The sequence below is a fragment of the uncultured Aquimarina sp. genome (assembly GCF_947500065.1).
Lineage (GTDB): Bacteria > Bacteroidota > Bacteroidia > Flavobacteriales > Flavobacteriaceae > Aquimarina.
This window is the reverse complement of the sequence record NZ_CANMQT010000008.1, coordinates 115,344-230,686: the sequence shown is the minus strand read 5'-3', so window position 1 is coordinate 230,686 and position 115,343 is coordinate 115,344. Positions and strand designations below refer to the sequence as shown.

The following is a 115,343-nucleotide window of genomic DNA, read 5'->3' as shown; positions in this document are numbered from 1 at the left end:
GTTTCTCATGTTTCGCTTGTAGTTATTTATTCTTCTATTTTAACTTGTTGCTATTTGATTTAGGGCATTACCTAAATTTTCAGGACCTGTAACTAATGGAACATGACCGTCTTCTAGCGTAACCACTTCATTAATTCCAGTTTCTTTTTGTGCTTTCCTTTGAGCTTCTAAAGAGATAACCCTATCCTTCGTAGTTTCCACATACGCTTTAGGGATTTCATTAAAGTTATTATCCGTTTTAACAACCTCAAAAAATGGTTTTGTAGCTTGTTTTACAAATTTTGGTAATGCATAATCGACTTGTTCATCAGTAGCTCCAGTCATGATTACATCTTTAATGGCCTGTCTACCCAAAGTGGCATAACTTTCGTCCCCTGAAAAAATCATATTTGCCAATAACTCACTTCCCTCATCTTCCTTGAAAATTTGAACCGCAGGTTTGTTGTCGTAAGGTACCGCTGAAGCTACAAACACAAGTTTCTCAATGAACTCCTTCGAGTCTTCTGCCACTTGAGATATGATATATCCAGCAAAACTATGTCCAACTAAAATTACTGGCTCTGCAATTTCATCAAGTTCCTTTCTTACGGAGTCTGCATAAAGTTGAAGTGAAATCTCTGAGATAGGTGTTTTATCATCACCATGACCAGGCAGATCAAAAGTGATTACTTTATGACCTTCTTTTTCTAAATAAGGGATTGTTTCTCCCCAAGACCATGCCCCTTCCCACGCTCCATGAACTAGTAAGATTGCTTTATTTAATTTTTTCATTTATTTAATTTTATTGTTAATAGTATGCATTAATATTGATGCAAATTTTTATTAAGTATTGCATTTGAATACTGGATAAAGCAGTAACTCGAGTTATAGTACGAGTTACTGTTTATTCTTAAGCAGTTTTGCTATCCTTTTGAAACAGCTTCAACTATCCCTTCATTGGTCAATGGGATACCATCAATGTTCCAGGTACCATCAACAGTATGTACACCATTTCCCCATATTTTTTCTTTTGCTAGCTTTCCTCCAGAAAGATCATGAATTATTTGTGTGGCTTCATTAAAGAAACTTTCCTGTACTTCTTTATTTGAAAGAGCAAACGAAGGTGTTTTAGTTTCAACCCATGCTCCATCTACAGTTTTACCTCCGGCAAATGTCAATCCCTTAGGAATAACACTCACATGAGCAGTTACGTTTCTTGTCATGACATTGTTGCCAGACATTTCATGATGTTTTAAAAAAGAATCAGTTAGTTTTGATACAGCTTTCTCGATGTTGTTTACTGGAAGTACGCCTTCGGTAAGTGTTAATGTAATTGGCATAATATATATATTAAGTTGTGAACGTCATTGTTCAACAACGGTACAAATATCTTATGATTGGAAAGTTTAAACGTTGTCTTATGACAATGGTTTGGAGAATTTTGAAGTACTTATTTTACTAATAAATAAACCAATAATAATACATAAGCCACCAATAAGATGGTAGGAACATAAGTGTTCATTAAAAAAAACAGCAAATAGTGCTGCCGATAGTGGAACAACATTCATGTAAATTCCTGCTTTATCGGCACCCGTAACCTGAACTCCTTTTTGCCATAAAAAATAGGCTAGCGCAGTTCCTAAACACCCTATGCCAAATACCGCTATCCAAAAATTGCTTGTATGGTTTTTTACCGTTTCTATACCATTAATTGGTAATAAAACGAAGAAACCTATTAGGCAGCATAAACTTGTTAGAAGTGTGAAATTTAAATTCGAAATTGTTGTGGCATATTTTTTCACCCAAACATGATGTAATGCAAAAAAAGCATTGGCTATTAATATGAGAATATCTCCATAATTAAATTGAAAGTTACTAAGATCAGTTATATTTCCTTTTAATATTAAATAGCTCACTCCAAAGAAAGCAATGATAATACCAGTTATTTGAATTTTACTGATGGTTGTTTTTAGTATTTTATGTGAGAAAAGAAGGGTTAATACAGGATTTAAACTGACAATAAGTGCTGCATTTACTGCTGAAGTATTCATTAATCCTAAAAAGAAAAATAAATTAAATCCAAAAAGACCAATAAATCCTGTAAGTGAAATACCTTTTAAGTTTTTTTGAATTATTTTAAATGTAGGTAGTTTTTTTGCTCCTAAAGCTATCAATGTTATCACCCCAAGTAAGAAACGCCAAAATCCAGCTTCAATAAAATTTACTTCTTTTAATATCACTTTGGCTAGATGGAAATTTAGCCCCAAAAAGATAGTGGCAATAATCAAATATGATATTGCTTTCATTTCCCTTTCCCTTTAGGCTGTAGAGGTTTAACTTCTATATCAACGTGATGATAATTGGGTGAAGATTGTAAGCAGTGTAAAATGGTACCTGCTATATCTTCTGGCTGGATCATATTTTTATTGGCTGTAACACTATCGATTTTATCGAAAAAGTTCGTTTGCACTGAACCTAGATAAATACAAGTAACTTTTATCCCATCATTTCTTACTTCCTTATATAAAGCTTGCGAAAGTCCTCTTGCTGCAAACTTGGTAGCACAATATCCACTAAGTGTTTCAATACCTGTATTTCCTGCAATAGATGAAATATTAATGATGTGTTCTTCTTCTAGTTTTGTCATTCTTGGTATTACAGATCTGGTGGTGTAAAAAACACCATTTACATTGGTATCGAACATTTGATGCCATTCTTCTATTTTTATTTCTTCAAATAACGCCGTAATTCCCAACTCGGCATTATTTATAAGTATTTGAATATCATTTCCAAAATAGGAAACTGCCTTTCGGTACGCTCTTTCAACGGATTTAATATCACTTATATTTGCTTGAATATTTTTGAAATTCAGGTGGCTGATTTCTGTTTTTGAACGATTCCATCCTGCTACTTTTACACCATTATTTAATAATGCTTTTATGGTCGCTAAACCAATACCTTTACTAGAGCCCGTTATTATTGCAACCTTATTTTTTAACTCCATTTTGCATTTTTGTTTTAATATCATTTATTATCGTTGGAGCGTGTATTCTTGAATTTTCTATAAATCATTTGTGGGTTTCTGTACCTCCGCAAATAACTCCAACGAGGTATGTTCCTCTTATATTAGTCTCTATTGTATTCGCATCGTAGTAGGGAATTCTTTTTTCATCATTAGATAGTTTTATTCCAATTTTTTGCAAAAAAAATAAAATTAGGTAGATAGCTCGTTAAGACTAATGCATAATCATTTTCGATTAAAATTTCCCCTTCTTTTATTCTATTAACAATATAGGGGTCTCACCCAATATTTCACGCGCTTACTTATTTCTTTTTTGCGAATAATGATTGTTACATCACCTCCCTTTCTATAGATTTCTAGTGCGGCATCTACTCCGGAATTGCTGGCCCCTATAATAATTACTTTTTGATTTGCATAGAAATGAGGGTCTTTATAATAGTGCGAAACATGAGGTAACTGTTCGCCAGGAACATTGATTGTATTAGGAATGTCGTAAAACCCAGTAACGATGACCACAATTTTGGCGTTATAAGATGCTTTTGCAGTATTTATTTGAAAAGTCCCTGAGTTGTTTTTAACTTCAATTACTTCTTCAAAAAGATTGATGTTTAAATTTTTAGAATCTGAAAATCTTCTATAATACTCTATTGCTTCTTTCTTTAGTGGTTTTATATTATTACTTATAAAGGGAATGTTGTCTATTTCTAATTTATCCGAGGTCGAAAAAAAGGTCATACCTTGTGGATAATTGTATAAAGAATTTGCAATACATCCTTTTTCTAAAATAAGATAATTAAATCCCTTTTTTCTTGCCTCAATTACACAGGGAATTCCTGTAGGATCTGCTCTTAGGATGATAATATCAAATTCTTTCATAAGCTATTTATCCTGAATAAATAATTCAGCAAATTTGTACAAGATTTTTACGAAAAAGATTGTTTTATGACAATGTTTTAAAGCTTAGCTCGTAATTTACTAAGTGTAGAATTAGTCATCCCTAAATACGAAGCAACTGCTTTGCTTGAAACACGAGATAGTAATTTAGGTTCATGCTCCATAACCCAACGAATTTTATCAATACCTTCCATCCCTAAAAAACTATAAATTCGCATTTGTGAATGAATAAAAGCAAATTCCATAAATTTATGATAAACGTTTGCAAACGGAGGAACCGTATTTACTAATTTGTAAAAGTCCTCGTGAGAAATCATTAGTAACTCTGAAGGTTCAAGTGAAACCAAACAATCTCTTGATGGTTTTTGGAGTATAAAACTAGTAATTGCAGATATGATGCAATCTTCTAATGCAAAATATCCAGTTACTTCATTCCCTTTGTCATCCAATTCATACATTCTTAAACAACCTTTTCTAACAAAATAAAAATGTTTACATACTTGACCAATATTACACAACATCTCATTTCGGGTCGTTTTGATAGGTTTAAAATAAGACGTTATTTGTTGTAGCTCTTTTTGCCCAGTCTTCCCTTGACTTTTTATATATTGTTCTAGTTCTTGATACACTTTTAATTTGTGAGTTTAATGAATGTTTAGCACAAAGATAAGATGAATCATTTGCGCCATTATTGTCTTATGACAATCTTTTAAATTCCGGATGAACCGTCGGTGTACGGTTTTAATTGCGTGGCTCGTGTAACTAATTTAGCAAAAGGAAACCGAACCTTAGTAAAATCAGCAGGAATTTACTAGTACACATAAACCCAAGCAATTAATTATAGATATCTTAAGTTTGATTCTCAATAGTTACAATGTCTTCAATTTGTAAATTTTGAAAAACAGGAAATTCACCGAGATTAATTGGAGATAATAAAGAATCCCTGTAAACTTCGCGTGAACTCTCCATTAATCTATTTTTTAATGTCATAAGATTTTCGCAACAAACATGTTCGAAGAGTTTTACTTGAACTTCATTTTTTTTATTTTCTGAGTTATCATTATTATACTAGACAACGATCAGTAGCACTAAAATTGTAGAACTTAATATTACTTTCAATTTTATTTTGTTCATATATTTAGTTTATTATAATGTGTATAAATTCCAATTTGTATTCCTAATAAAAGTTTCTATTGTCTAAATCTTTAAATTTTACGTTCTTAAATAAGAAGCTCCATTTACATCAATAATTGCTCCTGATGTATACAATGCATGTTTTGATGCGAGAAACAGTATTGTATGTGCTACTTCAATTGGTTCTGCCATTCTTTTAAAAGGAGATTCAAGTAGTAAACTTTCTTTTTCTTCATCTGTTAGTGAACTTATAGCCATTTCTGTATCTGTAACCCCTGGAGCAACAACTCCAACTCCTATATTGTAATTAGCAAGTGATTTGGCAAGTGATTGACTCAAGGAATTGAGGCCTGCTTTACTAGATCCGTAAGCCGGCATGTTAGGCTCCCCTCTAAATGCTCCCCTAGATGATACATTAACAATGCGACCTCCATTATTTTTTATCATTTCTTTTGAAGCCCAGTAGCATAGATTAGCTACGGATATTAAGTTTGTGTTAATAGTTGTTTGCCACGCATTTTTCCAATCTTCGAAGCTTACCTTATCAATTTCATGAAAGATTGCTACACCCGCATTATTTATTAAAATGTCGAGTGTATTGTATTTTTTGATGAAATCGTTTACAAGTGTTTTGGGCATACTTTCATATGAAACATCCCCTTTTAGTAAAATGTGATTCCCTTTTTTTAATAACGAAAGTGTTTCCTTGGCCGCAAGATCATCGGATCTATAGCTGATTGCAACGTTTGCACCTTTCTCTGAAAAAGCAATAGCTGTGGCCCTACCGATACCTTTTGAGCCACCTGTAATTAACACGTTTTTATTTTTAAATTCCATACGGCTTATTTAATATAATGAATTGAAAAATTCTTTAATGTCTGATGCTAACTGTACTGGCTTCTCCATAGCTGCAAAATGACCTCCCGATGGCATATCTGTCCATCTTGTAATATTATAACCTAAGGCTGCATAAGCACGGGGAGGTCTTGAAATTTCTTCAGGAAAATTCGCATACGCTACAGGTACTGGCACAAAATCTGTTGACCGGAAAATCATTGGATTCTTACTGTTTTCGTTGTAAATTCTTATAGAAGAATGAATGGTTTGCGTAACCCAATATAAAGTAACATTAGAGAGTATTTCATCTTTGGTAAATACACTTTCTATTTGGCCTTTATTATCACTCCAGCTATTTAGCTTTTCAACGATCCAAGCACATAGCCCAATCGGTGAATCATTTAAACCATATGCCAACGTTATTGGCTTAGTAGCTTGAATGTATGCATATCCAGCTTCTTTAGAGGCCCAATTTTCAAGGTCTTTTTTATATTTATTTACATCTTTAGAATTTTCTTCATCATTTTGGGAATATGGACTGAAAGAATCAGAAATATAATTGAGATGTAAACCTATAACATGATTAGGATATTTCATTGCCAGTCGTGTGCTTATGCCCGATCCAATATCACCTCCCTGGGCACCGTATTTTTCATACCCCAGATTCAACATTAGTTTATGCCACAAACCTGCGACATAAGCATTATCACATCCTGGTTGTATGCATTTACTTGAAAATCCGAACCCAATTACCGAAGGTATTACTAGATCGAAAGAAACGTCTTTGCCCTTGGTTAATAGTGGAATGAGTTTCATTATTTCAAGAAATGACCCAGGCCAACCATGCGTTATAATTAATGGGATTGATTTTTTACCTTCACCCTTAATATGCAAAAAGTGTATTTTATTTCCATCAATCTCGCCGATATAATTTGGGTATGAATTTATTGTGTTTTCAGTTTTCCTCCATGAAAACTCGTTAAGCCAATAGTTGCATAATTCTTTCATGTAGTCCAGACTGGTTCCATAATTCCACTCTGAATTGTTTATTTCATCGGGCCAACGTACTCTAGAAAGTCTTGTGCGGAGATCATCAAGTACAGGTTTAGGTATATTTACTTCAAATGGATTTATCATAACATTGTAATTGACTAATAGATCTAAAACAAAGCTAATAGTTTTTTAAACATAAATAATATGAATATATTTAATTAAAATCATTAATTTTACTTATGCATTTAGAAGTTAAACATTTACAACTAGTATTCAATATCAAGACATTAGGAAGTTTGTCAAAATGTGCAGACGCTATGAATATAACGCAGCCTGCAGCGAGTCATTTATTAAAAACGTTAGAGACACATATAGGAATACCAGTATTTAATCGTGTAAATAAAAAAATGATTCTTACTAAGGCAGGCGAAGTACTACTAAATACCGCAAAAGAATTACTGCCTAGATTAGAACTCTGTAAAGAATTATTAGCGAATGAAATTGAAGGTAATAATGGTTCTATCAAAATTAGTACGGAATGCGTAACATCTTATAATTGGTTTCCAAGCCTTTTAAGCTCCTTTGAAAAAATGCACCCAAATGTAGACATAGAAATTGATGTTGAAGCAACCGGAAATCCTATAAAATTCCTACTTGATGGAAAAATAGATTTAGCAATCGTAATTGATCCAATCAAAAATAAAAATCTTTTATATCATGAATTATTCAGAGATGAAATTTTATTAGTGGTTCCATATGGGCATAAATTGCAAGAAAAGAAATACGTGACAAGTAAGGATTTAATAAATGAAAATTATTTTATGTATACGGAAGATTTCGAGAATAATACCGTGGCAAAAAAAATTATGATTCCTTCAAATATAAAACCAAAAAAAGTTTCCAAATTACAATTAACCGATGCTATAATTGAGATGGTTAATGCAGGAAGAGGTGTAACGACAATGTCTAACTGGTTACTAAAGCCATATTTAGTCAATAAGCAATTGAGAGGTGTTAGAATCACAAAAAATGGAATGTTCAGAAAATGGTATCTAGCTTCACTAGTTGGTAATACCCAAAAATATAAAACAGAGTTTATAAAGTATTTTCAAAGTGAATTTAGCTAGGGTATAATATTGCTTTTGTAAATTATAGGTGACTGTTAATTTAAGAGCAATAGGGGGTTGAAATGCACTTGCCTTTTAGGATAAGAACATACTGAATTAAAAGCAGTAATGGTTCGAGTTTGAACCCGTACCATTACTGCTTTTATAGGACATCCTTGTTAGCAACTGTTTGTTTATTCTATATGAGTGAATATCTTATTTACAATTTTCCAATTGCTATCGATATTAGCTAGTGATAAATAATCATAATAATTATACCCTAGCATTGGAACATGTAATTTAACCATTGCAATTTTACCCATAATATCTATTCCAATTATTTTCATATGGAAAGATTCGTCCAAATCTTTTGGGCTTTGTCTATTCTCGACTCCATCTAGATATTCTTTTATGTTTTTAAAATATTCGATTTCTTTTATATCTCCATATATATTTACATTCTCGTTAAAACAGGCTTCAAGTTTTGCCCTATCTCCATTGAAAATTCCCATGAAGTAATTGGCAATTAGATATTCAATTTCTTTTATATTCTTTTTATACATGATTATTTATTTTAGATTGTGTGCCCGACAGTATGACCGCCAGCCACATTAATTGTTTCTCCAGTGACAAAATTTGCTGTAGCCAAGTAATATGCTGCCTCTGCTATTTCATTTGCTTCTCCAATTCTATTTAGTAAGTGTAATCCAGCTAAACTGTCGGCATCTTCAATTCCAATTTTGCCTTGTAATGGACTTCTGATAATTCCAGGTGCGATTGTATTAACCTTGATATTGTTTTTTCCAAATTCTGCGGCTAACTGTCTTGTTAAAGAATGAATAGCACCTTTACTTGTTATTGGTGCTGTTGAAGGAAATCCATCTATAGCATGTTCTACTAAAACAGTTCCTATATTAATTATAGATCCATTTTTTTGTTTTATCATTTGTGGAATAGCCGCTTGAGAGGTGAAATATGTTCCTTTTAAGTTTACGTTCCAATAAAGATCTAAATCTTTTTCTTCAACATCTAAAAAAGGTTTTGGAGCAAATACTCCAGCATTATTAATCAAAACATCTACAGAGTTAAATTTTTTTAGTGCCAAGGCAATAAGGTTTTGACCTGTTTCTTGTTTGCTAATGTCTCCCGCTAAGTAAATTGCATTGGAAGGAGAACCAAATTCATTATAAGCCTTTCTTAAATTTTCTTCATTCGAAGAGTTCATTACAACATTACTTTCTCTTGTTATAAAATATTTTGCAATTTCTTTGCCAATTCCCGTGGATGCTCCTGTAATAATTATGGTTTTGTTTTTCATTTTCTTTATTTTTTTGTTCCTAAATATTGTTTGCCATTTACTCCCCAATTTGCTATTGGTACTTCATCAATAATTACATGGGTTGTTTGTGGGTTTTTGCTAAGTATATCAACTACTAGTTGCGTAGTGCCTTCTATTAATTGACGTTTTTGTTCTTGTGTTACTTGTTCGTCAGTAACTCTAATGTTAATGTATGGCATAACTTTTTTATTAAATTATTTGTCATACAAAGTTGATAAGAACCTAATTTTTCTGAAAGGAGATTTGTCACTTCTTTGGAGTGATGTAGGTCACATTAAGTGATGAAAAGAAGAAATATATTTATGAATTTAATCTACTAAGTGTTTCTCTAGAAACACCTAAATAAGCAGCAATCATTTTTTTAGGAACACGTTGAAAAAGTTTTGGATATTGCTCTAGAAGTAAGTCGTAACTTTCTTTAGTCGAGTTTTTTAATAACGATAAAATTCTGTTTTGAAGTGAAATTCGCCCGATTTTACTTTTTTTAGCCCAAAACCGTTCCATTTTGTGCATTTGAGTAGTTAGCTTATCCCTGTTTTCGAAAGATATATACAGTAATTCACTATCCTCTATACAGTCGATAGAAGTTTTAGATTTGGTTTGCTTTACAAAAGATTCATAATCAGTAATCCACCAATTTTCCATTCCAAATTGGAGTATATGTTCTTTTCCTGTATTGTCAACAAAATAGCTTTTTAAGCAACCTTTTATTATCCAGTATTCTTTGTTGACAATTTCTCCTTCTTGAACAATATATTGATGTTTACGCTTATGGATGTGCTCAAAATGGCTCAGCACAAAATCAAATTCCGCATCTGTAAGGCTAATTACTTCTTCAATATGTTGTCTTAGAGGATGTGCCATTTTAATTGTTACTACCGGTTTGTGTATGGTTAGTTGCGTTGGCAAGAACTAAGTTAGCAAAAGAAAACGAACCAGAGGGAATTCCGAAGGAATTTCCAAGTAGACGAGAACCAAGCAATTAGTTATACACGTTACTGTATACGGTTTGTTTTCAATTTTATTATTCAATTTTTTCCTTTGGAATAAATTGTTGTGGATCATAAAAGAATTGCTCACGTTTGATTTTATCACCTTCCCATTCTTGATAAGCCAATTCTTCAATTTCAGTTACTGTGTTGTCTTTCCATACAAATTGAAATTTCCATTTAATTATGATTTTGTTTTCAATTTGAAAAAATGGACGAATACATGTCGAATTCACACTCAAAGCTTTTGAAAGCATTCTTTGTTCATTTTTTATTAAGTTGTCTTTTCCTATTCTAGGTTTATTCTGGTTTTCTTGAATAGATGCATCATCAGTATAAAATTGAAGAATTACCTTGTCATGTGGTTCTTGTTCAACAGAATTGATGAATTTTTCAATTGTCTCTATAGTTGGCATTGGTTATTTACTTTATATTATTGTCGAATTTCTTAAATTGGTTACGGTCTTGTATGGTGCGTTTACAACCCGAAGGGAAGCTATGATTTTTTTTTGTTCAGATTACAATATTCCCATATTTTGGATCAATTTTCCCACTTAACATATCCAAATATAATTGTTTTAATTTTTCAGTCCCTATATGTTCTTTAATCGAAATGACTGATTGAGTAACGTCTATGAATTGTAGCCAAGCTTCTCCAATTTTTTGTTGAAATTTTACTAATCCCCATTCTTTTTGTCGTTTTCTTGCTTGTTTAGGAGCAAAGAAAAACGCTCCTTTTCTGGGTAGCGGTTTTTCACCTTCTAAGTTCTGCCAATCAACAAGCCCTACCAGACAATTGCATACCAGTTTGTCACTCAGTAAAGTTTGTAATCTGAATTGGAGATTATGGTTGCCTGCAAAATCTACAACAATGGATTTTTCATTAGTATCTAAACGAGAAATTTCATCGTAGCTTATTGTTTGATCATACCAACCCAATTGCTTTACAAATTCTACATTTTTGTCTGAAGTAAGCCCCAAAATGTTAAAGTTTAATCCATTCTCTTTTTTTCTATTTGCTAACAAGAATGCTAAGGCTTGAGCAGTTTTACTGGATGCGCTTGTTAAGAGTATTTGTGTAGCATTATAGAAATTATGATCTGCTAAATCATCATCAATCAAAAAAGATGTAACAAACAATGGACGAAATATGGAAATTAATTCCTCAGTTTCTGGAGTGAATGTAGGATCTTGTTCCGTATTAGAATAAAAATTATAAATTGGTGGAAGCGCTTGTCGGTGTTCGGTATTATCCATAAAACCTTTACTGCTAACATTATCAATGGTAACCAATAAGTGAGTGCTCATTGGATAGTATCCATAAAATCGTTGCCCCACTTGTACATCTGGATGATTGGAAATAATAACATTGGCAAGCCCCCAAGCTGGAATAATTCCGTAACCAGATTGAGTTGGAAAAAAATTCCAATAGTTCATTTGTTCTCCTACGACGCCATAAGTGATGTTATTTGAGGTAAACGAAATTTTTTCAATTTCTAAAAGTACTTGATTAGATGATAGTTCGTCAGAATAGGTTTTCGCGACAAACTGAGATTTTTGAAGTTTATCAATCTTTACTGTAAAATCTAAAGCATTAATAGTTGCCATTTGAGTTAAGTTGTTTATGGAAAAGTACTGAGTACATAATTGATGCTAACGGTCTTGTATATGAGTAGTAGCGGACTTTTTGCAACTACTTTTTAATTTACAATATACTTTAATTTAATGAAATAGCGGTTAGGGTTAACGCCCAAACCGCTATTGCTTATATACTTCTTAAGTTTACAATGCTTAACTTTTAGTATAAATAATCAGAAAGACCATACGATGAAAACTTCATTTCTAAATTAGGCTAAAAAGACTTGTTTTTTAACTCAGTTCTTTGTTGTATACCGTTATTTTATTGCTCAAATGATAATAGTTACAAATGCGTCTTACTTTTTTAAGTTTAATTTTTATTATGGGAATCGTAAACCTTACCACTTATTTTCCATTCTCCATCTTTTTTAAATAAGACAAAGAAATCGGTAAATCGGAATCCATTCCAATCATAAAACTCTACTTTTGCAGCAGCAGCTGGTCCAGAAATATCAATCCACGCTATATGAGATTGAACATTTTCTGATGGCCCACTTTCACTAACTGCGCCACCAAATTCATCAGCAGTCATATTATAAACTTGGCCTTCTATTGAACCTATAATATGTGCGTGATTATAAAATGCAGACCGACTTAGTTTTCCATCTCCGGACTTAGCACTTTTAATGTAAGGTTCTAAGGCTTTTTCAACATTTTTATAATCATTAAAACTCTGTAATTCTGTATTTTCTTTGTCCATTTTTTCTGTTTTTAAATTGTTGTTCATTTTTGATTGTACGTTTTGAGCATTACTACTAAATATGATAATACTCATTGCTAAAAGGTTTAATACTTTTTTCATTGTCTTTACTATTTAAATAATACAGAACAAAAGTAAGTTTGAATTTTAGTGCTTAAATGCAGAAAACGACCAATGATGTGGACAAAAGGGTCAGGCAGTATGTTGTAATCGGAATTCGGATGGAGAAAGGCCAATACGTTTTTTAAATAATCTTGTAAAGTATTGTGGGTCATTAAAGCCAGTTTCGTAAGCAATGTCACTAATGCTCAATTTGCTTACTTGCAATAGCTCTTTAGCTTTATTAATTTTTTTAGTATTAATATAGTTGTTTGGGCTGTCATTAAAAAAGCTCCTAAAAGCCCTTTTAAAAGATGAAAGACTCATGTTACAAAGTTTAGCTAGTTCATTAACAGAAAGATTAGAATATGTATGTAAAGCAACAACTTCATTTAGTTTTATGGTTTTGGTACTGTATAAATCGGTGATTAATTCATGTACTGAATCTATATAGTTAGTTTGAATGAGTAGTAATAATAGTTCCTTAACTTTTAATTCAAGCAAATCATTATTTACTAAGGTTGGGTTCTCAAAGTAAAACTCTAAAGAATCGATAAATTTTGTTATTAAATCATTCGAAGAAATTTTTAAACTTTGCTCACTATTGGAACGTTTTACAATTGCGGTTGGTATTTCATTTTTGTAAATTTCTTTAAGCAATTCTGGAAAGAGATGAATTACAATAGTTTCTAATTCTTCATTATTATTTTTTTTAAGTATTTCAAGAAAATTACTTCCACATTTTAACAAAACAGCTTCCTTACCTTTTATTTCTTTATTATGTTCGCTGGATAGTAACTTGGTATTACCATTCTTAAAATATATAAAACAACCTCTGTCTTGAAAAATAGCTTCATACTTTAAAGGTGTACTGACCTTTATTTTTTCAATAATTTTGAAGTCTTTATACTTAAAATATTTATGGTCTTGAGTCAAAATTTTGTTTTAGTTAATGAAGCTGAATTTCTAATGATACACAACGTTAAGTGTATGGTGTCTTAGCTATCCCGAAGTGTAGTTATGCGCTATATACATTGCTCTATATCGCTTTAATATTCGAATTTAGTCATTTCTTATCTTAAGTCAATGGATTGGCGTTTTTGATGATATAGAGCGTTTAATATATGAATTGGAGCAAGGTAAACAAACCTGAATCAATCGATTTATCCCTGCCTGCCATTTGTCAGGTAGGCAGGTGCACATTTTTATTTCTTGGTTAATGTATAAAAGTTTGTGCTCAGCTTGACTAGGTATCTAGCGCCACTGAAAAGAGGAAATGACCTTTCTATCTAGCACTAAACTCCTCTGATTTTATATATAATGTTAGCAACTGGCTGCTGTCTATTTGGTAATTATTTAATGAGTTCGGAATATCTATTTTTAAAATTATTCTTTATTTCTTTTCGAGTTGAAGTATCTGTATAATCAACTAAATTTATTTTTAAGGATAATCCATCTATATAATCTACAATTATATCATCAAGATTTATTTTTATTGACTTTATTTTGTCAACTCCATGGGTTTCTTTTTCAATACCTCGTGATTTAATATGCAATACATCTTCTTTGAAATTTATAAAATCCCCATTTATCATTTTTATTTTTTTCAAACTACTTATTAGTAAAATAATTCCAAGAATAGGAAATAATATCACCTGTACTAATCCTAAAATTGATGAAGTAGTAAATTGGTACGGCCAATTAAAACTAAAAAGTTTGATTAGCCCATAAATCATTAACCCAATCGAAATATACTTAGTAGTTTCAGATTTTTTTATGACTTTTTGTGTATTAAATTCCATTTTGTTTTACTTGTTACTAACGGCAAATATATGAATCGGAACAATGTAAGTATGCTTGAACCAATTAATTTATCCCTGCCTGCCATTTGTCAGGTAGGCAAGTGCGCATTTTTATTTCTTGTTTAATTTATAAAAGCTTGTACTCAGCTTGACTGGGTATCTAGCGTCATTGCAAAAAGGTATTGAATTTTGAGTTTAACACAGAACCAATTTTTTATGTTTTGATTTAACTTCTTAGTTAATAAAACTCACCCCTTTTGGTTAAGTAGTTGTTCAGTAATGTTTTACGCTGGATTTTATCAATTTTGATTTATATCTAACTCACCAAATAACTGATTGTTATACACTGGCGATTTTATATCGTCATTAAAATCCAATAAATAATCCCACTAAAAATAGCAGCAATCGGCAATGTCAGTAACCAAGATATTAATATATTTCTAATTACTTTTAAATCAGCTTTTTTTGTTACAGTTCCTATCCCGAAAATCGAACCAACCGATACATGTGTCGTTGAAACAGGTAGTCCGTGCACACTAGCAGTTGTAACTAAAAGCCCTGTGACTAAATTAGCTGTAAATCCTTGACCGCTATTCATTGGTGTAATCTTTTTACTCATCATCTCCCCAACTTTCTTGGCATTGATAAGACCTCCTGTGGCCATTGCTATTGCCACTGCAATCATTCCCCATGTAATGTTCATTGCATTAATGACAATTAAAAGTCCTACAATTTTTGGAGTATCATTTAATCCTCTTGCAAAGCTGACTATACCCGCACTAATGTAATGCGCAAAATCTAATAATTTTTGCGAGTTAATTCCAAAAAAAATCCCTTTGTACGATTCAATACATTTTAGTTCGCTGGATACTTTCAGAGTATTTTGGTTTTTTCCATCAACAGTTATAAATTCGTTTGAATTCGTAGTCCTTATAACTGGAATTATTTCTTCACCGATACATACACAGGTTTCTTTAGTAATTCCAGCTGTTTTTCGTAGTTTTTTAAAAATCAGATATGCAAGAAAACTAACCACAGCAGCCATAAGAGGGCTCACAATTAATGGCATTAAAAAGGTGCCTCCTAATTTTTCGAAATTAAATGAAGACCCAACTGCAACAACTCCGCTTCCAAACAAAGCTCCTACTAAACTATGGGTTGTAGAGATAGGCATTCCAATTTTTGTAGCTATAAATACAGTTATCGCTGCTCCTAGAGCAATTGATATTGCAAACTCCGGTGATTGAATTAAAGAATCAGGAACTAAACCTTTACCGGAAAAATTTTTCACCAAAGTGTTAGCTAAAAAAATAGCAGCAACTGATCCTGCAAATGTTGTAGAAGTTGCCCAAATAATTGCTTTTTTATAATTGAGAGTTCCGCTACCGAATAAAGTTGCAACACCTTTAAAATTATCATTAGCACCATTACTATAAGCTAGAAAACAAGCTGCAATGAAAAGTAGTATTAAAATCATAAATTATAGTATTGTAAAATTAAGTTAATAGTCGACTTAATTCAATATAAATTACGCGCAAATTAAATTTTTGGCTTTGGCTTGCTTGCGTACAACGCTTCTTGTATGTTGTGTTTGCATCCAGAAAGGTGCATATGCAATATGCAAATTGTTGTAAGTTATTTTTTGTTATTTTTCTTTTAAATTTTTATACATAATATAAGTATCCACCAAGCCTAATTCAGAGTGTCTAAATCCTTTAGGAGTGGTTCCAATTATTTGAAATCCGTATTTTTCCCATAATTTCACAGCGCCTTTATTAGTACTTACCACGATATTGAATTGAATTCCTTCATAGTTATTTTCCTTCGCTATTTTAAGCGAGTGTTCACAAAGTTTTTTCCCAATTCCTTTTCCTTGTGCATCAGGATTTACCATATAGCTGCAATTTGCAATATGATTTCCTAAATCAATTTGATTAGGCTTTATTATATATGTTCCGAGTATTTGTTCATTCTCTTCCATTACGTAAGTTTCCATATAGTCAGCAAACCAATGCTTTTTCAAGTCCTTTTGTGGTGTATTTGGATTAAAGACATAGGTGTCTCCAGTTTTAATGACTTCTGAGAATATCTGCCAAACTTGGTCAAAATCGGATTCTATTGCTTTTCTAATATTCAATCTTTATGGTTTCTTAATGATAGGTAACGGTCTTGTATAAGATTAGTTGCATGATTTAAACACTAAAGTTAGCAAATACATCAGAGATCGAAAGTCCGAGAGGATTTTCGTAAATCGACTTGAACCAAGCAATTAATTTTATATGGTGTTGTAGCCAGTTATTTTATTCGTTTAGCTTCTTTATCAACACCTTGAGATTCTTGTTGTACTCTATATTTTTCTACCTCTCCGTTTTTATTCAGTTGAAATGTATAAGTGACTTCTGGTGAATATCCATCAACAATAAATTTAGTTTTAGATACTGGCACAAGTTCCATTTTAAAATCAGGACTCATTCGAGCATAAAGTTTATCATTTTCAAATACTATTTCTCTTTCCTTTTGCTTGTCATTTAGATATTTTCCAGCATAAATTTTTAAAATGTTATTATCTAATTTAATTGGTTTTTCAACTTCTTGATTATATAAAATTCTACGGGTATTCTTTTTAGGAATTACTGTTTTGGAAGTTGAATTATTTTGAAGAATTATTATTGTTTTATCATTATCTAAATCTCTTTCTATGTAAGTTCTATATCCTGCCCAACCACCTGAATGAAAAACAATTTTTCCATAAGTTTTTGTGCTATCAATCATCCAACCAAAACCATAATCAGTTTCTGAATTATCTTTGGTTTTGTATGAAGAAAAAATCATTTTTCTATCTTCATCATTGATTAAATTATTTTCATAAAGAGCTCTATCCCATTTTAATAAATCTGTTGCATTAGAATTTACCATTCCATCCCCTACGATTCCATCTAAATAAATAGCGTAATAGTCCTTTCCTAATTCATCTGGTAATATTTTTCTCTTTAAGCTATCAGAGTAAATATAACCTTGCGCATAATTTTTAACTTCTTTTGGTTGAAATCTTCTTCTATAAATAAAAGTGTTCTCCATTTCTAATGGCTCAAAAACATTCTTTTTTAAATATTGCTCAAAAGATAATCCGCTAACTCTCTCAATTATAGTTGCTAAAAGTAAATAACCTGTATTGCTGTAGTCCCATCTATCATTTGGTTCAAATTTCTTTTTTGGCTCAAACTCTTTGAAAAGGTTTATTATATCCTCATTAGTTGCAATTTTTGTTTTATTCCAATTGTTTTCTGAAAGTACCATATAATCTGGAAGTCCACCTGTATGTGTCAAAAGATTTTTAATCGTAATGTTTTTATATTTTCCTAATTCTGGAACATATTTACTTATTAAATCATTATAAGATAATTTTTCTTTTTTTTCGAGCTGAACAATTCCCATTGCAGTAAATTGTTTAGAAACAGATGCTAATTCAAAGATAGTTTCTTTATTTAATTGTTCATTTGATTCTTCATTAGCAAGCCCATAACTTTTTTTAAAAATTATATTTCCACTTTCAGCTACAAGTACATTTCCGTTAAAAGCTCCATTTTGATATAGTTCAGTAAAAAGAGTGTCAAGTTTGCTCGATTTTTCATTTGGAATAATTTTATTTTCAACATTTTGTTTTTCGTTTTTACAAGAAATAATTCCAATAAGAATGATTGATAGAAATAAGATTTTTTTCATTTAGTTTTTGATTGATTTAATTTCAGAACGCTTTTTTTTTTTGAATAGTGCGATGTTTCTCTAATTGGTTACAACATGAGAATATAGGATACCTGTCCTATATTTCCCATATATAAAATATGTGTGTAATCATTTGTAAGCGTTGATTTAAACGTTTAAATCAACGCTTAGTTTTTATATTACTTTCTAAAAATAATGTAAAATCCCCCACATAACAAAACCACATAGATTAATATGTGGTTTTGTTGTATTTATAAAGTATCGAATTGACGCTTTTCTTTCTATTACTTAACCTTCACTCTCACTCCTTCAGAATGACTACTGAACTCTGGTGCATACATGCTCTGGATTGTAGTGATGCCATTAGAGAAATCACCTTTGTTATTTACACGTAGGTCATATTCAAATACGTACACTCCTTTTGGTAAATAATCAAAGAAGAAGTTAGTAGAAGCATCTTTGGTACTCTGATAATACCCTAATCCATCTTGATATTTGTATTGCGAGATGACATTGATCGGTTCTAATCCAGAGGCTCTCATATCTTTCATATGTACAAACTCCATGGTGCGATCTGACCTCAATTCTATACGGACTCTTACTAAATCTCCTAGTTGTAATTGCGTGTCATCGGTGATCTCTGTAATCTCTTCGCCTCGGTCTGTATTCTTTTTTAAGAATAACTTTTTCTTTAGTTTAAGTGGCGTTTCTGCCGAGGTAATCTTGTCCAGGTTTTCAAAATATTGCCAGTACAGTGCTCCCCAAGCAATTCCTTTTCCTTTTTTGGTGATTTTGGCAGTAGCCATATCTTTCTGTATTTCATTTCCGTTCCAGGAAGTTTTAAAATACCCTGTTCCGGCTTCTACTTTTACATCCTCCATCTGGCTAGGATCAATTTTTTGATCTCCTAATACTATTTCGACCATATCGGTTACAGATAACCAGTCACTACCTTGTAATAATAAGGCATATACCGCTTCTGTGGTCGCTTTAGTGGTTTTCCATCGATTGGTTTGTTTGTTTTTTAATAACCAAACCTTAAGGTTATCTACAATCTCTGTCTTTTTAGGTTCTTGTTCGATTTCTGCAAAAACTTCAATCATTAATGCTTGTGTTTCTATTGGTGCTTGATACCAATACCAACTGGCTGTATTCGATTTCCAGTACATACCTAGTTCTTCGCTAGTGATACTTTTTTCATCTAAAGATCTAATGATTTTGGTAGCTGTATTGGTATCATCGTTTCGATGTAGTATCAAAGACAACATCCCTTGAGAATATAAACCTCTATCAAGCCAGTATTTTTTGGACTGTCTCAAATAATAATCCCAAGCTTCATTGGTGTTATTGGCTCTTTTTATATCAGAAAAGAAACTGCGCATATACAGATAATGAACTTGTGTATGACTCAGATGATCTTTATTGATATCAATATTATTACGCTTGCAATACTTTTTGAGTTCTTCGTATTCTTTTACAAATTCTTGATCGAGATAACGAACCGATTTTTGGAGCATGTTCTGAGTGCTTCCATCAAATTTGGTGACTCCTAGTTTTTTTAAGTGCCCAAAACCTGCAGCAATATGTTGTGTGATGTAACGATTCTCTCTTCCTCCTTTAAACCAAGGAAAAGCTCCAGAACCATATTGTAACTGCTGTAGTTTGTTGATAGCTCTTTGTAATTCATTATTCATCTTATTAAGATCAAAAAGCAATGCAATTCGCTTCTTTTGCTCCGTCTCGCTCTGTGCATCCCGTAACCAAGGTGTTTCCTGGATTATTAAAGATTTTAGTTCTTGATTTTTTTCTAGATTACTGAGTAAAGCGTCTGTGTTTTTCCACTGGTTAAATACTTCCTGAATTCTAGGATTAGAATTAGCGATATGACTAGCTAATGAATTAGCATAATATCTAGAGAATGTTTGTTCTGCACATTCGTATGGATATTCCATCAAGTAGGGTAGCGCTTGCACTGCATACCACGCCGGATTAGAAGTCATTTCTAACGTAAGCTTATGGTTTTTTAGTGTTGTAGATGTATTGTTCTTTAATTTATCTAAAGTAAACGTCTTTGTCTGATCAGAACGTATCCACATCGGTAATGTTTCTGTTACCATCATTCTGTTGGATAATACAGGTAGTACGTTTTGCTCGCCATCAGAAAAATCTCCTGCTTTAGCTACAATTTTATACTGCACAGTTTGTACATTATCAGGAACCTGAAGATTCCAAGATACATTTGTGTTTCCGGTTGCTTTTACAGAGAAATTCTGACGGATATTGGTGTTCTGTAAATCCGTATCAATTGACTTTCCTGTTAAGGCATCGGTTAGTTGTAATTCTATAATACCTGTAAGATCTTTGGTAGAGATATTGGATACTTTAGAACTCAGAATAATTTGATCTCCTTCTCTTAAAAACCTTGGAGGATTTGGTAAGATCATTAATTCCTTTTGTGTAACTGTTTCTAATAGTTGTGTGCCTGCATTTAACTCCTTAGTATGAGCAAGTAATTGTAGTTTCCATTTAGTCAATGCCTCAGGAGCAGTAAAGTTGAAGCTAATATTGCCTTCAGGATCTGTAGTCAATTGCGGAAAGAAAAAAGCGGTTTCTTGCAGGTTTTTTCGGATTTTGATACCTTCTAGAGATGGCTCTTTTTGGTCCTCTTTCTTATTACTTTCGTTTTCTGCGCGACCTAGAGAATCGCTTTCTTTTTTTTCCTGGCCTGGATTTCCAGCTATTGCCACTTTTTCCATTTCTACATCATCCGCCATTTCCATAGCCATAGATGCTTGGGGAGCGGGAGCAGATTTGCTTCTGCTCATTCTCTTTTGAGATCCAAAACTATTAAAACGATGACTTTGTCCAAAATACAATCCAAACCAGTTCAGCTGATCATACCCTTGATGCTGGAAACTAGCAGTCCAGCGTTGTTGATCGTAAATATTAAAATTTTCTTGAGTAAAACTTCTAGTAGCATTTCGTTGTGAATATGAATAGTAAATAGGTCTGTTGATTGGATTAAAATACCATTGATGTGGTCTAAATTGATCTAAAGAAGCATCGTACATACTAGCCAAAAGTTCTGCAGTAACTTTGTCACCTTTTGGACCTTTTACCGTAAAACTCCAAGTTTCTTGTTGTCCTGGTTGTAGTTTATCTCTAAACGTTTTGGTCTCTATAGTAAGTTCTGTTGGCTCGTAAGGAACTGCAATAGGCAGCACTCCACTTTGGTATCCATTGTAATTAGCAAAACTATAGGTAATAGCAAATCCTCCAAGATCTTCTTTGTTTACCGGTATTTTGATAGTTTTACTGCTATTAGATAGTGAAATAAGTTTGGTTTCAATAACCTTTCGGTTTTTTTCGATATCTATAGTTACGGTAATATTTTCTGAAGCGGAACTTAATTTTAGAATGATTTCATCCCCGATATTGTACGTGTTTTTATTCGTAGTAATTTCAAATAGTTTGCTATCAGAAATGGTTTTGTCTGATTGATCAAATACATCTATATATTGAATATCTTTTACTTCCTGTCCAAACCTGTCCTTGGTATTGAGTTCTATAGTATACTTACCTGTTTCCCACTTTTTGATTGAATTAAGGGATATGTCTTTGGTACCTTTAGAATTATCGTTTGTTTCTTTAGTATCATAGGTTTTATCAAATACCAAGGTTCCTTTTTCCCAACTTCTGAAATCATCCTCATTGTTATATGCGTCATTTGGAAATAATTTTTTGAATTCTTCTTTGGTGAAACCACTGTAGTCAGGAGCTTTCCAAGGACGAACTCGCATAGAACATTCTGGAGCCTGTAGCTTATATATTTTAAGACTTCCAGTATTCGCTACAAATTCATTATTTAGATTTTGAGTAGCGATGCTGAGTGTATTGTCCTTTTTGGTTTTATCAATTTTCGAAGCAATGTTTATGGAGGCTGTTAATGCGTGGTATCCAACATTAACATACGTTGTTGTACTTCTTGTTTCTCCATTAATATCCGTAACATCTGCAGTGATTTTATAGCTGAATACCGGCTGATTATCTTTAGAAACACTTTTGTCAGACAACGCAGCAAATGTAATGTTGTATTCTCCAACATCATTAGTTTTAGTTTCTCCATGTGTTATTTCTTGTTCCTCACTGTTTCTCGGGAACCAATAACACCAACGAGGGTATTGTACTTGTCTATATACTCGATATACAACTTTGGCATCAGTAATATTACTTCCCGCATAAGCAGTAGCGGTTGCTGTAAGTTTAATACTGTCATTAATCTTGTAGGTTTCTGTAACCGGATTAAATTTTGTTTCAAATTTAGGCCGCTTATATTCTTCTACAGAAATAGAAGTACTATTATAATTATCTGTTTGTATCGTATAGTTACCGGTTAATCCAGAAGAAGGTAGTATGAACTCTCCTGCAAAGGATCCATACTCATTAGTCGTAAAATTTAATAACTTAACTTCTTGTCCGTTTACATCTATTAGTTTGGCAAAAGTTTGCCTATTAGCAACTACGTTTGGATCTTCTTTACCTGTAGCAGCCATCATAATTCCTTTGAAGTATACAGTTTGTCCTGGTCTGTAAATACTTCGATCTGTAAAAAGAAAAGAGGTGCGTCTAGTACTTATATCTGGTTCGTTATTGCTACCGTATTGATTAAGATATAGTCCTCTAAAAAAGGCTTTGTCAGTTCCTTTAGTTACCGTTGCTAATACATTATAATAATAACCTTCTTTGGTAAAAGAGGCTTCTCCTTTTTCGTTGGTAATTAGGGTTTGGTTTAAGCTATTTCTTCGGTTTTCTGAAAACAGTTTGATATTGGCTTTCGGAATCGGAGCACCAGTGTTTCGGTCTATTACCTGAAACTTTGTTTCGCTTGTTTTTTTGTTTTCAACAAGTGTTAGGTTAGTAACCTGAAGGTTACCAAAGGAAAATGTATGACTTTCACTTAAATCTTTTGACATAGATCCTATAATAAGGTATGAGCCTTGTGTTAATTCAGGAACCAAAATTTCCGTAGCATGATTTTGGTAGTCTTTTTCATCAAGAAGTTTGGTTTCCCAGGAATTAACTACGGTTAGTTTATTTAGAAAAGCTACTCGTTTTTTTAGCTCATAAACTTTCTGAAAAGATTTTAATTGACTTTGATTAACTTTCAAAACCTTAAAATAGAGTAGTTCCAGATTTTTATAATTTACTAAAAGTCGTGATGGTTTGTTTATCGGAATGTAACTTTCTACTTTGATACTGTTAATCTGATTATCAAGAATTTGTTCTTTTAAATAAGCGCAATTTTTGGATCCTCTTGATTTTGGATATTTAGCTATCGCTGCTTCACAAACTTTTAAGGCTTTCTGAAGCGTCCATCGATGCGTTTCATTTTCAGTGGGAATATAGGTCGCAGCCTGTGTTTGGTATAGACTTGCAATCTCATAGTCGTAGAGCGTAGAAGCAGGACTGTTTTTATGTTTTTCTTTTTCTGAAAGTAAAGTGGCTAACAGAAGTTCTTGTTTATCACTAAATATAGCGTTCTCATGTATGAATTTTAGACGTTCTATATTTACTTCAATCAATGCATCAGGTTGTTGATCTCTTTTATGAAAATTGATAAGATTTTGATATGTTTTTAACGCATGAAATTGTAACGATAAAGAATCTTGTGTGTTAATTTTAATTACCGAAAATTGTTGGTGGTCTTTTAGATACTCTGGTGAATCTATCTCGAATGCATAAGCCGGTTTGGTAATGCTAGTTTCTGAAGTTTTGTAAAATGCTAATGCGTTATGAGATAAAAAATCAAAAAGCGTTGGTCTGTATATTTTAGAATCGTAAGATTCTGTAAGGATATCTTTAAATTGAGCAAGATCTGTTTGCTGTGACAGTAGCCCGTTATTTAGTGATTCTTGGTAATACAAATGGATTTCAGCGAACAGGGTTTCTAAATCCCATGTTCTGAAATCTTCTTTATCTACTTTTTCCGAAGTTTTGGTTCGGTTATAAAATTGCCATCGATTCTCTTGGAAGTATTGCCAATACAGATTTGCTAAAACGCTTTCCAGAATATTTCGACTAGGAAACTTACTATTAGCAATTTCATTTTTAAATTCTTCAATAATATTTAATTGTGCATTTTCTTCCAAAACTAACGTATACTTTGCTTTGTATATTAAAGCTTTGGTGATCTGATTCGTATTATTAGCTTTTTTTGCACCGGTGTGTATAGTTTCTACAATTTCTAATGCAGACTTGGGTAATCCTTGCCGATCAAAATCTTCTACTTTTTTCCAATCGTCTTGATAGTTGTTCTGAGCCATCATATAATTTAGGTTTGTAATAAAGAGTATGAAAACAAGAATGATATATTTTTTCATCTGTTTGATTTTTTGTGTTTGTTAAAACAATAATACAAGTCTTGTACCATATTCTTAGGTATAGATTTGTAAAAAGTAAATAACTATATAAAGCTACATAATTGCAACGATAAATTAGGGAAAACCTTGTTTTGATTAGTGACAATATTAATTTAGTGAGTAAATGAACTCATAATTAGGTTAAAGGCTTCCCTATTTTTTGTCTTTTTTGTTTTTTCATTTCTACATTCTTTCATTATTGATTGTAGATTGTATCTTTACTCTTTCTAATCAAGAATATAATTATGCGTGTACATTTTATTGCTATAGGAGGAAGTGCGATGCACAATCTTGCCATGGCACTTCATCAAAAAGGATATGAAGTAACTGGAAGTGATGATGTGATTTTTGAACCTTCAAAATCAAGATTAGATCGTTATGGATTATTGCCGAAAGATTTTGGTTGGTATCCTGAAAAGGTTACTGAAGATATAGATGCTATTATATTAGGAATGCACGCTAAGGAAGATAATCCAGAACTAAATAAGGCTCAGGAATTAGGGTTGAAAATATATTCTTACCCTGAATTTCTATATGAACAATCCAAAAATAAAACACGTGTAGTAATTGGCGGCTCTCATGGTAAAACGACCATTACTTCCATGATTTTGCATGTATTGCATTATCATGAAAAGGAAGTGGATTACATGGTTGGAGCTCAATTAGAAGGTTTTGATACTATGGTTCATCTTACAGAAGACAACGACTTTATGGTGTTAGAAGGAGATGAATACCTTTCTTCGCCGATAGATCGGAGACCAAAATTTCACTTATACCAGCCCAATATAGCACTGCTAAGTGGAATCGCTTGGGACCATATTAACGTGTTTCCGACATTTGATAATTATGTGGAACAGTTTCAGATTTTTATAGATAGTATTGTTCGTGGAGGAAGCATCAATTATAATGAAGAAGATCCTGAAGTAGTTAACGTTGTAGAAAACTCAGAAAACCAGATTCGGAAAATACCATATAGTACGCCAGAATATCGTGTTGAGAATGGAGAAACTCTGTTGCAAACACCAGAAGGAGAAATGCCAATTGAAGTTTTTGGAGCTCATAATCTTAGCAATCTAGCAGGAGCTAAATGGATTTGTCAGCATATGGGAATTGATGAGGATGAATTTTATGAAGCAATTGCATCTTTTACCGGAGCATCTAAACGTTTAGAGAAAATAGCAGAGAGTAGTTCTGCTGTAGCGTATAAAGATTTTGCGCATAGTCCATCTAAAGTAAGCGCTACTACCAAAGCAGTAAAAGAACAATATAAAGATAGACAAGTAGTAGCTTGTCTTGAGTTGCATACCTATAGTAGCCTCAATGCTGAGTTTTTGAAAGAATATGAAGGAGCACTAAATGCAGCTGATGAGGCAGTGGTCTTTTATTCTCCACATGCAGTAAAAATAAAACAGCTAGAAGAAGTGTCTGCGGATCAAATAGCACAAGCGTTTAAAAGAAAAGACCTGATTATATACACTAATCCAGAAGAATTTAAAACGTATTTAAATCAGAAAGACTTTACAGACTCTGCTTTATTATTGATGAGTAGTGGTAATTATGGTGGTTTAGATTTTGATGAGGTTAAGGGGATGATTTAGGCTTTTAAAAATGATTCTCAAACAATCCATTAACAAAATCAGCAACATTTTTTTGATTATTTTTTATTAATTCTTGCTTAGCATTTTCGATATCAGCAGGCACTTTATCCTGACTAAGTTTGAATTTCCCTTCCCATTGCTGCACTTCAATTTCGAAGCAATAGATGTAAGGAACTAAGCGATCCATTCTTGGATCTTCTATCGATAATTTAAATTTCTGGTTAGGAGCTTCCAGAAATTCTGTCATGGTTACCATAGACTTTTTTATGGATTCTGGATCTTTAATTTCCTTAACGCTACCTCTGGCGTGTGCAATGATATAGTTCCAGGTAGGTAATTGTTTAGTAGTGTATATTGCTGGAGAAATATAGGTTTGTGGTCCTTGAAAAATAGCAATAATAGGGTAGTTGTTTTTTAAAAGTTTAACATGCGGATTGTTGGCATCAATATGTCCCACAAGTTTGTTGCCATGAAAAATAAGAGGTGCATGCGTGACAAAAGGTGTTGTGTCCTGCGCTGATATTAAGGTTGCGAAAGGATAAGCAATCGCGACGCTCTTAATATTTTCAATATTATAGTCTTGGTGATGTTTTGGAGGATACACAGACTATACGCTAAATTGTTGTAAATGATGATCTAGATGTTTGTATTGCATCTTACCCCATTGATCTTTTGTGAATTTTCCGAACATGGGATGCGGATCCCATTCAGAAACAGTTCTCTTATCAGAGAATTCTGTTACCAATTCTAATAACCTTTGTTTTTCTTCTTCAAAAACTTTTGAATCTACTACCTTAAGTTTTGGGTGAGTTGGCAAATTTTTCTTCCAAGGTTTATCGTTGTACATCGCTTTTTTAAAGAACAATTTAGCCAATATACTAGGTTTCATTGGAGGATATTCTTTTTTAAGCGCGATTTTCAATGGAAATTGACAATGATAAAACATTTGAGAAATATCCATCTTACCCCAGACAGGAATACTGGCATTTGATAATTTATGAATACGATTTTCTATTTCGTTTTTCGCGGTTTCATCAAAGAGGGATTTCATAATCAAGTGTTGTTTAGCATTCAATACCCAAAAATAACAGAATTATTTTAAAAATTGGATATAGAAATACTAAGCTATTATTAAATAACTCTTCAATAAATACTAAAACTGAAAAAAGGTTCCTAGCCTACTTTTTCAAAAACAAGTTTAAGAATACCTTCTAGGTCACCGTTAGCAGAAATATCTGCTGGTGTTCCTAAATTGATCATCAAGGGCTGGTCTTTAATTTTTCCCATTAAAAAGTACTGAAAAGTAGTTCCAGCCTTAAATTTATATCCCTTAAGTTGAGATCCAAAAGAAGTAAAAGTTACTTCAGTTTTCGATGAATTACTTGCTCCAAAAGCATTAATTGTAGCATCAAAAACGGCAGATAACATATCATCACTGTAATAATCCCATTTTATAGAGGTTCCATTACAGGCTTGTAGTTCATATTCAGATTGTGCTTGACATCCTCTAGGTACTTGTATGTGGTTTCCTACTAAGTTTAAAAAACTAATGCGTTTCTTGTCTTGTCCATAGAAACTAATAGTAGCCAATAATAATACGAAAGTAAAAATGTTCTTCATAAATAGGTTAATTTGAGGTTGTTAAATTCAATGTTTTTAGATTATGGGTGGTCAAATATAGTAAAACTTTCATTTTCAAACAAATATATATATGTTGAATCCCTAAGTATTGACATAATTAACAAAATTTGTTTGTATATTTTTCGCAATAATATCTTGTATTTGAGATAAATACTTTATACTTATATAGTAAGAAGTTTAGGGAATAAAACTGAACAAAAAATTTGTATGAGTGAATATAATTCTTCATTTTCTATCAGGGAATGGAATGAAAATGATCGTCCAAGGGAGAAATTGTTGGTTAAAGGGAAGAATGCATTAAGTGATTCAGAATTAATTGCAATTCTTATTGGTTCTGGAAATAGAGATGAAAGTGCAGTGGCATTAAGTAAACGAATTTTAGCAAGTGTCGATCATCAAATTAACTCCTTAGGAAAACTATCGGTAAAGCAGTTAATGAATTTTAAGGGTATTGGAGAAGCTAAGGCAATTTCTATTGTTGCAGGTCTAGAACTAGGGAGAAGGAGGAGGGAAGAGGATGTTCCAGTTGTATCTAAGATCACTAGCAGCAAAGATGTGTTCGATATTCTTAGTCCTCTTGTTGGGGATTTAGAACATGAAGAGTTTTGGGTACTCTATCTCAATAATTCAAATAAAGTACTACAGAAAAAGCAAATAAGTATAGGAGGGAAGACGGGAACATTGGTAGATCCCAGAATTGTGTACAGATATGCGTTAGAGTTTGGTGCAACGTCTATTATTTTGGCTCATAATCATCCAAGTGGATCGTTAATGCCTAGTCAATCTGATAAAGCATTAACTCAAAAATTAAAACAAGCAGGAGTAAGTTTAGATATAAAGTTGTTAGATCATTTGATAATAACAGAAAAGAAGTATTTTAGCTTTGCAGATGAAGTTATACTATAATTATAAGTATGTTATTAGTTTATGTTCAAAAAATAACCCCAAGAGTAACGTATACGTTTAAGCATATCTGCAAGCGAATTTTGGGATTGGAGGTTGACTTTACTTCTAAAATAGAATCCTTCATTGCACATGATGGTCCTAAACTATCTTATGGTAAACAGCCATTAGGGAAGGAACTTTATTTTCAGAGTGTAGATTTGCTTTTTGAGCATGGATTTAATGAGGTAGATATACAGGTTGTTCCTTGGGAAGATACTCAATGTTTTTTTCAAGTAAAACATAGTGATGCTGCACTAAAATTTGATATTTTTTCAGCTACCTTTTATTTGCTCACAAGATATGAAGAGTATCTTCCGCATGTAAAAGATGAACTCGGACGGTTTACAGCAACAGAAAGTATAGCGTATCAAAATGGATTTTTAGAGGAACCTGTTGTTGATATCTGGGCATTTAAATTCAAAAATATTTTAAGGGATAAGTATCCAGATATAGCATTTCAGGAAAAAGAGTTTAATATACAACCTATTTTATATGTGAATCAAACCTTTGCATATTGGCAAAAAGGAATTTTAAGATCAATAGGAGGTGGTATTCGTGATCTATGGCAATTAAAGATAAGCGAAGTAACGGATAGGATTAAGGTGTTACTTGGAATTAAAAAAGATCCGTATAATACATTTGATTTTATTATTAATTTACAAAAAAACAAGATAAGGAATTGTCTTATGTTTTTTGGTTTAGGTGATTATACGAACTATGAGAAAAATATAAACCATAATAATCTGGAACATAAAGAAGTAATTAAGCATGTTTCTGATTATGTGGATGTTGGTCTTAAGGTTTCTTATGATGCGATAGCCGATTTAGCAATGTTAAAAAAGGAAAAAACCAGAATAGAGAATATTGTTAACAGACAGTTGCGCTATTCGTTATGTTCTTTTTATAAGATAAAATTACCTGAAGCCTACAGAAATTTTATTGAATTAGAAATAAAGGAAGATTTTTCTATGGGATACCCAGAATATTCGGGTTTCAGAGCTGGCACTTGTACTCCATTTATGTTTTATGATTTGGATTATGAGGTACAAACACCTTTGGTAATACATTCTTTTTGTTGTACACCCAAAAGTTTTGAAAATGCAGGGAATGAATATGCTGTAAAACAAGAGTTAGATGCTTATATAGAAAAAATTAAAAAAGTAAACGGTTTGTTTATCCCGGTTTTTAGCAATGGTTTGTTTAGTGAGCTTAATGAACAAACTTATTGGAAATCAATATTTGAGTTTATTTGGAATAAGAATGAAGATGAAAAAAATTGATCATGTATTTTTTGATTTAGATCATACGCTTTGGGATTTTGATAAAAATTCTGCTTTAGCATTTCAGTTGATGTTTGATAAATTCGGAATTAAAATTTCAATTGATCATTTTTTATCGGTTTATCAGCCAATAAATTTGCACTATTGGAAATTATATAGAGAAGAGCGAGTAACTAAATCCGAACTTCGTAGAGGTCGTCTTACGGAAGCTTTTGCTCTTTTGGGGGAGCAATTTCCATTAGAGATTATAGATGCTTTATCGGATGATTATATTAATTTTTTACCACTTAATAATTACCTAATAGAAGGAGCAAAGGAGTTGCTGGAATATTTAATGCCAAAATATCAATTGCATATCATTACTAATGGTTTTAGTGAAGTGCAACATACAAAACTTTCTAACTCTAAAATCAAACACTATTTTAGAACAGTAACTAACAGTGAACAGGTAGGAGTTAAAAAGCCAAACCCTATTATATTTGAACATGCTATCAAAGTTTCTGGTGCTGATATCGATAAAAGTTTAATGATTGGAGATAATTATGAGGCTGATATTATTGGAGCTGAAGCTATAGGAATCAAGACGATATGTTTTAACTATCATAAGGAACGGTTGCCTAAAGAAACTATTCAGGTTTCAAGATTAAATCAAATAAAAAACCATATTTAGTAATAAATATTTGTATATTTTCGTTATTACTAAACAACTCCCCCAGATGAAAACAAAAAAAATCCATGCATTGCTGCTATTTGCCAGCATAATTTTAATGACGGCTTCTTGTGTGAAAGAGCTTGATTTTGAACAGCTTGATGATGTTGTTCTTACTCCGGTTTTTGAGGCTGATTTTATTTACTCTGAATTTGATATTGAAGATTATATCCCTCAAGGAACTCCTCCAAATATTGAATTTACAATTCCCCCTGAAGTTTTACGAGATACGATAAATTATGATTTAGTAGGTACTGATTTTGCTATAGATAATTTAGACAGAGTTGAGCTTACAATAGAGGCAAGGAATACCATTGAGGTTGGATTTACAATTCAATTTCAATTTTTAACACAAGATGGTCAACCTATAGGACAACTATATAGTATTCCAGTACAGGCTGGATTAGGTGAAGGGACAGAACCTGTGATTTCTTTTTCTGACCCAGATCCAATAGTATTGGATAATGCAACTTTAAATCAATTAGCTTCTGCTCAAAAAATAGCAACAGAAATTATTGTACCTACTTTAAATTCAGATTTACGAGGTGTTCTGGATCTGAGATCAAAAGCTAGTTATTATGTAAATTATCAACTATGAGAGTTCTACTATGCCTTTTTATAGGTTTATTGGGATGCTCCATATATTCTCAGAATAAAGAAACCTTATATGATTTTACAGACTTACCTCAGTCACTAATGCTTAATCCAGGAGCGGATGTCAATTTTAAGTACCATGCAGGAGTGCCTTTTTTATCTCAATTACATTTTAATGTAGGTTTTAGAGGAGCTTCTATTTATGATGTTTTTGCGGATGATGGTAGAGATATTAATGACAAAATTGAAAACACAATTAATACGCTAACTAGTAATGATTTTTTTACTTTAACTCAACAATTGGATCTTATAAATTTTGGCTGGCGAAGCAAAAATGATAAAGATTTATATTATTCTGGTGGGTTGTATCAGGAACTCGATTTGATTGTGTATTTTCCTAAGGATTTTGCTGTCTTAGCATATCAAGGAAATCAAGATTTTATTAATGTCCCATTTAGATTCTCTAATGTTAGTGCTACAGGAGAGCTTTTAACAGTTTATCATTTCGGATATAATAAAAAAGTAAATAAGAAACTTACTTTTGGTGCTAGAGCGAAGTTGTATTCTAGTATTTTTAATTTCAGAAGTACCAAAAATAGAGGAACTTTTACTACAATAGAAACTCCTCAAGGTAATAATATATATCAGCATGTAATAAGTAATGCAGATGTGAGTGTTCAAACGGCAGGATATGCCTTTTTGCGTGATATTGAATCTGAAGATAATTCGGATGGAGCAAAACAAGTAACAAATAAATTCTTAGGAAGAGCTTTTCTTGGTGGAAACTTAGGTATTGGTTTTGATGTTGGATTTACATATAAATTAGAGGATCAATGGACCGTAACAGGTAGTATGACTGATTTAGGGATGATTTTTTACACTAAGGATGTTGAGACTTATCAGGCAAAAGGTAGTTTTGTTTTTGAAGGTTTAGAGACTCCAATTACGGATGATAATGGTCAAGATGTTTTAGATGAACTTGAAGAAGCAATACCTATTGATACGTTAAATACTAGCTATTCTGCGCTACGTCCTGTAAAACTTAATGGTTCTATTAAGTATTCTTTTAATAGATATGAGGATGATAGTTGTAATTGTTTTTGGGACGGAGAAGGAGCTCCCTATCGTGATGCTTTTGGATTACAGGTGTTTACACAGTTTAGACCCAAAAGACCGCAGTATGCAGCTTCTTTATTTTATTACAAGCGTTTATCTAATTTTCTTAGAACAAAATTGACTTATACGGTTGATGATTATTCTTTTAAGAATATAGGTTTTCTTTTATCTACGCATATTAACAAAATTAATTTCTATATTTCGGCAAATAATCTTTTGGAATTTTCTAATCTTGCGGATGCTAGGGGAGTATCTATTCAATTAGGATTTAATGTAATAATGTAATGAATATAACACGTATTTTATTTTTTGGGCTTGCAATCTTTTTTACTGTCAACTTTAATGCACAGAATACTGTAAATGATTATAAGTATGTAATTGTACCAGAGGGGTATGTTTTTTTAAGGGAAAACGATGATTATCAGTTAAACTCTTTGACAAAGTTTCTATTTGAAAAGTGTGGTTTTACTGCTTTTATAAGAGGCGAAGCATTACCGGAAGATCTTAAGAGAAACGGTTGTAAAGGACTAAGAGCGGATGTGAGAAAAAAATCAGGATTGTTGAAAACAAAACTTACAATAGATTTAATTGATTGTAACGGCGCAGTCGTTTTTACTTCTAGAGAAGGAGCAAGTAGAGAAAAGGAATTTAAAAAATCATATCAAGAAGCTCTTAGGAATGCTTTTAGGGATGTAAAGTCACTTAATTATAAATACAATGGTAAAAAAGAAACTTCTGCGCAAAATGACAATAGTACTGTTCAGCAGCCAGCTGTTTCAAAACAGACTGTTGTGTCAGGAGAAACTCCAGTTGCCACAGCTAGTGATGCGCAAATAACAAATAACCAAAAAAATAATCTTCCAAAACAAAATGTATCAGTAGCAAAAAGTGGCTCCTATATGTATAATGATGAGGTATATGTTTTTGAAAGGCGAGCATACGGTTTTGAATTACTACAAAATGCGGATACCAAAGTTCCCATAGGTAAAATATTTATATCAAGTAGAGATAATAGTTATATTATTCAGGCTGGTGATTTAAGTGGTAATGGTTATTTTGATGCATATGGGAATTTTATTCTAGATAGAATTAATCCAGTAACTGATAAATTGATTACAGATACTTTTGCTCGTCAGTAATCTTAATAATTATATTTATCTCCCCATCGTGATTTAAGGAATGTTCTTAATGCATTTTCTCGTTGATTGTTTCCTGGGTCATAAAGCTTCGTGTTTTCTACTGATTCGGGAAGAAATTCTTGTTGAATAAAGTTATTGCCATGGTCGTGAGCATATTTATAATCTTCACCATAGCCTAATTCTTTCATTAATTTAGTGGGAGCATTTCTAATATGCAATGGTACAGATAAATCTCCTGTTTGTCTTACCAACTGTTGTGCTTTATTAATAGCCATATAGGAGGCATTACTTTTGGGAGAAGTGGCCAGATATACAGCGCATTGACTTAAAATGATTCTGGCTTCAGGATATCCTATAATGGTAACCGCTTGAAAAGTATTATTCGCCATAATTAATGCAGTCGGATTAGCGTTTCCGATATCTTCAGATGCTAATATTATCATTCTACGAGCTAAGAATTTTAGATCTTCTCCTCCTTCAATCATTCGAGCTAGCCAATATACTGCAGCATTTGGATCACTTCCGCGAACGGATTTAATAAATGCCGATATAATATCATAATGTTGTTCTCCTGTTTTATCATACCTTACAGTATTCTGCTGTACAAGTTTTAGAACAAGATCATTGGTAATGATAATAGTATCCTGATCTTGACCAGAAACTATTAGTTCGAAGATGTTTAATAATTTTCTGGCATCTCCACCGCTTAGTCTAAGAAGGGCCTCTGTTTCTTTAAGTTTTATCTTTTTTGATTGCAGATATTCGTCTTGTTTCATAGCTCTATCTAGTAGCGCTTCTAATTCTTTTTTCCCAAAAGGATTAAGAACATATACTTGGCAACGAGATAGCAATGCAGGAATCACTTCGAAGCTGGGATTCTCTGTGGTAGCTCCAATTAGTGTGATCCAGCCTTTTTCTACAGCGCCTAGTAAAGAATCTTGTTGAGACTTACTAAAACGATGAATCTCATCAATAAATAAGATTGGATTTTTAGAAGTAAACAGTCCGCCACTTTGTTTCGCTTTATCAATTACTTCACGTACCTCTTTTACTCCACTATTAATAGCACTAAGTGTATAGAAGGGTCTTTCTGATTCTTTAGCTATAATGTTTGCTAAAGTAGTTTTTCCTACTCCTGGAGGCCCCCATAAGATTAAAGAAGGAATAATTCCTTTTTTAATTTGCTTAGTTAAAGAACCGTCATCGCCAATTAAGTGTTCTTGGCTTAAATATTCTTCTAAAGATTTAGGTCGTATTCTTTCTGCCAGTGGTTTATTCATGGCTACAAAGGTACTAAAGAGCTCTTATTAGAGATATTATAATTATTAACTTTATTTTGAATTTAACTAGGTTAATACAGTTTTTTTGTGATTTAAGAGTTTGGATTACTGACAATTTAGCGGAATTTAGTTTTTTGGACGGTTTTTTGATTTATAGGATGTACTTATGGAAAAAAGTAATCATTTTAGATTTAGTACGGGAGTAATTGGATATCCTATATTATTTGTCCTGTTAATTTGGTTTGTATTTTGGTTTGAAATTAGATTCGGTTTTGATTTCAATCATTTCGGAATATATCCCAGAACGATAACCGGACTAAGAGGAGTGTTGTTTTCTCCTTTTATTCATGGAGATTTGTCACATCTATGGCATAACACATTGCCGTTATTAATTTTGTCCGTATCTCTTTTCTTCTTTTATCCGAAGAACTCTTGGAAGGTGTTATTTTTAGGGGTTCTATTAACTGGTGTTTTGACATGGTTGTTTGGACGGCAAGCAAATCATATTGGAGTAAGTGGAGTTATATATATGCTTTTTGGATTTCTATTTTTTAAAGGAATAGTTGCGAAGCATTTTAGATTGATTGCATTGTCATTTGGAGTTGTTTTTATTTATGGAAGTATGATATGGTATACATTACCAGTGGATCCAAAAATCTCCTGGGAAGGTCATTTGTCTGGTCTGATAGTTGGAGTATTGTTAGCTTTTTTAATAAAAAAAGGCGTGGTTAAGCCAAAGACATATCATTGGGAATCTCCTGATTATAATCCCGAGGATGATGAATTTTTAAAACATTTTGATGAAAACGGTAATTTTATTGAAAAATTACCTGAGCAAGATATTGAAGAAGATATTAAGGTAGTTTATGAATATAAGTCAGAGGATAATGCTAAAAACGAATAAATCGTGTTTTTATAACCTTTGTCTAATAGTTTCATATAAGAATACTCCGCAAGCAACAGAAACGTTAAGTGAAGCTATTTCTCCATACATAGGTAATTTGGCCAGATGATCAGCAATCTTTAAAACAGAATTAGATATACCTTTACCCTCACTACCCATTACTATGGCACTAGGAGTGGTTATATCTATATCATAAATAGGGGAGGAAGCTTTCTCTGTTGCAGCTATTATCTGTATTCCGGAAGCTTGTAGGTAAAACATAGCATCTTTAATATGATCAACTTTGCAGATTGGAATCTTAAAAATAGCTCCTGCAGAAGTTTTTACAGTATCCGCACTTACTGGTGCTCCACCTTTTTTCTGAATGATAATACCATGGACTCCTGTACATTCAGCAGTTCTTATAATTGCTCCAAAATTACGAACATCAGATAATTGATCTAGAATCAGGAATAACGGAGTTTCACCGGATTCAATTATTTTGAGAACTAAATTTTCTAGATTATGAAATTCGATAGGAGAGGTAAGCGCTACAACTCCTTGGTGGTTTTTACGAGTAAGCCTATTTAATTTTTCTATAGGAACGTATGAAAAACTGATACTATCTGTTTTAATCAAGTTCATTAGTTCCTTGGCGAGCTCTCCTTGTAAACCTTTTTGGATAAAAAGTTTATCGATTGTTTTTCCTGAATTGATTGCTTCAATAACTGCTCTTATACCAAAGATTTGAGATTCTTTTTCCATAGCAGACAAAGATATATATAAAAAAACATCCCGATCAAATTTTGATCGGGATGTTTATATAATTATTTATTGGAGATTCTCTTATAGAGCACCAATATTTATGTAGCTTACTTCTCCACTTACAGCATCTGTAACTTTTTCAAAAGTTGCAATTGCTATACGTGTACCAGCTGGAGATCCAGCAGGTAAAGCACCGTTAACTACATATAAAACTCCATCAGGACCTGTCATTAATAGATCATAATTAAGATCAACAGTAGGCGACGCAGTAAATATGGTAACATAAACGTCATAGATTCCATCATCTCTTCCAGCATTTTGGAATAAATCACTTTCAAAACGACTTCCACTTGCTGCTGATTCGAATATAGAAGTAAAAGCTCTGTCGATTATTTCCATATCTAAATCATTAGTAGCAGGATCTTCCCAGTCAAATAGTACATTCATACCACTATCAGCAGGTAAAGTGTCAGCATAAATACCTAAGTCCACTGAGTTAGATGAAATCGTATATGTAGTACCAGAAACTAGTTCATCAAGAAGAATAGCTACTAAAGTTATTGTAGCTGCGTTACTAACACCACCAACAGTATCTCCAGTAATAACTCCATCATCTGCAGGAACAGTAATAGTACCTGATCCTGTGGTAGCACCCGCTAATACAGTAGCAGTTCCAATACTATTATTACCATTATCTAACGTTATTCTAGCAGTTACTGTTGCGTCACTAGAAAAGGAATTTGGTAAAGTAACCTGGAAACTTATAACGTTACCTTCTCCAATTACTAATAAATCAGGTGTTATCGTAGCCTCTAGATTTACAACGGTTTCACTTAATGGGTCACCATCTCCGGCAGATATTGGATCATCGTCATCACATGCACAAAAACATAATACTGCAAGTGAAAGAATTATATATTTTAAATTAAATCTTTTCATAATTTCAAAGTTTTATTGTTTTTGTAAAACAAATTTGTGAGGATTAGCATTAAAAGGTAAGAAGTTCATGTTTATATCAAGTGCACCAACACAAGAAAAGAAAAACCCACCTTCTACAAGATACGTGTTTTCAGTACCTAATACAGATGCATCAAAGGATACAGCTGCATTTCCATCCTCATCATTTCCGCCACCAGTAATGATACCAGTTGCAAAGTCAATATCTAGAATTAATGGATCTCCACCAGTAGTTGTGTATTCTCCTTCTACAATTGTAATCTGACCAGATCCAGGACCTGCAACGATTGTTCTTGTAAAATTAGTTTCTCCGAAGAAAGTACCAAAACCAAGTTCGGTAACATCATAAGTTCCAGCTATTTCTGCAGGGTCAACAGGACAAGATATAAAAGTTCTTAAGTTGTAAGCTTGTCTAATACCAGACTCTGCTTGTACATCTCCACTTAAATTACTAGTAGTAACTACGGTTCCATCTGTTCCTACACTTGTACCTACAAAATCAAATCTTGTTCCTGGTCCAAAAGTGCTAACATCAACACCTAATGCAGTTGCAATGTCACCAGCGGTAACTAAGAAAGTTGCCGGAAAAGTAGTAGTTGTGTATAACTCAGCAAACTCAGATGCATCATCTCCACCGATTACAGCTCTAACTTCAATCGTATGACTTGCTACATTGTCAACCGGAGCTCTTAGAGTTCCACCATAAGTAGAAGTCCCTATTTGCGTTACATCAATCAAAGCGTTTTCAATATCTATAAGAACAAATACACCATCTACTTGTTCAACGAGGGGCGATTTTTCATTATCCTCACAATTTGTTAGTGTCAGTGATACTAAACAAATTATTGCTATTTTAAATATATTTTTCATTGAATTTATTTTTTAATTAATGAACCCAGGAGCGTTAGTATCCCAGAATACTTGTTCTGTTCTATCTCTTTGAGTAGCATTCACATTTACATTAACATAATTAGCAGGATATAATGCTGTTCTATAGTAGTCTCCAGAGTTGATCTCTAATGTTGGTTGGAAGTTACTTGGGAAACCAGTTCTTCTATATCCATTATATATTTCTAAACCATTACCATATGCAGCGATATAGTATTCTTTCATTATAATGTCTAGTTTACCTAAGTTATCAACTAAATCATATTGAGTAAGTACTAGAGTAACATAGGCATCTATATTTGCTGTAGTAGCTGCAAAAGTACTTGCTGCTGTAGTAGCATCAAAGGTTGTTACTTTAAGCATAGAAGCTCTGATACCTGCTTCTAAGAATGCTCTTGCATCACCTGTAGTTCCTAGTGTTAATTGCGCTTCAGCTTTAATGAAGTTAACATAAGAAGAAAGTAATACTGGAGTAATACCTGCTCCTAGCAGTGTTCCGTCTTCACCGTCATTTTGAACATCATCATCTTGATTCTCATCAAATAAACCTCCTACAGGATATACTCCATATACTGTTCTTTGAGTATTATCTGGAGGAATACCTCCATTGTCTCCCATATCTCTACCCCAATAACCTCTTCCTGCGTCTGCAGTACAGAATGGAACTGGTGTAGTGTTGTAGATAGAAGTTACAGCCGCATAGTGACCTGGAGCAGATTGTCTTCCGTCACCACAGCCTAATGTGAAAATATCTTCCCCTGTAGCGTCATTGTCTTGTCTATAGAAATAGTAACGTAATCTAGGGTCATCAATTCCTTTTTCACCACTTCCTAGCATTGCCCACATTAGATAATTAGACATATAACCTGCAGCACCATTCTCATAGTATCTTCCATAACCAGGATGACGAGAATCAGGATTTACCCTAGTAGAATTGTAATTAAACTGCCAATCTTCTGCAGCAGTATCGATTAAATCGTTTTCTAAAAGCAACGCATTTATTTCGCTAGTAATATTTAATCCAATCGCTGTCCCATTAAGTCTAGCATTGTTTAATATTCTTAGTTTTAATGTTTTTGCAGCTGTAATCCAATTATCCTGTAAATCAGCATCTACTGATCCACCATTGTTTAAAGCAAAATACATATCATCTCCTGGTAAAACAGAAGTTTCAGTAGCAAGCATTGTAATAGCTTCATTTATATCAGCTAGAGCAGCAAGGTATACATCAGATTGTGCATCTTCAGTAGGGTTTAAATTATCATTACCTTGTAAAGCTTCACTAAATGGTACATCACCAAAAAGGTCAACAAGCGTTACAAGAGTATAAGCTCTCATAATTTTAGAAGCTCCTAAGTGATAGGTTAATCCTTGTTCTTGTGCTATTGGTTCCAATGCTTGAACATCAGCAAGTATTCCTGCATAAGCAGAAGTCCATAATCCATTAAAACTAGAAGGTGAAAAAGCATTTACATATTGATTACCTCCTGTCATTGCGAAAGAACGGGTAACCTGTGCGGTAAATGAAGCGTCTCCTGCAGCATTTTCAACAAATCCTACAAATCCTAGCTGAATATTATTAAATAAAAATTCAGGGTCTAATCGATCTTCGGTTACATCATTTGGATTTTGTAATAAATCCAGTTCGGTAGTTTCACAAGAAGTAAATCCTATGAGAACGAACATAAACAGTATAACTGGTTTTATAAATTGTCTATTTTTCATAATTTTTTTAATTTTTAGAATGTAAGGTTTAAGCTAAATCCATATCGCTTAGCAGTTGGACCAGTTAGGTAATCAAAACCTTGTCCATTACCAACACCTAAACTTGTAACTTCTGGATCAAAATTTAATCCATCAGGGAAATTGATCGCTTTATACCACATATTTTGTCCTATAAAACTAATAGACACTTTTCCGAAAGGAGTTTGTTCTAAAAATCTTTTAGGGAAATTATAGCTTAAACTAACTTCACGTAGTCTAATAGTAGAAGCATCATAAATTGCTTGCTCATCTATAAAGAATCCTGAATTAACAAAACCTAAATCTGTTGCAGCTATTTGAGTTGTATTAGGAGCTCCATTTAAATCTACACCAGGCAAAATAAATGTTTGAGTTCTGTCATACTCTGTGTCAGTAGTTAAACCTCTTGATAGTAATGCAGAAGCAGTAGTAGAAAAGATGTCTCCACCGTGCGTGTATTCTAACTGAGTGTTTAAAGTAAAGTTCTTATAAGAAAACTCATTAATAATAGTAGTTCTCCAATCAGCATTAGGATCACCAATGATTTTAAGATCAGTGTCAGCTACATAGTTTCCATCAGCACCAACAACAAAGTTACCATTAGCATCTCTTTGTATAGATGTACCAACAATAACACCATAAGCTTCTCCTGAGATAGCAGCATTACCTTGAGTTCCGAATCCTGCAAAAACAGTTATACTTCCTGGAGCATCTCCATTATCTTCTACTATATTTTCATTAATAGTATACTGTCCTGAGATGTCCCATCTGAAACCTTCTGGATCATCACTTCTAATTGGATTTAAATTGAATCCTAATTCAAGACCTTGGTTAGTTACTTCTCCTAAGTTGTCAGAAGTCACTGTATAACCTGTAGCTGGATCTAATTGCTTGTTTTGAAGAATTAAATCAGTCGATTTTTTGTCATAAACAGATAAATCAAAACCTATCCTGTTATCAAATAATCTAGTTTCAATACCCGCTTCAACTTCCGTGATCAATTCAGGTTTTAGATTAGGATTACCTAAGTTATTGTTAATTGTCAATACGTTAGTAGTTCCTCCTGTAGGACTATCAAAAACATTAGTAGCACTTCCTAATCCTCTAATCGAAGCATATGGGTCAGGGAAACCTGCAGAAGAACCGTATCCAACTCTCAGTTTCAAATAGTTAATAGCTTTGCTTCCTTTTAAAGCTTCAAAAGCTGAAGTTGGAACAAATGATAAACTTGCTGATGGATAGAAAATACTTCTACTTTCTCTAGGAAGAGATGAGAACCAGTCATTTCTACCTTGAACGTTTAGATATAAATAATTGTCATATCCAAAAGTAACACTACCATAGGCACCTATAATGTTTGATTCCTGAAAGAAAGTGTTAGCAGTAGTTTCCTCAAAATTGTTATGAGTAAAAATACCATAAACAAACTGTTGAGTACTATTAGTGTTTTGGAAAATAAACTCTTCATTTCTTGGGTTTAAACCAATTGTACCACTAAGATTAATCTTATCAGATACGTTTGTGTCAAAATTCAAACTTAATGTATGATCCCAAGTAGTACTTTCAATATCAGAAGTAGAATAATTACCTCCTTGAACTTGCTGACCACCTTTGTTAGCTGTTCTTTCGTTTCTTTGGTTATAACCATCAATACTTAAACGGTAAGATAAGTTAATCCAATCGTTGATTTGGTATGAAGTAGTTACGTTACCGAAGAATCTTCTAATTCTCTCCGTGTCTTTAATGTTTTTACTAGTCCATAATGGATTCTGAATATCATTACCAGCTCTATAGTATACTGATGAGTTGTCTAATGGGTTTTCAAAAGGTAAACCGAATAAGTCAACACTTCTTGGAGTATACAATACATTAGCAAATAATGATGCTCCTGCAGGGTTACTACCAAAACCAACAGCAGTTGGAGGAGTAACTTTATCAGTTCTTACATAGTTAAAAGATGAACTGATCGTAAACTTATTAGATAATTTTGTTGATCCACCAGCACTGAAGTTCAATCTGTTATATTCATTATTTGGTACGAATCCTTCGTCTTCAGTACGTCCAAAATTAATATTATAGTTTGAGTTTTCACTAGAACCGCTAGCTCCTATAGATGTAGTTACAACTGAACCTGTAGTAAAAAAGTCTTCTACACTGTCATATGGTCTGTACTCATAACGAGCTCCTTGGAATTGAGGGAATGCTGTAGCAAGATCATCTCTGTCATATGGATGTGGAACAGTTCCGTCAGCACCAACACTTTGTTGTCCTCTTGTATTAAAGTTAGGACCCCAGTTACTAAATGCTTGAGAATAGTTTTGATAAAAACCATTACCGTAAGTATCTTGGTAATCAGGAAGGTTAGCAATTTGGTTTGAGAAATAAGATTGGTTAACAGAAATTTCAAATTTCTTATTGTTATCTGCTTTAGTACCAGATTTTGTAGTTACTAAAACAACACCATTTCTACCAGCTTGACCATAAAGTGTCGTTGCACTTAATCCTTTTAATACTGATATTTCTTTAATGTTGTTCGGATCTAAATCTAAGAAACGACTAGAAGCAGAAGCTCCTCCAGCAACAAAGTTTGTGTCATTGTTAGTGTTCGAATTAAAAGGAACACCATCCACTACGAAAAGTGGTTGGTTACTTCCGTTAATAGAAGAGTAACCACGTATAATAATGTTGGTTCCAGAACCAGATAAACCGGATGTTTGAGTAATGTTTACACCAGACGCTTTTCCTGTCAGTGCTCTAATCACATCCGTTTGCGGTTTAGAAGCAATGTCATCAGCAGCAATTGTTGCAACAGCGTATCCTAATGCTTTCTTAGCTTTACGAATACCTTGAGCTGTTACTACTACTTCTTCTAATGTTGCTGCATCCTCAGCAAGTTGTACATTGATACTGTCACCATCTCCAATTACAACCTCTTTGGTTGTAAAACCAAGATAACTAAATGAAAGTACCGCTCCTTTGTTTGCTTTAATGGAATAGTTTCCATCAAAATCAGACTGCGTACCTGTACTAGTACCTTTTACAACGATATTTACTCCTGGTAAAGGTAACCCACTATTGTCGGTCACATTACCTGAGATCGTTTTTTCTTGTGCAAACGTTAGTTGCACTACAAACGCCAGTAAAAGCGTTAGAATTCCTCTAAACTTTGTTCTCATTTTATAATTTATTTGAATTAGCCAATGCCAAAAATCATAATAAAATCTTAATTAAACAACTTTTATTTAGTTAAAAATTAAATTATTGTTCTAGTCTGGTTAATATATTGTGAAATCCTACTATAACGTTATAGTACTAAGTTTGTGCTTTTCTGTGGCCTCTTTTTGATTTGAAAATTAAGGTTGTTGGTTTGTTAAATAAAATAGCAGTAGCTTTTTGAAATAATCATAAATCTTTTGTTTTGAGATTATTATAATAGGTATGCGCATGTTGTTGTGGCAATGAGTTTTGTTATTTCAATTGAGGTTAGTGCTGTTATTGTTTTGATGATTGGAGTTTGAGTATTTGTTGGATCTAGGCTAGGATAATGGTTGTAAGGGAGGGTTTATAAGCCACTTTTGTTAGGTTAATTTATCTTAATATTTGATGTTTTGAGGATTTAAAACGTTGCATTTAGGCTAATATGTACCTTTGTATTGGAGAATCTAAAGTTGGAGTTGCTGTTTTTTCCATTAGCGAAAATTATCTTAAATAGACCTGTTTGTGTATTTAATCCTAGCCCAAATCCAAAACTAGTAAGGTTGTCTGAAATCCTATTGCTTTCGTCTTCAAAATAAGAGTAATCTATAATTGAATGTGCATAGAGATTCTGAGAGAGGATGTATCTGTATTCAGTATTAAGGACGTTATAGAGAGATGCATTAACGCTATTTTCTTCAAATCCTCGTATCGAATTGATGCCTCCAAATCTAAATAACTCATTGGTGAATAAATCGTCAGAAATAATAATTGAAGCTGTGTTTTTTAAGAAAATAGAATTTCTTTGATTTAATTCGAATATGTAGCTAAGGTTGATACTTCCTTTTATTTGGTTTATGCTTTCAGTATCTGTGCTTCTTGAACCAAATTCTGCTTCAATACTATATGTGTTTTTAACAGGGAATAAATCGTTATTCTGTCTTTTGGTGTGATTAAAGCCAATTCCAAAGAAGGAAGCGGAGTAGTTGTTTATGTTTAAAATGGGTTGTGGTATATCTAGGAGATTGTTAGAAGAAATTGCTTTATATCCAATTGATAAATTGTTTTTGTCGTTTATAAGATAGTTTAGGCGAATGTTTTGCTCTGTGATTAAAAAACTAGAATCTTTTTTAAAGATATCTAAACTGGCTTCTATGCCGATAGGGGTTTTTAGTATGTATGGCAATGAAAGATTGGCCTGAAATCTTTGTTGTTCGTTTCCGTCGCTTTTGTAAATTAGATTAAGTCGCTCTCCAAAGTTTAGATTATTGATAAGGTTTAAGTTTAGGTATCCATTGAGTTCTAGATTTCCTGACTCAGTATCTGTAGAAAAACCAAGAAAGCCATCGAAAGCGTTTGCTGACTTTTTTTCTAAGTATAAGTATATTTTGGTAGAGTCTTTTTCGAATAAAACCTCTGGAGATTTAATGTTTTTTGCGAAGCCTAGATTGTCGATGGTTAGTGACTTTTTTACGACATCACTTTTTTTAAATACAATTCCTTTGCGGATTCTGCTATTGTATTTTAGGTAAGATTGCGGGAACTTGTTGTATCCTTTTATTATAATGTCATCAATAGTTCTTATTTTGCTTTTTGAACTTACAAGTTTTGCGAAAACTTCATTTTCGCCCTTGCTTATCTCTATAAGTGATAAATTACTAAAAGTGTTTCCTTGGTCAACGAGGTGGTTTGTTAGTAGTTGAAGTGTTTCTTCTGTTTTCTGGAATGGTATTGAAAAGTGATTGTCAGTTACAGTGTTTGATATCTGTTTTAAGAATTTTTTAGAGATAAATTGTTTGTTGTAATGTATGGTTAGTTGTTTGTACTTTTTGTTTAATTCGAAACGACCGGTAAAAGAAGAGTCGGATGTTTTTTTAAGGGTGATCAATCTTGCGTCGAGATACCCTGATTTTAATAATCTTTTTTGAAAATTTTCTATTTCATTTTTTAAATCTAGAAAACCCTTGAAGTTTTTTTTGTATCCAATACTGTCGGTTTTTAAAGTTTCTAGAGAATCTTTTCCTTTTAGAGAGAGGTGTAAAACGGAATTTTGTGCATTACAAAATGAATGTATACATATATTAAGGAGAAAGAGGTAGAATAATTGTGTTTTCAATTTGCTTTTTAATAGTGCTAAAATAACGGAAAATAGAAGGATTTCTTACAGTTAAACAGTATGATTTTAAATCTATTTGAAAATTAATGCATTAGGATTTGAATTGCTCAGAAATATTTCTACCTTTGCAGCCCTCATAAAAGAGGTAATTAAAAAATATTTTTAAAATAGTGTAAAGCAAATTATGCCAACAATTTCACAATTAGTAAGAAAAGGTAGAGCCAAAATAACTAAGAAGAGTAAATCGGCTGCTTTAGATTCTTGCCCGCAACGCCGCGGTGTTTGTACACGTGTTTATACCACTACACCTAAAAAGCCAAATTCAGCTATGCGTAAAGTAGCTCGTGTTAGGTTAACTAATGGTAAGGAGGTAAACGCATACATCGGAGGTGAAGGTCACAATCTACAGGAGCACTCGATAGTATTAGTTAGAGGTGGAAGGGTAAAAGATTTACCAGGAGTTAGGTATCACATTGTTCGTGGAGCTTTAGACACCGCAGGTGTAGAAGGAAGAACGCAACGTAGATCTAAGTATGGTGCAAAACGCCCTAAGAAGTAATTAAAAAACTTTAAGAAGAAGACATGAGAAAAAGAAAGGCTAAAAAAAGACCTATTTTGCCAGATCCTCGTTTTAACGATCAATTAGTGACTCGTTTTGTAAACATGATGATGTGGGATGGTAAAAAGTCAACTGCTTTTAAAATTTTCTATGATGCGATTGATATCGTTGACGAGAAAAAACAGAACGAAGAAAAAACAGCTTTAGAAATGTGGAAAGATGCGTTGTCTAACGTAATGCCACATGTGGAAGTAAGAAGCCGCCGTGTTGGGGGTGCTACTTTCCAGATTCCTAATCCAATTAGACCGGATAGAAAGATATCAACTGCGATGAAGTGGTTGATTCAGTTTTCTCGTAAGAGAAATGAGAAATCTATGGCTCAAAAACTTGCTGCGGAAATTATTGCCGCAGAAAAAGAAGAAGGAGCAGCGGTTAAGAAGAGAGTGGATACTCATAAAATGGCTGAAGCAAATAAAGCATTCTCACACTTTAGATTTTAATCACGAACAGAAATGGCTAGAGATTTAAAATATACAAGAAATATAGGTATTGCTGCTCATATTGATGCAGGGAAGACTACGACAACAGAGCGTATTCTTTATTATACCGGTGTAAGTCACAAGATTGGTGAGGTTCATGATGGTGCAGCTACTATGGACTGGATGGAGCAAGAGCAGGAAAGAGGTATTACAATTACTTCTGCTGCGACTACATGTGAGTGGAAGTTCCCAACAGAAAACGGTCAACCTTTAGATGATACTAAGGGATATCACTTTAATATTATTGATACTCCAGGTCACGTGGATTTTACTGTAGAGGTAAATCGTTCTCTTCGTGTACTTGATGGATTGGTGTTTTTGTTTAGTGCTGTTGATGGTGTTGAACCACAATCAGAGACTAACTGGAGGCTTGCAGATAATTACAAAGTTCCAAGAATTGGATTTGTAAATAAAATGGATCGTCAAGGATCTAATTTTATGGAAGTGTGTCAACAAGTTAAGGATATGTTAGGTTCTAATGCAGTGCCTATTGTATTGAATATTGGTGACGAAGAAGATTTTAAAGGAATTGTAGATTTAGTTAAGAATCGTGCTATTGTATGGCATGAAGAGGGACAAGGAGCTACATTCGATGTTGTAGATATTCCTGAGGATCTTAAAGAAGAAGCAAGAATACTTCGTGGTAAACTTATCGAAGAAGTTGCTGCTTATGATGAAGATCTTCTTGAGAAATTTATGGAAGATGAGGATTCGATTACAGAGGAAGAAGTGCATGCTGCGCTTAGAGCTGCTGTGATGGATATGTCTATTATTCCAATGATTTGTGGGTCTGCATTTAAAAATAAAGGTGTTCAGTTTTTATTAGATGCAGTATGTCGTTACTTGCCTTCTCCTACTGATAAAGAAGGTATTGTAGGGGTTAATCCTGATACAGATCAAGAAGAAATTCGTAAGCCAGATGCGAAAGAACCATTTGCAGCGCTTGCATTTAAAATTGCTACAGATCCATTTGTTGGACGTTTGGCATTTTTCCGTGCATACTCAGGTCGTTTAGATGCAGGTTCTTATGTGTTAAATAATCGTTCGGGTAAAAAAGAACGTATTTCTCGTATTTATCAAATGCATGCTAATAAGCAAAATGCTATTGACTATATTGAAGCAGGAGATATTGGAGCTGCTGTAGGGTTTAAGTCTATTAAAACAGGAGATACGCTTACAGCTGAAAAGCATCCTATAGTTTTGGAGTCTATGGACTTTCCGGATCCAGTAATTGGTATTGCGGTTGAGCCTAAAACTAAAGCTGATGTAGATAAGTTAGGTATGGGATTAGCTAAATTAGCTGAAGAAGATCCTACGTTTACTGTCCGTTCAGATGAAGCTTCAGGACAGACTATTATTTCTGGAATGGGTGAACTTCACTTAGATGTGATTGTAGATCGTTTGAAGCGTGAATTCAAAGTAGAGGTTAATCAAGGTCAACCACAGGTTGAATATAAAGAAGCTATTACACAGTCTGCTGATCATAGAGAAGTTTATAAGAAACAATCTGGTGGTCGTGGTAAGTTTGCTGATATTGTATTTACAATTGAACCAGCTGATGAAGGTGTTGTAGGTCTTCAGTTTGAGTCTACAATAAAAGGTGGTAACGTTCCTAAGGAATTTATCCCTTCAATTGAAAAAGGATTCAAAATGGCTATGGTGAATGGTCCGTTAGCGGGTTATGAAGTAGATGCTATGAAAATAACATTGAAAGATGGTTCTTATCATGATGTGGATTCTGATCAATTGTCATTCGAATTGGCGGCTAAGTTAGGATTTAAGAATTCTGCAAAAGCTGCAAAAGCTGTGATAATGGAGCCTATTATGAAATTAGAGGTTATTACTCCAGAAGAAAATATGGGTGATATCGTAGGTGATCTTAATAGACGTCGAGGACAAGTTAGTGATATGGGTGATAGAGCTGGTGCAAAAACTGTAAAAGCTACTGTGCCACTTTCAGAAATGTTTGGATATGTTACTACATTAAGAACATTGTCATCTGGTAGAGCAACATCTACTATGGAATTTTCTCACTATGCTGAAACTCCTTCTAATATTTCAGAAGAAGTAATTGCAGCTGCAAAAGGAGTTAACGCTTAATCTTACAGAAATGAGTCAAAAAATTAGAATAAAACTAAAATCTTACGATCATAATTTAGTGGACAAGTCTGCTGAGAAGATTGTTAAGACCGTTAAGAGTACTGGAGCTGTGGTTACAGGCCCAATTCCATTACCAACACATAAGAAGATTTTTACAGTATTACGTTCTCCGCACGTTAATAAAAAATCTAGAGAGCAATTCCAATTAAGTTCTTATAAAAGACTTTTGGATATTTATAGTTCGTCTTCAAAAACGATTGATGCGTTAATGAAGCTAGAATTACCAAGTGGAGTAGAGGTTGAAATCAAAGTTTGATAGAATTTCTAGGTAAGAAAATCTTACGATAAATGTCCCAAGCTGCGTGCAAGGGAAAAACGGCAAAAAAAATACATTCAGGGTTGAAGTGTTTTTAACCCTGTTTTTTTGCAAAATAATAAGTAGAATACTAATTAATAATTAATAAATATGTCTGGGTTAATAGGAAAAAAGATCGGCATGACTAGCATCTTCGACGAAAATGGAAAGAATATTCCATGTACGGTAATAGAAGCTGGACCATGTGTGGTTACCCAAGTCAGAACTGAAGAGGTTGATGGTTATGAAGCTATTCAGCTAGGTTTCGATGACAAAGCAGACAAAAATGCTACTAAAGCGGCTTTAGGTCACTTTAAGAAAGCAGGAACTGTTGCTAAACGTAAAGTTGTCGAATTTCAAGGTTTTGAGGAGGAGTACAAATTAGGAGATACAGTAACTGTAGAGCATTTTGCTGAAGGAGAGTTTGTTGATGTTTCAGCAACTTCTAAAGGTAAAGGTTTTCAAGGGGTTGTTAAAAGACATGGCTTTGGTGGTGTTGGACAAGCAACTCACGGTCAGCACAACCGTTTAAGAGCTCCAGGTTCGATAGGTGCGGCATCTTACCCTGCTAGAGTATTCAAAGGAATGCGAATGGCTGGAAGAATGGGTGGAGATCAAGTAAAAATTCAAAACTTAAAAGTGTTAAAAGTGGTTACTGAAAAGAACCTACTTGTTGTGAAAGGGTGTGTTCCTGGACATAAGAACGCTTATGTAACGATTCAGAAGTAATGAAGGTAGCGGTAATCGATATTAACGGAAAAGAAACAGGAAGAAAGGTAGACCTTTCTGATGCTGTTTTCGGTATAGAACCTAATGATCATGCTGTATACTTAGATGTGAAACAGTATTTGGCAAATCAGCGTCAAGGTACTCACAAGGCTAAGGAGCGTGCAGAGATTGTAGGTAGTACAAGAAAGATAAAGAAACAAAAAGGAACTGGTACGGCGAGAGCGGGTAGTATTAAATCTCCTATCTTCAAAGGTGGAGGTAGAATTTTTGGCCCAAGACCACGTAATTATTCTTTTAAATTGAATAAAAATTTAAAAAGATTAGCACGTAAATCTGCGCTAAGTATTAAGGCAAATGACAAGGCAATAACAGTTGTTGAGGACTTCACTTTTGATACAATTAAAACAAAGAATTTTACCTCAGTTTTAAAGTCTTTAGGGCTTGAAGGTAAAAAATCTTTATTTGTGTTGGGAGAGTCAAATAAAAATGTATATTTGTCGTCACGCAATTTAAAAAGCTCTGAAGTTATAACTTCCTCAGAATTAAGTACTTATAAAATACTTAATGCGAAGAATGTTGTTCTTTTAGAAGGTTCTTTGAAAGGAATTGAAACGAATTTAAGTAAATAGAAGCCATGAGTATCTTAATAAAACCTATTATTACGGAAAAGGCTACTGCTGATAGTGAGGTGTATAACCGCTATGGTTTTGTAGTAGATAAAAAAGCGAATAAGGTAGAGATCAAAAAAGCGGTTGAAGCTGCTTATGGAGTATCTGTAACTAAAGTTCGTACGATTAATGTCCGTCCAGACCGAAAAACTCGTTATACAAAAACGGGAATGGTCACTGGTAAAACAAAAGCTGTTAAAAAAGCTATTGTACAGGTGGCGGAAGGTGAAGTAATTGATTTATATAGTAATCTTTAAGACTAAGAAATGTCAGTAAGAAAATTGAAACCAATTACCCCAGGTCAGCGTTTTAGAGTAGTTAATGGGTATGATGCCCTTACTACTGATAAGCCGGAGAAGAGTTTATTGGCTCCGAAAAAAAGATCTGGAGGTAGAAACAATCAAGGAAAAATGACCATGCGCTACAAAGGTGGTGGTCATAAGAAAAGGTATCGTATTATTGATTTTAAACGTGATAAGCAAGGAATCCCTGCTACCGTTGCAACAATAGAGTATGATCCAAACAGAACTGCTTTTATTGCGCTTCTAAACTATCAAGATGGTGAGAAACGTTATGTTATAGCTCAGAATGGTCTACAAGTTGGTCAGAACATTGTTTCTGGATCCAATATAGCTCCAGAAATCGGAAACTCGATGCCACTTAGTGATATCCCTTTAGGAACAATCATTTCTTGTATAGAATTACGTCCTGGTCAAGGTGCTGTTATGGCACGTAGTGCGGGGTCGTTTGCTCAGCTTATGGCTCGTGATGGTAAATTTGCTACGGTAAAATTACCTTCTGGAGAAGTGAGATTGGTATTGATGAGTTGTATGGCAACTATAGGCGCGGTATCTAATAGTGATCACCAATTATTGGTTGGTGGTAAAGCTGGTAGAAGCCGTTGGTTAGGTCGTCGTCCACGTACACGTCCTGTAGTGATGAACCCTGTCGATCACCCAATGGGTGGTGGTGAAGGTAAGTCTTCAGGAGGTCATCCACGTTCTAGAAAAGGTCTTCCTGCAAAAGGATACAGAACCCGTTCTAAGACGAAAGCGAGTAATAAGTATATTGTAGAACGTAGAAAGAAATAATAAGATATGGCACGTTCATTAAAAAAAGGACCTTACATTCACTATAAGTTAGAGAAGAAAGTAGCTGCAAATGTAGAGGCTAATAAAAAGACTGTGATAAAGACTTGGTCAAGAGCATCAATGATATCACCTGATTTTGTTGGTCAAACAATTGCAGTGCATAATGGTCGCCAATTTGTTCCTGTATATATTACAGAAAACATGGTAGGTCATAAGTTAGGAGAGTTTTCGCCAACACGTTCTTTTAGAGGGCACGCTGGTGCTAAAAATAAAGGTAAAAAATAATTTAAGCTATGGGAGTTCGTAAAAGAGAAATGGCAGAAAGAATTAAGGAAGAGAAAAAGCAAATAGCTTTCGCTAAACTTAATAACTGTCCTACGTCACCTCGCAAAATGCGCTTAGTAGCGGATTTGGTTCGTGGTGAAAAAGTTGAAAGAGCACTTCATATTCTTAGATTTAATCCTAAAGAAGCATCACGTCGTTTAGAAAAGTTATTGCTTTCTGCAATAGCAAACTGGCAGGCGAAAAATGAAGACGCTAGCATCGAAGATGCAGATCTTTTTGTAAAAGAGATTCGTGTAGATGGAGGTAGTATGTTAAAAAGACTACGTCCAGCTCCACAGGGTCGTGCACACAGAATAAGAAAACGCTCTAATCACGTTACAATCGTGGTAGCAGCAAAAAATAATACACAAAGCTAATATAAATAGTATGGGACAGAAGACAAATCCAATCGGGAATCGCCTTGGTATCATTAGAGGATGGGAGTCCAACTGGTATGGAGGTAATGACTACGGTGATAAACTTGCCGAAGACGATAAGATTAGAAAGTACGTACACGCACGTTTATCTAAAGCTAGTGTATCTAGAGTAATTATTGAGCGTACGCTTAAACTTGTAACCGTTACTATCACTACTGCTAGACCTGGTATTATTATCGGAAAAGGTGGTCAAGAGGTAGACAAGTTAAAAGAAGAGCTTAAGAAAATTACTGATAAGGAAGTTCAGATCAATATTTTTGAAATCAAAAGACCAGAACTTGATGCATTTTTAGTTGGATCTAGTGTTGCAAGACAGATAGAGAGTCGTATCTCATACCGTCGTGCAATCAAGATGGCTATTGCGGCTGCAATGAGAATGAATGCAGAAGGTATTAAGATTCAGATTTCAGGACGTTTGAATGGGGCAGAAATGGCGCGTTCAGAGTCGTATAAAGATGGTCGTATTCCTTTATCAACATTTAGAGCTGACATAGATTATGCTTTGGTTGAGGCACATACTACTTATGGTAGATTAGGTGTTAAAGTGTGGATTATGAAAGGCGAAGTGTATGGTAAGAGAGAGCTTTCTCCTTTAGTTGGTCTTTCTAAGAAACAAGGAAAAGGAGGCGATAGAGGAGCCGGGCGAGGTGGAAATAATAAATCACGTCGTAGAAAGTAATTTTTTAAAGTAAATTAACAATGTTACAGCCTAAAAGAACAAAATTCCGTAAACAACAAAAAGGACGTATGAAAGGTCTTTCTCAAAGAGGACATACACTTTCTAACGGGACTTTCGGAATTAAATCATTGGATTCAAGTTTTGTTACTGCTAGACAAATAGAAGCAGCACGTATTTCTGCTACTCGTTATATGAAAAGAGAAGGTTCTCTGTGGATTAAAATTTTCCCAGACAAGCCTATTACAAAGAAACCTCTTGAAGTACGTATGGGTAAAGGAAAAGGAGCTGTAGAATATTGGGCAGCAGTAGTAAAACCAGGAAGAATATTATTTGAGATTAGCGGTGTGCCATATGATGTAGCAAAAGAGGCGTTGCGTCTAGCTGCACAAAAGCTTCCGGTAAGAACTAAGTTTATTGTATCAAGAACCTATCAAGGTTAAAATTCAAAAGAGACTATGAAACAATCACAAGTAAAAGAATCGTCTACAGCCGAATTGCAAGAAGAACTTGGTAAATCTCGTAAAGAGTATTCAGATTTAAAAATGGCTCACGCTATGTCTCCATTAGAAAACCCTTTACAATTACGTAAAGTTAGAAGATCTATTGCAAGAATGGCGACTGAGTTAACTAAAAGAGAATTAAACGGTTAATTCTGCTGAAAGATGGAAAAAAGAAACTTAAGAAAAGAGCGTATAGGTGTAGTTACTAGTAACAAGATGCAAAAATCAATCGTTGTTGCTGAAGTAAAAAAAGTGAAACACCCGATGTACGGAAAGTTCGTGTTAAAAACAAAGAAATATGTTGCACACGACGAGAAAAATGACTGCAATATTGGTGATACTGTAAAGATCATGGAAACACGACCTATGAGTAGAACCAAATGCTGGAGATTAGTAGAAGTAATTGAAAGAGCGAAGTAATTATGGTACAACAAGAGTCTAGATTAAAAGTAGCAGACAACACAGGTGGTAAAGAAGTTTTAGTTATCCGTGTTTTAGGTGGTACAAAAAGAAGATACGCCTCTGTAGGAGACAAGATCGTTGTCAGTGTTAAAGAAGCAACTCCTAATGGAAACATTAAAAAAGGAGCGGTTTCTACTGCAGTTGTAGTTCGTACCAAGAAAGAAGTGCGCAGACCAGATGGTTCTTATATTCGTTTCGACGATAATGCTTGTGTTCTTTTGAACCCAGCAGGAGAAATGAGAGGAACACGTGTTTTTGGTCCTGTAGCAAGAGAACTTCGTGATAAGCAGTTCATGAAGATTGTTTCACTAGCGCCAGAAGTGCTTTAATAGTATAGCAAAGATGACAAAGCTAAAAATTAAATCAGGAGATACAGTAAAAGTTGTTGCTGGAGACAATAAAGGTCAACAGGGAACGGTACAGAAAGTATTGAAAGATAAGAACAAGGCAATTGTAGAAGGTGTAAACCTTGTGTCTAAACACCAAAAGCCTAGTGCTGCTAATCCACAAGGTGGTATAGTGAAGCAAGAAGCAGCTATTCATATTTCAAACTTAACATTGTTAACCTCTAATGGTGAAGCGACAAGAGTTGGGTATAGAGTAGAAGGAGATAAGAAAGTAAGATTTTCTAAAAAATCTAATGAAGTAATATAGTTATGGCTTATATCCCAAGACTAAAACAAGAGTATAAGGACAGAGTAATGTCTACTCTTACAGAAGAATTCAGTTATAGTAATGTAATGGAAGTACCAAAACTTAAAAAAATTGTTTTAAGTAGAGGTGTAGGTGCAGCTGTAGCAGATAAGAAGTTAATTGACTACGCTGTAGACGAATTAACAATGATAACAGGTCAAAAAGCCGTTGCTACGATTTCTAAAAAGGATGTTGCAACTTTCAAGTTACGTAAAGGAATGCCAATTGGCGCGAAGGTTACGTTAAGAGGTGAAAGAATGTATGAATTTTTAGATCGTTTAATTACTTCAGCTTTACCTCGTGTTAGAGATTTCAATGGAATTAATGCTACTGGTTTTGATGGTAGAGGTAATTACTCTTTAGGAATTACTGAACAGATCATTTTTCCGGAAATAGATATCGATAAAGTGAATAAGATTTCAGGAATGAATATCACTTTCGAAACTTCCGCGACAACAGATAAAGAAGCAAAATCATTGTTAACAGAACTAGGAGTACCTTTTAAAAAGAATTAATTATGGCTAAAGAATCAATGAAAGCCCGTGAGGTGAAGAGAGCAAAAACAGTTGCTAAATATGCTGAAAAACGTAAAGCTTTGAAAGAAGCTGGAGATTATGAAGCATTACAGAAGCTACCGAAAAATGCATCTCCAATCCGTATGCACAATCGTTGTAAATTAACAGGAAGACCAAAAGGATATATGCGTCAATTTGGTATTTCTCGTGTTACATTTAGAGAGATGGCTAATCAAGGATTAATTCCAGGAGTAACTAAAGCTAGTTGGTAATAATAAAAAATTAATTGATCTAAGGTTCGATTAGACTAATTGAAAACCAAGATCATAAATTATATACAATGAATACAGATCCTATAGCAGATTATTTAACCAGAATTCGTAATGCAAATAGTGCTCAACATAGAGTTGTTGAGATTCCTGCATCAAAGGTTAAAAAAGAGATCACTAAAATATTATTCGATCAAGGGTATATTTTAAGTTATAAATTTGAAGATAATACAACGCAAGGTAGTATTAAGATAGCTCTTAAATACAATAAATTGACCAAAGAACCTGTAATAAAAGAATTGCAAAGAATCAGTAAGCCTGGTTTACGTAAATATGCAGGTTCAAGTGAAATACCAAGAATCCTTAACGGATTGGGTATTGCAATTATTTCTACTTCTCATGGTGTAATGACTGGTAAACAGGCTAAGCAAGAGAATGTAGGTGGAGAAGTACTTTGTTACGTATATTAACAGTATAAAAGACAAAAGAAATGTCAAGAATAGGAAAAAATCCAGTAACTATTCCGTCTGGTGTCACTGTAGAGGTGACAGGTAATGTTGTTACTGTTAAAGGAAAATTAGGAGAGCTTTCACAAGAGATCGATAGTATCAAGGTGAAGGTAGAAGAAGGTCAGGTTGTTCTAGAAAGACCTACTGAAGCTAAAGATCATAAGGCAAAGCACGGTTTATACAGGGCTTTGATAAATAATATGGTACAAGGTGTGTCAGAAGGTTATACCAAAGAATTAGAATTGGTAGGAGTAGGTTATAGAGCTTCTAACCAAGGACAGAAATTGGACTTAGCTTTAGGTTTCTCTCACAATATCGTACTAGATATTGCTCCAGAGGTGAAAATAGAGACTATATCTGAAAAAGGTAAAAACCCGATCGTAAAATTAACTTCTCACGATAAACAATTAGTGGGACAGGTAGCAGCTAAAATTAGAGGTTTCCGTAAGCCAGAACCATACAAAGGTAAAGGAGTTAAATTCGTAGGAGAACAATTAAGAAGAAAAGCAGGTAAATCTGCATAATAACGAAGTTATGGCATTCTCAAAAGATTTAAGAAGATTAAAAATCAGAAAGCGAATCCGCGGAACAGTAAGCGGAACAGAACAACGTCCTAGATTATCTGTTTTTAGAAGTAATAAAGAAATCTATGCGCAAATCATAGACGATGTAACCGGTAAAACTATTGGTTCAGCTTCTTCAAGAGATAAAGATATTGCTGCTGCATCAGGAAATAAAGCAGAAAAAGCAAGCTTGGTAGGTAAAGCCCTTGCTGAAAAAGCTAAAAAAGCAGGTGTAGATACTGTGTCCTTTGATAGAGGAGGGTATTTATATCACGGTAGAGTAAAATCATTGGCTGAAGGAGCTAGAGAAGCAGGACTTAAATTCTAAGAAATTATGTATCAAAAATATAAAAACGCAGAATTAGTAAAACCAAGTGGACTTGAATTAAAAGACCGTTTAGTTGGAGTACAACGTGTTACTAAAGTAACTAAAGGAGGTAGAGCATTCGGATTTTCTGCTATTGTAGTTGTAGGAGATGAAAATGGTGTTGTTGGTCACGGTTTAGGTAAGTCTAAAGAAGTTGCGGAAGCTATTGCAAAAGCAGTAGAAGATGCTAAGAAAAATTTAGTTCGTATACCGTTAACTAAAGGTACGTTACCTCACGAACAAAAAGGTAAGTATGGTGGAGCAAGAGTATTATTAATGCCTGCTGCAACTGGTACAGGAGTTATTGCTGGTGGAGCAATCCGTGCAGTATTAGAAGCTGTAGGTGTACACGATGTACTGTCTAAAAATCAAGGATCGTCTAACCCACACAATGTGGTGAAAGCAACTTTTGATGCTTTATTGCAAATGCGAAGTGCAGCGCAAGTAGCAAAACAAAGAGGTGTTTCATTAGATAAAGTGTTTAAAGGATAAATATTAGGAACGATGGCAAAGATTAAAGTTAAGAAAGTAAAGAGCGCTATTAACCGTACTCAAAGACAAAAAAGAACTTTGGAAGCTTTAGGGCTTAAAAGGATTGGTCAGGTTGTTGAGCACGATGACACTCCTAATATCCTTGGGATGGTAAATAAAGTTAAACATTTAGTTTCTGTAGAAACAAAATAATATAAGCACATGGATTTAAGTAACTTAAAACCTGCTGCAGGTTCAGTAAAAAATAACAGTAAGCGATTAGGTCGTGGTCAGGGTTCTGGTAAAGGTGGAACTGCTGCTCGTGGTCATAAAGGAGCAAAATCACGTTCTGGGTATTCTAGAAAAATTGGTTTTGAAGGAGGGCAGATGCCTCTTCAAAGACGTGTACCTAAATTTGGTTTCACGAACATCAATAGAAAAGAATATCAAGGTGTCAATTTAGATACCTTACAGAAGTTAGTTGATGCTGGTAAAATAACTGATACCGTTGATCTAGACGTGATATTAGATACACGTCTTGCAGGAAAAAATGATTTAGTTAAGATACTGGGTAGAGGTGAATTGAAGGCTAAGTTAAAAGTCTCAGCTCATAAATTTACAGCCACGGCTAAAGCAGCTATAGAAGCAGCAGGTGGTGAAGCAGTAACCTTATAAAAGACATTTCATGAAATTTATTGATACAATAAAAAACATTTGGAAAATCGAAGAGCTAAAAAATAGAATCTTAGTTACGCTAGGATTGCTTTTAGTATATCGTTTTGGAGCGCAAGTTGTACTTCCAGGAGTAGATGCGGCAGAATTGGCTAATTTGGGTACTCAAACCCAAGATGGTCTGTTAGGATTACTTAATGCGTTTACTGGAGGGGCGTTTGCGAATGCTTCCGTATTTGCGTTAGGAATCATGCCTTATATATCTGCTTCTATTGTTGTGCAGTTGATGGGAATAGCTATTCCTTACCTTCAAAAATTACAAAAAGAAGGAGAAAGTGGAAGAAAGAAAATTAATCAGATTACTCGTTGGTTGACTATAGCAATTACATTGGTTCAAGGACCAGGTTATATCTATAACTTGTTTGCTACACTTCCTCCTGCAGCTTTTAGTGGAGAGATTAGTCAAACTGTTTTCGTTGTATCATCTGTAATTATCTTGACTACTGGGTGTATTTTTGCTATGTGGTTAGGTGAAAAAATTACTGATAAAGGTATTGGTAATGGTATTTCATTATTAATTATGGTAGGTATTATAGCTACATTACCTCAATCGTTTGTGCAGAATTTTATATCTAGAACTTCAGGTGAAGGAGGAGATATTATTATGGTACTGATTGAATTGGTGATATGGTTTGTAATTATATTAGCATCTGTACTATTGGTAATGGCTGTGCGTCAAATTCCGGTACAGTATGCTAGAAGAACAGCTAGTGGAGGGTACGAAAAGAATGTTTTTGGTTCACGTCAATATATACCATTAAAACTTAATGCTTCTGGAGTAATGCCTATTATATTTGCTCAGGCGATTATGTTTATTCCGGCTGCTGTAGCAGGTCTTTCAGAATCTGAAACGTCGCAAGGTATAGCTGCTGCATTTAGTGATATTTTTGGACTATGGTATAATTTGTTATTCGGATTATTAATCATAGTATTCACGTACTTTTATACAGCTATTACGGTTCCAACCAATAAAATGGCAGATGATTTAAAAAGAAGTGGTGGTTTTATTCCAGGAATCAGACCAGGAAGTGAAACAGCTGAGTATTTAGATAAAATAATGTCACAAATAACATTGCCAGGATCTGTGTTTTTAGCGTTAATTGCTGTTTTTCCAGCAATTGCTGTAAAGCTTTTAGGTGTTCAGCAAGGTTGGGCTTTGTTTTTTGGAGGAACTTCACTACTTATTATGGTGGGTGTAGCAATCGATACAATGCAACAAGTTAATTCATATCTTTTGAATAGACATTACGATGGATTGATGAAAACTGGTAAAAACCGTAAAGCAGTAGCATAATGGCAAAACAACCAGCAATAGAACAAGACGGAAGTATAATCGAAGCATTGTCTAATGCAATGTTTCGAGTAGAATTAGAAAATGGTCACGTAGTGACAGCTCATATCTCTGGTAAAATGCGTATGCATTATATAAAATTATTACCAGGAGATAAGGTTAAGTTAGAAATGAGTCCTTATGATTTATCAAAGGCTCGTATAACATACAGATACTAATAATTTTAAGAATATTAGTTAATTAAGATTTTTTACGTACTTTTGCGGGCTGAAAATCTTGTTAACGAGACCTTCTGAAATGCTTAATATGTATTTTCAGGATTAAACACAAAGAGATGAAAGTTAGAGCATCAATAAAAAAGAGAAGTGCCGAGTGCAAGATTGTGCGTAGAAAAGGCCGACTTTACGTAATTAATAAAAAGAATCCTAGATTTAAACAAAGACAAGGGTAATTATGGCAAGAATTGCAGGGGTAGATATACCTAAACAAAAGCGAGGAGTTATAGCATTAACCTATATCTTCGGAATTGGTAGAAGTAGAGCAAAAGAAATTTTAGCTGCTGCCAAAGTAGATGAGAGTATAAAAGTTTCTGACTGGGATGATGATCAAATTGGTCGTATTCGTGAAGCTGTGGGAACCTTTACTATAGAAGGAGAATTACGTTCTGAAGTACAGTTGAACATCAAACGTCTTATGGATATAGGATGTTATAGAGGTATCCGTCACAGAGCCGGTTTACCACTTAGAGGACAACGTACTAAGAATAACTCGAGAACTCGTAAAGGAAGAAGAAAAACAGTTGCTAACAAGAAAAAAGCGACTAAATAATAAGTAGTATGGCAAAGTCAACTTCAAAAAAACGTAAAGTAATTGTTGAATCTGTAGGAGAAGCACATGTAACTGCTTCTTTTAACAACATTATTGTGTCGTTAACTAATAAAAAGGGAGACGTTATTTCTTGGTCTTCAGCTGGTAAAATGGGATTTAGAGGTTCTAAAAAGAACACTCCATATGCTGCACAATTAGCGGCAGAAGATGCTTCTAAAGTAGCAATCGAAGCTGGACTTAAGAAAGTGAAGGTATACGTTAAAGGACCTGGAAATGGTAGGGAATCTGCAATAAGATCTCTTCATAATTCAGGAATTGAAGTTTCAGAAATTATAGATGTAACTCCAATGCCACATAACGGATGTCGTCCTCCAAAAAGACGTAGAGTATAATAATTGTATCCCGAATTTTTCGGGATCTTTTATACTTCATATATAGTAATTAAAGTAAGTCTAAAAGAGGAATAAAGGATTATCGAAGGAAAGAGACCTTAATTCATAACCTCCTCTAAAAAATTAAATTAATAATATAATGGCAAGATATACTGGTCCAAAAACTAAAATCGCTCGTAAGTTTGGTGAGGCGATATTCGGAGACGATAAGTCATTCGAAAAAAGAAATTATCCTCCTGGTCAACACGGAAACAATAGACGTAGAGGTAAAAAAAGTGAATATGCAATCCAGTTAATGGAAAAGCAAAAAGCAAAATATACTTACGGTGTACTAGAACGTCAATTCCGTAATATGTTTGAAAAAGCTACAAGATCACAAGGAATTACCGGTGAGGTTTTACTACAGTTGTGTGAATCTCGTTTGGATAATGTTGCTTTTAGAATGGGATTATCAAATTCTCGTAGCGGTGCTAGACAATTAGTTTCTCACAGGCATATTACCGTAAATGGGGAATTAGTTAATATTCCATCTTACCAATTAAAGCCTGGAGATGTTGTAGGCGTAAGAGAAAAATCAAAATCATTAGAAGTTATTCAAAACTCACTTGCTAATAATAGTAAAGTATACGAGTGGATTACTTTCAATAATGACACTAAACAAGGTACTTTCGTATCTGTTCCGGCAAGAATTCAAATTCCGGAAAACATCAACGAACAATTCATCGTCGAATTATATTCGAAGTAATAACTCTTAGAAGAAACAGTAATATGGCAATATTAAATTTTCAGAAGCCCGATAAAGTTATCATGATCGACTCCAGTGAGTTTGATGGTAAATTTGAATTTAGACCATTAGAACCAGGGTACGGATTGACAGTTGGTAACGCTTTACGAAGAGTTTTGCTATCTTCTTTAGAGGGATTCGCTATAACTTCTTTAAGAATTGAAGGGGTAGATCATGAGTTTTCTACGATTTCTGGAGTTGTAGAAGATGTAACAGAAATTATCCTGAATCTTAAACAAGTACGTTTTAAGCGTCAGATAGAGGATATCGACAATGAGTCTGTTACAATTTCAATTTCTGGTCAAGAGCAATTGACCGCTGGAGATTTTCAAAAATTTATTTCAGGTTTCCAAGTCCTTAATCCGGATTTAGTTATCTGTAATATGGATAAGAAGGTAGCACTAAACCTTGAGATTACCATCGAGAAGGGAAGAGGTTATGTTCCAGCAGAAGAAAATAAAAAGGCTAACGCTCCAATAGGAACAATTTTTACTGACTCAATTTATACTCCTATTAAGAATGTTAAGTATAGTATTGAGAATTATCGTGTAGAGCAAAAGACAGATTACGAAAAATTAGTTTTCGAAATTGTTACTGATGGATCAATACATCCAAAAGATGCATTGACTGAAGCAGCAAAAATCTTAATTCACCACTTTATGTTATTCTCTGATGAGCGTATTACATTAGAAGCTGATGAAATTGCTCAGACAGAAACATATGATGAGGAATCATTGCATATGAGACAATTGTTAAAAACTAAGTTGATAGATATGGATCTTTCTGTAAGAGCACTTAATTGTTTGAAAGCTGCAGAGGTAGATACATTAGGAGACTTGGTTTCATATAACAAAAACGACTTAATGAAGTTCCGTAACTTTGGTAAGAAATCTTTAACAGAGCTGGAAGAGCTTGTAAACGTTAAAGGACTTAATTTCGGTATGGATCTTTCTAAATATAAATTAGATAAAGACTAACACATCATATTTTGCTCTCTGCACGAGGTAGATTGAGCAAGATGATGCTTAAATTTTTAATGTCATGAGACACGGAAAAAAAGTAAACCACTTAGGTAGAAAGACAGCGCATCGTAAAGCTATGCTTGCTAATATGGCTTGTTCTTTAATAGAGCACAAGAGAATAAATACTACTGTAGCTAAAGCAAAAGCGCTTAAGCAATTCGTAGAGCCATTGGTAACAAAGTCTAAAGAAGATACTACTCATAATCGTCGTATCGTTTTTAGTAAATTACGAAACAAGTATGCAGTAGCAGAATTGTTTAGAGATGTAGCGGCTAAAGTAGGTGATAGACCTGGAGGATATACTAGAATTATTAAGCTAGGTAATCGTCTTGGTGATAATGCTGATATGGCAATGATAGAGTTGGTTGATTACAACGAACTTTATAATGCAGGTAAGCCGGCTAAGAAGAAATCTACTCGTAGAGGTAGAACTAAGAAAACTGAGACAGCCCCAGTGGTTGAAACAACTAGTTCTGAAGAAGAATAAATGAAATGTGAATTACACATAATTTTAAAGGATAAACGTTCATCGTTTATCCTTTTTTTTTGAATATTTTTAAAAAAATTTTAAATCCTGCAATAGGAAATTAAATAGCAAAAGATAAATAGGATGAAATATCAATCTCGAAAAAAAGCAATTGTTTTATTGGCAGACGGTACTATTTTTTATGGAAAAGCCGTTGGTAAAGAGGGTACCGCATTTGGTGAAGTCTGTTTTAATACTGGAATGACAGGATATCAGGAGATTTTTACAGATCCTTCGTATTTCGGACAATTAATGGTTACAACTAATGCTCATATTGGTAATTATGGAACCAATCATGAAGAAGTAGAATCAGATTCTATAAAAATCGCTGGTCTAATTGTTAAAAATTTTAGTTATGAATTCTCTCGTGATCTTGCGGATCAGTCTTTACAAGATTTTTTGGAAAAACATAACTTATTGGCGATATCAGACGTAGATACGCGTGCTTTGGTGAGTTATATTCGAGACAATGGAGCTATGAATGCTCTAATTTCTACAGAAATTGAAAATATTGATTCATTAAAAAAACAGTTAGCAGCAGTTCCTGATATGAATGGGTTAGAATTAGCTTCTAAGGTTTCGACCAAGGAACCTTATTTTTTTGGTGATCCAACAGCGACATATAAAATTTCTGCTTTAGATATTGGGGTGAAAAAGAATATACTTCGTAATCTGGCAAAAAGAGATGCTTATATTAAAGTGTTTCCTTTTGATACTACTTTTGAAGAAATGAGTGAATGGGAGCCTGATGGTTATTTTCTTTCCAATGGACCTGGTGATCCAGAACCATTATCACAAGCTATAAAAACAGCACAAGACATAATTAAAAGGGATTTGCCTTTGTTTGGAATTTGTTTAGGACATCAGGTAATAGCATTAGCTAATGGTATTAGTACCTATAAAATGCACCATGGTCATAGAGGAATTAATCACCCTGTGAAGAACCTAATTACTGGAAAAGGAGAAATTACATCTCAAAATCATGGTTTTGCTATTAATAGAGAAGAAACAGAGAATAATGCTGATATTGAGATAACACATGTTCATTTAAATGATCATACGGTAGCTGGGATAAGAATGAAGAATAAAAATTGTTTCTCAGTACAATATCATCCAGAAGCCAGTCCAGGGCCAAATGATTCAATCTATTTATTCGATGAGTTTATAAACAATATTAAAAAAGCAAAGGTAGAAGCTTAATTTTTTTTGATTTGTTGCAAATCCTATAGAGTTGAATCAATAAGTTGATCTATAACGTTATAGTTGATAACTTGTTGTTTTCACTAAGGTTTAAGCAATAAATTAAGAGATTTTCGAAGGTATTTAAGTTTACCGGTTTTGTATATTGCGAAGAATTAAAATTATCCAACAAAAACAAATCAAGAAATGAGTGTAATTATAAATATTCACGCTAGACAAATTTTAGATTCACGTGGTAACCCTACAGTAGAAGTAGACGTGATTACCGAAAATGGCGTTTTAGGAAGAGCGGCAGTTCCTTCTGGAGCTTCAACGGGAGAGCACGAAGCTGTTGAGCTTAGAGATGGTGGAAGTGATTATATGGGTAAAGGAGTTAAAAAGGCAGTAGAAAATGTAAATACCATAATTGCTGAAGAATTATTAGGATATTCGATATTTGATCAAAATTTGTTAGATCTAACAATGATCGAATTAGATGGAACTCCTAATAAGTCTAAGCTAGGAGCAAATGCTATCTTAGGTGTTTCTTTAGCTGCTGCAAAAGCGGCAGCAAACGAGCTTAATATGCCGTTATATCGTTATGTAGGAGGAGTAAGTGCAAATACACTACCTGTTCCGATGATGAATATTATCAATGGAGGATCTCATAGTGATGCACCAATTGCGTTTCAAGAGTTTATGGTGATGCCAGTAAAAGCAAAAAATTTCACTCATGCTATGCAAATGGGAACTGAAATTTTTCATAATTTAAAGAAAGTACTTCATGATAGAGGATTAAGTACCGCTGTGGGAGATGAGGGAGGTTTTGCACCAACATTGGATGGAACGGAAGATGCTTTGGATTCTATTGCTTTAGCTGTTGAGAAGGCTGGATATAAATTTGGAGATGAAGTAATGGTTGCTTTAGATTGTGCTGCGGCTGAGTTTTTTGTAGATGGTAAATATGATTATACTAAATTCGAAGGAAAAACAGGCGTTATAAGAACAAGCGAGGAACAAGCTGATTACTTGGCTGAGTTAGCTGCCAAATACCCTATAGTATCTATTGAAGATGGTATGGATGAAAATGATTGGGATGGATGGAAATATTTAACGGAAAAGGTCGGTGACAAAGTACAACTAGTCGGCGATGATTTGTTTGTAACCAATGTAGAAAGATTGTCAAGAGGAATTGAAAATGGTATTGCTAATTCAATTCTAATTAAGGTAAATCAAATAGGAACACTTACAGAAACGATAGCAGCTGTAAATATGGCGCATAATGCAGGGTATACCTCTGTAATGTCACATCGTTCTGGTGAAACCGAAGATAATACTATAGCCGATTTAGCGGTGGCCTTAAATACAGGTCAAATTAAAACAGGTTCTGCATCACGTAGTGATAGAATGGCAAAGTATAATCAACTACTTCGCATAGAAGAAGAATTAGGTGTTGTAGCCTATTATCCAAAGGAGAAAGCTTTTAAAGTTAAAAAATAAATTAATATTTGTAGGAAAAAGCTCACTAATAAGTGAGCTTTTTTTATTACAAATAAGCTGTGTTTGATGTGTTTTTGAACGACGAAAAGCACTTTTTTGACGGTAAAACGCTGATTTTTAACTTATTTTAACTATTTTCGAAGGCTGAGTAAGTAATTTTTAATACTTTCGCGGAATCAAAACACATTATATGAAGAGACTTTTACTATTGTTCTTCTTACTGGCTTTATCAACTAATTTTACATTCGGTAACGAATCTATTATTGAGAATGATGTTGCAGATATTTTAAATAGTCTTAACTTATCATTTAATGATACGTCAGGTGAAGAGTTCGAAAAAATAGAAGTGCTTAATGCTACTTTTGATTATACCCCATCAGAATTTTGTCAGAGCGATATAGATCCTATCCCTAATGTGACAACTCCTGGAGGAACATTCACTAGTACAATGGGATTAGTTTTTGCTAATTCGACTACAGGAGAAATTGATCTCAGTGCAAGTACACCTGGAACGTATCCAGTTACCTATACTGTCCCTAGTGGAAGCCCCTTGACTTTTATGCAGAATGTAACAATTCATTCATCAGATCCAACAACTATAATATATAATGCTAGTGGAACAACATCTACAACGTTATGTACATCTGGTTCGAATCCCACTCCAGTAATCACTGGTGTGACTGGAGGTGAGTTTACTAGCTCTCCTGCTGGATTAGTATTTGTTGGAGGCGGAGGAGGATCCGAATTTATCATAAAGCCTGGAAATGGAAATAGCAGGATGAAATCTTTTACTGGCAAAATGGCATCTACTACTGGACAAATTGATCTGGGTGCATCAACAGCTGGAGAGTATACTGTGGAATACACAGCACCAGGTGGATGTGTTATCGCTACACATACCGTGAAAATAGTAAGTACTTTAGATCCAAATTTCTCTTATGCTTCTGATAGCTATTGTAGTGATGATATCAACCCTATCATCCCTGTCTTAAATGAGGTGATACCAGAAACTGCTAACCAAGTATTTCTTGCTGGAGCAGGTTTGGCAATGAATGCGTCTACAGGAGTTATTAGTCCAGGTTCCTCTTCACCAGGAACATATTTTGTGAATAGATTTGTTACAAATAATTGCCAAGGATCAACAAGTTCTGCAGCTCCTTTTATCATAAATATTGTTTCCTCTGGAAATCCTTCTTTCTCTTATGATAGTACATCTTTTTGTAAAACAAGTACCAATCCGGCGGCCACCATATCGGGAACCGGGGGAGGAACTTTTACAAGTACCGATGTTAATTTAGTATTTGCAAATGCCAATACAGGTGAGATTGATTTAGTAGCAACTCCAATCGGAACATATCCGATTGTTTATGAGTTAACAGGAAATTGTGCTGCAACAAGTGCTCCTCAGAATATTACCATTACAGGAGCAGACACATCGTTTAGTTATACGTCAATAGAGTTTTGCGGTGATGATGTAGATCCATCGCCAACTATTACAGGAACTACAGGTGGAATTTTTTCTAATAGTTCAACTTCTGGTTTGTCTATAGATCCTAATACAGGTATAATTGATATAAGTGGAAGTATTTTGGGTGCTCACGAGATTACATATACTATAACTGGAGCTTGTACTGCTTCAAGTACATTTAATCTTACTATAACAGCTGCTGGTATTGCAGAATTTAATTACTCATCTTCCACCTATTGTAAATCAGATAGTAATCCTGTTCCAATTATAACGGGAACAAATGGTGGTACCTTCAGTAGTACAGATGTAAACTTAATATTTTTGGATATTAATACGGGAGAAATTGATTTGGCAACGACTCCATTAGGAATATATCCTATTGTTTATGAAGTTTCTGGAAGTTGTGGTTCAACAAGTATTCCTCAGAACATAACAATTACAAGTGAAGATGCTACATTTAGCTATACAGCTACAGATTATTGCAGTGGTGATGTAGATCCTTCTCCTTCAATTACAGGAACAACTGGGGGAACCTTTACTAATAGTTCAGCTTCTGGATTATCAATAGATTCAGGTTCAGGTATAATCGATCTGGATGCTAGTACAACTGGAGCTCACGAAATAACATATACTACACCTGGTTTATGTGCTGTTACTAGCACTTTTGATATTACTATTACAGCAAATAGCACTGCTGATTTTAACTATTCTTCTTCTGTGTTTTGTGAAGCTGATAGTAACCCAGTGCCAAGTGTTTCAGGAACAAGTAGCGGTTTGTTTAGTAGTACAACAGGATTGGTTTTTGCAAATACAGGTACTGGAGAAATAGATTTGTCAGCAACTACTCCTGGAATGTATACAATTAATTATGTGATATCTGGCCTGTGTGGAATAACTGTTCAAAAAGATATTACTATTAATAGTGCAAATCCAACACTTTCATTTGAAACCAGCATAGATGATGCTACGTATATGGCCAATCCGGCAGAAACGATAGATGTCGAAATCGGTAGGAAATTAGAATTGCGTTTTCCAGAACCATTTAATGGAACAGTATCTTGGTCTGGACCGAATTCTTTTTCGGGTACAGGTACAGAAATAATAGTGTCTAATGATATACAGATGATCGATTCTGGCACATATACAGCGACTGTTACTTTTGATATAGATTGTGGATCAGCACCAACAGTGTATAACTTTGTAGTAAATGCCCTTAATAATATAGTTAGAGTTTCTCCTAAGGTGTTTTTGCAAGGAGCAATGTTAGGCAGCACAGATAATTTGATGAGGGATGATCTTAGGGTTTCGGGTTATCTACCAAACAACACTCCTTATAGTGATGGAGTATCTGTCGATGGTACTATTTTTAATGATGCCGCTGTAGATGATGATGATATTGTTGATTGGGTATTTATAGAGCTGCGTGATGCAACTACCAATACAACAATCATAGATTCACAATCTGCTTTTGTACAAAGAGATGGAGATATTGTAGATATGAATGGGGATTCTGAGATTACTATGACTGCTACTTCCGGTGGGAGCTATTTTGTTGTTGTTAAACATAGAAATCATCTAGGAATAATGACTAATGTGGCAATTACCTTAGATATCACTACTACTATTTTAGATTTTAGAGATGGTTCACAAATGACGAACGGTTTGAATGCTCAGACATCTAACGGGATGCCAGTTGGAACTGTGGGTATGTGGGCTGGTGATGCGACTCAAAATGGAACAATAAATATAATCGGTTCTCCAAATGATAGTGTTTTTATTAGAGATACCGTTTTAAACGACCCTATAAATCTAGCTATTCAGTTTTATGGGTTTTCGGTTTCAGGATATAATAATGCTGATGTAAATATGAATGGACAAACAAATATTGTAGGAATTGGAAACGATGCCAATGTAATAAGAGATAATATATTAAATCACCCTATTAATATTTTTATACAGTTTTATGGATTTACAATAACTGGGCAAATTCCGTAGCCTGATTTATTAGTTTTTCTAAAAATATCATATGTTTAAAAAGAGGATTAGTAATACTTCCTCTTTTTTTTGTGAATAATTTTAAAGCAATGTTGTAAGGTCAAAATAGATAGTGCGATTAATAATATATTAACACTATATTTTGTAATTTAGCAACCCTTATTATAACAGCAAAATTCTAAATAATCACAATGTCAAAAAAAGCTACTTTAGAAATCGACGGTAACAAATATGAGTTCCCAATAATAGAAGGAACTGAACAAGAATTAGGAATTGATATCAAAACTCTTAGAAGCGCCACAGGAGGTATAACCACCATAGATCCTGGATTTAAAAACACAGGAAGCTGTGAGAGCGCAATCACTTTTCTGGATGGAGAAAAAGGAATTCTAAGATACAGAGGATATTCTATAGAAGAGTTAGCTGAGAAAGCTGATTTTTTGGAAGTTGCTTACTTATTGATTTTTGGAGAATTACCGACAGCTGAAGAGCTAGATAAATTTGATAAAGATATAAAAGAAGAATCTCATGTAGATGAAGATATGAAGAGAATCCTTGATGGATTTCCAAAGAGTGCACACCCGATGGGAGTTCTTTCTTCTTTAACAAGTGCGTTGATAGCTTTTAATCCAATGTCTGTAGATGTGGATTCTGAAGAAGCTATGTATAATGCCATAGTGAAAATAATGGCTAAGTTCCCCGTTCTTGCAGCTTGGACTATGAGAAAGCGTAAAAGTCTTCCTTTAGATTATGGAGATAGTTCATTAGGATATGTAGAGAATTTACATAAAATGATGTTCTCAAGACCTAATAAAACATATGAAGCTAATAAAATTGTTAATGATGCTTTAGATAAGTTACTTATTCTACACGCAGATCATGAACAGAATTGCTCAACTTCAACAGTACGAATTGTGGGTTCTTCTCATGCTGGACTATTTACATCATTATCAGCGGGAATTTCTGCTTTATGGGGTCCATTACATGGAGGAGCAAACCAAGCGGTTATAGAAATGCTTGAGGCGATTAAAGAAGATGGAGGAGACACAGCAAAATATATAAACAAAGCAAAAGATAAAGAAGATTCTTTCCGTTTAATGGGATTTGGACATAGAGTATATAAAAACTTTGATCCTAGGGCTAAGATAATTAAGGTAGCTGCAGAAGAAGTTCTTGGAGATTTAGGAATAGAAGATCCTGTTCTTGATATTGCTAAAGGTCTTGCTAAAGTTGCTTTAGAAGACGAATATTTTGTGAAGAGAAAATTATATCCTAATGTAGATTTCTATTCCGGTATTATATATAGAGCTTTAGGAATACCTACAGAGATGTTTACGGTAATGTTCGCACTAGGAAGATTACCTGGTTGGATTGCGCAATGGAGAGAAATGCGTCTTCGTAAGGAACCAATTGGTAGACCAAGACAGATATATGTTGGAGAAAATTATAGAGCATTTAAGACAGTTTCTGAAAGATAAGAAAGCTTTTAAAATGAAAAGGGTGTTGAATTACTTCAACACCCTTTTTTTTGTGAAATTATCAATATATAGTTTTAATAAATAGCTAATTTCAGAATTTGATAAAAAGTTGATATTTTTTTTGAATAAAATTAGTATCAAAATAATACCTCTTCCTATATTTGTTCAATCAGTAAAGCTGATTAGAAACGATAATTTTACCTTAAAATCAGACCATTGAAATTAAATATTAAAAATGAAACTTCAAGACTTAGAGCAGTTGTATTAGGGACAGCTGTAAGTAATGGTCCAATTCCAAAAATTGAAGAAGCATATGATCCTAAATCTATAGAACATATCAAAGCTGGCAGCTATCCTAAAGAGTCAGATATGGTTTCGGAAATGGAAGGGGTTGCGAAAGTTTTTGAGAAATATGAAGTAAAAGTATATAGACCTGAAATATTAGATAGTTATAATCAGATTTTTGCAAGAGACATTGCATTAGTTATCGAGAATAAATTTATAAAATCAAATATACTTCCCGATAGAGAAAAGGAAATTAAAGCTATTCAGTATGTTATTGATCAAATTAATCCTGAAAATGTATATAAAGCCCCATCGGAGGATATTCATTTTGAAGGAGGTGATATTATCATTCATAATGATCATATTTTTATAGGAACCTATAAAGGAGAAGATTACAGTGATTGTATTGTAGCAAGAACAAACATGAAAGGGGTAGAATATATTAAATCGCTTTTTCCAAATAAAATAGTCAAGGAGTTTGATCTCAATAAATCTATGGATGACCCAAGAGATAATGCCTTACATTTAGATTGCTGTTTTCAACCTGTAGGTAAAAATAAAGCTATAATTCATAAAGAAGGATTTAGAAATTTAGATGATTATAAGTACTTAGTTGACTTTTTTGGAAAAGAGAACCTATTTCATATCAATAGAGATGAAATGTATTATATGAATTCAAATATATTTTCTATATCAGAAGATGTGGTGATTTCTGAGAAAAGTTTTACTAGATTAAACACTTGGCTACGTAGCTTTAATATAACGGTAGAAGAGGTTTCTTATTCGGAAATAGCAAAGCAAGAGGGTCTTTTACGTTGTTCTACAATGCCATTGATAAGAGATTAGATAATGAAACAAATTACAAATACTATAGTAATGATTCGTCCGGTTAAGTTTAGGATGAACGAACAAACAGCAGTTAATAACTATTATCAGAATGCGTCGGATAATAGTGTAGAAGACGTTAATGCAAAAGCACAAAAAGAGTTTGATGTTTTTATAGAAAAGCTCGAATCAATAGGCGTTAATGTTGTTGTTATAGAGGATAAGTTAGAAAATGATACACCAGATTCTATTTTTCCGAATAACTGGGTTTCTTTTCACGAAAATGGAGATGTAGGTTTATATCCAATGTTTGCCGTTAATAGAAGAAGAGAACGCCGTCCTGAAGTACTTGATATTATTGAAAATACTGGTTTTGAAATAAAAAACATAGTTGATTACACAGAGGCAGAAGAGGACGATGTTTTTCTTGAAGGTACTGGAAGTCTTGTTTTGGATAGAGTACATAAAAAAGCATACTGTGCATTATCAGCACGAGCTGATGAAGAATTGCTTATTGAATTCTGCGAAGATTTTGAGTATACTCCTGTCATTTTTACTGCATATCAAACGGTTAATGATGAACGATTAGCAATTTATCATACTAATGTTATGATGGGAATTGGGGAGACTTTTGTGGTGGTATGTGTGGATTGCATAGATGATAAAAAAGAACGTAAAAATCTTATAAATCATCTAAAGAATGATGGCAAGGAAATAATTAAAATTACTGAAGATCAGGTAAATAACTTTGCTGGAAATATGTTACAGGTAGTTGGCGCCAATGAAAAACCATATTTGGTGATGTCTTCCGCAGCATATAATAGTTTGTCTAAGGATCAAATATCAAAAATAGAAGGACATTGTGCAATTCTTCATAGTGATTTGCAAACAATAGAAAAATTAGGTGGAGGAAGTGCTCGGTGTATGATGGCAGAAGTTTTTCTTCCGAAAAAATAATTTTCACCATTCGTATTATTACATTTGTGATTACCAGAACTTAATAATAGGTATAAGACATTAGTTAAAATACGATGTGATATCTTTTGACTATTTTTGAGTATAATAAATTTATCAGATGCTTTCGAAGAAAACAAAATACGGATTAAAAGCGTTGACTTATATCGCCAGAAAAAGGTGTGAACATCCTGTATTAATATCCGAGATAGCTAAGAGCGAAAATATTTCTCAAAAATTTTTAGAAAGTATATTACTTACACTTCGTAAAAACGGTTTATTGGGTTCCAAGAAAGGAAAAGGTGGTGGATATTACTTGATTAAAGAACCTAAAGAAATTTCAATGGCTGCGGTAATAAGGGTGTTAGAAGGGCCTATAGCAATGTTGCCTTGTGTGAGTTTGAATTTTTATGAAAAATGTGATGATTGTCCTGATGAGGATGCTTGTACCGTACACAAGCTAATGATTGAAGTGAGGGATAATACTTTAAAAGTTTTAGAAAATAAAACATTAGGAGATTTTATGGACTAATCCTTAATTAATTTTCGGAAACACGAATAAACTTATAAGGTCCTTGAATTTTACCCCATACCTGTTTTCCATTATGATCATAACCTCTATCCCAAGAGGTGATTTTTTTTCTGCTAATCACTATATTCCCTGTTGTATAGGATATTTTTTCACTAAAGCTGCTTGAACAAGTTCCCTTTTTAGTTTTTCCCTGATAGATAGTAGAGGTTTTCTTTTTGAAATATACATCGCACCCTTCTCTGATCTTTAAGCTGTCAATATTCAAATGATTAAAAAGAGATACATCTTTCCAGGCATTGGTGTATTTTTTTTGATTTGGAATAATATAACTGACACTGCTAAGGGTAACGCTATCTACTCTTCGAATATTCAGAATTCTTTGATTGTACATTAAGGTGCTGTTTTTTTCATCATATAGTTCCTGATATAACCAATACCCTGATCTACCTTTCCAAATAGGTTCGTTAATAAGACTAATTGCGGAATACCCTGATTCTAGTTCTGATTGTTTTTTAGAAGAAAACTTCCCTGATAATAGTTTTACGAAATCGTCTAGTTGTGGATCATCACTTTTTTTTGTGCTACAACTGGAAGTAAACACTAAAAGAATAAGAAATAGGAATGATCTCCGCATTTATTTTTTAACAAAAATACTAATATTTCATCGAAAAATTGCTATTTATCGATATAATTGGTCTTTTTATCTATGTTTTTTGTATTTATTGGATGTTATGTTACGTATCATTCCATCAAATATGAAGTAATGAAAAGGAACCATAAGATACCAGTATAATCTACCCCAAATACCTCTTGGTCTAAATGTAGCCGTTTGATGAAGTACGTTATTTTTATCAATATCAAACTCTAACCAGGCTTCTCCAGGAACTTTCATTTCGGCAAAAAGTAATAAACGTTTCTCATTTTTATCCGCAACCAGAACTCTCCAAAAATCTAAAGCATCTCCAGAATTAATTTTATCAGGATTGGTTCTTCCTCTTCTTAACCCAACTCCGCCAAAAAATTTATCAATATGACCTCTTATTTTCCACATCCAATCTCCATAATACCAACCAGTTTTTCCACCAATTGCCCAGATTCTTTCGATTACTTGATCTGGATTGTTTATTTTTATTTTTTTATTATCCCTAAGACAACCTTTTTTCGGTACTGTTACATATTTCTGTATATCCTTATCAAAACGTCCGCTAATCATAGAATCCTTCCAACTAGAAACTACCTGGTTTTGTTCTATTTTGATAAATGCTAGTTCTAACGCTTTAGTGTATGTCATTGGTTCAATACCTAATAGTTCCTGTAGACGATTGTCATTGGCAATTACAGGAATACTCATACTGTCAACCAAATTTAATGCGAGCTTATAGGATGTAGAGGTTACAAAATACAACCAATAAGAAGAAAGTTTGGGTGTCATAATAGGTAACGTAAAAATAAATAACTTAATACCGCGCACTTTTGCATATAACAAGAGCATTTGTTTATACGTAATCACTTTCGGTCCACTAATATCAAATGATTGATTGTAACATTTAAAATTACCTAATACTCCAGTCATAAAACTTAATACATCTCTAATGGCGATGGGATGAGTCTTGGTGTTTACCCATTTTGGAGTAATCATAAGAGGCAACTTCTCGCACAGATCTCTAATAATTTCAAAAGAAGAACTTCCAGACCCTACGATAATCCCCGAACGTAATACAGTAAGATTATAGCTTCCTTCATAGAGAGTTTTTTCAACATTCTTTCGAGACCACAAATGTTTAGACAGATTTTTTTCATTTACAATGCCGCTTAGATAGATTACCTGCTTAATATTAGTTTGAGCTACAAGAATGTTGAAGTTCTTAGCGGAGATTTCTTCTTTTTTGTCGAAGTCGGAAGTTGATGAACTCATGGAATGAATGAGATAATAGGCAATATCAATATTATTTGGAAGTGCATTAAGAGTTGGATCTTCTAAAAAATCTATTTCAACAATGGAAACTTTTTTCGCCATTTCATGATCTATAGAGAGCCTGTCTTTATCTCTCACACAGCAAATTACCTCATGGCCGAAATCTAATAATAAAGGTAGTAATCTCATACCAATATAGCCATTGGCACCTGTGAGTAATATCCGCATCTTTTTAGTTAAAAGATACAAAGAAATAAATTGTATAATCTCATATGTAAATTACTGGAATTCTATATGATTTATTAATCATATAGAAATAATAGGCTATAAATCCTTAATGTCAGTAGAACTAGTATTTGCTTTATAGCTTAATACTTTCTTTATATAATTATGAATGGCAGTTTCTGCGTTCTTAGCTTTAAACTTAATAAAGTAATTGTCTTTGTAGATACAGTATTCATCAGTTTTTTCTTTGTAGATAGTTAGTTTATAAAATGGGATAACTAAAAGGTAGGTTTCTAATCGTACACCGAAACCCACTAAAATACCTTTTGGTCTTAGCTCGATGTTACAGGTATTTATGCTGCTATCCGCTATCAATAAGTTAGTAATTTCTTTACTGCATTCTGTAATATGAAGTTTTGGAGAGCCAATACCGCCCAACTTTATTCTTTGCATTATAGTAAATGGTTTACCTACCTGTTTAGTTAGGTTCTTTTTAAGATCAGGATCTCTATAGGTATTATTAACTAGCATTTTTTCTTTTTTACAAGATACGAATTGATGCCTATAGAGATGGTAGAAGATTATATTTCTATTATCTTTGCTGCCTGATTTTTATATCAAATACAACTCATAAAATGACATTACAGCAAACCATATCAGAACAGGTAAAAGCAGCAATAAAAGAACTGTATAGCGCAAACCTAGAATCCGTCGAGCTACAAGGAACTCGTAAGGAGTTTGAGGGTGATATTACTGTAGTAGTTTTTCCTATGCTACGCATAGTAAAGGGTAATCCTGTTCAGATAGGAGAAGCTATAGGTACGTATTTGGTAGATCATGTTGAGGAAATTACTGCGTTTAATGTGGTAAAAGGATTTCTTAACCTTGTAATTGCCGATCAATATTATTTGGATTTCTTTATTGGTATAAAAGATGCAGAACATTATGGTTTCGTAACTCCAAAAGAAGAGGATAAGGCGATAATGCTAGAATATTCTTCTCCCAATACGAATAAACCACTGCATCTAGGCCATGTAAGAAATAACTTATTAGGGTATGCGGTAGCAGAAATCATTAAAGCTAGTGGTAAAAAAGTATATAAAACCCAGATTATTAATGATCGAGGGATTCATATTTGTAAAAGTATGGTAGCCTGGCAAAAATTTGGGGATGGAGCGACTCCAGAGTCTACCGGGTTAAAAGGAGACAAACTGGTAGGTAATTATTATGTAAAGTTTGATCAGGAATATAAAAGCGAAATATCAGAGTTGATCGCTTCAGGAAAAACAGAAGAAGAAGCAAAAAAAGAAGCTCCTATTTTAATGGAAGCCCAAGAAATGCTTAGAAAATGGGAAGCTGGAGATGAAGATGTTGTAAAACTTTGGAGAACCATGAACAGTTGGGTATATGCAGGTTTTGATCAAACATATAAGACATTAGGTGTCGATTTTGATAGCTATTATTATGAAAGTAACACCTATCTTTTAGGAAAGGACAATATAGAAGAAGGTCTTGCTAGCGGTGTATTCTTTAAGAAAGAAGACGGATCTGTTTGGTGTGACCTTACTGATGAAGGTTTGGATGAAAAGTTAGTATTACGTAGTGATGGTACAGCAGTATATATGACTCAAGACATTGGTACGGCCATACAGCGTGTTAAAGATAATCCAGACATTGGAGGTATGATTTATACTGTGGCTAACGAACAGGATTATCATTTTAAGGTGCTTTTTCTGATTCTTAAAAAATTAGGATATGCTTGGTCAGAAAATTTACATCATTTAAGCTATGGAATGGTAGATTTACCTAGTGGTAAAATGAAGAGTAGAGAAGGTACTGTAGTTGATGCGGATGATCTTATTGTAGAAATGTCAGAAACAGCAGGAGAGATTTCTAAAGATTTAGGAAAATTAGAAGGATATTCTGACGAAGAAAAGAATAATGTATATAGCACAATTGGTCTAGGAGCACTTAAATACTTTATTCTAAAAGTTGATCCTAAAAAGAAAATACTTTTTGATCCGACAGAGTCGGTGGATTTCCAAGGTAATACGGGGCCTTTTATTCAGTATACATATGCAAGGATTCAAGCAATTTTGCGTAAAGCTGATTTTGCATGGAATAATCCAGTGAAAAATATCTCGTTAGATGGAAAAGAGAAAGAGCTGATTAAACTATTAGAGATATATCCTGAAATTATCCAGAATGCAGCGCAGGATTTAAGCCCGGCAATTATAGCTAATTACACCTATGAATTGGTAAAAGCTTACAATTCATTTTTTCAGAATGTTTCAATATTTGGAGCAGATTCTGAAGATGAAAAGGTTTTTAGAGTGCAACTTTCGGGAGTAGTTGGTGCGACCATTAAATCTGCATTTAAGCTATTAGGAGTTCAGGTTCCTGAGCGTATGTAATAATTAATGCATCATACATCCGAAGTCTTAGGTAAGGTAATACAAAAAGTACTTCCTTCTCCGAGCGTACTTTCTACATCTAGAGTTCCTCGATTAAGAGTGATAAGTTCTTTGCATATTTTTAATCCTAATCCTGTACCTGTTTCATTGTCCGTTCCTTTGGTACTTATAGTTTCTTCAGAAAATAGTTTGATTACATTTTCTTCAGAAATTCCAATTCCGGTATCAAAAAAACAGATTTGAATTAAGTTTTCTTCTTCTTTTTTGAAAATGGTAATTGTATCTCCGGAATTGCAAAACTTTATAGCATTTGCTATTAAATTCTGTGTCACAATGGTACTCATATCCTTATCAGCATATACCAGGGTAGCGTCAGTTAATTTATTGACGAGTTTAATTCCTTTTTGGGAGGCCCTGGATTCAAAAAATCTAAATTTATCTTTTATGATTTCCGTAAAATCCAACATAGTGGGATTAGCTTGTAATTTATTCATCTGGGATCTTGACCAATTTAAGAGATTGGTCAATAATATGGTAGTTTGATGAGTACTATCGGAAAGCATAGGTATTATTGCTTTAAATTCTTTTTCCGAAATGATATCATTCTTTAATAAATTAAGGGTGTTATTTAAGCCGTGTATTTCGTTTTTTAGATCATGAGACACGATAGAGAATAACTTGTTTTTTACTTGATTGGTCTCATTTAGTTGATTAATGTATTTTGCACGTTCTAATCTACTTTTTACAATGAATACAATAAATGTCATAGCTACTATTAAAGCAACAATGACAATATAGGTGTATATTTTTTGAAGTAATAAATTTTCATTTGCCTTTAGCTCATTTAATCGCTGTTTTTCTATGGTTTTTTGTTGTTCTTGTTCATTTTCTAATTTTTGTTGAGTTATTGATACGTTTTTTCTTTTCTCTATTTTGGTTTCTTCATTTAATAAGTTTTGATGTTTCTTTTGCCATTCATATGCACTAGCAAAATTACCTTTTGCCGAATCTAATTGAGCTGTATATTTGTAGTTTACTAATAACTGTGATATAGAATTAAGTTCTCCGGATTTTATTCTGGCATCGTTAAGATGTCTTTCAGCCTCATTTAGATTACCTGTTTTAATGGCTATGGCAGCCAATGCGTGTTTAGTAATAACTAATCGTCTTTTATATTCTATTTTTCCTCCAACAAACATAGAAGCTTCAAAATATTCTTTGGCCTTATTATAATTCTTTTGGTCTAGATGTATTCTTCCTAAAGCGCTATAAGTACCAGACATACTCCTGCTATCATTTTGTTTTTTATTTTCTTCGAGTGCTTCGTTTAAGATAACAATTGCAGTGTCTATTTCTTTGGTGTCAATATAGATTAAGGCAAGATTGTTTAAAGTAGACCCTAGAGTTTTAAGTTCATTTTTACGTTTAATTGCTATAGATTTTTTGTAATATTCTTTTGCTGAAGCTGTCTGTTTTAGTGTATGATAGACATTGCCTATGTTGTTAAAAGTGTCTGCTAAACTAATACTGTCGTTAAGTTTTTTGTAATACACGTTCGCTTTTAACAATAGATTTATACTTTTTTCCAGATTCCCTAATCTATGTTCAATAATTGATTTATTATTGTTAGTAACTGCTATACCTCTATCATATTTAGCGATTTGAAAGTAGTTTTCTGCCTGGTCATAGGACTGCATTGCTTTAAATGATTTGTCAGTAATGTTGTAGATATTAGCTTTTTCTATGTAGATTCTACCAGTGCCTTTAGGATGTTTTATGAATTTCGATATCCTTATAAAGGTATCACAAAAAGTTAAACCCTCATCATACTTCTCATCTATACTTAGTTGGTATATTAGATCACTAGCTAGGTTGATATTAGAAGAGTCTGCAATAGATGTTGTGGTTTTAATTAGACTGTCCAATCTTTTTTGTTGAGAAAAGATCACGCCGCTAATAAATAGCATTAATATTGTAAGAAAGAAGTAGGTTTGTTTCATAAAAATATTTTAGGGCTCCTTTAAATTACTGTATTTTTTTCATATTTTATGTTTTTTTTAACAAAAAATTTCATTCTTGTTTCTTTTTGTTTATTTTTATGTAAAATGTTGTTTTACCCCATAATAAAGGAAGTTTTCTTCTGCTTTAATAAATGAATTATCAAATCTCCAGAGCTACTGACAGTGATTTGCCATTAATGCAACGCCTGTTTTACCAAACGGTTACCATTTATGGTTCTAAGATTTTCACCAAATCAGAGGTGAAAATATTTTCTAGATTAGCATTAGATAAAAATCATTGGAAACAAAAATTCGTGAATGATTTTATATATAATGCAAAACTAAATGGAGAGGTTATAGGTTCATTCACACTTAGTAAAAGTGGAGAGATAGAATATGTTTTTGTTCATCAAAATTATAAGGGTAGAGGTATCGCTAAGAAATTATACGAGACTTTGGAACAGGTAGCAAAAGAAGCTGGTATAGATACCTTAACCACTAATATTAATTCTAATACAAAAGGTTTTTTTGAAAAAAATGGTTTCAAAATAATTAAAACTGTTGAAAAAGTAGCTGGTGGTGAAGATGTGATTAGCTATGACGGTGTAAAGAATATTTAGAAATTTAAACGGAAAACTGCATTTGGAGTAATACCTAAACCAAATTCTTTAACCTCTTCGATTTCATTTTGATTTCTTATAGTATAATACTGATTAGAAATATTTTCTTGATCTAAAATATTCCAGATAGAAATTCCTGCAAGACCTCTTATGTTTTTGTTAATTTTAAAAGTATAGGTAGAAGAAACATCTACTCTTATATATCCATCCAATTGAGAACTGTTTGGACTCAGGTAGGTTATAGTATTATTTTCGATTATGTTGTCCGGATTAGGAAAAGTAGTTGGTTTTCCGCTGTGCCAGTTGATCCCTGTAGAGATCTTTAGATTATTCTTGTTATATGCAGCTGCAAAATTTATATTATGCCGTATATCTATATTATTGGGAAAGTTAGTGGGATCTAAATTATTAAAAGTGTATTCATTATCCGCATAAGAATAGCTGAGCCAAGTACTGAAATTTTTGAATCTTTTATTGATCAAAAAATCAATTCCGGAAACAGAGTAACTACCGTGATCATTAATGAATTCAAACTGATTTTGAAACCCTTGACTACGTGTAATAATACCTTCGACATCTTTATAATAAATATCTGTGGTTATTAACCAGTTATTATGGTTGTAACTAAGACCAATAGAGGCTTGTTTACTTTTTATGATAGGGATATCTTTGTCATTAGATAGTACCCACCTTCTACTTTCTATACCCAAAAAATCATTCTGTAAATCAATAATCTGTGAGGTAGATTGACTTTTGATTTCTCCCAAAAATTCTAACGTAAAATGGTTTGTAAACCTTTTATAAAAATTGATACGAGGTTCAAAAATATAGGTATTGAATTTTTCTAAATAATTAAGGCGAGCACCTAAATTGGTATATAAAGAGCCACTTTCAGATGTATATGCAATTTCAGAAAACAGACTATGTGTACGAACCACTTCTTTTGTGCGGTCCCCAAAAGTAGGGTTGTTCACATCTCGAAGATATGATATACCGGTTTCATTGAATTGATATCCGTTTTTTAAACTAATATTTGAATCAATTTTAAGTAGCGTATTTAATTTTAAACCGTTTTCGAGAACATCATTTTCTTGCAAAAGTCTTTGGTCGCTTTGTATATCGGAGTTAATCGCCTCTAATTTATAGTTTGTCCCATAAAAAAGCAGTTCACTCTGAAAGAGTTCACTCCAATTACGTTGATACAAAATACCACCTACAATATTGTTTTGTTTAATACTACTTTCTCTGGAAATCTCGATTTGATTATTTGAAGAATTTTCCTGAAAAATGAGGTTATTGCGCATTATTAGTGCGTTTATTTTGATAAGATCTTTTGGTGAAATTTGATACAACCATCTCATACTTGTATCATAGAAAGAAAATCGTTCATCAGAATTATCACTATCAATCACTTCAGAATTCTGAAATGCTTTGTCAAAATATTGATTATACGTAGGTGTTTCTAAAACTCCATTTATAGAATGTCTTACAGCCAATTGAATAGAAGATTTTTTGCCAATAGGAGTGTCTATATAACCATCTACACTTATTAGATTTAAACCAATACTGGTGTTTAACTCGTTATTAATTTTATCGGATGTGTTCATTGCTATTACACTAGAAACACCATCACCATATCTAGCACTGGATCCATTTTTATATACCTGAACGTTTTTAGTCAGGTAAGGATTGAATGCAGAGATAAGACCAAAAAAGTGACTAGATTGATACATTTTTATGCCATCCCAGAGTATGAGGTTTTGATCATTAGTTCCGCCACGAACATTGATATCTGAAACCGTTTCATTAACACTTAGTACCCCTGGAAGTGCTTGTATTGTCTGTAATAAATCCGGTTCTATAAGACCTGGAAGAATGCCAAAATTATTGTAATCTATCAGGATAGAACCATCTAGTTGTTTGTCTATTCCTTTTATCAAATAATCATTAAGAATAACTTCGTTGATGTATTCAATTTTTTGAGTTAAAATGATTTTTTTACAAGGGTTTCCAATAAAATCCAGTGAGGAGATTGTTAGCGATGAGTATCCTAGGTAATTAATTTTAATTTCTTCATTAGGGGAATCAATTTTAAGTGTAAATTTTCCTTCTGAATCGCTAATTGTAGCATTGTTTAGACCTTGAATGGTAGCATCTGAAATAATTATGTTATCAACGCCTTTTAGGATTCCACAGATTTCTGTAGGCTTAAAGCTGATCGCTACTGTATTGTTTGAAAGTATGTTATAGTTAAACGGAGTACTGCTTTCCAGGTATTTAATAGTTTCTTCAAAAGATACAAAATCAATAGATCTAGTAATATTAATACCGTCTAATTCTTTATCTACATATGAAAAATCGTACCCAAATTTTTTCTGAATAGTATTTAAAATAGATATAAGGGAGTACCTATCTTTTTCGGTTTGAGAAGTTGCCGTAAAAAGAACAAAAAAAAATAGAATAATTGAAACGAGGATTTTGGTTTTAATCACTCTTTGTATAGGGTTACGGTTTTATTTTTAATTACATACTTCAAACGCATTGGGATCGTAATTGATTTTAATGCCATTTGAATATCTGAATGTACAAAATTACCCGTAAATAGAATAGATGGATCAATATTTTTTGTTTTTATCGTGACTCCATATTGCCATTCCAATTCTTTCAGAACACTTGCATATGGAATGCTATAGAATAAACTTCGCTTAGAGATCCACTGAGGTTCTAAATGATGATTTTTTTTCTCTGTTATATTACCTGAAGAATGTTCCACAATATCTCCAGCTCTTAAAAATTTTGTTTGATCCGCGATAGTAACACTAACTACACCTTCGTAGCAAATAACTTCAAGGAAATCGTCTCTTTGTTTGATGTTAAAACGAGTACCAATAACACTTACCACTCCAGATGAGGTGTGTACATCAAATTTCTTACCAGTAGCAACTGAAAAAAAGGCTTCTCCATTCAATGTGATTTTACGTTCTTTAGCCCAATTTTCTTTATTATATCGTACAGACGACAGAGCATTAAGTTTTACAGTAGATTTATCAGGTAACTCTACAGTTGAGTTTTCACTTACCGCGGTACTGAATGTTATGTCATATTCCTTAAAAAATGAAAAATATACCCCTATTCCAATCACAAAAATAGCAGCAATCCGCATGAATGTTTTACGATAAGAATTTTTTGTAGTAATTCTTTTTCGCCCAGACAATTCCTCATTAAGGTTTTCTTGATTGCTTTTTATATCGTAATCTGGAGCGCTAAATTTTTTGGCAGTTTCTGATATCTTTACATAAGAATCATAGGCGTCCAATTGCTCAAACGCCTCTGATTCCTGCTTAGTGAGTTGTTCGTTGTTCAACCACTTGTTTATAAGATCCTTCTTTTTCATAACAAGATTCCTGTTATTATAACAATTGATAGGCTTAAACTCCTACCTTGTTTTAATTTTTTTTTTTTAAATTCCGTCTATATCTTTCCTTAATTTTTCTAGAGCGCCATAAATTCTTTTTTCTACAGCTTTTCTTGAAATGCCTAGTAAAATGGCAATTTCTTTATGTTTTTTACCTTCAATTCTGTTCATAAGAAAAGCTACTCGCTGAGATTCAGTTAAATTAGAGAGTGCTTTTTGATATTTAAGAAGGTACTCCTTTTCTTCTAATACAAATTGTGGACTTTCATTAGTTCTGTCCAATTTTTCTATTTGTTGATACCTTAGTTTTACCTTTTCATGTTTTATTTGATTTAGAGAAAGATTATTTGCAACGGTAAACAAAAAACTTTTTGCTTTATCTAAAGAAACTTTACTACAGTTATCCCAAAGTTTAATAAATGCTTCCTGAACTTGGTCTTTAGGATTTATATGTTCACCGTATTTATAATAAACAAAGTCGTGAAGATTTTTAGAATGCTTCACAAAAAGTTCTGTAAACAATCTATCTTCACAAACATTTTTGAAGAGGTCTTTCGGCATTTTATTTTTTTTTCAAAAGTAAAAAAAAACTTAACCTAGTGGGAGTTTCAGTTCTTAAATTGTTATTATAGTAAATTAAATGAAGAAGAACAATATGAAAAAGACGAGATATGGTATGATTAGAGTATTTATTATGTGTTCTTTTTTTATGGTTTCTTGCCAGCAAGAAGAACGCGAGGTTATCAACCCTAATGATGATAATACAATTCCGAAGAATTCGCAATTAGCGCAGTTAATGAAAAATATTGTTACTCACGATGGTTCTTATGATGATTTAGTGGATGGTGGTAATTGCTACAGTATCAATTTACCATATACTATTGTTCTTAATATGACAGATGAACTTGTAATTGATCAATTAGATGATTATGATCGATTGAGTCAATCTGATGATATTCAAATTCAATTTCCTGTAACTGTAACTCTAGACAATCATGTAGAAGAAATTATTGAAAATGAAACAGAATTACAATCATTAGCAGATAGTTGCGAAATAATGGATGATGATATAGAATGTGTGGATTTTGTATATCCATTTCGATTTGCAACTTATGATGCTAATAGTAATATTATTAATACTACAGAAGTGATTCATGATGCACAAGTATATGGTTTTATGGAAAACCTGAATGAAAATACAGTTGTTGCCATAAATTATCCTATTAGAGTACTTATTAATAATGGAGAGTATTTTGAAATAAGACATAATGATGAGTTGTTATCTAGAATTTTGACTTTTGAAACGTCTTGTGAAGAGAATGATGGATAGATTTTTGTTTAATTTTTTAACTAAAAAATTAAACAAAAAGTTAAAAAAATATTAAAATCAATTTCTTAGGTAGCATTTTTAAGTTATCAGTTGTTTCATCATCGAACAATTAATTATAAAATTAAAACCAATAACATGAAAAATTTCTTCAAAAAAGCTTTTTTAGTATTATTTGTTATTTCAATTGCTTCCTGTAGCGATGATGACGATACTACATTTATACCTGATGTGATGACTATAACAGATTTTGTTACAGATAATGCAGATTATAGTTCTTTGTTAGCAGCCTTAGAAAAAACAAGCTTAGATGTTACTTTAAATGGAAATGGTGATTTCACCGTTTTTGCACCAAATAACGCTGCCTTTACCGAGTTTTTAAATGGAGCATCATTAGATGATGTCCCTTTAGAAACATTAGAACAACTTTTACGAAATCATGTATTAGCTACTACTGAAACTTCTACGGATCTTACCACAGGATATGTTAAAAATATAGCAACAAACGCTGGTACCGCTATTAATATGTATATCAATACTTCAAATGGTGTAGTTATTAATGGTGTATCAACGGTTACTACTCCTGATATAATGACAGATAATGGTGTTATTCATGCCGTAGATAAAGTAATTCCATTACCAACAATGCTTACTTTCGTAGGTTTAGATAGTAATCTTTCTACCTTAGCAACTGTTGCAACTACAACGTCAGGATTCGATACAGATTTTGCTGCAGTTTTAGAAGGAGAAGATAGTAACCTGACCCTATTAGCTCCAGATAATGATGCGTTTGACGCTCTTGGGGATATTTCAGGGCTATCTGCAGCTGCTTTAGAACAGATATTATTAAATCATGTGATTGCGGGAACAAATGTTTCGACTTCCCTTACTACAAGTTACGATAACACATTAGCTACTTACGGTGATACTGTGGATAATTTGAGTATTTATATTAATACAGATAGTGGTGTTTCATTTAATGGAATTTCTACTGTAAGTCAAGCCGATATCGTGGCATCTAATGGTGTTATACATAAGGTAGATGCAGTTGTTACATTGCCGACAGTTGTAACTTTTGCAGCGGCAGACGCAACCTTTAGTAGTCTGGTATCTGCTCTTACTAGAGATGATCAATTAGATGAGAATTATGTTGCTACACTAAGTACTGCCAATGGAACATCTCCAGCGCCTTTTACTGTGTTTGCACCTACTAATGATGCGTTTACAAGTCTGATAGCTGAACTTGATGGTGTAGATTCTCTAGCCGATATTCCAGAAGCTACATTGACTGCTACTTTAAATCTTCATGTTGTGGCAGAGGCAAATGTTAGAGAGGAAAATTTAATGAGTGGAACCGTAACAACACTTGGAGGTGATATTACCGCAGATGCTATGAATCTAACGTTAACAGATGCTAATGATAGGGTAAGTAATATTATCGTTACCAATGTACAGGCAGCAAATGGTGTTGTTCATGCGATTGATAAAGTAATTCTTCCTGCATTATAGTATGTTTCTAGATAATTAAAGATTCAAGGCATTTGGTTATTTCCCTCAACCCCCTTCAACCAAATGCTTTGGGTTTTTAAGTTACTAATTATTATATTATTTATTAAGTGTTATATTAGGGTTAGCCTACTCTAGAAACATTAAATGAACTATTGAAGAAGTTACTGTTTTAAGTAACTCTTCAATAGTTTTTTTATATACATATTTTGAATATAATTTTCTTGTCAAATTACAATAGATAATTCGATTCATCTTCCTTTATTAATACACTTCAAATCATTAAATTTGCACCTGTCTACTAGAAAAGTAGATGTTGAAAAACCTGAAGAAAGCATATGTTTGATAATTTAAGCGATAAGTTAGATAAGGCGTTACATATTCTAAAAGGCCACGGTCAAATTACTGAAATAAATGTCGCTGAGACACTTAAGGAGGTTCGTAGAGCATTAGTAGATGCCGATGTAAACTATAAAATTGCAAAAGATTTTACAGCTGTTGTAAAAGAAAAAGCATTAGGACAAAATGTATTAAAAAGTCTTAAGCCAGGTCAATTAATGGTGAAACTCGTTAAAGACGAGTTGACTGAATTGATGGGTGGAGAAGTTGCAGAAGTAGATCTGTCAGGAAACCCTTCTGTGGTTTTGATGTCAGGATTACAAGGGTCTGGTAAAACCACCTTTTCTGGTAAACTGGCAAACTTTCTAAAGAATAAGAAAACTAAAAAACCACTTTTAGTTGCTTGTGATGTATATAGACCAGCAGCGATAGATCAATTACATGTAGTAGGAGAGCAAATAAATGTAGAGGTTTTTAGTGACAGAGGTAATAATGATCCAGTTGCTATTGCAAAAGCAGGTGTTGCTCATGCGAAGGCTAACGGGTTTAACGTGGTGATTATAGATACTGCAGGTCGTTTAGCAGTGGATGAAGTGATGATGACCGAGATAGCTAATATCCATAAAGCCGTTACTCCTAGTGAAACATTATTTGTTGTAGATTCTATGACAGGTCAAGATGCTGTGAATACGGCAAAAGCATTTAACGATGTTTTAAATTTTGATGGTGTTATTCTGACTAAGTTAGATGGTGATACTAGAGGTGGAGCAGCCATTTCTATTAAATCTGTTGTTAACAAACCAATAAAATTTATTGGTACTGGAGAAAAGATGGAGGCAATTGATGTATTCTATCCTTCTCGTATGGCTGATCGAATTTTGGGAATGGGAGATGTAGTTTCCCTTGTTGAAAGAGCTCAGGAGCAATTTGATGAAGAAGAAGCAAGAAAACTTCAGAAGAAAATTGCTAAGAATCAGTTTGGGTTTGACGATTTCTTGAAACAAATCCAACAAGTAAAGAAAATGGGAAATATGAAAGACCTTGTTGGTATGATCCCAGGAGCTGGAAAAATGATGAAGAATGTGGATATAGATGATGATGCGTTTAAGCATATAGAAGCTATTATTCATTCAATGACGCCAGATGAACGAACAAAACCTCAAATTATAAATGCTAGTAGAAAGAAACGTATCGGTAAAGGATCTGGTACTTCCGTTCAGCAGGTAAATCAATTACTCAAGCAGTTTGATCAGATGAGTAAGATGATGAAGATGATGCAAGGAGGCGGAGGAAAACGCATGATGCAAATGATGGGTAAAATGAAATAACTTGTAACGCAACATATAATTTATAAAATAGAGTAGGGGTCGAATATGGAAGTTTTAGACGGAAAAAAAGTAAGCAACGATATTAAAAACGAAATTGCTGTCGAAGTTCAGAAAATGAAAGATCGAGGCGAGAAAGTTCCGCATCTTGCGGCGGTTTTAGTAGGAAATGATGGAGCTAGTCTTACCTATGTAGGTAGCAAGGTTAAAGCGTGTGAAAGAATAGGTTTTGAGTCTACGTTAGTTAAAATGCCGAGTACGACTAGTGAAATAGAGCTATTAACCAAAATAAAAGAATTGAATGAAGATTCGAATATTGATGGATTTATAGTTCAGTTACCTTTGCCTCCACAAATTGATACTCAGAAAGTATTGTTAGCTGTAGATCCCGATAAGGATGTAGATGGATTTCATCCGATGAATTTTGGTAAAATGGCATTGGATATGTCAACTTTTATTCCAGCGACTCCATTTGGTATTTTGGAACTATTAGAGCGCTATAATGTGGATACCAAAGGGAAACATACTGTGGTGATAGGTAGGAGTCATATTGTAGGGAGACCTATGAGTATTTTGATGGGTAGAAAAGGATGGCCAGGTAATTCAACTGTTACATTAACACATAGTCATACTAAAAATATTACGCAGATTATATCTCAAGCAGATATTGTTATTTCTGCGTTAGGTGTTCCTAATTTTTTGAAGGCTGAGATGGTGAAAGATGATGCTGTGGTTATTGACGTAGGTATAACAAGAGTTGCAGATGACTCAAGAGAAAGAGGATATAGGATAGTAGGTGATGTAGATTATGAAAATGTTAGTAAAAAGGCTTCATTTATTACTCCAGTGCCTGGAGGAGTTGGCCCTATGACAATAGCGATGCTTCTTAAAAACACGTTACTAGCTAGAGAAAGACATCGTAATAATGGATAATTATTGGGTTTCTATTTTTTATAGTTGATAATGTCCTGACTAGAAATAACAGCAAAATATAAGATATTGCCTTAGAGTTTGATTTTCAAACACTAGGGCTTTTTTATGCAAGACATATTAAATAAAAATTGATAGTTCTATCCATATGCCTTTATTTGAATTTTATTTTCCAGTAAATTTAAACAACAAGAGGAGTATTTCCTGGATAGTAATGAATGTAATTCTGATGATGAACAGAAACTATTACTCACTTGTTTTGTGAAGATGTGGTATGTTCATTTTTTGAAATATAAAAAGGCGCCAAATATTGGCGCCTTTTTTATTTTACATTTATTATTGGTGATAATAAAATATATTTTTAAATAACTCTAATTTTTTAGAATGCGTTGAAATCTTGTGATGTAATTTTATCATCATCATTAGAACTATTACCGTATTCCAATGTACCATTAGGTAGAAGATCCAAAGACAAACTGAAAGAAGGAACATTAATACCGTCCTCAGTTTTAATTGTTCTAAAATCTAATATTGATGGGTCTCTTTCGTATAAAGCGTTTTTAGTAAAAGTTCCTTGACGCTTTCCGTTTTTTGGTGTTGATTCTTTCCAGTTTTTACCATATGCAATAATACATTGGTATTCTCCTTCAGGGATATTTCTGATGTATTGAGTTTGATTACTGTTTACAAAAACAATTCTTACAGTTTCATCATCTTTTTCTGTTTTTCCTAATTTTATTAGTTTAACAACAACATCAGTATTCTTTCCTACCTGTAATTTTAGGTAGTTGTCTAGCTTATATTCATATTTACCTTTGAATTTGTTAAAAGATTTTGGAGTAGCTCCTGATTTATAGGTCTTTTTCTCCCAGCTAGCGAACTTATCTTCTCTAGTAACTTTTGATGGTGCAGCAGAAGTTCTAGACGTATTTGCATTACTACCATTAGAAGCAGTCTTTGATTCAATAGGAGTATATGCCGTATCTGTATTACCTAAAGTTCTTTTGTTTGCTTCTTCAAGTGCTTTTTGCGTTTCCGCTAATTCAGCAAGTCTTCTTCTCTCTTGAGCACTTTTATTTTGATTTGCAGCAGCAGCGGCGGCAGCGGCAGCGGCAGCACTAGCTTCAGCCTCTCTTTTACTCTGCTCAGCTCTTGCGATAGCAAGTCTAGCTTCTCTTGCAGCTTCTTCTGCAGCTTTATTAGCAGCTGCTATTGCTAGATTAGCAGCTTGTTCAGCAGCTTTTCTTTTAGCTTCAGCTTCTTTTGCAGCTCTATCAGCTTCAGCAAGACTGTTATCTTGAGCTAAAAGTTTTGTTTGTACAAATCCATTACCGTTTTTGTGTTGGACAGTACTCCAGTCTCCATATCCAGAACTAATAACATATACCTGAGTTCCTTGAGGAATCTCTGCTATAATATCAAAATTAGCTCCTGGTCCTGTTCGTAATTCTAGTTTGGCGGTAGCTGTTAAATAGCTGTCCAAATTGGTTATCTGAGCGAAAGTCGTCGAAGTCATCACCAATAGTAAAATAAATGTAAAAATTGATTTCATAATCTTTCTGTGTTTACATAATTAAAATTCAAAATAAAGCAGATTAGGGTTCTTTATAAAAAAGGTGTTAATCTTTTTTGCTTTTTTTTATCCTCTTTTAAATAGTTTTTAAAAGTAATTGTTTAAAAATTGCATTCTCAAAAAACATGCCAAACTATATTTTATGACATTTTTAAATTATTAACAAAACCTGTTGTTGTGTTAAAAATCATAATTTTTAAAGAACTTTAGTTGATTTAAGTGCTTGTTTTTCAGTTAATTAGACATGTTTTGCTTTAGTGTAAGTTTAAACTTGTTAATTAATTAGCTGAGTTGAAAACTCTTAAACTATAAACAAAAGTAAGTTATTAATATTAAAAACACAACTTGTTTTGGTTTTATTTGCATAAAAATCTACTTTTTTTTTAATCAATTTGTGTTTTTCAACGATTATTTTGTGTATTACAACTGATTTATGCTGTATTCACAGGGGTTGAAGTCGGTATGGGTGGATTTGACTTTGTATGGTTTCTTGCGATTCTTTTTGTTGGAGGTTATTGAAAGCTGTAAATATTTATTTTCACAATACTTTAACATTAAAAACTATGCATGCATAATATATTCTTAAGATCTAAATAGGGTATTTTCCGCATTATGATTTGTATACTTTTGATATTAAGATGTTTATATTAATATGCTTTTGCAATTTTAAAAATGTGTAAAAGCTTGTTTGAGTGTTAAATAAAATATAGAATTTAGTGAAATAGTAATCTTCTTTTTTCTTAAAAAAGTTGATTTTGTTGTCTGTTTTAAGCGTAGATTTTGGCGTCGTCAGAAATGGCTGACCTTATTTCTTGTGTACGATTTTAGTGAGGATGTGATTCTTTTGGTTAAGAATCTGTAGGTTGGTGTTTAGAAATCGATTAATGTGTGTTCTTGATTAACTCGGGAAATTTCTTTTGAAATCGTTTTAGTCTTGGTATAGAAACATTTTGAATATATCTGTTGTATGGGTTCAGCTTTTCGTAATCTTGATGGTAGTTTTCTGCTTTCCAGAATTTTTGAAAAGGCATAACCTCTGCTGCGATTTTTCGATTTAGGTTTTTGCTAAGTGAATCCTTCTTTTTTTGGATAATGTCTTTTTGATTCGTGTTTTGGTAGAATATAATGGATCGATATTGAGAACCTCTGTCGGGACCTTGTCCGTTTATTTGGGTTGGATTTTGGGATCCAAAGTATACGTCGACTAAAGAAGAGAAGGTGATAATTTCGGGATTGTATAAAACTTCTACGGCTTCTGCATGACCAGTGCGACCTGTATTACTTGATTCGTATGTTGGGTTTTTAGTATGCCCGCCAGAATAGCCCGAGATAACTTCTTCTACTCCTTTTATGCTCTCATAGATTGCTTCTACGCACCAAAAACATCCGCTAGCAAAGTAAGCTCGCTCTAGTCCGTTAAGTGGTTTAGTTTGAACTGGAGTAATGTTGTGGTTTTGAGATGCTGTCTTTTTTTGATCATGGGTTTGGCTGTTTCCTTGGCAGCTCAATAATAAAATCGAAATGGTGAATATGCTGTAGAATAAAGTTCTCATAATATTTTTTTTATGAAATAGTAGTCTAGGTTTATTTCTAAACCTTTCAGGTTATACTTGTTAAAAACAAAATTACTTATATATATGTATGTTCGGGTTTAAATAAATTGTAAATAAAAAAAACGGCTGTCAAAATGAACAGCCGTTTTTTGTGTATTATATGGTGCGTGTTTATCCGTTCATGGAAATCAGAAACTCATCATTATTGCGTGTTTGTTTAAAACGCTCGTTAATGAATTCCATTGCTTCTACTGGATTCATATCCGCAAGGTATTTACGCATTACCCACATTCTCTGTATTGTGTTTTCATCTAATAAAATATCATCACGACGGGTGCTTGAAGATGTAAGGTCTATGGCAGGGAAAATTCTACGATTAGATATTTTACGATCTAATTGTAGTTCCATGTTACCAGTTCCTTTGAATTCTTCAAAGATAACTTCGTCCATTTTAGATCCTGTTTCCGTTAATGCTGTTGCAATAATGGTAAGTGATCCTCCATTTTCGATATTACGTGCTGCTCCAAAGAAACGTTTTGGCTTGTGTAATGCATTGGCATCTACACCACCACTAAGAATCTTACCAGATGCAGGTTGTACTGTATTGTATGCTCGTGCTAAACGTGTAATCGAATCTAGTAGAATTACAACATCGTGACCGCATTCTACTAATCTTTTTGCTTTCTCTAATACGATATTAGCGATTTTAACATGCTCGTGAGCTTCTTTGTCAAATGTAGATGCGATAACTTCTCCTCTAACATTACGTTGCATATCGGTTACCTCTTCAGGACGTTCATCAATTAGTAATATCATTTGATATACTTCAGGATGATTAGCGGCAATTGCATTGGCTACATCTTTCAGTAGCATGGTCTTACCTGTTTTTGGTTGGGATACGATCATACCACGCTGTCCTTTTCCGATAGGAGAAAACAGATCCATTATTCTTGTGGATATAGTACTTTGTCTTTCTGCTAGTTTGAATTTTTCCTGAGGAAAAAGTGGTGTAAGGTGTTCAAACGAAACTCTGTCTCTTACTACCTGTGGATCCATACCATTAATCTTGTTTACCTTGATTAACGGGAAATATTTTTCACCTTCTTTAGGAGGCCTTACTTGTCCAAGAACTGTGTCACCAGTCTTAAGTCCAAAAAGTCTTATTTGAGATTGAGATACATATATGTCATCAGGAGAAGAAAGGTAATTATAATCACTAGATCTTAAAAAACCGTATCCGTCCTGCATGATGTCAAGCACTCCTTCACTCTGGATAATTGCATCAAATTCGTAATCAGGTTCTTTATAGCGGTTTCGATTATCTCTGTTGCCGTTATCTCTGTTGCCGTTACTTTCCTTTTTATTGGTGTTACGGTTTTTGTTTTGAGGCTTGTCGTTATTTCTGTTGCGATTATCTTTTCTGTCCTCTTTTCTATCGTCTTTTCTGTCTTCGTGCTTTTTCTGAGGCTTTTTATTTTCTTTCGACTCTTTTGGAGCTGATTTAACTTCTTTAGATTCCTGAGGCTCCTGTTTTTGAGGTTCCTGTTTTTGAGGCTCCTGTTTTTGAGGCTCCTGTTTTTGAGGCTCCTGTTTTTGGGATTCTTGCTTTTGAGGTTCCTGTTTTTGAGGTTCCTGTTTTTGAGGTGTGTTTTTTTCTATAGGAGGATTTGCGTCTTTTTTAGCAGAAGGAGCTTGGGTGTTCGGTGCTTTGCGCGGTCTTCTTTGACGAAGTGCTGGTTTTGGTTGAGGTTTTTCTGTTTTGGCAGAAGAATCTTCAGCAATAACCTCTTTTACTTTTTTAGGGTTTGAAGCTTGGTAGTCAAGTATTTGATATACCAAGTCTAATTTTTTCATGGTGCGAAATTTAGGTACGTTTAAATTTTTCGCAATTTCCTGTAGCTCAGGAAGCTTTTTCGCTTTTAATTCAGAAATCTCTAACATTTAAATTTGTTATATAATTTAAGGTTCTGGTATTAAATTTTCTAAAGAAGAATTCTAGGAAAATTTTATTTTGAAGGTAAGTAACCTAAATAGAATGGGTTACACAATTTGTGATGCAAGTATACGACTTTATTTTTGATTTTTTATACATATTTATAAAAAGAACTCTTATTTTTGCTTTTCCAAAAGAAGAAGGGGCAATGATACAAAGAATCCAATCTGTTTATTTGTTTTTAGTAGCGGTATTATCCGGAGGGATATCTACTATATTGCCATATGGTTTGGATCAGAATGGAGAAGAATTATTGACTCAAAATAATTTTTTGGTTTTAGGAATGTTTGCCGGATCTGCTGTTTTAGCTTTGGTAAGTATTTTTTTGTTTAAAAATAGACAGCTTCAATTTGTATTGGGGCGTATCAATATCTTATTAAACTTTATTTTACTAGGAGTATTTGTTTATTGGTCACTAACTTTATCTGGAGAAACTATGGTTTCGGAGAAAGGTATTGGGATGTTGATTCCTATTATTTCTATCGTTTTATTAGTAGTAGCCAATAAGGCTATCAAAAAGGATGAAAATCTCGTAAAATCTGTGGATCGATTACGATAAACCTAAAATCTTAGTAGTATTAGTGCGTTAAGACCCGAAGTATGCCAACTTCGGGTCTTATTTTTTTCCTAACTCTATGACTTCAAGGTTTTCAATCTTACCAATATCCAGAGTGAATCTTAACATAGTTCTCACTTTGTGAAATCCATGCTTGCCGGCAGCACCAGGATTCATATGCAATACACCATTATTTTTGTCCGGAATTACTTTAAGAATATGAGAATGACCACAAATAAATAATTGAGGAGGATTGGTTTTAATTTCTTCTCGGGTATTACTATTGTATTTAGGTGGGTATCCTCCGATGTGAGTAATCCAGACAGAAACACCTTCACATGAGAATCTTTGATGTAAAGGAAAAGTGGCTCTGGCTTTATCATTATCAATGTTTCCGTAAACCCCACGAAGAGGTTTAAGCGCTTCAATGGCATCAGTGACTTTTAGATCTCCAATGTCTCCCGCATGCCATACTTCATCTGCTTCTTTTACATAATGTAAAATACGATCATCTATATAACTATGGGTATCACTAAGTAAGAGTATTTTTTTCAATTTGGTAATAAAAATGATTTATGATGTTATAAATAAACTGAGCAATCCTATACAATTCATCTCTATAATATAAAGTATATTTGTGGTCAGATTTTGAACAAAAATAGCATAAAGCTTTGAGATATTTTCTAGAACTGTCATATAATGGAACACCTTATCATGGATGGCAACGCCAGCCTAATGCAATTTCTGTACAAGAAGTTCTAGAAGATTCATTATCCTTGTTGTTGAGAACTAAAATAGGTGTAGTAGGAGCGGGAAGAACGGATACTGGAGTTCATGCAAGACAAATCATGGCTCATTTTGATAGTGAAAAGGAATTAGATGCGATTCAATTAAAATATAAGCTAAACGCTCTCCTTCCGCCAGAAGTTGCTATACAAAAAGTGAGTTTAGTAGAAAATGATGCACATGCCAGGTTTGATGCAGTAAGTAGATCTTATGAATATTTTATCTCAGTATCTAAGGATCCTTTTAGAATAAATAGTGCATATTATCTGAAGAAAGAATTGGACATTGATTTGATGAATAAGGCTGCTAAATTACTGTTAAACTATACTAGTTTTAAATGTTTTAGTAAGTCTAAAACCGATGTAAAAACGTATAATTGTAATATAACGGAGGCTGTTTGGGAAAAGAATGGTAATATGTTAGTTTTTAAAATTTCTGCGAATCGTTTTCTTAGAAATATGGTACGAGCAATTGTTGGCACTCTGATAGAAATAGGAGAACATAAGCTGAATCTTAGTGATTTAAAACAAATAATAAAGAGTGAGAATCGAAGCGAAGCAGGATATTCTGTGCCTGCCCATGGTCTATATTTAACAGAAGTACAATATCCAAAAACAATATATCTTAGATAAAAATGGCTGAAAAAAGCGGAAAAGCATTTGATTTTAAACTGTTTAGAAGATTGATTAGTTTTACTAATCCATATCGCATTACATTTTATTTTGTGGCTTTGTCTGCTATATTATTATCAGTATTCGCAATATTGAGACCGCTCTTATTGCAAAAAACTATTGATGAAAGTTTTATTCCGAAAGATGCAGAGTTGATAATTTTTTATATCAGTTTGATGCTAGGAGTATTATTATTAGAAGTAATTTTTCAATTCCTATTTATATATTTTGCTAATTGGTTAGGGCAGGAGGTAATCCGAGATTTGCGAGTAAAACTTTTTGATCATATGTTAGGTTTTAAAAAACAATACTATGATACATCAGCAGTTGGGAGGTTGGTTACCAGAGCAGTAAGCGATATAGAAACGATAGCTAGTATTTTTAGTCAGGGGCTTTTTATGATTATAAGTGATCTACTAAAAATGATCGTTATTCTCGGATACATGGTATATTCTAGCTGGCAGTTGACCTTGATTGTGTTGGCAGTGCTTCCTTTTATAATTTTTGCCACTAGAGTATTTCAAAAGAAAATGAAAACTGCTTTTGAAGAGGTGAGGACTCAGGTTTCTAATCTAAATTCTTTTGTTCAGGAACGAATTACCGGAATGAAAATCGTTCAACTTTTTACTAGAGAAGAAATTGAGTATACTAATTTTGAAGAAATAAACGAAAAACATAAAAAAGGGTGGATAAAAACGGTTTGGTATAACTCTATATTTTTTCCTATAGCAGAAATGTCTAGCTCTGTAACTATTGGGTTAATTGTTTGGTATGGAGGGTTGAGAGCTGCACAAGGTGATGTGATTACACTTGGTGTCGTAATTGCATTTATAGAATTATCCCAAATGCTTTTTAGACCTTTACGCCAGATTGCAGATAAGTTTAATACGCTGCAAATGGGAATGGTTGCGGCTAATAGAGTGTTTGCTGTTTTGGATACGGATTCCAGAATTGATGATTTGGGAGAATTAACGTTACAAAATATTAAAGGAGATATTGATTTTGAAGATGTAAGATTCAGTTATATTGAAGGAGAAGAAGTTTTAAAAGGAATTTCTTTATCTGTAAAAGCAGGAGAAACTATTGCTATTGTTGGAGCTACAGGAGCTGGTAAATCAACTATCATTAATTTATTAAATAGATTTTATGAAATTGATAGTGGAACAATTTCGATAGATAAAATGGCGATAAACACGATTGGTTTAAAATCGTTACGAAGTCATATAGCGGTAGTATTACAAGATGTATTTCTGTTTGCAGATACTATTTTCAATAATATTACACTGAATAATCCTGATATTACAGAAGATCAAGTTCGGAAAGCAGCAAAAGAAATAGGGATACATGATTTTATAACTACGCTTCCTAATGGATATCATTATAATGTAAAAGAAAGAGGGGTAATGCTTTCCTCGGGACAAAGACAATTAATATCTTTTCTTAGAGCTTATGTTACCAATCCTGGTGTTTTGGTGCTAGATGAAGCAACATCGTCTATTGATTCTCATAGTGAGCAACTTATTCAGGATGCTACTGATAAAATAACCAAAGGTAGAACCTCAATTGTTATTGCACATAGATTAGCAACGATTAAAAATGCTGATAAAATTATCGTTATGGATAATGGTAAAATAGTGGAACAAGGTAACCATAATGAATTGCTAGAAGTAGAAGATGGATATTACAAAAACCTTTATGATGTACAGTTTGCTGAAGTAAAAGAACTTTAGTTTATAAGTCCATATTCTTTTAATATACCAGTAGCAATTCCAGCAATAAGCGTAAATCCAGCAACAATTAAAACAAAAAATAGCATGGCTAGGAATCCTCTTGATATGATTTTTTTATAACTTAGTTTGTAAAGATTTTTGAATAAGAACGTACCATATGCCAACTGAAGTATAAGAAAATAGAAGCTAGTCTCTTCTATGTAATCTCTAAAACTATATATTATTATATAAGGTATAAATGTTAATATGGTAAGGTGTGCAATGAAATAGGTGTTAATAACTATAAGCTCTGTGAAATTGTACTTTTTATACTTCCTGAATACAAATTTAGAAATCAACGAATAAAAAGGAATTAACAAGAAATATCCAAGAGTAGGATATTTTTCTGTGGTCTCCAAGAAGAATTTTATGACTTCGTTTGTGTTTTCATGGTTTTTAGGATCCGATTGAATGTCAAAGAATTGTTCTGATATAAAACTTAAAATTGCAGAAAAGGTAATAGACAAAAGGAAATAAGATGCAAGATTAAGATGTTTTTTTCTGACACCGTTGATATACCCATCTATAACAATGTGAGGCTTTATGGTAAGATCTCTAATAGTTTTTATGAAAGTGTTGTCCACATTAAGATAAACTTCACTTATTTCGGAAACCAGGTTTTTAAAAGTAATACGTTTAGTAATTTTTTTAGCTCCGCAATTGGAACAAAAGTTTACATCTTCTAAGTCGTAGTTACAATTTTTACAATTATTAATTGTAAGCGATTTCTTCATTTATATGATTGTATTAAGTGTTTTTATAATTCTAAGAAACTAGATAGAAGAGGTTTCTGTATTCGGCATAATGCCCATTTTCATCATAATTATGGCAATAATAAATGAAAAGATCACAAAGAGAACTGTCATTATAACCAGGAATAATAGTGTTTTTATCAAGATTTTCTTCAAACTTATTTCATATAGCTTTTTTAGAACATAGGTAATGTAAATTATATATGTAGTCATTTGAATACCTACAACAATAAAAATGTTTTCTGCAGATAAAATAAAGGGCATTGTGATAATACTTACTATCATTGTTATATGAGAATACGCATATAGATAAATTACAAAATGTTCCGTGAGGTTATATTTTTTATAATTCAAAAAAACCAATCTAGAGATTAAAGCTAATATCGGAATTGTCAAAAAAGAAATTACCGATTGGTACTCAAAAGAGAAATCTGATGTAATTTTAGTTGCTTCAGCCTGGGCTTCTGAGATCATGGATTTTGCAAAAATATCATCCTTGTATTTTCCCAAAATAAAACTATACAAACTGGAAATGGTCAGAGAGATAGCAAAGTAACTAAAAACATTTATGTATCGTTTCCTAACACCATGGATATACCCATTAATTACAGCTTTAGGTTTGGTAAATAGATGAATAAAGGTCCTTATAAAAGAATTGTCAAGATTTAGAAAACGATCACTAAATTCCTGTGTTAGGTTTTTAAATGTAATTCTTTTTGTGATCTTTTTAGCTCCACAATCTGGGCAAAAAGAATAATGATCAATTTGAAAGCCACAGTTTTTACAATGATTTATATTGGTAAGATTACTATTCACTATTGGAGGTCTCTTTTTATTTTTTCTATGAGTTCTTCTGGTGTTTTGAAAATGACAAATTCACCGTTTCTTATATAAGATATTTTACCTGTTTCTTCACTAACAATAAATGCCAAGGCATCTGTTTTTTCTGTTATCCCTATAGCAGCACGATGTCTTAATCCAAAACGCAAAGGGATATTCCGGTCATTAGAAACAGGAAGAATTACACGAGTAGCCACAATTCTATTATCTTCTATGATCATAGCACCATCATGTAATGGACTATTTTTATAAAAAATACTTTCGATGATTGGTGTCTTTACTAGTATGTCTAGTTCATCACCAGAAGTTTTTACAAAATCCAGAGAAGTACTCCTTTTAATTACAATTAATGCCCCAGTAAAAGTGTCTGCCATTTTTACACATGCATTTACAATTGCTTCCACATCAGTAATACTATCTTCGGGTGTGTCTCTTATGAATTTTAACTGTCGTAAAAACTTACGTCTTCTACCAAAATTAGTAGATCCGATCATTAATAAAAACTTTCGGATTTCTTGCTGGAAAACAACAATTAAGGCAAACATTCCAACTCCAATGAATTCTCCTAATACGCTACTAAGCATCTCCATAGCTAGAAACTGTGTAAGTTTCCAAACCAGATAGATCATAACGATACCTATAAAAATATTGATCGCTGCTGTTCCTTTAACCAATTTATAGATATAGTATAGCAGAAGTGCTACAAGTACGATATCTAGGATATCTAATATTCTAAGGTTGATTAAATCCAAATGCGGTGTTTTTGTAAAAATAGAAAAATTAGTGTAACTCTGATTTGAAAAGCATGAAAAAGAGGATTTGAAATGGTTTATAAATATTATTCCTGATATCTACCTACTAACGTAATACATTCCATCGCTTCTTTTACATCGTGTACTCTTAGAATCGAAGCTCCTTTAAGCAATGCTATTGTATTTAAGGAAGTTGTTCCGTTAAGAGATTCTGACGGATCAATATTTAAAGATTTATAAATCATAGATTTTCTTGATATACCTGTTAAAATTGGTAATCCGTGGAGTTGTAATAACTCAAGTCTTTTTAGAAGTTCAAAGTTTTGTTCTATGTTTTTTGTAAAACCAAAACCAGGATCTATAATGATATCATTTATGCCTTCTCTTCTAGCTTCAGCTACTTTTTGAGAAAAATAAAATTGAATATCTTTTATTAAATCGCTGTATTGATTTAGAGATTTCATAGTTTGAGGAGTCCCTTTCATATGCATCATAATATAAGGTACATTAAGCTGACCAACAGTTTTGATCATATTGTGGTCCAAGTTACCTGCAGAAATATCATTGATAATCGCAGCTCCAGCATCTATACATTGCTTAGCGATTTTGCTTCTAAATGTGTCTATCGATAAAACAACGTCAGGAAACTTTGAAAGAATCAGTGTTATTACGGGTAAAATTCTTTTCTCTTCTTCATTCGAAGAGATATGATCGGCACCAGGTCTAGATGAATATCCACCAAGGTCAATAAAAGTAGCTCCTTCTTGAAGCATTTTTTCTACCTGATATACTATTTGTAATTCGTCCTTATATTTTCCTCCATCATAAAAAGAATCTGGTGTGAGATTTAGAATTCCCATTACTTTTGGTGAGGATAGATCAATCAAGGAGCCTTTGCAATTAATGGTCATACAAGAGTTTATACTATATTTTTAATGTTTATTTGGTATAATTGCCATATTAAAGCGAAATTTACGCAAAATTCAACAGTTATATGCAAGATACGTCTACACAATATGACGCAGTAATTACGAAATGTCGTGATCTGTTTATTAAGAAAATGAAAGATTATGGTAGTGCTTGGAGAATCCTTAGATTACCTTCACTAACAGATCAGATTTTTATAAAAGCGCAACGTATTAGAGGTTTACAGGAGAATGCAGTAAGAAAAGTAGATGAAGGAGAAGTTTCCGAGTTTATTGGTATTATAAACTATAGCCTGATGGCTTTGATACAGTTGGAAAAGGGAGTTGCAGAACAACCAGACCTGGATACAGATACTGCAACAGAGTTATATGATACACATATCGATATCACGAAAACATTGATGATGAATAAAAATCACGATTATGGGGAAGCTTGGCGTGATATGAGGGTTAGCTCTCTTACGGATTTAATTATTCAAAAATTACTTCGTGTTAAACAAATTGAAGATAATAAAGGAAAGACCTTGGTTAGTGAGGGTATCGATGCTAATTATCAGGATATGATTAATTATGCTGTTTTTGCAATGATTCACTTAGGTGAAGCTAGATAGTTTGTGATTTTATAAAATACTGTTAAACTAAAAGCGACAAGGTATAAACCTATTATCTTGTTCGAAATAAATTATAATTACCATTAAAAGATGAAAATACTAGTTGGTTTTTCGAGAATATTTGTAGCGGCACTTTTTTTGTTTTCTGGATTTATTAAACTTAATGACCCTCTAGGGTTTTCTTATAAGTTACAGGAATATTTCAGTGAAGGAGTATTGAATTTGGAGTTTTTAATTCCGTTCGCTTTATTAATAGCAGTATTTCTAGTTATTTTTGAAGTAATTGTAGGGATTACATTGCTATTAGGATATCTGCCTAAGTTTACTGTTTGGTCGTTATTGGGTATGATTGTCTTTTTTACATTTCTAACCTTTTATTCTGCATACTTTAATAAAGTTACAGATTGCGGATGTTTTGGAGATGCTTTACCGTTAACTCCGTGGGAGTCTTTTACTAAGGATATTATTTTGCTGTTTTTTATTTTGATATTGTTCTTTGGAAGAAAATATATCACCCCAATCCTAGCGGAAGCTTCTCATAAATGGATTGTATTTGTGTGTTTTTCAGCTTGTCTAGCATTTGCGTATCATGTACTAATGCATTTACCAACTTTTGATTTTAGAGCCTATGAAATAGGAACAAATATACAAGAAGGAATGTCTGTACCAGAAGGAGCTCCAGAAGCTGAGTTTGAATACTTCTGGAAGTTTGAGGTAAATGGTAATGAAGAAATTATTAAAACTAGTGGTGAGTATCCGCAAGTAGATGGTAAATATATAGGAGTAGAAACCAAAATGATTAATGAAGGGTATATTCCGCCAATACATGATTTTGCCATAGAAAAAGGTGGTCAAGACTATACTACAGAATTTTTAGAGAAAGAGAATCTTGTACTTATTATCATGTATAATTTATCTAAAAGCGAAGGAGAAGGGATGAATGCGATGAAAGGCTTGACTGATAAAGCTATCGCTCAAGGGTATGATGTTATAGGACTTACAGCATCTTCTCCTCAGGATATTTCTCAGAAAAAAGAACAGTATGATCTAAGTTTTGATTTCTACAGTACCGATGAAACTGCGCTTAAAACCATATTGCGATCTAATCCAGGAATCGTGAAATTAGATAAAGGTACTATAACAGAGAAGCTGCACTGGAATGATGCGGATAAATTAATTTTAGAAAAAGTAGAACGATCTGAACCTAAAATTAATGAAGAATTAAAAGCTCAATTGGATAGTGTTGCTCAATTGGATCAGAAGTTTAGGAGATTAATGCAGGCAAAAACGGCAAAAGATAGAGATAGCATCGCTAAATTGGTAGGAGCGACAGAAAAAGAAGCTCTTAGTGATTATTGGCAACAGCAAAGTGCTATTGATTCTTCTAATACAGTGTTTATTGAGCAAGTTTTTAAAAAATATGGATACCCTGGTAAATCCCTTGTAGGAGAGCCAACAAACACTGCTGCTTGGTATGTGATTCAGCATTCTGATAAGATTGATCAGTATCTTCCTATTATTAAGAAGGCAGGAGAAAAAGATGAAATTCCTTTCAGATTAGTTGCAATGATGGAAGATCGCCACCTAATGCATATAGGTGAAGAACAAATATATGGTACTCAAGGAACAACATTAAACTACAATACTGATAAGCCAATCCAGATTATTTGGCCAATAAAAGATGTTGAAACTGTAAATCAACGACGAAAAGAAGCTGGATATAATTCTACAATCGAGGAATACGCTAAAAGATTGTACGGAGATGCTTTTGAGTATAAAGCATATACATTGGAAGAAGTTGAAAAGCTAAAGGAAAAGGTAAATTAAATATGATTAAATACTTCTATAAGTTTGGGTATGCATTACTTACTTTATTAGGAGTAATTACTGTTATATTTTTATTGTTTACAATTCTTCCTGGAGATCCTGCTCAAATGATGATGGGACAAAATGAAAATAAAGAGCAGTTAGATATTATAAACAAAAAGTACGGTTTTGATCTTCCTATTCGTACACAATATAGGTATTACCTAAATGATCTTTCGCCAATTTCTTTCCATAGTAGTAAGGAAGAAGATTTTTCATATTTCGATACTAAAAAATATTCTGGAGTTTCACTATTTACAATTGGTACTACAAAAACCGTTTTTAAGTATCCTTATCTAAGAGAATCTTTTCAGAAAAACGGGAAAAAAGTAAGTCAAGTAATTAAAGAGACATTACCTAATACAGCTGTTCTTGCAGTTTCGGCAATATTGATTGCTATATTTCTAGGGATTTCAATGGGAATCGTTAGTGCACTAACTAAAGATCGATGGCCAGATCGATTAATTCAGTTCGTCAGTACAATAGGAATGAGTGTTCCTTCTTTTTTTAGCGCCATTATCTTTGCATGGTTGTTTGGATATGTCTTGCACGAATATACAAACCTTAATATGACAGGAAGTTTGTATGAAGTTGATGATTTTGGAGAGGGGGCCTATATTCAGTGGAAGAATTTAATATTACCAGCGATAGTTTTAGGAGTGCGACCATTAGCAGTAGTTACTCAATTAATGAGAAACTCGTTGTTAGAAGTAATGAGCCAGGATTATATAAGAACAGCTAAAGCAAAAGGTCTGTCATTGTTTCAGGTGATTAGAAAACATGCGCTTAAAAATGCTCTAAATCCTGTAGTAACAGCAATTTCAGGATGGTTTGCATCGATGTTAGCCGGAGCAGTATTTGTAGAGTATATTTTTGGATGGAATGGATTAGGAAAAGAAATAGTAGATGCATTAAATACATCAGATCTTCCTATTATTATGGGAGCGGTAATCGTAATATCCTCTGTGTTCATTCTAATCAATATATTTGTTGATGTTATTTATAGATGGTTAGACCCTAGAATTAGAGTGTAATTGTCTTCTTTTAAATTGTAACCAAATAAAAACCACACACATAAATTAAAATTAATGAGAGCAAAAATTGTAGCAGGAAACTGGAAAATGAATAAAAACCTGGCGGAGACCGGAGTTTTACTTTCAGAATTAAAAACTAAACTCAAAGAATCATCAGGTGCACAAATAATTGTAGCACCCACATTCACTAATCTTTATTATACTTTTGAAGAACTTAAAGGGGTTGATATTGATGTAGCGGCGCAAAATATGCATCAAGCAGAAAGCGGAGCATTTACAGGAGAAATTTCTGCAGATATGTTAAAAAGTGTTGGCATAGAAATAGTCATTCTTGGTCATAGTGAACGTAGAGCATATTTTGGCGAGACAGATGAATTGTTAAAAGAAAAAGTCAATACGGCTTTAAAACATAACATGAAAATTATCTTCTGCTTTGGAGAAGAATTAGAAGATCGTAAGAGTGGAAACCATTTTAATGTGGTTGAGAGTCAATTAAAAAATGCTTTGTTTGCATTGGATAATGCAGCTTGGAAACATATTGTTCTGGCGTATGAACCTGTTTGGGCAATAGGAACCGGAGAAACAGCAAGTCCAGAACAAGCACAAGAAATGCATGCCTTTATTCGTAAAACAATAGCAAATGCATATGATGAAAAAATAGCCGAAGAAGTTTCTATACTCTATGGTGGAAGTGTAAAACCAGCAAATGCTAAAGAGATTTTTGCTAAACCTGATGTTGATGGAGGATTGATTGGTGGAGCAGCTTTAGATCCTGAGAGTTTTGCTGCGATAGCAAATTCGTTCTAAATAGAAATTTAGAGAATAAATAATTAGGTATTCGTTATTGCGAATACCTTTTTTATTGGTCAAAAGAGTAACTTTGCACACTAATTTGAACAAACATGACAACACCTATATATATAGGCTATTATTTTACGATAAAGCCTTTACAACCTGCAACGGAAATTTTGATAGCAGAATTAGGATATGCAGGTTTTGAAAGTTTTGTAGAAACAGAAAAAGGAATGGAAGCTTTTATCCAGAAAGAAGAATGGAATAAAAGTATATTAGATGATATCCATATTCTAAGTTCAGAAGAATTCGAGATAACGTATACCACAGAGGAAATAGAACAAGTGAACTGGAATAAAGAATGGGAGAAGAATTTTACTCCTATTATGGTAGATAATATGTGTAGTGTTAGAGCACCTTTTCATGAAAAGCCAGATGTAGCTTATGATATCGTAATAGAACCAAAAATGTCTTTTGGTACTGGTCATCATGAAACAACTCATATGATGATTCAGCATTTGCTTAAACACGATGTGGAAGGTAAAAAGGTATTGGATATGGGGTGTGGTACAGGAATTTTAGCGATTTTGGCTGAAATGAAAGGAGCTAAACCTATAGATGCTATAGATATAGACAACTGGTGCTATCTGAACACAATTGAAAATGTAGAACGAAATAATTGTAAACACATTACTGCATACGAAGGCGAATCGTCATTATTAGTAGATAAGCAATATGATGTTGTTATCGCAAATATTAATAGAAATATATTGCTAAAGGATATCTCTGTATACGCTGCCACATTAACCGATGGAGGTAGTCTTTTTCTTAGCGGGTTCTATAAAGAAGATTTGGAGATGATTACAAAAGAATGTGCTACTTATAATTTGATGTTTCAAGAGTGTTATGAACGAAATAATTGGATAGCAGCTTGTTACAAGTTAAAATAATGTGATAGAAGATTAATTTTTCTTTTTGATATAGTATATTTGTATAAAATTAATGAGATGAGCACTCAAGAAAAGGTTTTAGAAGAAGTTTTAGAAAAAACAGTAGAGCAAAGTAATAGTGAAATTGTTTTATATAATGATGATGTCAATACATTTGATCATGTTATCGAAACTTTGATCTATACGTGTGAACATACACCAGTGCAAGCAGAACAATGTGCAATGTTAGTGCATTATAAAGGCAAATGCACAGTAAAAACAGGGGTTTACGAAGAATTAGTTCCTAGGTGTTCTAAATTACTTCAAGCCGGATTAAGCGCGGAAATCGTTTAGTAAATAATATTCATAGGAATAATCGTTCAATAGAAATTTTGTTGAGCGATTTTTTTTGCCTTAAATTAAAATTCAGTGGAGTAAATCATATTGGAGCTATCCATATACCAGGAACACCAACTGGATATGATGCTACGTCTATTATGTTAGCGTGTTTTAGTAATAGCGCTTCAGGAGAATTTAATAATAATGATAAAACCGCACTGAATTACCTATACTAATTAGTATATGAATTAGAACATATAGATAGATATAAACTCGACTTCGGTCAAGTTTATATGTGTTCTTTTCTTGAAAAAAATACAACAAAACATCTGTTAGCAATTTTTTAACATTGTTTGGTTAAAAATTTATGATTTGAAAGAAAAAGATTACGATAAGGTGTAAAAAATAGATTGCTTTACATTTCTTTAACATCTTTGATACTACTATAATTTTTTGCTAAATAGGTAAAATGTATGATAATTAATATAATGCATTTAATCGATTTTATTGTGTAATTTAAGGATATGACTTTGTTAGTTTTTAGTTTAATTTATTAAACTTAATGCATGTATAGTGCCTAATATCAGTGAATTGCTTAAATAATTAACGGATATTTAAAAAAAAATATCATATCTTCAACCCGCTTAAATTTTAAAAAAGTTCAAAGCTTTACTAAATTAATTGCAATCAAAATAAATACTGTAGTAGATTTATTTTGTTTAATAGTAACTACACAAACTCAACTTTTTAAAAATGAAAAAAATCAAATTATTAGCGCTTTGCGCTATCGCGGCTGGTGTAATCACATCTTGCCAAAAAGACGAAATCACAAATGAACAACCAGTTTCTTTAGAATTAAGTAAAGACCTACAAGACAAAATGTGGGATGCTGGAGTTAGTCCAATCGATGCAACAATTGAAACAATAACCAACAAGCTTGATGGAACTTCTGATAAATTTGTGGTATCAGGAGATATCAGAATGGCATTAGATCAATTAGAAAACGGTGCATTCAAGTTAGGTATCGCTGAAGATGGCACTAATAAGCAATATAGAACCAACAATTTAATTTCTTCTGGTAACAGAACAATAGATATTTTAGGGTATACAGGTTCGTGTTGTGCACTTTCTAGCAGAATGCAGACAGGTCTTCAGTGGGCAGTAAATAATTATAATAGAATCAATAGTACACTTAACTTTAGATTGACATTTGGAACAAACTTCCAGGCTGCTGATATGGTAGTATATGACAATGGACAAGGTGGACAAGGTGGACAAGCTGAATTTCCTAGTGGAGGAAGATCAGGTAAGTTTATCCAAATCCTTAGTGGTATGGCTAGTGCAAGTAATAATGTTAATGAGCACGTAATCGGTCACGAAATTGGTCACGCTGTAGGTTTCAGACACACTGACTACGCACGTAGAAGATGTGGTGGAGCTAATGAAGGTACTGCAGGTGTTGGAGCAATTAATGTTCCTGGAACACCATCTGCTAATCGATGGGGACAAAGCGGTTTAGATTCTGGTTCTTTAATGATTTCTTGTTTCGATGGAAGCGAGGATGGAGAATTTAGTAACTTCGATATTGTAGCTTTAGAATTCCTATACTAAAACTAAGTATAGCTATCTTAAAATTAAATTATAAAAAAAGCTTTGAACTTTTTATGAAACCATCTCGATAAATTTTCGAGGTGGTTTTTTTCTTACAAGAATTGATTAAATATTTCATTATAAGGTGTTTATGTAAGGTGTTTTTGAAAATATTGAAACTGCATTTTTCGCATTAATTTTTGAAGCTTTGTTGAATTAAGTTTACGGTTTCGCTATATATTTAATAAATAATTCAAGATTTTTGATGATTCATTGAAATAAATGTATATATTGCGTATCGCAAAATTTTTAAAAAAGTTCAAAGCTTTAATAAAACATTTGCGTACAGAATAGATTTTTTAAATCCATTCTGTATTAAATACACAAACTCAACAATTTAAATGAAAAAATTAAAATTTTTAGCGCTTTGCGCTATGGTAGCTGGTGTAGTAACATCTTGCCAAAAAGACGAAATCACTAGCGAAGTACAACCAGAATCTTTAGAACTTAATAAAAATCTTCAGGATGCTCTATTAAGAGCAGGGGTAAATCCACTTAATGCTTTTGAAACTACTGTTAAGCATTTTGACGGTTCTAGTTACGATGTTGTTCGTGCTGGGGATATAGACTTAAATAAGGCTGAACTTTTAGCTGGTAATATGGAATTGGGTGATGCACCTGATGGTGTTAACAAACAATACAGAACTAATAATTTGGTAACAGGTTCTAACAGAACAATTGATATCTTAGGATATACAGGATCTGGTAATGCGTTAACTAGTAATATGCAGACTGGTTTACAATGGGCTGTAAATAACTATAACAGACTTAGTACTACATTAAACTTTAGATTAACTTTTGGAACAAATTTCCAAGCTGCTGATATGGTTGTGTATAATAACAACGGTAGTGGAGCTGGAGGACAAGCAGAATTCCCAAGTGGTGGAAGACCTGGAAAGTTTATCCAGATTCTAAACGGAACTGGTACTTTTGGTGGTAGTAACGTTAATAATGTTAATGAGCATGTAATCGGGCACGAAATAGGTCACGCACTTGGTTTTAGACATACTGATTATGCACGTAGAAGATGTGATAATAGTAATGAAGGAACTGCTGGTAGTATTGGTGCAATCAATATTCCTGGTACTCCAACAGCTAACCGATGGGGACAGGCTGGTTTAGATTCAGGTTCTTTAATGATCTCTTGTTTTGACGGTAGTGAAGATGGAGAATTTAGTAGCATTGATATAGTAGCTTTAGAATTTCTATATTAATATTTAATTAGATTATAATATAAGCTTTGAACTTTTTATAAAGCCATCTCGAAATTTGGGATGGCTTTTTTTATATCTAAATAAAATGGTTAGCAACTCTTTTCTCCTTAAGAATTCATAAGTTTATAACATATGAATTTAGATCTCTGGTCAATACTAATACTAATTGTCATTTTTCAAGGGTTTTTCTTTCTTACAGTGTTGTTGGTGTCTCCATCCAGAAAGTCGAAAAAAGAAAATGTATACCTATTTTCTATTATACTTTTGCTTATATGGTTTCTGGGAGAGTTTCTTGCTATAAGAAATACCTACAATGTTGGTTTTAGTGTTTTTTATGGCACCCGCTATGGATCGTGGTTTTTATTAGGCCCTTTGACCTTTTTTTATTTTAAAACGATAACAGATTCAGAATGGAAGTTTGCTATAAAACATGTATTACATTTTATACCATTCGTTGTTTTTTGCCTTGTTATCCCTGTTGCTAGTAATGAATCATTAAGCATAAGACAAATAACTTATGGAATGTTAGCAGTCTTTGATCATAGAAAGAAAATAGTAACACCTTTCGAATATCTCTATTCGGTTGTCTTTTTTGTGCAGTTCGTACATTTTGGGTGTTATCTTATATATAATATAAAAACGACCAACACATACGCCAAAAACCTTAAATCCGAATATTCTGATCTAGGGAATGTAATTTGGCTTAAACTATTTAATATTCTTTTGATTTCAATTTTGGTGCTAGCTTCTTCATACCTATATATTCTTTTTGTATCGGATTTTTATAGAAGATATCTAGATTATATTTATGTCCTGCCAATGGGGTTTTTTATCTATTCGATTGGTTATTATTTATCTGGAATCCAATGGTTATCAATAGGTGAAAAAGCAAAAAAGTATCATAGCTCTACTTTAAGTATACATGAAATTAAAATTTACTCAGAGAGATTAAAGGTTGTGATGTCTACTGATGAACCATATTTAAAAAATGATTTAAGGTTAAAAGATCTTGCCCGTATAGTGGATGTTAGTAGTCACTCTATGTCCCAAATCATCAATCAAAGTTTTAAATGTTCGTTTTTTGATTTTATCAACCAATATCGAGTAGAAGAGGCAAAAAGACTCATCATTTCTGAGCCTAAAATAACATTACTTCAGGTAGCTTTTGATGCTGGTTTTAATAACAAAACATCTTTTGTTAATGCCTTTAAAAAATTTGAGAAAAAGACACCATCATCATTTAGAAAAGAAATTGCTTAATTTTTAATTCACTGATTTAATTTGGCAACTTTTATAAAGATTGTCGAAAAGGATAAACTTAGTTCTTAATATTGAGGTTTAATATTAAATCCAAATATTTATGAAAGCAAAGTTTTTTTTAATTACGGCAATACTTTTAGTGATTTCTACGGTACATCTAAGTTTTACATCAATAAAAAATCAATACATATTAGATTCAGGGCATACTTTTATTGGTTTTGATGTGGAGCGTTTTATGGTGGGAGAGGTTTCAGGTAGGTTTAACGAATTTACAGGGAATATGACCCTAGATAATGAAGATTTTACAACATTAAAAGTTGAGATAACTATAAATGCAAGTAGTATCGATACGAATCATGAAACACGAGATAGGCATCTTAAAGGGGGAATGTGGTTAGATACAGAGAATTATCCTGAGATTAAATTCATATCAACCCAAGTTGCAATAAATGATAATGGAGAATACATCATGGTTGGGAATTTCACGATTAAGGGTGTTACAAAAGTGGTTGAGTTTCCAGTAAAAATATTGGGACCTTTTATGGATCCAACTAAAAAAATGACTTTAGGTATAAAAGCAGATTTTGAAATTGATAGATCTGATTATGGAATAAAATTCAATAAAAAAATGGATAACGGGTCTTTTTTTATTGATAATAAAGTGAAAATTAAAATAAGATCACTAGCCTATAGGAAATAGGTCAGATAAGGTTAAAAATCAATTCTAAAGGACACATTGGGGGTTATGCCAGAAGAAAAAGTATTTACTTCTTGTAATAAATAATCGTTATTGTCAAATCTAATGTTATAGGTTCGGTTTAAAATGTTTTTACGATCGTATAAGTTAAATAGAGAGAACCCTATTTTACTACGCCAGGTATCGCTTTTTGAAAAATTAAACTTATAAGAAGCGGAAAAATCTAGTCGGTGATAAGTGTCTAAACGTTCACTGTTAACTTCACCATAATCTATAAAAAGAAGGTTGTCTGTTTCAGTAATACCTTGTGCTGGAGTAAAAGGCCTTCCGGTTCTGATATTCCATCCTAATGAAAATTCAAAATTATTCCATTGATAGCTATGAATCCAGGATAAATAATGACTAATATCAAAATTACCTGGAAAATATTCCCCTTCATTGACACCTTCGAATTTAAAATCTTGGTCGGTGAGTGAATATCCGATCCAGGTTCTGTAATTGTTTATTCTTTTTTTTATTAATACATCTAAACCAAAAACTTCACTTTCTCCAGTTTCCAAATCTAGAACACCATTAAAGCCGTTAGCAAATGAAGTCAATCCACTAGTGGATTTATAATATCCTTCGATATCAATATACCAGTCATTCTTATTAATAGAAAAACCACCAGAAAACTGATCGCTACTAAGCATAGAAACGAATTCTGAATCTGCCAATAACCAAATCTGATTATCCAGATTAAAATCATTAGGAAGATAATTCGATATCTGACTAATTACTTGGTTTTTTCTTTCTGCAGATATCTTGGATATTATATCCTTAAATAAAGTTATTTCTACGTTGATTCTAGGTTCCCAGTATGCTTTATCAAGAACTGAGAAATAATTGCCCCTAATCCCAGCACTGATCTTAATTTTTTCATTGGAATTAAATTTATATTCTCCAAATACAGCGTGAGTAATATTACTGTTACTTTCGTCAAAGGTAAAGCGACTAGCAGAGTAATCGGCATTATATGATACATCGTTTGTCGAAAAATCATAGCCAGACACAAAGCTATTTTTAGAGTTTATTTTCCAATTCGCATGTAGAGAAGAACCAGTGTCTCTGATTACATTTTTTTCTACAATATTGTTTTGAAAGAATAAAAAACCATCGCTAGTTGCTCTAGATTCTCTAACCCCATTATAATCAAAATCATAATTAGAAAAATAAACATTTGCTGAAAGAGAGAAATCAGTATTCCAATTTTTATCCCATTTCATATTAACTCCTTGGTTTACAAACTTTAAGTTGTCGATTTGATTTTCGTCAAAAGGCTCGCTAAAACCTTGGATGTTTTTAATGTTAAGTATGTAATCTAAATCATTGTTAGTAAAAATAGAGCTGATTGTAAATTTTTCATTTTCAGATATATCTAAAATTGCTTTTACGGTAAGATCTGTAAAATAAAATACGTTTTCATTTTCTACCGTTTCTTGATCTAATTTTTGATTATCTACAAAAAATCGAATACTCTGAAAAGCTCGTTCCGAATAACTGCGGAAAGTAGCGGTTTCTATAAAATCTGTAAACGCTCTTCTACCAGATATTATAAAACCAAGATCTTTATTTACAGGAACTTCTATGTAAGCGTCAGCACTAGTCATATTAAAACCAATACCAAAACCAAAATCTTTTGGGATTTCATTTTTTGATTCTATATCTACTACTCCAGAAATTCTATTTCCGTATTTAGCTTCTGTACTGCTTCTAAAAAGCTTAATATTTTCAGTTATATAAGGATTGAAAATGGATAATAAATCAAAAAAGTGTCCAGTACTATACATTTTTATTCCATCCCATAAAATCAAATTATGATCTGGAGTTCCTCCTCTAATATGAAGCGCTGAAGCAGTTTCTGTAGGACTCTGTACGCCAGGCAAAAACTGTAAAGTTTGCAATACATCTGGTTCTACTAATCTTGGTAAGATTCCTAATTTACTTGGATCAATATTTATTGCACTACTTGCTCCTTGTCTTGATATTCCAGAGGTGACATATTCTGTTATGACAACTTCCCCTAATTGAAAATCATCTTCGGATAACAATATTTTAGCACAATCAGTGCTTTCTAATTGCTTAGCAATAAATTGCTTGTTTTTATACCCTAAAAATCGAATATCAATAGTATCATTAGGTTCAGATAAGAACAATTGGAAATAACCATTAATATCTGAAATAACAGATTTAGATTGATTTTTGTTACTTACAAAAGCTTCAGGTAAGGGTTTTTTAGTAACACTATCAAGTAAATATCCACAAATAGGGATTCTGCCTTTTTTCCTTTTTTTTCTAATAACATAGTACCGATCATTGACCTTTTCAAAAAGAACTAAAGTTTGAGATTGTATTTTTTGTAAAATTTTCTCTAACGAACCTTTCTCTAAAATGGTAATCTTTTCATCTTTGATAATATCTGGATTAAAAGAAAACTTAATGTTATAAGATTTCTCCAGCACCTTTAGGATAGTATCTAAAGATGTGTTTTCATATTCAGGTTTTACTGTTTTTTGAGAAAAAGAGCTGAAATAGATAAGTATAAAAAAAGAGAAAAAAATTGATTTCATTTATTCTTTAACGAGAACTATGTTGTTTTCGTTGTTAAAAGTATATGAAATTTCCATAGGAACAAAGATTGTTTTTAAAGCTAATTCAATATTGTTATGATTATAGCTACCAGTAAAACGTTGATTTTGATCAATTTTTTCCTTGTTAAAGGTAATATTGAACTGATTCTCTAGAGAACGAATTACTTGTCTTAACGGAGTGTTCGTGAATGTCGTTTCTCCAGATAACCAGCTTGGTTTTGTTGTTTCTGTATCCCAGTTTTCAACGACGTTATTGGTGATTCTGAATGCTTTTCCTTTAGTAAGAATAGCTTCATTAGTATTACCAATAGCTTTTACTTTACCTTCATGGCAGATTACTTCGAAAAAATCTTTTTGAGTATTTACATTAAATTGTGTTCCAATTACTTTTACCTTTCCGGATGTTGTTTCTACAATAAAATCAGAACCTTTTTTTACTTTAAAAAAGGCTTCTCCATCTAAAGTGACTATTCTATTCGTGTTCCAGTCGGATTTTTTGAATTTTAATATAGATTTAGAGTTTAGGATTACTTCAGAGCCATCTAATAACTCTACTGTAATTTGTTCTCCGTAATTTGTTGTGTAAGTGGTGGAGCTATCAAAGAAAAAGTATAGTCCTAACAGCACTACTAAAGTAGCTGCGATACCGTAACTCCATTTTGGAATTATGCGTATTGCAGGTTTATTGTTTTTACGAATATCATTTTTGATAGCATTAAAAACCCTCTCCTTATTGTACATAGGAGATTCTAATGTATCTATTTTGTTAATAATAGTTACATATTTCTGATAATCCTGAGATTTTTCAAATTCTATTTTTTCCTTAGCATCTAGATCATCATTAAGCCATCTCGCTAAAAAAGTATCATCTGAATATGGATTTTTCATTCGTTGTTTTTTGCTTCTTTGTTTATATCTTCTTTATTTAAAAACAGTCTTGTGCTAAATTACCCTACAAATAATTATAATATATCTCCTAATTTTTCTCGC

General features: G+C 33.1%; 115 protein-coding genes and 2 pseudogenes (1 of these 117 only partly in view). 68 read left to right on the top strand and 49 right to left on the bottom strand.

Annotation, left to right across the window (positions count from 1 at the left end):
* Nucleotides 1-39: 39 nt before the first annotated feature.
* The 8 genes and pseudogenes from Q0975_RS21145 to Q0975_RS21110 all read right to left on the bottom strand — a co-directional run bounded on the left by Q0975_RS21145 (nucleotide 40) and on the right by Q0975_RS21110 (nucleotide 7,003).
* A complete protein-coding gene (locus Q0975_RS21145) occupies nucleotides 40-771 on the bottom strand; it encodes an alpha/beta fold hydrolase (RefSeq protein ID WP_299440334.1) in 732 nt (243 codons plus the stop codon).
* 131 nt (nucleotides 772-902) lie between these two features.
* Nucleotides 903-1,319 (bottom strand): hypothetical protein, encoded by a 417-nt coding sequence (locus tag Q0975_RS21140; protein WP_299440332.1) that lies wholly within the window; start codon nucleotides 1,317-1,319, stop codon nucleotides 903-905.
* A 78-nt stretch (nucleotides 1,320-1,397) separates the two neighbouring features.
* The gene (locus Q0975_RS21135) at nucleotides 1,398-2,285 is read right to left on the bottom strand and encodes a DMT family transporter (protein WP_299440330.1); all 888 of its coding nucleotides are present in this window, start codon (nucleotides 2,283-2,285) and stop codon (nucleotides 1,398-1,400) included.
* Nucleotides 2,282-2,983: an SDR family NAD(P)-dependent oxidoreductase gene (locus tag Q0975_RS21130; protein WP_299440328.1), complete on the bottom strand. Its 702-nt coding sequence runs from the start codon at nucleotides 2,981-2,983 to the stop codon at nucleotides 2,282-2,284. Before Q0975_RS21130 ends, Q0975_RS21135 begins: the two co-directional genes overlap by 4 nt.
* Nucleotides 2,967-3,877 (bottom strand): annotated as a pseudogene (locus Q0975_RS21125) (NAD(P)-binding domain-containing protein). Before Q0975_RS21125 ends, Q0975_RS21130 begins: the two are co-directional and overlap by 17 nt.
* Nucleotides 3,878-3,954: 77 nt before the next feature.
* Complete coding sequence (locus Q0975_RS21120) at nucleotides 3,955-4,524, bottom strand: Crp/Fnr family transcriptional regulator (protein ID WP_299440326.1); 570 nt, start codon at nucleotides 4,522-4,524, stop codon at nucleotides 3,955-3,957.
* 583 nt (nucleotides 4,525-5,107) lie between these two features.
* Nucleotides 5,108-5,866, bottom strand: coding sequence for an SDR family oxidoreductase (locus Q0975_RS21115; RefSeq protein WP_299440324.1), 759 nt, complete (start codon nucleotides 5,864-5,866; stop codon nucleotides 5,108-5,110).
* Nucleotides 5,867-5,875: 9 nt separating this feature from the next.
* Nucleotides 5,876-7,003 (bottom strand): epoxide hydrolase family protein, encoded by a 1,128-nt coding sequence (locus Q0975_RS21110; protein ID WP_299440322.1) that lies wholly within the window; start codon nucleotides 7,001-7,003, stop codon nucleotides 5,876-5,878.
* A gap of 95 nt (nucleotides 7,004-7,098) precedes the next feature.
* On the opposite strand from Q0975_RS21110, the gene Q0975_RS21105 reads away from it, so the two are divergent.
* Complete coding sequence (locus tag Q0975_RS21105) at nucleotides 7,099-7,986, top strand: LysR family transcriptional regulator (protein ID WP_299440320.1); 888 nt, start codon at nucleotides 7,099-7,101, stop codon at nucleotides 7,984-7,986.
* A 173-nt stretch (nucleotides 7,987-8,159) separates the two neighbouring features.
* Here Q0975_RS21105 and Q0975_RS21100 read toward each other — a convergent pair whose 3' ends face one another.
* From Q0975_RS21100 to Q0975_RS21040, 13 genes are all read right to left on the bottom strand, one after another.
* Nucleotides 8,160-8,528 carry a nuclear transport factor 2 family protein gene (locus tag Q0975_RS21100; protein WP_299440318.1) on the bottom strand — a complete coding sequence of 123 codons (369 nt, stop codon included), beginning with the start codon at nucleotides 8,526-8,528 and terminating at the stop codon, nucleotides 8,160-8,162.
* Nucleotides 8,529-8,539: 11 nt separating this feature from the next.
* A complete protein-coding gene (locus Q0975_RS21095) occupies nucleotides 8,540-9,283 on the bottom strand; it encodes an SDR family oxidoreductase (RefSeq protein WP_299440316.1) in 744 nt (247 codons plus the stop codon).
* Nucleotides 9,284-9,288: 5 nt separating this feature from the next.
* Entirely contained in the window at nucleotides 9,289-9,483 is a 195-nt protein-coding gene (locus Q0975_RS21090) for a 4-oxalocrotonate tautomerase family protein (protein ID WP_299440314.1), read from the bottom strand.
* A gap of 121 nt (nucleotides 9,484-9,604) precedes the next feature.
* Nucleotides 9,605-10,168, bottom strand: coding sequence for a Crp/Fnr family transcriptional regulator (locus tag Q0975_RS21085; protein WP_299440312.1), 564 nt, complete (start codon nucleotides 10,166-10,168; stop codon nucleotides 9,605-9,607).
* 160 nt (nucleotides 10,169-10,328) lie between these two features.
* Nucleotides 10,329-10,709: a nuclear transport factor 2 family protein gene (locus Q0975_RS21080; RefSeq protein ID WP_299440310.1), complete on the bottom strand. Its 381-nt coding sequence runs from the start codon at nucleotides 10,707-10,709 to the stop codon at nucleotides 10,329-10,331.
* A gap of 97 nt (nucleotides 10,710-10,806) precedes the next feature.
* Nucleotides 10,807-11,901, bottom strand: a complete 1,095-nt coding sequence (locus tag Q0975_RS21075) for a DUF2855 family protein (protein WP_299440308.1) — start codon at nucleotides 11,899-11,901, stop codon at nucleotides 10,807-10,809.
* Nucleotides 11,902-12,241: 340 nt separating this feature from the next.
* On the bottom strand, nucleotides 12,242-12,733 hold the full coding sequence (locus Q0975_RS21070) for a nuclear transport factor 2 family protein (protein WP_299440307.1): 492 nt from the start codon (nucleotides 12,731-12,733) through the stop codon (nucleotides 12,242-12,244).
* Between the two features lie 90 nt (nucleotides 12,734-12,823).
* Nucleotides 12,824-13,666, bottom strand: coding sequence for an AraC family transcriptional regulator (locus tag Q0975_RS21065; RefSeq protein WP_299440305.1), 843 nt, complete (start codon nucleotides 13,664-13,666; stop codon nucleotides 12,824-12,826).
* A 416-nt stretch (nucleotides 13,667-14,082) separates the two neighbouring features.
* Nucleotides 14,083-14,532, bottom strand: coding sequence for a hypothetical protein (locus tag Q0975_RS21060; protein WP_299440304.1), 450 nt, complete (start codon nucleotides 14,530-14,532; stop codon nucleotides 14,083-14,085).
* 355 nt (nucleotides 14,533-14,887) lie between these two features.
* Nucleotides 14,888-16,009, bottom strand: a complete 1,122-nt coding sequence (locus Q0975_RS21055) for an inorganic phosphate transporter (protein WP_299440303.1) — start codon at nucleotides 16,007-16,009, stop codon at nucleotides 14,888-14,890.
* A 168-nt stretch (nucleotides 16,010-16,177) separates the two neighbouring features.
* Entirely contained in the window at nucleotides 16,178-16,669 is a 492-nt protein-coding gene (locus Q0975_RS21050; protein WP_299440302.1) for a GNAT family N-acetyltransferase, read from the bottom strand.
* Nucleotides 16,670-16,827: 158 nt separating this feature from the next.
* The gene (locus tag Q0975_RS21045) at nucleotides 16,828-18,255 is read right to left on the bottom strand and encodes a serine hydrolase domain-containing protein (RefSeq protein WP_299440301.1); all 1,428 of its coding nucleotides are present in this window, start codon (nucleotides 18,253-18,255) and stop codon (nucleotides 16,828-16,830) included.
* A 284-nt stretch (nucleotides 18,256-18,539) separates the two neighbouring features.
* Complete coding sequence (locus tag Q0975_RS21040; protein ID WP_299440300.1) at nucleotides 18,540-24,635, bottom strand: MG2 domain-containing protein; 6,096 nt, start codon at nucleotides 24,633-24,635, stop codon at nucleotides 18,540-18,542.
* Nucleotides 24,636-24,919: 284 nt separating this feature from the next.
* Here Q0975_RS21040 and Q0975_RS21035 point away from each other — a divergent pair, with 284 nt between their 5' ends.
* Nucleotides 24,920-26,272, top strand: a complete 1,353-nt coding sequence (locus Q0975_RS21035; RefSeq protein WP_299440299.1) for a Mur ligase family protein — start codon at nucleotides 24,920-24,922, stop codon at nucleotides 26,270-26,272.
* Between the two features lie 4 nt (nucleotides 26,273-26,276).
* On the opposite strand, the gene Q0975_RS21030 is transcribed toward Q0975_RS21035, so the two are convergent.
* The 3 genes from Q0975_RS21030 to Q0975_RS21020 form a co-directional block, all read right to left on the bottom strand.
* Nucleotides 26,277-26,876, bottom strand: coding sequence for an FMN-binding negative transcriptional regulator (locus Q0975_RS21030; protein ID WP_299440298.1), 600 nt, complete (start codon nucleotides 26,874-26,876; stop codon nucleotides 26,277-26,279).
* Nucleotides 26,877-26,879: 3 nt separating this feature from the next.
* On the bottom strand, nucleotides 26,880-27,323 hold the full coding sequence (locus tag Q0975_RS21025) for a DUF1569 domain-containing protein (RefSeq protein WP_299440297.1): 444 nt from the start codon (nucleotides 27,321-27,323) through the stop codon (nucleotides 26,880-26,882).
* Between the two features lie 122 nt (nucleotides 27,324-27,445).
* Nucleotides 27,446-27,892 (bottom strand): hypothetical protein, encoded by a 447-nt coding sequence (locus Q0975_RS21020; RefSeq protein WP_299440296.1) that lies wholly within the window; start codon nucleotides 27,890-27,892, stop codon nucleotides 27,446-27,448.
* A 228-nt stretch (nucleotides 27,893-28,120) separates the two neighbouring features.
* Between Q0975_RS21020 and radC the strand changes: the two genes are divergently transcribed.
* Genes radC through Q0975_RS20990 form a run of 6 tightly spaced genes read left to right on the top strand, consistent with a single transcriptional unit; the run spans nucleotide 28,121 to nucleotide 33,696 of the window.
* Complete coding sequence (gene radC / locus Q0975_RS21015) at nucleotides 28,121-28,819, top strand: DNA repair protein RadC (RefSeq protein ID WP_299440295.1); 699 nt, start codon at nucleotides 28,121-28,123, stop codon at nucleotides 28,817-28,819.
* 8 nt (nucleotides 28,820-28,827) lie between these two features.
* Nucleotides 28,828-30,138 (top strand): polysaccharide deacetylase family protein, encoded by a 1,311-nt coding sequence (locus tag Q0975_RS21010; RefSeq protein ID WP_299440294.1) that lies wholly within the window; start codon nucleotides 28,828-28,830, stop codon nucleotides 30,136-30,138.
* Nucleotides 30,125-30,808, top strand: coding sequence for a YjjG family noncanonical pyrimidine nucleotidase (locus Q0975_RS21005; protein ID WP_366889314.1), 684 nt, complete (start codon nucleotides 30,125-30,127; stop codon nucleotides 30,806-30,808). Before Q0975_RS21010 ends, Q0975_RS21005 begins: the two co-directional genes overlap by 14 nt.
* Before the next feature lie 46 nt (nucleotides 30,809-30,854).
* Nucleotides 30,855-31,445, top strand: a complete 591-nt coding sequence (locus Q0975_RS21000) for a hypothetical protein (protein ID WP_299440292.1) — start codon at nucleotides 30,855-30,857, stop codon at nucleotides 31,443-31,445.
* Nucleotides 31,442-32,842, top strand: a complete 1,401-nt coding sequence (locus tag Q0975_RS20995) for a DUF5723 family protein (protein WP_299440291.1) — start codon at nucleotides 31,442-31,444, stop codon at nucleotides 32,840-32,842. The genes Q0975_RS21000 and Q0975_RS20995 overlap by 4 nt, the downstream gene beginning before the upstream one ends.
* A complete protein-coding gene (locus tag Q0975_RS20990; RefSeq protein WP_299440290.1) occupies nucleotides 32,842-33,696 on the top strand; it encodes a hypothetical protein in 855 nt (284 codons plus the stop codon). The genes Q0975_RS20995 and Q0975_RS20990 overlap by 1 nt, the downstream gene beginning before the upstream one ends.
* A gap of 2 nt (nucleotides 33,697-33,698) precedes the next feature.
* Here Q0975_RS20990 and Q0975_RS20985 read toward each other — a convergent pair whose 3' ends face one another.
* Nucleotides 33,699-34,976 carry a replication-associated recombination protein A gene (locus Q0975_RS20985; RefSeq protein ID WP_299440289.1) on the bottom strand — a complete coding sequence of 426 codons (1,278 nt, stop codon included), beginning with the start codon at nucleotides 34,974-34,976 and terminating at the stop codon, nucleotides 33,699-33,701.
* A gap of 166 nt (nucleotides 34,977-35,142) precedes the next feature.
* On the opposite strand from Q0975_RS20985, the gene Q0975_RS20980 reads away from it, so the two are divergent.
* Nucleotides 35,143-35,880 (top strand): rhomboid family intramembrane serine protease, encoded by a 738-nt coding sequence (locus tag Q0975_RS20980; RefSeq protein ID WP_299440287.1) that lies wholly within the window; start codon nucleotides 35,143-35,145, stop codon nucleotides 35,878-35,880.
* 9 nt (nucleotides 35,881-35,889) lie between these two features.
* Here Q0975_RS20980 and rlmB read toward each other — a convergent pair whose 3' ends face one another.
* The 6 genes from rlmB to Q0975_RS20950 all read right to left on the bottom strand — a co-directional run bounded on the left by rlmB (nucleotide 35,890) and on the right by Q0975_RS20950 (nucleotide 45,523).
* Nucleotides 35,890-36,624, bottom strand: coding sequence for a 23S rRNA (guanosine(2251)-2'-O)-methyltransferase RlmB (rlmB, locus tag Q0975_RS20975; RefSeq protein WP_299440285.1), 735 nt, complete (start codon nucleotides 36,622-36,624; stop codon nucleotides 35,890-35,892).
* Nucleotides 36,625-36,705: 81 nt separating this feature from the next.
* Entirely contained in the window at nucleotides 36,706-37,563 is an 858-nt protein-coding gene (locus Q0975_RS20970; RefSeq protein WP_299440283.1) for a hypothetical protein, read from the bottom strand.
* A gap of 12 nt (nucleotides 37,564-37,575) precedes the next feature.
* Nucleotides 37,576-38,451: a hypothetical protein gene (locus tag Q0975_RS20965; RefSeq protein ID WP_299440281.1), complete on the bottom strand. Its 876-nt coding sequence runs from the start codon at nucleotides 38,449-38,451 to the stop codon at nucleotides 37,576-37,578.
* A gap of 12 nt (nucleotides 38,452-38,463) precedes the next feature.
* Nucleotides 38,464-40,194, bottom strand: coding sequence for a SusD/RagB family nutrient-binding outer membrane lipoprotein (locus Q0975_RS20960; RefSeq protein ID WP_299440279.1), 1,731 nt, complete (start codon nucleotides 40,192-40,194; stop codon nucleotides 38,464-38,466).
* A 14-nt stretch (nucleotides 40,195-40,208) separates the two neighbouring features.
* A complete protein-coding gene (locus Q0975_RS20955) occupies nucleotides 40,209-43,388 on the bottom strand; it encodes a SusC/RagA family TonB-linked outer membrane protein (protein ID WP_299440277.1) in 3,180 nt (1,059 codons plus the stop codon).
* 440 nt (nucleotides 43,389-43,828) lie between these two features.
* Nucleotides 43,829-45,523, bottom strand: a complete 1,695-nt coding sequence (locus Q0975_RS20950; RefSeq protein ID WP_299440275.1) for a ShlB/FhaC/HecB family hemolysin secretion/activation protein — start codon at nucleotides 45,521-45,523, stop codon at nucleotides 43,829-43,831.
* A gap of 184 nt (nucleotides 45,524-45,707) precedes the next feature.
* Between Q0975_RS20950 and rpsL the strand changes: the two genes are divergently transcribed.
* The 39 genes from rpsL to Q0975_RS20755 all read left to right on the top strand — a co-directional run bounded on the left by rpsL (nucleotide 45,708) and on the right by Q0975_RS20755 (nucleotide 73,144).
* Nucleotides 45,708-46,082 carry a 30S ribosomal protein S12 gene (rpsL, locus tag Q0975_RS20945; RefSeq protein ID WP_024770883.1) on the top strand — a complete coding sequence of 125 codons (375 nt, stop codon included), beginning with the start codon at nucleotides 45,708-45,710 and terminating at the stop codon, nucleotides 46,080-46,082.
* A gap of 23 nt (nucleotides 46,083-46,105) precedes the next feature.
* Nucleotides 46,106-46,582, top strand: a complete 477-nt coding sequence (gene rpsG, locus Q0975_RS20940) for a 30S ribosomal protein S7 (RefSeq protein WP_299440273.1) — start codon at nucleotides 46,106-46,108, stop codon at nucleotides 46,580-46,582.
* 12 nt (nucleotides 46,583-46,594) lie between these two features.
* Entirely contained in the window at nucleotides 46,595-48,721 is a 2,127-nt protein-coding gene (gene fusA, locus Q0975_RS20935) for an elongation factor G (protein WP_299440270.1), read from the top strand.
* Nucleotides 48,722-48,731: 10 nt separating this feature from the next.
* Nucleotides 48,732-49,037: a 30S ribosomal protein S10 gene (gene rpsJ, locus Q0975_RS20930; protein ID WP_010181931.1), complete on the top strand. Its 306-nt coding sequence runs from the start codon at nucleotides 48,732-48,734 to the stop codon at nucleotides 49,035-49,037.
* A 150-nt stretch (nucleotides 49,038-49,187) separates the two neighbouring features.
* Nucleotides 49,188-49,805, top strand: a complete 618-nt coding sequence (gene rplC / locus Q0975_RS20925) for a 50S ribosomal protein L3 (RefSeq protein WP_299440268.1) — start codon at nucleotides 49,188-49,190, stop codon at nucleotides 49,803-49,805.
* Nucleotides 49,805-50,434, top strand: a complete 630-nt coding sequence (gene rplD, locus Q0975_RS20920) for a 50S ribosomal protein L4 (protein WP_027392552.1) — start codon at nucleotides 49,805-49,807, stop codon at nucleotides 50,432-50,434. The genes rplC and rplD overlap by 1 nt, the downstream gene beginning before the upstream one ends.
* 5 nt (nucleotides 50,435-50,439) lie before the next feature.
* Nucleotides 50,440-50,730 carry a 50S ribosomal protein L23 gene (rplW, locus tag Q0975_RS20915; protein WP_091411342.1) on the top strand — a complete coding sequence of 97 codons (291 nt, stop codon included), beginning with the start codon at nucleotides 50,440-50,442 and terminating at the stop codon, nucleotides 50,728-50,730.
* A gap of 9 nt (nucleotides 50,731-50,739) precedes the next feature.
* Nucleotides 50,740-51,564 carry a 50S ribosomal protein L2 gene (rplB, locus tag Q0975_RS20910; RefSeq protein ID WP_299440263.1) on the top strand — a complete coding sequence of 275 codons (825 nt, stop codon included), beginning with the start codon at nucleotides 50,740-50,742 and terminating at the stop codon, nucleotides 51,562-51,564.
* Nucleotides 51,565-51,570: 6 nt separating this feature from the next.
* Complete coding sequence (rpsS, locus tag Q0975_RS20905; RefSeq protein WP_027392549.1) at nucleotides 51,571-51,849, top strand: 30S ribosomal protein S19; 279 nt, start codon at nucleotides 51,571-51,573, stop codon at nucleotides 51,847-51,849.
* An 8-nt stretch (nucleotides 51,850-51,857) separates the two neighbouring features.
* Nucleotides 51,858-52,265: a 50S ribosomal protein L22 gene (rplV, locus tag Q0975_RS20900; RefSeq protein WP_118461079.1), complete on the top strand. Its 408-nt coding sequence runs from the start codon at nucleotides 51,858-51,860 to the stop codon at nucleotides 52,263-52,265.
* Nucleotides 52,266-52,275: 10 nt separating this feature from the next.
* A complete protein-coding gene (rpsC, locus tag Q0975_RS20895; protein ID WP_027392547.1) occupies nucleotides 52,276-53,004 on the top strand; it encodes a 30S ribosomal protein S3 in 729 nt (242 codons plus the stop codon).
* Nucleotides 53,005-53,024: 20 nt separating this feature from the next.
* Complete coding sequence (gene rplP, locus Q0975_RS20890; protein ID WP_299440262.1) at nucleotides 53,025-53,444, top strand: 50S ribosomal protein L16; 420 nt, start codon at nucleotides 53,025-53,027, stop codon at nucleotides 53,442-53,444.
* A 15-nt stretch (nucleotides 53,445-53,459) separates the two neighbouring features.
* Complete coding sequence (gene rpmC / locus Q0975_RS20885; protein ID WP_027392545.1) at nucleotides 53,460-53,654, top strand: 50S ribosomal protein L29; 195 nt, start codon at nucleotides 53,460-53,462, stop codon at nucleotides 53,652-53,654.
* Between the two features lie 12 nt (nucleotides 53,655-53,666).
* Entirely contained in the window at nucleotides 53,667-53,924 is a 258-nt protein-coding gene (rpsQ, locus tag Q0975_RS20880; RefSeq protein ID WP_027392544.1) for a 30S ribosomal protein S17, read from the top strand.
* A 2-nt stretch (nucleotides 53,925-53,926) separates the two neighbouring features.
* Nucleotides 53,927-54,295 carry a 50S ribosomal protein L14 gene (rplN, locus tag Q0975_RS20875; protein ID WP_027392543.1) on the top strand — a complete coding sequence of 123 codons (369 nt, stop codon included), beginning with the start codon at nucleotides 53,927-53,929 and terminating at the stop codon, nucleotides 54,293-54,295.
* Nucleotides 54,296-54,308: 13 nt separating this feature from the next.
* Nucleotides 54,309-54,620: a 50S ribosomal protein L24 gene (gene rplX / locus Q0975_RS20870; RefSeq protein ID WP_299440260.1), complete on the top strand. Its 312-nt coding sequence runs from the start codon at nucleotides 54,309-54,311 to the stop codon at nucleotides 54,618-54,620.
* A 2-nt stretch (nucleotides 54,621-54,622) separates the two neighbouring features.
* Nucleotides 54,623-55,174 carry a 50S ribosomal protein L5 gene (rplE, locus tag Q0975_RS20865; protein WP_299440258.1) on the top strand — a complete coding sequence of 184 codons (552 nt, stop codon included), beginning with the start codon at nucleotides 54,623-54,625 and terminating at the stop codon, nucleotides 55,172-55,174.
* Between the two features lie 2 nt (nucleotides 55,175-55,176).
* The gene (gene rpsN, locus Q0975_RS20860; protein ID WP_010181917.1) at nucleotides 55,177-55,446 is read left to right on the top strand and encodes a 30S ribosomal protein S14; all 270 of its coding nucleotides are present in this window, start codon (nucleotides 55,177-55,179) and stop codon (nucleotides 55,444-55,446) included.
* 68 nt (nucleotides 55,447-55,514) lie between these two features.
* Complete coding sequence (gene rpsH, locus Q0975_RS20855; RefSeq protein WP_299440256.1) at nucleotides 55,515-55,913, top strand: 30S ribosomal protein S8; 399 nt, start codon at nucleotides 55,515-55,517, stop codon at nucleotides 55,911-55,913.
* Nucleotides 55,914-55,933: 20 nt separating this feature from the next.
* Nucleotides 55,934-56,476, top strand: coding sequence for a 50S ribosomal protein L6 (rplF, locus tag Q0975_RS20850; protein ID WP_299440254.1), 543 nt, complete (start codon nucleotides 55,934-55,936; stop codon nucleotides 56,474-56,476).
* A 10-nt stretch (nucleotides 56,477-56,486) separates the two neighbouring features.
* A complete protein-coding gene (gene rplR, locus Q0975_RS20845) occupies nucleotides 56,487-56,843 on the top strand; it encodes a 50S ribosomal protein L18 (RefSeq protein ID WP_299215958.1) in 357 nt (118 codons plus the stop codon).
* A 6-nt stretch (nucleotides 56,844-56,849) separates the two neighbouring features.
* A complete protein-coding gene (gene rpsE, locus Q0975_RS20840) occupies nucleotides 56,850-57,374 on the top strand; it encodes a 30S ribosomal protein S5 (RefSeq protein WP_299440252.1) in 525 nt (174 codons plus the stop codon).
* Nucleotides 57,375-57,386: 12 nt separating this feature from the next.
* On the top strand, nucleotides 57,387-57,566 hold the full coding sequence (gene rpmD, locus Q0975_RS20835; protein ID WP_299440250.1) for a 50S ribosomal protein L30: 180 nt from the start codon (nucleotides 57,387-57,389) through the stop codon (nucleotides 57,564-57,566).
* Nucleotides 57,567-57,575: 9 nt separating this feature from the next.
* Nucleotides 57,576-58,028: a 50S ribosomal protein L15 gene (rplO, locus tag Q0975_RS20830; protein WP_299440248.1), complete on the top strand. Its 453-nt coding sequence runs from the start codon at nucleotides 57,576-57,578 to the stop codon at nucleotides 58,026-58,028.
* A gap of 10 nt (nucleotides 58,029-58,038) precedes the next feature.
* Nucleotides 58,039-59,379 carry a preprotein translocase subunit SecY gene (secY, locus tag Q0975_RS20825; RefSeq protein ID WP_299440246.1) on the top strand — a complete coding sequence of 447 codons (1,341 nt, stop codon included), beginning with the start codon at nucleotides 58,039-58,041 and terminating at the stop codon, nucleotides 59,377-59,379.
* The gene (infA, locus tag Q0975_RS20820; protein WP_010181908.1) at nucleotides 59,379-59,594 is read left to right on the top strand and encodes a translation initiation factor IF-1; all 216 of its coding nucleotides are present in this window, start codon (nucleotides 59,379-59,381) and stop codon (nucleotides 59,592-59,594) included. The genes secY and infA overlap by 1 nt, the downstream gene beginning before the upstream one ends.
* Nucleotides 59,595-59,710: 116 nt before the next feature.
* Complete coding sequence (gene ykgO, locus Q0975_RS20815) at nucleotides 59,711-59,827, top strand: type B 50S ribosomal protein L36 (protein ID WP_013621733.1); 117 nt, start codon at nucleotides 59,711-59,713, stop codon at nucleotides 59,825-59,827.
* A gap of 2 nt (nucleotides 59,828-59,829) precedes the next feature.
* On the top strand, nucleotides 59,830-60,204 hold the full coding sequence (gene rpsM, locus Q0975_RS20810; RefSeq protein ID WP_118461098.1) for a 30S ribosomal protein S13: 375 nt from the start codon (nucleotides 59,830-59,832) through the stop codon (nucleotides 60,202-60,204).
* Nucleotides 60,205-60,212: 8 nt separating this feature from the next.
* Nucleotides 60,213-60,596 (top strand): 30S ribosomal protein S11, encoded by a 384-nt coding sequence (gene rpsK / locus Q0975_RS20805; protein ID WP_091411316.1) that lies wholly within the window; start codon nucleotides 60,213-60,215, stop codon nucleotides 60,594-60,596.
* A gap of 139 nt (nucleotides 60,597-60,735) precedes the next feature.
* Nucleotides 60,736-61,341, top strand: coding sequence for a 30S ribosomal protein S4 (rpsD, locus tag Q0975_RS20800; protein WP_299440244.1), 606 nt, complete (start codon nucleotides 60,736-60,738; stop codon nucleotides 61,339-61,341).
* 23 nt (nucleotides 61,342-61,364) lie between these two features.
* The gene (locus Q0975_RS20795) at nucleotides 61,365-62,357 is read left to right on the top strand and encodes a DNA-directed RNA polymerase subunit alpha (RefSeq protein ID WP_027392530.1); all 993 of its coding nucleotides are present in this window, start codon (nucleotides 61,365-61,367) and stop codon (nucleotides 62,355-62,357) included.
* 64 nt (nucleotides 62,358-62,421) lie between these two features.
* Nucleotides 62,422-62,889 carry a 50S ribosomal protein L17 gene (gene rplQ, locus Q0975_RS20790; protein WP_299440242.1) on the top strand — a complete coding sequence of 156 codons (468 nt, stop codon included), beginning with the start codon at nucleotides 62,422-62,424 and terminating at the stop codon, nucleotides 62,887-62,889.
* Between the two features lie 123 nt (nucleotides 62,890-63,012).
* Complete coding sequence (gene carA / locus Q0975_RS20785; protein ID WP_299440240.1) at nucleotides 63,013-64,128, top strand: glutamine-hydrolyzing carbamoyl-phosphate synthase small subunit; 1,116 nt, start codon at nucleotides 63,013-63,015, stop codon at nucleotides 64,126-64,128.
* Nucleotides 64,129-64,314: 186 nt separating this feature from the next.
* The gene (gene eno, locus Q0975_RS20780) at nucleotides 64,315-65,607 is read left to right on the top strand and encodes a phosphopyruvate hydratase (RefSeq protein ID WP_299440238.1); all 1,293 of its coding nucleotides are present in this window, start codon (nucleotides 64,315-64,317) and stop codon (nucleotides 65,605-65,607) included.
* Between the two features lie 190 nt (nucleotides 65,608-65,797).
* Nucleotides 65,798-69,070, top strand: a complete 3,273-nt coding sequence (locus Q0975_RS20775) for a hypothetical protein (RefSeq protein ID WP_299440236.1) — start codon at nucleotides 65,798-65,800, stop codon at nucleotides 69,068-69,070.
* Between the two features lie 191 nt (nucleotides 69,071-69,261).
* Nucleotides 69,262-70,548, top strand: coding sequence for a citrate synthase (locus tag Q0975_RS20770; RefSeq protein WP_299440234.1), 1,287 nt, complete (start codon nucleotides 69,262-69,264; stop codon nucleotides 70,546-70,548).
* A gap of 216 nt (nucleotides 70,549-70,764) precedes the next feature.
* A complete protein-coding gene (locus Q0975_RS20765) occupies nucleotides 70,765-71,679 on the top strand; it encodes an amidinotransferase (protein WP_299440232.1) in 915 nt (304 codons plus the stop codon).
* A 3-nt stretch (nucleotides 71,680-71,682) separates the two neighbouring features.
* Complete coding sequence (gene ctlX, locus Q0975_RS20760; protein ID WP_299440230.1) at nucleotides 71,683-72,615, top strand: citrulline utilization hydrolase CtlX; 933 nt, start codon at nucleotides 71,683-71,685, stop codon at nucleotides 72,613-72,615.
* A 118-nt stretch (nucleotides 72,616-72,733) separates the two neighbouring features.
* Nucleotides 72,734-73,144, top strand: coding sequence for an Rrf2 family transcriptional regulator (locus Q0975_RS20755; RefSeq protein ID WP_299440228.1), 411 nt, complete (start codon nucleotides 72,734-72,736; stop codon nucleotides 73,142-73,144).
* 7 nt (nucleotides 73,145-73,151) lie between these two features.
* On the opposite strand, the gene Q0975_RS20750 is transcribed toward Q0975_RS20755, so the two are convergent.
* From Q0975_RS20750 to Q0975_RS20740, 3 genes are all read right to left on the bottom strand, one after another.
* Nucleotides 73,152-73,778 (bottom strand): chromophore lyase CpcT/CpeT, encoded by a 627-nt coding sequence (locus tag Q0975_RS20750; protein ID WP_299440226.1) that lies wholly within the window; start codon nucleotides 73,776-73,778, stop codon nucleotides 73,152-73,154.
* Nucleotides 73,779-73,844: 66 nt separating this feature from the next.
* Nucleotides 73,845-75,287: an SDR family oxidoreductase gene (locus Q0975_RS20745; protein ID WP_299440224.1), complete on the bottom strand. Its 1,443-nt coding sequence runs from the start codon at nucleotides 75,285-75,287 to the stop codon at nucleotides 73,845-73,847.
* A 96-nt stretch (nucleotides 75,288-75,383) separates the two neighbouring features.
* The gene (locus tag Q0975_RS20740; protein ID WP_299440222.1) at nucleotides 75,384-75,815 is read right to left on the bottom strand and encodes a hypothetical protein; all 432 of its coding nucleotides are present in this window, start codon (nucleotides 75,813-75,815) and stop codon (nucleotides 75,384-75,386) included.
* Between the two features lie 104 nt (nucleotides 75,816-75,919).
* On the opposite strand from Q0975_RS20740, the gene argS reads away from it, so the two are divergent.
* Complete coding sequence (gene argS, locus Q0975_RS20735) at nucleotides 75,920-77,698, top strand: arginine--tRNA ligase (RefSeq protein ID WP_299440220.1); 1,779 nt, start codon at nucleotides 75,920-75,922, stop codon at nucleotides 77,696-77,698.
* Nucleotides 77,699-77,709: 11 nt separating this feature from the next.
* Here argS and Q0975_RS20730 read toward each other — a convergent pair whose 3' ends face one another.
* Nucleotides 77,710-79,698 carry a tetratricopeptide repeat-containing sensor histidine kinase gene (locus tag Q0975_RS20730; protein WP_299440218.1) on the bottom strand — a complete coding sequence of 663 codons (1,989 nt, stop codon included), beginning with the start codon at nucleotides 79,696-79,698 and terminating at the stop codon, nucleotides 77,710-77,712.
* A 152-nt stretch (nucleotides 79,699-79,850) separates the two neighbouring features.
* On the opposite strand from Q0975_RS20730, the gene Q0975_RS20725 reads away from it, so the two are divergent.
* Nucleotides 79,851-80,318, top strand: coding sequence for a GNAT family N-acetyltransferase (locus tag Q0975_RS20725; RefSeq protein ID WP_299440216.1), 468 nt, complete (start codon nucleotides 79,851-79,853; stop codon nucleotides 80,316-80,318).
* Here Q0975_RS20725 and Q0975_RS20720 read toward each other — a convergent pair.
* The 3 genes from Q0975_RS20720 to Q0975_RS20710 all read right to left on the bottom strand — a co-directional run bounded on the left by Q0975_RS20720 (nucleotide 80,315) and on the right by Q0975_RS20710 (nucleotide 84,294).
* Entirely contained in the window at nucleotides 80,315-82,810 is a 2,496-nt protein-coding gene (locus Q0975_RS20720) for a TonB-dependent receptor plug domain-containing protein (RefSeq protein WP_299440214.1), read from the bottom strand. The two genes, Q0975_RS20725 and Q0975_RS20720, sit on opposite strands and share 4 nt — an antisense overlap.
* Nucleotides 82,807-83,712, bottom strand: coding sequence for a FecR family protein (locus Q0975_RS20715; protein ID WP_299440212.1), 906 nt, complete (start codon nucleotides 83,710-83,712; stop codon nucleotides 82,807-82,809). Before Q0975_RS20715 ends, Q0975_RS20720 begins: the two co-directional genes overlap by 4 nt.
* A gap of 66 nt (nucleotides 83,713-83,778) precedes the next feature.
* A complete protein-coding gene (locus Q0975_RS20710; protein ID WP_299440210.1) occupies nucleotides 83,779-84,294 on the bottom strand; it encodes a sigma-70 family RNA polymerase sigma factor in 516 nt (171 codons plus the stop codon).
* Nucleotides 84,295-84,388: 94 nt separating this feature from the next.
* Between Q0975_RS20710 and Q0975_RS20705 the strand changes: the two genes are divergently transcribed.
* From Q0975_RS20705 to Q0975_RS20690, 4 genes are all read left to right on the top strand, one after another.
* Nucleotides 84,389-85,063 (top strand): hypothetical protein, encoded by a 675-nt coding sequence (locus Q0975_RS20705; protein ID WP_299440208.1) that lies wholly within the window; start codon nucleotides 84,389-84,391, stop codon nucleotides 85,061-85,063.
* 135 nt (nucleotides 85,064-85,198) lie between these two features.
* Complete coding sequence (locus Q0975_RS20700) at nucleotides 85,199-86,569, top strand: fasciclin domain-containing protein (RefSeq protein WP_299440206.1); 1,371 nt, start codon at nucleotides 85,199-85,201, stop codon at nucleotides 86,567-86,569.
* A 335-nt stretch (nucleotides 86,570-86,904) separates the two neighbouring features.
* Nucleotides 86,905-88,233: a signal recognition particle protein gene (gene ffh, locus Q0975_RS20695; protein WP_299440204.1), complete on the top strand. Its 1,329-nt coding sequence runs from the start codon at nucleotides 86,905-86,907 to the stop codon at nucleotides 88,231-88,233.
* 45 nt (nucleotides 88,234-88,278) lie between these two features.
* Complete coding sequence (locus tag Q0975_RS20690; RefSeq protein WP_299440202.1) at nucleotides 88,279-89,163, top strand: bifunctional 5,10-methylenetetrahydrofolate dehydrogenase/5,10-methenyltetrahydrofolate cyclohydrolase; 885 nt, start codon at nucleotides 88,279-88,281, stop codon at nucleotides 89,161-89,163.
* 376 nt (nucleotides 89,164-89,539) lie between these two features.
* Here the strand turns inward: Q0975_RS20690 and Q0975_RS20685 are convergent, their stop codons facing one another.
* The 3 genes from Q0975_RS20685 to rho form a co-directional block, all read right to left on the bottom strand.
* Nucleotides 89,540-90,712 (bottom strand): hypothetical protein, encoded by a 1,173-nt coding sequence (locus Q0975_RS20685; protein WP_299440200.1) that lies wholly within the window; start codon nucleotides 90,710-90,712, stop codon nucleotides 89,540-89,542.
* A gap of 902 nt (nucleotides 90,713-91,614) precedes the next feature.
* On the bottom strand, nucleotides 91,615-92,286 hold the full coding sequence (msrA, locus tag Q0975_RS20680; RefSeq protein ID WP_299440198.1) for a peptide-methionine (S)-S-oxide reductase MsrA: 672 nt from the start codon (nucleotides 92,284-92,286) through the stop codon (nucleotides 91,615-91,617).
* 171 nt (nucleotides 92,287-92,457) lie between these two features.
* Nucleotides 92,458-94,227, bottom strand: a complete 1,770-nt coding sequence (gene rho, locus Q0975_RS20675) for a transcription termination factor Rho (protein WP_299440196.1) — start codon at nucleotides 94,225-94,227, stop codon at nucleotides 92,458-92,460.
* A 200-nt stretch (nucleotides 94,228-94,427) separates the two neighbouring features.
* On the opposite strand from rho, the gene Q0975_RS20670 reads away from it, so the two are divergent.
* The gene (locus tag Q0975_RS20670; protein WP_299440391.1) at nucleotides 94,428-94,838 is read left to right on the top strand and encodes a DUF4293 domain-containing protein; all 411 of its coding nucleotides are present in this window, start codon (nucleotides 94,428-94,430) and stop codon (nucleotides 94,836-94,838) included.
* A gap of 57 nt (nucleotides 94,839-94,895) precedes the next feature.
* Here the strand turns inward: Q0975_RS20670 and Q0975_RS20665 are convergent, their stop codons facing one another.
* Nucleotides 94,896-95,390, bottom strand: coding sequence for a metallophosphoesterase family protein (locus Q0975_RS20665; protein ID WP_299440194.1), 495 nt, complete (start codon nucleotides 95,388-95,390; stop codon nucleotides 94,896-94,898).
* A 116-nt stretch (nucleotides 95,391-95,506) separates the two neighbouring features.
* Between Q0975_RS20665 and truA the strand changes: the two genes are divergently transcribed.
* Both truA and Q0975_RS20655 read left to right on the top strand, forming a co-directional pair.
* Nucleotides 95,507-96,253 (top strand): tRNA pseudouridine(38-40) synthase TruA, encoded by a 747-nt coding sequence (truA, locus tag Q0975_RS20660; RefSeq protein ID WP_299440192.1) that lies wholly within the window; start codon nucleotides 95,507-95,509, stop codon nucleotides 96,251-96,253.
* A 2-nt stretch (nucleotides 96,254-96,255) separates the two neighbouring features.
* Complete coding sequence (locus tag Q0975_RS20655) at nucleotides 96,256-98,022, top strand: ABC transporter ATP-binding protein (protein ID WP_299440190.1); 1,767 nt, start codon at nucleotides 96,256-96,258, stop codon at nucleotides 98,020-98,022.
* On the opposite strand, the gene Q0975_RS20650 is transcribed toward Q0975_RS20655, so the two are convergent.
* The 4 genes from Q0975_RS20650 to folP all read right to left on the bottom strand — a co-directional run bounded on the left by Q0975_RS20650 (nucleotide 98,019) and on the right by folP (nucleotide 101,316).
* The gene (locus tag Q0975_RS20650; protein ID WP_299440188.1) at nucleotides 98,019-98,795 is read right to left on the bottom strand and encodes a DUF3667 domain-containing protein; all 777 of its coding nucleotides are present in this window, start codon (nucleotides 98,793-98,795) and stop codon (nucleotides 98,019-98,021) included. The genes Q0975_RS20655 and Q0975_RS20650 overlap by 4 nt on opposite strands.
* A 39-nt stretch (nucleotides 98,796-98,834) precedes the next feature.
* Nucleotides 98,835-99,629 carry a DUF3667 domain-containing protein gene (locus tag Q0975_RS20645; protein ID WP_299440186.1) on the bottom strand — a complete coding sequence of 265 codons (795 nt, stop codon included), beginning with the start codon at nucleotides 99,627-99,629 and terminating at the stop codon, nucleotides 98,835-98,837.
* Nucleotides 99,629-100,405 carry a diadenylate cyclase CdaA gene (gene cdaA, locus Q0975_RS20640; protein WP_299440184.1) on the bottom strand — a complete coding sequence of 259 codons (777 nt, stop codon included), beginning with the start codon at nucleotides 100,403-100,405 and terminating at the stop codon, nucleotides 99,629-99,631. Before cdaA ends, Q0975_RS20645 begins: the two co-directional genes overlap by 1 nt.
* A gap of 86 nt (nucleotides 100,406-100,491) precedes the next feature.
* A complete protein-coding gene (gene folP / locus Q0975_RS20635) occupies nucleotides 100,492-101,316 on the bottom strand; it encodes a dihydropteroate synthase (RefSeq protein WP_299440182.1) in 825 nt (274 codons plus the stop codon).
* 83 nt (nucleotides 101,317-101,399) lie between these two features.
* Here folP and Q0975_RS20630 point away from each other — a divergent pair, with 83 nt between their 5' ends.
* The 11 genes and pseudogenes from Q0975_RS20630 (at nucleotide 101,400) to Q0975_RS20580 (ending at nucleotide 111,726) form a co-directional block, all read left to right on the top strand.
* A complete protein-coding gene (locus Q0975_RS20630) occupies nucleotides 101,400-101,942 on the top strand; it encodes a DUF1599 domain-containing protein (protein WP_299440180.1) in 543 nt (180 codons plus the stop codon).
* A 90-nt stretch (nucleotides 101,943-102,032) separates the two neighbouring features.
* Nucleotides 102,033-103,769: a BT_3928 family protein gene (locus Q0975_RS20625; protein ID WP_299440178.1), complete on the top strand. Its 1,737-nt coding sequence runs from the start codon at nucleotides 102,033-102,035 to the stop codon at nucleotides 103,767-103,769.
* A 2-nt stretch (nucleotides 103,770-103,771) separates the two neighbouring features.
* A complete protein-coding gene (locus Q0975_RS20620) occupies nucleotides 103,772-104,842 on the top strand; it encodes an ABC transporter permease (protein ID WP_299440176.1) in 1,071 nt (356 codons plus the stop codon).
* Between the two features lie 54 nt (nucleotides 104,843-104,896).
* Nucleotides 104,897-105,649: a triose-phosphate isomerase gene (gene tpiA / locus Q0975_RS20615; protein WP_299440174.1), complete on the top strand. Its 753-nt coding sequence runs from the start codon at nucleotides 104,897-104,899 to the stop codon at nucleotides 105,647-105,649.
* A gap of 95 nt (nucleotides 105,650-105,744) precedes the next feature.
* Complete coding sequence (gene prmA / locus Q0975_RS20610) at nucleotides 105,745-106,584, top strand: 50S ribosomal protein L11 methyltransferase (RefSeq protein WP_299440172.1); 840 nt, start codon at nucleotides 105,745-105,747, stop codon at nucleotides 106,582-106,584.
* Nucleotides 106,585-106,641: 57 nt separating this feature from the next.
* Nucleotides 106,642-106,917, top strand: coding sequence for an ATP-dependent Clp protease adaptor ClpS (locus tag Q0975_RS20605; RefSeq protein ID WP_299440170.1), 276 nt, complete (start codon nucleotides 106,642-106,644; stop codon nucleotides 106,915-106,917).
* Nucleotides 106,918-107,006: 89 nt separating this feature from the next.
* Nucleotides 107,007-107,138: pseudogene (locus Q0975_RS20600) on the top strand (M57 family metalloprotease); the annotation flags it as partial.
* 517 nt (nucleotides 107,139-107,655) lie between these two features.
* Nucleotides 107,656-108,513, top strand: coding sequence for a M57 family metalloprotease (locus Q0975_RS20595; protein ID WP_299440169.1), 858 nt, complete (start codon nucleotides 107,656-107,658; stop codon nucleotides 108,511-108,513).
* A 380-nt stretch (nucleotides 108,514-108,893) separates the two neighbouring features.
* A complete protein-coding gene (locus tag Q0975_RS20590; protein WP_299440167.1) occupies nucleotides 108,894-109,766 on the top strand; it encodes a M57 family metalloprotease in 873 nt (290 codons plus the stop codon).
* Between the two features lie 132 nt (nucleotides 109,767-109,898).
* Nucleotides 109,899-111,026: a helix-turn-helix domain-containing protein gene (locus Q0975_RS20585; protein WP_299440165.1), complete on the top strand. Its 1,128-nt coding sequence runs from the start codon at nucleotides 109,899-109,901 to the stop codon at nucleotides 111,024-111,026.
* Between the two features lie 100 nt (nucleotides 111,027-111,126).
* On the top strand, nucleotides 111,127-111,726 hold the full coding sequence (locus Q0975_RS20580) for a YceI family protein (RefSeq protein WP_299440163.1): 600 nt from the start codon (nucleotides 111,127-111,129) through the stop codon (nucleotides 111,724-111,726).
* A gap of 11 nt (nucleotides 111,727-111,737) precedes the next feature.
* Here Q0975_RS20580 and Q0975_RS20575 read toward each other — a convergent pair whose 3' ends face one another.
* The 3 genes from Q0975_RS20575 to Q0975_RS20565 form a co-directional block, all read right to left on the bottom strand.
* Nucleotides 111,738-114,332 carry a carboxypeptidase-like regulatory domain-containing protein gene (locus tag Q0975_RS20575; RefSeq protein ID WP_299440161.1) on the bottom strand — a complete coding sequence of 865 codons (2,595 nt, stop codon included), beginning with the start codon at nucleotides 114,330-114,332 and terminating at the stop codon, nucleotides 111,738-111,740.
* The gene (locus Q0975_RS20570; RefSeq protein ID WP_299440159.1) at nucleotides 114,333-115,241 is read right to left on the bottom strand and encodes a FecR family protein; all 909 of its coding nucleotides are present in this window, start codon (nucleotides 115,239-115,241) and stop codon (nucleotides 114,333-114,335) included.
* Between the two features lie 74 nt (nucleotides 115,242-115,315).
* Nucleotides 115,316-115,343 carry the end of an RNA polymerase sigma factor gene (locus tag Q0975_RS20565; RefSeq protein WP_299440157.1) on the bottom strand. The gene runs 482 nt beyond the window's last position, so the window shows 28 of its 510 coding nt (coding positions 483-510); the start codon falls outside the window, past its right edge; its stop codon occupies nucleotides 115,316-115,318.

Bases quoted from the DNA above. Each gene is read 5' to 3' on its own strand.
- Q0975_RS21145 (WP_299440334.1), bottom strand. From the start codon at position 771: ATGAAAAAATTAAATAAAGCAATCTTACTAGTTCATGGAGCGTGGGAA.
- Q0975_RS21140 (WP_299440332.1), bottom strand. From the start codon at position 1,319: ATGCCAATTACATTAACACTTACCGAAGGCGTACTTCCAGTAAACAAC.
- Q0975_RS21135 (WP_299440330.1), bottom strand. From the start codon at position 2,285: ATGAAAGCAATATCATATTTGATTATTGCCACTATCTTTTTGGGGCTA.
- Q0975_RS21130 (WP_299440328.1), bottom strand. From the start codon at position 2,983: ATGGAGTTAAAAAATAAGGTTGCAATAATAACGGGCTCTAGTAAAGGT.
- Q0975_RS21115 (WP_299440324.1), bottom strand. From the start codon at position 5,866: ATGGAATTTAAAAATAAAAACGTGTTAATTACAGGTGGCTCAAAAGGT.
- Q0975_RS21110 (WP_299440322.1), bottom strand. From the start codon at position 7,003: ATGATAAATCCATTTGAAGTAAATATACCTAAACCTGTACTTGATGAT.
- Q0975_RS21105 (WP_299440320.1), top strand. From the start codon at position 7,099: ATGCATTTAGAAGTTAAACATTTACAACTAGTATTCAATATCAAGACA.
- Q0975_RS21100 (WP_299440318.1), bottom strand. From the start codon at position 8,528: ATGTATAAAAAGAATATAAAAGAAATTGAATATCTAATTGCCAATTAC.
- Q0975_RS21095 (WP_299440316.1), bottom strand. From the start codon at position 9,283: ATGAAAAACAAAACCATAATTATTACAGGAGCATCCACGGGAATTGGC.
- Q0975_RS21090 (WP_299440314.1), bottom strand. From the start codon at position 9,483: ATGCCATACATTAACATTAGAGTTACTGACGAACAAGTAACACAAGAA.
- Q0975_RS21085 (WP_299440312.1), bottom strand. From the start codon at position 10,168: ATGGCACATCCTCTAAGACAACATATTGAAGAAGTAATTAGCCTTACA.
- Q0975_RS21080 (WP_299440310.1), bottom strand. From the start codon at position 10,709: ATGCCAACTATAGAGACAATTGAAAAATTCATCAATTCTGTTGAACAA.
- Q0975_RS21075 (WP_299440308.1), bottom strand. From the start codon at position 11,901: ATGGCAACTATTAATGCTTTAGATTTTACAGTAAAGATTGATAAACTT.
- Q0975_RS21070 (WP_299440307.1), bottom strand. From the start codon at position 12,733: ATGAAAAAAGTATTAAACCTTTTAGCAATGAGTATTATCATATTTAGT.
- Q0975_RS21060 (WP_299440304.1), bottom strand. From the start codon at position 14,532: ATGGAATTTAATACACAAAAAGTCATAAAAAAATCTGAAACTACTAAG.
- Q0975_RS21055 (WP_299440303.1), bottom strand. From the start codon at position 16,009: ATGATTTTAATACTACTTTTCATTGCAGCTTGTTTTCTAGCTTATAGT.
- Q0975_RS21045 (WP_299440301.1), bottom strand. From the start codon at position 18,255: ATGAAAAAAATCTTATTTCTATCAATCATTCTTATTGGAATTATTTCT.
- Q0975_RS21040 (WP_299440300.1), bottom strand. From the start codon at position 24,635: ATGAAAAAATATATCATTCTTGTTTTCATACTCTTTATTACAAACCTA.
- Q0975_RS21035 (WP_299440299.1), top strand. From the start codon at position 24,920: ATGCGTGTACATTTTATTGCTATAGGAGGAAGTGCGATGCACAATCTT.
- Q0975_RS21025 (WP_299440297.1), bottom strand. From the start codon at position 27,323: ATGAAATCCCTCTTTGATGAAACCGCGAAAAACGAAATAGAAAATCGT.
- Q0975_RS21020 (WP_299440296.1), bottom strand. From the start codon at position 27,892: ATGAAGAACATTTTTACTTTCGTATTATTATTGGCTACTATTAGTTTC.
- radC (WP_299440295.1), top strand. From the start codon at position 28,121: ATGAGTGAATATAATTCTTCATTTTCTATCAGGGAATGGAATGAAAAT.
- Q0975_RS21010 (WP_299440294.1), top strand. From the start codon at position 28,828: ATGTTATTAGTTTATGTTCAAAAAATAACCCCAAGAGTAACGTATACG.
- Q0975_RS21005 (WP_366889314.1), top strand. From the start codon at position 30,125: ATGAAAAAAATTGATCATGTATTTTTTGATTTAGATCATACGCTTTGG.
- Q0975_RS21000 (WP_299440292.1), top strand. From the start codon at position 30,855: ATGAAAACAAAAAAAATCCATGCATTGCTGCTATTTGCCAGCATAATT.
- Q0975_RS20995 (WP_299440291.1), top strand. From the start codon at position 31,442: ATGAGAGTTCTACTATGCCTTTTTATAGGTTTATTGGGATGCTCCATA.
- Q0975_RS20990 (WP_299440290.1), top strand. From the start codon at position 32,842: ATGAATATAACACGTATTTTATTTTTTGGGCTTGCAATCTTTTTTACT.
- Q0975_RS20985 (WP_299440289.1), bottom strand. From the start codon at position 34,976: ATGAATAAACCACTGGCAGAAAGAATACGACCTAAATCTTTAGAAGAA.
- Q0975_RS20980 (WP_299440287.1), top strand. From the start codon at position 35,143: ATGGAAAAAAGTAATCATTTTAGATTTAGTACGGGAGTAATTGGATAT.
- rlmB (WP_299440285.1), bottom strand. From the start codon at position 36,624: ATGGAAAAAGAATCTCAAATCTTTGGTATAAGAGCAGTTATTGAAGCA.
- Q0975_RS20970 (WP_299440283.1), bottom strand. From the start codon at position 37,563: ATGAAAAGATTTAATTTAAAATATATAATTCTTTCACTTGCAGTATTA.
- Q0975_RS20965 (WP_299440281.1), bottom strand. From the start codon at position 38,451: ATGAAAAATATATTTAAAATAGCAATAATTTGTTTAGTATCACTGACA.
- Q0975_RS20960 (WP_299440279.1), bottom strand. From the start codon at position 40,194: ATGAAAAATAGACAATTTATAAAACCAGTTATACTGTTTATGTTCGTT.
- Q0975_RS20955 (WP_299440277.1), bottom strand. From the start codon at position 43,388: ATGAGAACAAAGTTTAGAGGAATTCTAACGCTTTTACTGGCGTTTGTA.
- rpsL (WP_024770883.1), top strand. From the start codon at position 45,708: ATGCCAACAATTTCACAATTAGTAAGAAAAGGTAGAGCCAAAATAACT.
- rpsG (WP_299440273.1), top strand. From the start codon at position 46,106: ATGAGAAAAAGAAAGGCTAAAAAAAGACCTATTTTGCCAGATCCTCGT.
- fusA (WP_299440270.1), top strand. From the start codon at position 46,595: ATGGCTAGAGATTTAAAATATACAAGAAATATAGGTATTGCTGCTCAT.
- rpsJ (WP_010181931.1), top strand. From the start codon at position 48,732: ATGAGTCAAAAAATTAGAATAAAACTAAAATCTTACGATCATAATTTA.
- rplC (WP_299440268.1), top strand. From the start codon at position 49,188: ATGTCTGGGTTAATAGGAAAAAAGATCGGCATGACTAGCATCTTCGAC.
- rplD (WP_027392552.1), top strand. From the start codon at position 49,805: ATGAAGGTAGCGGTAATCGATATTAACGGAAAAGAAACAGGAAGAAAG.
- rplW (WP_091411342.1), top strand. From the start codon at position 50,440: ATGAGTATCTTAATAAAACCTATTATTACGGAAAAGGCTACTGCTGAT.
- rplB (WP_299440263.1), top strand. From the start codon at position 50,740: ATGTCAGTAAGAAAATTGAAACCAATTACCCCAGGTCAGCGTTTTAGA.
- rpsS (WP_027392549.1), top strand. From the start codon at position 51,571: ATGGCACGTTCATTAAAAAAAGGACCTTACATTCACTATAAGTTAGAG.
- rplV (WP_118461079.1), top strand. From the start codon at position 51,858: ATGGGAGTTCGTAAAAGAGAAATGGCAGAAAGAATTAAGGAAGAGAAA.
- rpsC (WP_027392547.1), top strand. From the start codon at position 52,276: ATGGGACAGAAGACAAATCCAATCGGGAATCGCCTTGGTATCATTAGA.
- rplP (WP_299440262.1), top strand. From the start codon at position 53,025: ATGTTACAGCCTAAAAGAACAAAATTCCGTAAACAACAAAAAGGACGT.
- rpmC (WP_027392545.1), top strand. From the start codon at position 53,460: ATGAAACAATCACAAGTAAAAGAATCGTCTACAGCCGAATTGCAAGAA.
- rpsQ (WP_027392544.1), top strand. From the start codon at position 53,667: ATGGAAAAAAGAAACTTAAGAAAAGAGCGTATAGGTGTAGTTACTAGT.
- rplN (WP_027392543.1), top strand. From the start codon at position 53,927: ATGGTACAACAAGAGTCTAGATTAAAAGTAGCAGACAACACAGGTGGT.
- rplX (WP_299440260.1), top strand. From the start codon at position 54,309: ATGACAAAGCTAAAAATTAAATCAGGAGATACAGTAAAAGTTGTTGCT.
- rplE (WP_299440258.1), top strand. From the start codon at position 54,623: ATGGCTTATATCCCAAGACTAAAACAAGAGTATAAGGACAGAGTAATG.
- rpsN (WP_010181917.1), top strand. From the start codon at position 55,177: ATGGCTAAAGAATCAATGAAAGCCCGTGAGGTGAAGAGAGCAAAAACA.
- rpsH (WP_299440256.1), top strand. From the start codon at position 55,515: ATGAATACAGATCCTATAGCAGATTATTTAACCAGAATTCGTAATGCA.
- rplF (WP_299440254.1), top strand. From the start codon at position 55,934: ATGTCAAGAATAGGAAAAAATCCAGTAACTATTCCGTCTGGTGTCACT.
- rplR (WP_299215958.1), top strand. From the start codon at position 56,487: ATGGCATTCTCAAAAGATTTAAGAAGATTAAAAATCAGAAAGCGAATC.
- rpsE (WP_299440252.1), top strand. From the start codon at position 56,850: ATGTATCAAAAATATAAAAACGCAGAATTAGTAAAACCAAGTGGACTT.
- rpmD (WP_299440250.1), top strand. From the start codon at position 57,387: ATGGCAAAGATTAAAGTTAAGAAAGTAAAGAGCGCTATTAACCGTACT.
- rplO (WP_299440248.1), top strand. From the start codon at position 57,576: ATGGATTTAAGTAACTTAAAACCTGCTGCAGGTTCAGTAAAAAATAAC.
- secY (WP_299440246.1), top strand. From the start codon at position 58,039: ATGAAATTTATTGATACAATAAAAAACATTTGGAAAATCGAAGAGCTA.
- infA (WP_010181908.1), top strand. From the start codon at position 59,379: ATGGCAAAACAACCAGCAATAGAACAAGACGGAAGTATAATCGAAGCA.
- ykgO (WP_013621733.1), top strand. From the start codon at position 59,711: ATGAAAGTTAGAGCATCAATAAAAAAGAGAAGTGCCGAGTGCAAGATT.
- rpsM (WP_118461098.1), top strand. From the start codon at position 59,830: ATGGCAAGAATTGCAGGGGTAGATATACCTAAACAAAAGCGAGGAGTT.
- rpsK (WP_091411316.1), top strand. From the start codon at position 60,213: ATGGCAAAGTCAACTTCAAAAAAACGTAAAGTAATTGTTGAATCTGTA.
- rpsD (WP_299440244.1), top strand. From the start codon at position 60,736: ATGGCAAGATATACTGGTCCAAAAACTAAAATCGCTCGTAAGTTTGGT.
- Q0975_RS20795 (WP_027392530.1), top strand. From the start codon at position 61,365: ATGGCAATATTAAATTTTCAGAAGCCCGATAAAGTTATCATGATCGAC.
- rplQ (WP_299440242.1), top strand. From the start codon at position 62,422: ATGAGACACGGAAAAAAAGTAAACCACTTAGGTAGAAAGACAGCGCAT.
- carA (WP_299440240.1), top strand. From the start codon at position 63,013: ATGAAATATCAATCTCGAAAAAAAGCAATTGTTTTATTGGCAGACGGT.
- eno (WP_299440238.1), top strand. From the start codon at position 64,315: ATGAGTGTAATTATAAATATTCACGCTAGACAAATTTTAGATTCACGT.
- Q0975_RS20775 (WP_299440236.1), top strand. From the start codon at position 65,798: ATGAAGAGACTTTTACTATTGTTCTTCTTACTGGCTTTATCAACTAAT.
- Q0975_RS20770 (WP_299440234.1), top strand. From the start codon at position 69,262: ATGTCAAAAAAAGCTACTTTAGAAATCGACGGTAACAAATATGAGTTC.
- ctlX (WP_299440230.1), top strand. From the start codon at position 71,683: ATGAAACAAATTACAAATACTATAGTAATGATTCGTCCGGTTAAGTTT.
- Q0975_RS20755 (WP_299440228.1), top strand. From the start codon at position 72,734: ATGCTTTCGAAGAAAACAAAATACGGATTAAAAGCGTTGACTTATATC.
- Q0975_RS20750 (WP_299440226.1), bottom strand. From the start codon at position 73,778: ATGCGGAGATCATTCCTATTTCTTATTCTTTTAGTGTTTACTTCCAGT.
- Q0975_RS20745 (WP_299440224.1), bottom strand. From the start codon at position 75,287: ATGCGGATATTACTCACAGGTGCCAATGGCTATATTGGTATGAGATTA.
- Q0975_RS20740 (WP_299440222.1), bottom strand. From the start codon at position 75,815: ATGCTAGTTAATAATACCTATAGAGATCCTGATCTTAAAAAGAACCTA.
- argS (WP_299440220.1), top strand. From the start codon at position 75,920: ATGACATTACAGCAAACCATATCAGAACAGGTAAAAGCAGCAATAAAA.
- Q0975_RS20730 (WP_299440218.1), bottom strand. From the start codon at position 79,698: ATGAAACAAACCTACTTCTTTCTTACAATATTAATGCTATTTATTAGC.
- Q0975_RS20725 (WP_299440216.1), top strand. From the start codon at position 79,851: ATGAATTATCAAATCTCCAGAGCTACTGACAGTGATTTGCCATTAATG.
- Q0975_RS20715 (WP_299440212.1), bottom strand. From the start codon at position 83,712: ATGAAAAAGAAGGATCTTATAAACAAGTGGTTGAACAACGAACAACTC.
- Q0975_RS20710 (WP_299440210.1), bottom strand. From the start codon at position 84,294: ATGCCGAAAGACCTCTTCAAAAATGTTTGTGAAGATAGATTGTTTACA.
- Q0975_RS20705 (WP_299440208.1), top strand. From the start codon at position 84,389: ATGAAAAAGACGAGATATGGTATGATTAGAGTATTTATTATGTGTTCT.
- Q0975_RS20700 (WP_299440206.1), top strand. From the start codon at position 85,199: ATGAAAAATTTCTTCAAAAAAGCTTTTTTAGTATTATTTGTTATTTCA.
- ffh (WP_299440204.1), top strand. From the start codon at position 86,905: ATGTTTGATAATTTAAGCGATAAGTTAGATAAGGCGTTACATATTCTA.
- Q0975_RS20690 (WP_299440202.1), top strand. From the start codon at position 88,279: ATGGAAGTTTTAGACGGAAAAAAAGTAAGCAACGATATTAAAAACGAA.
- Q0975_RS20685 (WP_299440200.1), bottom strand. From the start codon at position 90,712: ATGAAATCAATTTTTACATTTATTTTACTATTGGTGATGACTTCGACG.
- msrA (WP_299440198.1), bottom strand. From the start codon at position 92,286: ATGAGAACTTTATTCTACAGCATATTCACCATTTCGATTTTATTATTG.
- rho (WP_299440196.1), bottom strand. From the start codon at position 94,227: ATGTTAGAGATTTCTGAATTAAAAGCGAAAAAGCTTCCTGAGCTACAG.
- Q0975_RS20670 (WP_299440391.1), top strand. From the start codon at position 94,428: ATGATACAAAGAATCCAATCTGTTTATTTGTTTTTAGTAGCGGTATTA.
- Q0975_RS20655 (WP_299440190.1), top strand. From the start codon at position 96,256: ATGGCTGAAAAAAGCGGAAAAGCATTTGATTTTAAACTGTTTAGAAGA.
- Q0975_RS20650 (WP_299440188.1), bottom strand. From the start codon at position 98,795: ATGAAGAAATCGCTTACAATTAATAATTGTAAAAATTGTAACTACGAC.
- folP (WP_299440182.1), bottom strand. From the start codon at position 101,316: ATGACCATTAATTGCAAAGGCTCCTTGATTGATCTATCCTCACCAAAA.
- Q0975_RS20630 (WP_299440180.1), top strand. From the start codon at position 101,400: ATGCAAGATACGTCTACACAATATGACGCAGTAATTACGAAATGTCGT.
- Q0975_RS20625 (WP_299440178.1), top strand. From the start codon at position 102,033: ATGAAAATACTAGTTGGTTTTTCGAGAATATTTGTAGCGGCACTTTTT.
- Q0975_RS20620 (WP_299440176.1), top strand. From the start codon at position 103,772: ATGATTAAATACTTCTATAAGTTTGGGTATGCATTACTTACTTTATTA.
- tpiA (WP_299440174.1), top strand. From the start codon at position 104,897: ATGAGAGCAAAAATTGTAGCAGGAAACTGGAAAATGAATAAAAACCTG.
- prmA (WP_299440172.1), top strand. From the start codon at position 105,745: ATGACAACACCTATATATATAGGCTATTATTTTACGATAAAGCCTTTA.
- Q0975_RS20605 (WP_299440170.1), top strand. From the start codon at position 106,642: ATGAGCACTCAAGAAAAGGTTTTAGAAGAAGTTTTAGAAAAAACAGTA.
- Q0975_RS20595 (WP_299440169.1), top strand. From the start codon at position 107,656: ATGAAAAAAATCAAATTATTAGCGCTTTGCGCTATCGCGGCTGGTGTA.
- Q0975_RS20590 (WP_299440167.1), top strand. From the start codon at position 108,894: ATGAAAAAATTAAAATTTTTAGCGCTTTGCGCTATGGTAGCTGGTGTA.
- Q0975_RS20585 (WP_299440165.1), top strand. From the start codon at position 109,899: ATGAATTTAGATCTCTGGTCAATACTAATACTAATTGTCATTTTTCAA.
- Q0975_RS20580 (WP_299440163.1), top strand. From the start codon at position 111,127: ATGAAAGCAAAGTTTTTTTTAATTACGGCAATACTTTTAGTGATTTCT.
- Q0975_RS20575 (WP_299440161.1), bottom strand. From the start codon at position 114,332: ATGAAATCAATTTTTTTCTCTTTTTTTATACTTATCTATTTCAGCTCT.
- Q0975_RS20570 (WP_299440159.1), bottom strand. From the start codon at position 115,241: ATGAAAAATCCATATTCAGATGATACTTTTTTAGCGAGATGGCTTAAT.